The following is a 113,093-nucleotide window of genomic DNA, read 5'->3' as shown; positions in this document are numbered from 1 at the left end:
TGCATTTCCAGCTTGGCGAAATCGACTTCAAACCGTACCGATCTCACCAGGTCTTTGCCTGTCCTTGAGTGAATGGCTCGACACCGGACAGAGTGATCGTACCAATATCCGAATCTGTGGGCTTGCCCGTCAACTAGCGGGTGTTCTCGAGCCCTTTGCACCAGTGAACGGATTCCCGGCCGACGTCTGCCCCCGGCTGCTGGCATTGAGGCAGCATCTGGAAACGCATTGGCAGGTGCCACACTCGCTCGAGGTTCTCGCACAGCGCGCCTGTATGAGTTCGAGCACGCTTCGTTCTCGGTTCCGGACGGCATTTGGTTATTCGGTGTTCGGCTATCTACGAGAAGTACGGCTTCAGCGAGCGCATGAGCTTCTCATGAGTGGCGCAAGTGTTCAGCGGGTCTCCGACGTGGTCGGCTACGGTCACGTCGGCAATTTTTCGACCGCCTACCGTCGTCGCTTTGGGCATGCTCCGACAAATGCGCGGCCGGCTGCTCATCGCTCTTAGCCTCTATCGTCGTCATCTCGCATTAGGATCTCGGCATCGCGCAAAAGCCGATGGATCTGTAAAAGATAATAATTCTCACTCATAAAAAAGGAAGGCCGGCGATTGGGCGCCGGTCGCATAAAATGGGTGAAGGCCATTAATATGACTCAGGGAAAAGCGCGTGAAGATGGGCGCATCACTACTCTTTCCACGCCAGTACTTACTGGACTTTTGATCGGTAATGCCTGGCCTGTGATGGCAGCGGCGAGTGGAGAGACCATGACCGTGGTCGGCGAAGCTGCGACCAAGACCGAGACACTCTCCATCGAAACGCCTCAATCAGTATCCCGGATCGACAGGGCAGAGATGGATGCTCGAGGAGTGAGTACCATCGGGGATGCCGCTGAATACACGCCAGGAGTCTTTGCCAATCAGGTCGGGGCATCTAATCGTTACGATTATCTTGTTATGCGCGGCTTTTCCGACGGCAGCCTCAGTAACACGTTTCTTGATGGTTTAAAGATCATGGGCGACACCAATGGCTATAGTTCGATGGTGATCGACCCGTGGTTTCTTGAGCAAGTCGACATCGTCAAGGGACCGGCTTCCGTGCTGTATGGCCGCTCTTCTCCGGGCGGTCTGGTGGCGCTTACCAGCAAGAAACCACTGTTTGAGGCTCGCAACGCACTTCGAGTACGTGCTGATAACAACGCGACACGCAGTATGGCGTTCGATTTTTCCGGACCTCTCGGCGACTAGCGCCGTGTGGCCTATCGGTTGGTTGGTCTGGGCAGTTCGCGGGATACCCAGTTTGGCCCTGTCGAGGAAAAACGCTATGCATTCGCGCCTTCGCTCACGTGGGATGTGACCGACGATACCAGTGTGACCTTCATGGCTTATCTCCAGAAGGACCCTGAAGGTGGGTATCATTCCGGCGTACCGTATGATGGCGCCGTGACCTCACATAATGGCCGCCACATCGATAATACGTTTTTCGATGGCGAAGAGGCTTTCGACGGGTTTGAGCGCACGCAGCGCATGGTGGGCTATAGCCTTACGCACTACGTTTCCGATGCCGCTATTGCGCGCCAGAAGTTTCGCTACCTTGATTCCGACGTCGATATGGATCAAGTCTATGGCTACGAGTGGGGCTCGCCAGACTCGACGACGCTACAACGTTTCTACTCAGGGGCCAGGGAATCGCTGCAGGCCTGGACGCTGGATAACCAGCTCGAAATGAGGTTCGAACACGCCGACGTCGAACATACACTACTTTTCGGGCTTGACTATCAAACGCGTGCCAATGATGTTGTCTGGCGTTCGGGCAGCTTTCCCGCACTCGATGCGTTCAACCCCAGCTATGGCGCACGACCTTCGGGAGACTTTACGGTGACCAACCGCGAGCGCCATGAGCTGAGTCAGACCGGGATTTATATACAGGATCAAATCGCCTATGGCGGTTGGCATGCGACCGTTGGGGGGCGGTTGGATCGGGTCGAGATCGAGAACAAGGACCGCCTTGGTAGTAATGACAGTACGCTCGATGAGACGGAGTTCAGCGGCCGTGCCGGGCTCCTGTACCGATTCGATAGCGGCCTGGCGCCGTACGCAAGCTATAACACGGCGTTTACGCCCACCAGCTTTGTCGATGAGTCGGGCGATCTGCTCGAGCCGATGACAGGCACACAGTGGGAAGGGGGCCTGAAGTTCAGGCCGCCGGGCACCTCGGATCTCTACACCGCTTCCCTGTTTCGAATCACTCAGGAAAACGTGGCGACCAAGGAGCAACCGTCGGATCCGTACCGCGCGGTCGGTGAGATTCGTTCACAGGGGGTAGAGCTTGAAGCGGATGTGGAGCTGACGCCTCGTCTATCACTCAAGGCCGGCTATAGCTATACCGACATTACTTACTCGAAAAGCGATGATGAGAGTGAAGAGGGCCACCAGGCGGTCTATGCGCCCAGGCATCAGGCCAGTGCCTGGGGCATTTACACTCTCTCTGACGTCGATAACGTAAACGTAGGGCTCGGCGTGCGCTACGTCGGAGGCATCGAGGCCGATCGTGCCAATATCAAACGGGTGCCGGATTATACGCTGGTGGATGCAGCGTTTGGCGCGGGGCTGGGTGCGCTTGGTCTGAATGATGCCTCGATTCGTATCAATGTTGCAAATTTGCTGGATAAATCCTACGTGGCAGCCTGCAACTCCTTATCGTATTGCTACTTTGGAGCCGAGCGCAGCCTGACCGCGACCGTGGACTATCAGTTTTAACCACGCCCATCACTGCAGCAGGCTCAGCATGGCCTCCGGCGTCTGATTGGCCTGGGCGAGCATGGCGTTGCTTGCCTGACTCACGATCTGTGCTCGAGTCATGTTCGAGGCCTCGACCGCGTAGTCCGCGTCCATGATGCGTGAGCGCGCCGCTTCAGTGATCGTTGCCCGGTTTGTAGCCGCATCCATCGCACCTTCCAGCCGGTTCTGAACTGCGCCGTATTGGCTTCGGTAGCCATCGACGGTGAGCATGGCGGAATCCAGCTCGGCCAAGGCCTCGCGGGCTTTCTCGATCGGGTCGAGGGCGGTACCGGCAATGCCGAGGGCCTCGCTGTCGGCCGGGGTCGATTCGATGGTCAGTGTGTCGAGCGCCTGACCGTAATCGGCGTTCATGACGATCTCGGTATCGGTGTTGGTCGGGGTAATGCCGTCGGCGTACTGCGTCTCGGGGAGCGTGTCCCAGGTGGCATTGGCGGTGAAAGATCCTTCCCCGGAGACGAACAGAAGAAGGTTTTCGCTGACGGTATCGACCGTGATCTGTTCGACGGTTTGAGACGCCTCGGCGCCGTTGAGACGGCCGTTGTTGAACTCGCCGTCCGTGGTTGCCGCAGTGCGATCGCCGTCGCCGGTGTAGGTGATGGTCATGCCGTTGTAGGTGTTGCTCACCGCGCCGCCGCTGTTGTAGCTGCCGGTGGCGTCGACGAAATTGCTGTCGTCGTAGGTGGCGCCACTGTCGAAACCATCGGCCTCGGTCAGCAGTTGGCTGGTGGCGGTCGCGCGATCGGTGACGCCGTTGTGTGACCAGGTATAGTCAGCCGTCGCGCCCTCAAGGGGGGTACCCACCAGGTGCTTACCGTCGGCGGTGAATACCTGCAGATCATCGTCCTGATTGTAGGAGTTGATGGTCAGCTGGAAATTGGTTGTTCCTGCCGGCACATAGGCGATGGCCTTGACGCCTGATGAGTAGCTCTGGCTGCCGTCATCGAAGACGTCGACCACATGAGGCGTATTGCCAAGCGGCGTGCCGGTCAGCTTGGGCTCGCCGGCAAGCGGGGTCTTGCCGAATATCTCGGTGTCTGTGGCGATGCGGTCGATCTCATCGCGCAGGGTGAAGAACTCCCGATTGATGGCGGCGCGGTCGTCGTCCGACAACGTGCCGTTGGCCGATTGCACCGCCAGTTCGCGGGCGCGCTGCAAAAGCCCGTTGATGCCGTCGAGCCCGCCTTCGGCGGTCTGTGCAAGGCTGATGCCGTCGTTGATGCCGCGGCCGATCTGGCGGTCGGCGTTGATGTTGGCCGTCATGCGATTCGCTTTGGCCTGACCGGCCGCGTCGTCGGATGCGGAGTTGATGCGTTGCCCGGTGGACAGTCGTTCGATGGCCTTCGACAACTGGTTCTGTGCACGCATCTGATGCTGTTGGGTGGACAGCGAAAGCAGATTCGTTGAGATCGTCGCCATAGTAGTTATTATCACGCTAATGAGTGTCTTCCCCAACTAGCGGCAACTTCAGGCGAAACTTGAGCGGGCTGCGTGGCGGCAGGCGCTGTCCGTATCAAACAAGGGCGTGGCCAAAAACGGCGTGCGTCAATCGTTGGAAAGCGAGGAGCCCGCGCCATGCACGGGCCCCGAGCGGCTCAGTGTTCCTCGGGCAACTCGGCGTTGTGGTAGACGTTTTGCACGTCTTCGAGGTCATTGAGCATATCGATGAACTTCTCGAACTGCGCGACGTCATCGCCTGCGATGGCGGTTGTTGTCTGCGGCAAAAACTGAATTTCATCGGTGTCGAAATCGACGCCCTCGAACGTGTCCTGCAGGGCCTGGCGGGTTTTTGCGTAATCGGTATGCGGGGCGAAAACCGTGATATGCCCGTCTTCGGATTCGATGTCAGTGACGTCGACGTCGGCCTCCATCAGTGCCTCGAGCACCGCCTCTTCATCCTCGCCTGCGAACGAGAAGATCGCGCAATGATCGAACATGTGGCTGACGGTACCCTGAGTACCGATCTTGCTCTTGTTCTTGGTGAACACGCCCCGAACATCGCCGTAACTGCGGTTGGGGTTATCGGTCAGGCACTCGACGATCACCATGCAGTTGCCCGGGCCGAAGCCTTCGTAGCGCGCTGGCGAATAGTCCTCGCCGCCGCCGCCCTTGGCCTTATCGAGCGCCTTGTCGATGACATGCGTTGGCACCTGATCCTTCTTGGCGCGATCGATCATGTTGCGAAGCGAGAGGTTGCTGTTCGGGTCAACGCCGCCGGCTTTGGCACAAACGTAAATTTCTCGACCGTACTTGCTGTACACCTTGGTCTTGGCCGCAGCTGTCTTGGCCATGGACTCTTTGCGGTTTTGAAAGGCTCTGCCCATGTCGTGTGTCCATCACGTGAGTGAAAGAAGGGATTCTACTTAAGTTACCCGGGCTTGGCAGCCCTATGCGCGCAAAAGCCTTGGCAGAGCGATGCGGTGGTGCGTTCCAGGCGGGTGGGTCTACCTTTAGTCGACAGGCGAACGTGCTTGTACTGTCTGAGCCCTGGCGCCTGCACACTTTCATCATGGCAAGGGAGTGCCCATGAGTGTCGAAGACCCGATCGATTATCGCGCCCATCCGCAAGAGTACCGCATCGGCCGCGGGGAGCAGGGTGTGTTTAAGGTTCAGCCCTATAAGGGGGAGCTGTTGCCGCATTGGCAGTTCAAGACCCCGGACGTCGCCGAGCAGTCCGCGAAGATGATCTACGGAAAGTTTCTGGACTACGGCGAGCGCGATGAGTTTGTCGGTATGGACATGGCTCGCAAGTACCTTCAAATGGGCTATACCCGCTCACAGCGCTACGCCCGCAACAAGGGCGGACGCAAGAACGCGAAAGCAAATGAGCCAGCAGATGACACGCCTTACTACGACCCCGAAAAAGCCCGCTCGGCCGAAATCTTCATGAGTTATCTGAAAAAGGCCAAGGCTGACCCGCACTATCAAGCGCTCAAGGAGGCGCACAAAAAACGCCAGTCAAAGTAAGCCTCAGGATGCGCTTTTCACCCGGATAAGACCTTCCTGCATGACGGTCGCTACGCGTACGCCGTAGCGGTCGTAGAGTGCCCCCTGGCATAGACCGCGTCCGCCGCCGGTCCAGGACGTTGTCATATCGAACAGGAGCCAGTCGGTCGGGTCGGCGTGCTCGTGAAACCAGAGCGCGTGGTCAAGGCTTGCGATCTGAAGGTCAGAGTCGCGAAAGTCGCGGTCGTGGGGCTTCAGGCTGGTGGCGAGCAGATAGAAATCCGAGCAGTAAGCCAGAAGCACCTGGGAGAGTACCGGTGTCAATCTGGTGTGTCCGTTCAGTCGAAACCAGTGCTGGTGGCGCGTGGGTTCGTTCGTGGGAACGTTTAGAAACTCGATAGGGTGCTGGCCCGGATAGCGGGTAACCTTTGCGCCAGCATCGATCAGATCCTCCGGCATGGTCAGTGCCTCGTGGTCATGCTGGTGGCTGAGGCCGGATTCGGCGCGCTGAAACGACGCGCTACAGATAAAGAGCGTGGTATCGCCCTGGGTGGCGACGACGCGGCGGGTCGAAAAGCTGCCGCCATCGCGCAGGGATTCAACGGCGTAGTCGACCGGCCGGTGTGGATCACCGGCTGAGATAAAGTAGCTGTGAAGGGAATGGGCTACCCGGTCTTCGTCGACGCTGTCCTGGGCGGCGTAAAGGGCTTGTCCCAGCACTTGGCCCCCGAACAGCTGGGGCAGTCCCAGATCCTGACTCTGGCCTTGAAAACGGTCAGAAGACAGTGGTGCCGGGCTCATGAGCCGGGTCAGGGTGTCGAGCGGGTCTGACATGGTCAACTCCGAAAACATCGATGTAAGAACAGAAACGGTCATGATGACGCCCCATAGGGTCGAGTACACTGGGGGCTCATGAATTAGCGAAAGTGTAGCGTAGATGGCTCGTGATGAATTCTTTATGCACCGTGCGCTGGATCAGGCGCGTCTGGCTCTGGCCGAAGGAGAAGTGCCGATCGGGGCGGTGGTCGTGAACGCCGAGGGCGTAATCATCGGGGCGGGGTACAACGCGCCGCGTCGCGATCACGACCCGACTGCCCACGCCGAAATCCAGGCGCTGAGAGCGGCGTCGGCCGAGTGCGGTAACTACCGGCTTCAGGGGTGCACGGTCTATGTCACGCTCGAGCCGTGCATGATGTGCCTGGGCGCGATGATCCACGCCCGCATCGAGCGCGTGGTCTATGGCGCCCGTGAACCGCGTACCGGCATGCTGGCCTCGGTGGCGAATCTTGCCGATCAGCCCTGGTTCAACCATCGGGTCAACCATCAGGGCGGGGTACTGGCCACGCCCTGCAAGCGACTTCTGACCGAGTTCTTCAAGACACGTCGCGCCGAGTAAATTCGGTCACTCCTTGGCAATAACCAACTGATCTCGTCCCTGCTGCTTGGCGCGGTAGAGCGCTTCATCGGCGCGAATGATCAACTGCTCGATGTCTTCCTGAAATCCCAGGGCCACGCCGAGACTGACCGTCACCGGGCGTTGGGTCAGCGGATGAATCAGCCCTGTGGCATCCACGGCCGCGCGAATGGTCTTTTCGAGTGCCCCTGGGCAGAGCTCGTGTTGGGCGAACAGCGCGATGAACTCTTCCCCGCCGTAGCGGGCAAGCGAGCCCTGGTAGCGTGACACCGAGCTTGAAAGCGCCGAGGCGATTCCTTTCAGGAAACGGTCGCCCTGATGGTGGCCGAGGCGGTCGTTGATGGCCTTGAAGTGGTCGATGTCGATCATGGCGACCGCGATGGCGCGTGACGGATGGTTTTGAACCTGATGGATGAAGTGACGCCGGTTGGCAAGGCCGGTCAGTTCGTCGTGGTGGGCCAGCCACTCCACCTGATACTGAAGGAGCTTTCGCTGCTCGATTTCCTGCTCCAGCCGCGCCTTGGCCTTTTGCGCCTTGTGACGCTGATCGTTGATCTGGCGGTTGAGGCGTACAAGCGCGAAGGTCATCAGCGCGAAGATCAGGCCAGTGACCAGTACGATATCGGCCAGGTTGCCATGCTCGTCTGCAAGCCATCTCTGGGTCGGTGCCGTGCAAAGCGTCAGCCCGGAGTCGCCGATGGCAAGCATGTTGCAGTAGCGAAGGTCGCTGATCTTCTCGCTCGGGGCCCGGCTATAGAGCGTATCGCCCTTAAGGATGACGCTCAGCGCGACCCGGTGTTCGCTCAGGTAATCGTTCAATGAATCAAGCAGCGCCGGAATGCTTAGAATGCTGACGGTGGCGCCGATCACGTGGCCGTTTTGCGAATGGCTTGAAAAGTAATACATGAGGCTTGGCACCTGACCATCAAGCAGCACGATCTGTGTATCGCTTGAGGTGGTGGGTGAAAAGTCCGGCTCATGGGCATCAAGGGGCGGGGCTACCGCGCTGAGCGGTTTACCGATGACGTCCTCATGTGCTGCCCCGCGGCTCTGGTAGCGCTCGATCACGCCGGAGGGCGAAACGAAGGCCAGCGCCTTTTCAAACGTGAACGTATCGAAGTAGATCGATACGATCGCCTGCCATTGGGCCTGCGTCGGCGCTTGATCGAGCATGTTCCAGATACGGTTGAGGTGCTCCATCGACTGATCGTGGCTTTCCAGCGCCTGATCGAGCTGCTCGAGGACGTCGTTACTGATGGTCCGAGAGTCGCTGTTCAAGCGGTACTGCATTTGAACGTTCTGATAATGCCAGTACACAAGCGATGTGCTCATGACAAACGCCCCAAGAATCAGCGCAGTAAGTGTCGGGCGGTAGGGGTGATAGCGCCGCCTCAGAAGGCGCGGATCGATTTTCGACAGCGCGATCAAGAGAAGGCCGGCCAGCAGCGGCAGCGGCAATGGCCGAACCTCGTGCAGCGTGTCGTTTGCCTGCAGATAGAACTGAAGCGTGAGCAGCGTGACCGCCATGACAATGATCATCGGCGCGCAGAGCCGCGCAAAACGTCCACCGCTCCGGTAAAACGCCAACAAAATGATCGCCAGTAGCCCGATCAGGGCCGGTTGGTCGTAATACGTCAGGTGGCCAAAGCTTACGCGGTCGAACAGGCTGTGCCACTGCTCTTGATTGACCCAGCTGGTCGGCATCACGTAGCAGGCAAGTATTGGAACGATCAATGCCAGATAACCGACATTAAGCGCGCGCGAAAGCCGGAGACGTGCGCGAAAAAAGGGCCGTCCAAGGGCTAGATACAGCAGGCCGCCGAAACAGAGCAGCCCATTGGACAGGATCGGTTCCTGTCCGAATGCGCCGACAATGAGCAACGCAGCAACGAGCTGCGCGAGTTCAGTCCACCGGCGGAACAGTATTGAAATCAGGGAGCTGGTCATCGTCCTTGATGCGATTGGGTGGTGAAAACCGTCGCTGATTACGGGTCACGTAATCGAGCATGGCGTAATAGCGCTGGATATTTCGAACGTAATACACCGCGATATGTCCAGGTGCGTAGCCGTGGGCAACCTGTTGGTACCAATGGCGTTTCTGGAGAAGCGGCAGTGCGGCCTTGATGTTCTCCCAGGTGTCCGGGTTCTTTCCTTGAAGCCGAACCAGTTTTCGCGCGTCGAGAATGTGGCCAAGCCCGATGTTGTAGGAGGCAAGCGCCGCCCAGGTACGGTCAGGCTCTTCAAGGCCATCCGGCAGCCGCGCCTTGATGCTTTTCAGGTAGCGCGCGCCGCCGTCGATACTTTGAGCGGCGTCTCGCCGGTTTGCAATACCCATTCGGCGAGCCGTTGGTCGGGTCAGCATCATAAGCCCGCGAACGCCGGTCGGCGAGACGGCGTTCGGATTCCAGTGCGATTCCTGATACCCAAGCGCCGCCAAAAGCTTCCAGTCGAGCCCGGTGTCGTCACTGGCCTCTTTGAACAGGGCCTCGTAGCGGGGCAGGGTGGTCTTGATCTGGTGATTGAACCGGCGGGCACCGACGTATTCGAGGTAATTGTCCTCGCCGAAGTATTGATGAATCAACGCAAGCAGGCGGCCTGAGCTTCGCTGTTGGTCGATGAATCGGTTGGCCGCCTCGACCAGGCCGAGGCTTCCCTTCGCAGGAAAGGCCCACACCAGCGATTGAGGCGGGCCAAGCGGAAAGCCGTTTTCGACCTGAGGGTAAAACAGTCTGTTTAGCCGGAACTGATGGTCGAAGATCACGGCGGCGTCCAGTCGGCCGTCGTTGATCAGTTGCATGAGGTCGGTGACCTCAAGCGTCGAGGTTTCTTTCCAGCTCAGTGTCGGCAACTGGTCTTGAGCCTTTCGAAGGGCCTTGCCCGGCCCCGAGTTCGCCAGGACGACCACGTCGAGATCAGCCAGATCCTCAAGCGTTGTCGGGCGTCGGTCGCCGCGGTGATAGATCACCAGCGGCTGTGCGTTCATCAGGGGCTTGCTGTAATGCACGCCGGGCGTGCCCGGCGCGAGCGGCAGGCCCGCCGCCCCGAGATCCGCGTCGTGGTGACGTACGGCGCTCAGCACGCCCGCGATATTGTGTTCGCGGTCGACCGCCAGGCGAACGCCAAGCCGGTCACCGAGGCGGCGAAAAAGTTCGTACTCAAAGCCGGTCGAGCCCTGGCGCCCCTCATAGAACGAGGTTGGCGTATTGCGGCTGTAGACCTGCAGAAACTCGCGTTTCTTGATCGGCTCGAGACTGGCGTCGCGCTTTACGAACGCGTGTTCCGGAATCGCCATGAGACCCGCCATGGCCAGAAACGGCATCAGGCCCGGCGAGCCTTTCAAAAGCCAGCGTTGAAGGGCGCCGATCATGATGAGGTACCGAAGGCGTTGAATGCGTGAGGCGTCACGGGTGCTTGGGCTCCTGCGTGAAAGGGATGCATTGTCGCGCCAGCACGACATCTCGTTTCGCCTCGACGGCGGCTTTCGAGTATCATGCCCCCCGCGACCCGAGACCTTCGGGACAATGACTTTTCATTCATGCTGCTGCAGAGGCTTCCTTCGTCATGCTCGAACTGCGAGGCGCGAGTGCCCTTTCTTCCTTTCGTCATGCCAAATTGTTGAGCGTGTTACGCGAAACGGGTGCCGAGATCGATCATCTTGACGCGACATACGCGTACTTCATTGCCACCCGGCGCGACCTTGACGAGGCGGCCCTGGCGCGCTTGACCTCGCTTTTGGATGCCCGCGTCGATGTGCCTGCGCCTTCTGGTCATCACGTACTGGTCGTGCCCCGGCTGGGCACGTTATCTCCGTGGTCATCGAAAGCCACCGAGATCGCGCGTAACTGCAACCTGGACGGTGTGTCCCGCATCGAGCGGGGCATCGCCTACGATATCACGTTCAAAACCGAACCGAATGACCAGACCGTGCATGCCGTACTCGGTCACCTGCACGACCGTATGACGGAAAGCGTGCTTGCCGAGGCCAGCGAGGCCGAGCGTCTGTTCGAGGAACAGCCGCCGCGCGAGCTTGCCTTTGTCGATGTTATCGGCGGTGGGCGCGGTGAACTGGAGTCGGCCAACCAAACTCTGGGGCTTGCGCTTGCCGACGACGAAATCGATTACCTGATTGAGGCCTTCGGCCAGCTTGGACGCAACCCGAGCGACGTCGAGTTGATGATGTTTGCCCAGGCCAACTCCGAGCACTGCCGGCACAAGATCTTCAACGCCTCCTGGTCGATCGACGGCGAAGCGCAGTCGCACTCGCTGTTCAAGATGATTCGCAACACCCATCAGCAAAACGGCGAGAACGTGTTGTCTGCCTACAGTGACAACGCCGCGATCATCAAGGGTGTGACGGCCGGCCGGTTCTTCCCGGCGCCGAACACACACACGTATGGCTACCATCAGGAACCGATTCACATCCTGATGAAGGTGGAAACCCACAACCACCCGACCGCGATCGCGCCGTACCCTGGTGCCGCGACCGGTGCCGGCGGTGAGATTCGAGACGAGGGCGCCACCGGCATTGGCGGCAAGCCTAAGGCGGGTCTGACCGGCTTTACGGTCTCGAACCTGCGCATTCCCGAGTTCGTCCAGCCGTGGGAGGCCTTCGACTACGGCAAGCCCGGGCGCATCAAGAGCGCCATGGACATCATGATCGAGGCGCCGATCGGCTCCGCCGCGTTCAACAACGAGTTCGGCCGGCCCAACCTCAACGGCTACTTCCGAACCTACGAGCAGGATGTGATCAGCGGCAACGGCGTCGAACGTCGTGGTTATCACAAGCCGATCATGCTGGCCGGCGGCTACGGCAATATCCGTGACGGCCACGTGGACAAGCGCGAGATTCCGGTTGGCGCCAAGCTGATCGTGATGGGCGGGCCGTCCATGCTGATCGGCCTCGGCGGCGGCGCGGCCTCGAGCACGGCCTCAGGCCAGTCCAGCGAAGACCTTGATTTCGCCTCCGTTCAGCGTGAAAACCCCGAGATGGAGCGTCGTGTCCAGGAAGTCATCGACCGCTGCTGGGGTATGGGTGACGACAACCCGATTCGGTTCATTCACGACGTCGGCGCCGGGGGGCTCTCCAATGCGTTGCCGGAGCTTGTAAAGGACGGCGATCGGGGTGGGCTGTTCCAGCTCAGAGACATTCCAAGCGCCGAATCCGGGATGAGCCCGCTGGAGCTTTGGTGCAACGAAGCGCAGGAGCGCTACGTGCTGGCGGTGGCGCCCGAACAGCTCGAGGCCTTCGATGCCCTGTGCGTGCGTGAGCGCTGCCTCTACGCCGTCGTCGGCGAAGCGATGGAAGAGCATCACCTGGAAGTAAGGGATGGCCACTTCAATACCTCGCCCATCGACCTGCCGATGAGCCTGCTCTTTGGCAAGACGCCCAAGATGCACCGTGAATTCACTCGGCAGTCGCATGAGCTTGCCGGTGTCATGCTCGATAATCTCGACCTTCACGAGGCGATGACCCGCGTGCTGCATCTGCCGGCGGTCGGGTCCAAGAGCTTCTTGATCACCATCGGTGACCGCTCGATCACAGGGCAGGTCGTACGTGATCAGATGGTTGGCCCCTGGCAGGTGCCGGTGGCGGACTGCGCCGTGACCACAGCAGGCTACGACACCCACGCGGGTGAGGCGATGGCGATGGGTGAGCGGACACCGGCCGCGCTGATTTCGGCGCCGGCGTCGGCCCGAATGGCGGTGGCCGAGGTCATCACCAACCTCGCCGGCACGCCGGTCGAACGGCTTTCCGACATCAAGCTCTCGGCCAACTGGATGAGCGCTGCGGACCATCCGGGCGAAAACCAGGCGCTTTATGAGGCGGTCCACGCCGTGGGCATGGAGTTGTGCCCGTCGCTTGGGCTTGCGATTCCGGTCGGCAAGGACTCGATGTCGATGCGTACCGCCTGGAACGATGACGACCGTGAAAAAGCGGTGACCTCACCGCTGTCGCTGATCGTGTCCGGTTTTACGCCAGTCACCGATACCATGAAGACGCTGACGCCGGAGCTCAAGCGCGGTGAAGGCGAGACCGATCTGATTCTGATCGATCTCGGCCGTGGCAAGAATCGCCTTGGTGGCTCGGCGCTGGCTCAGGTCTACGGTCAGCTCGGCGCCGAGACGCCGGACGTTGATGACCCTGAAGATCTGATGGCCTTTTTCTCGGTCATGCAGGGCTTGAACGCCGAGGGGGCGCTTCTGGCCTATCACGACCGCTCTGACGGCGGCATGTTGACCACGCTGGTCGAAATGGCGTTTGCAGGCCATGTCGGCCTCGATATCAATCTGGACTGGCTCGCCGAGGCGCCGGCCGAGGCCACCAACGCGCTCTTTAGTGAAGAGCTCGGTGCCGTGGTTCAGGTCCGCCGCAAGGACACCGAAGCGGTGCTGGCCCAGCTCAATGCGGCAGGGTTTGACGGCGCCTGTGGGGTGGTGGCACACCCGCGTGAGGACGATGTGATCCGTGTGGCGCTCTTCGGGGAGCCTCTGATCGAATCCACGCGCGTGGAAGCTCAGCGCATCTGGGCGGAGACCAGCTATCAGTTGCAGGCGCGCCGCGATAACCCGGCGTGCGCCAAATCCGAGTACGACAGCCTGCTGGACGCGCGCGACCCGGGCCTGTTCGCGGAGCTGTCGTTTGACGTCGATGAGGACGTGGCCGCCCCGTTTATCAATAGCGGCGCTCGCCCGAAAATGGCGGTGCTTCGTGAGCAGGGCGTCAACGGTCACATGGAGATGGCGGCGGCGTTTGACCGCGCCGGTTTCGAGGCTATTGATGTGCACATGAGCGATGTGCTTTCCGGTCGCGTGTCGCTTGCCGAGATGCAGGGACTGGTGGCCTGTGGCGGATTCTCGTTCGGTGATGTCCTTGGCGCCGGCGGCGGCTGGGCCAAGTCGATCCTGTTCAACGACCGGGCACGCGATGAGTTCGAGGCGTTCTTCAACCGAGATGACAGCCTGGCGCTTGGCGTGTGCAATGGCTGTCAGATGCTGTCGCAGCTTAAATCGCTGATTCCGGGCGCCGAGCACTGGCCGCGATTCGTTCGTAACGAGTCCGAGCAGTTCGAGGCGCGCGTGTCGATGATTCAGGTCGAGTCCTCGCCGTCGCTGTTTTTGAACGGTATGGAGGGCTCACGCCTGCCGGTGGCGGTCGCTCATGGCGAAGGCCGGGTCGAGGCCTCGAGCGATCAGCTTCGAGCGCTTCAGGACAGCGGGCTCGTCTCGATGCGCTACATCGACAACCACGGCCAGATCACCACGCGTTATCCGGCCAATCCCAACGGGTCGCCGTCAGGGGTCACCGGCCTAACGACCACGGATGGACGAGTCACCATCATGATGCCCCATCCGGAGCGGGTTGCCCGGGCGGTTACCAACTCCTGGCGTCCGGACGATTGGACTCAGGACGGTGGCTGGATGCGTCTGTTCCGTAACGCACGGACCTGGCTTAAGTAATACGCCGCGCATCAGCGTTGAAAGGGCCGCACACCAGTGCGGCCCTTTTCGTTTGGGACTCATTTGTTTCGGGCTCGCTTGTTTCGGGGCGCGCTTGTTTCGGGTGCGAGGTGGTCTGGTTAATCGAGGGGCGCGGTCGTCAGGCCACCGGCGTGGGGCGAGCATCCTTTTGAGGGGATACCCCGAAGTAGCGCTTGTACTCCCGGCTGAACTGGGACGGGCTCAGATACCCCACCGTGCGCGCAACCGAACTCACGTTTTGTTCGGCCTGGGCCAGCAGGCGGCGGGCGTTCAGGAGTCGCACCTGCTTTTGGTACTGAAGCGGGGACAGCCCGGTGATCTGTTTGAAATGGTAATAGAACGCGGACGTGCTCATGTGGACGGTACGCGCCAGCGCCTCGACCGAAAACGCCTCATCGAACTGGGTTTGAATATGCTCGAGCACGCGCCCGATGCGCGCGTAGGCATGTTGCCCCTGCTGATAGAGCAGGTGCTTGAGCGCGTCGCCCTGGGGGCCGCGTAGCGCGTGAAAGATGGCTTCCCGCAGGCGGTCCTCACCGAGCGCCGCCGCCATGACCGGGTCATCGAGGCAGTCGAGCAGGCGAAGCAGGCTCTCGATCAGCGTATCGTCGAGTGCGATGGCCTCCATCGGGTAGGGTGGCTCGGGCGCCGGTGGTGGCAGGTGTCGAACCAGTGTGGTCAGCCGCTCGGGGGTAATGCGGATCAAGAGTCCCAGTAGTGGGGCGTCCGCGCTGGCACGCGTTTCGCACTCGAACGGCAGCGGCATGGCCTGAATCAGGTAATGCCCAGCGCCGTAGTACAGCGTGCGGTCGCTCAAGTGGGCGTACTTTCGCCCTTGCGCGATGATCACAAGACCCGGTTCATAGAGTTGGGGCTGGCGCGATTGGCTTGTGTGCAGGCGCATGGTTTGAAGCGCGGCCATTGAGGTCGGCTGAATCCCTTCCTGCCTGGCGTGAGTGTCGATGCGCTCGATCAGGCACTCGAGCCGCTGGCCGTTCAACGACGGGCTGTCCTCGGTGGCACACATGCTGGAAGTGTCCTCAAGCATTTGAGACGGGCTTGGCCTTGCCGGAGGCGCGCCCGATCTTTCGGGCGCGGGTGGGCTCACGCGCTGGCAGGCTCGACATGGTGTTCGAGCGGGGCGGTCAGCATCTCGTTAACGCCGTCACGGTAGGGCAAATAGTGGGGCATGTGCGTGTGGTGTTCGAAGGCGGCGCGGTCGGTGAAGCGGGCCGTTAAGGTCACGACAGTGTCGCCGTCGCCTGCGGTATCGAGCTCGAACTGTTCGCAGCCGATCTCGAACGCGAGTGATTCATCGGCGTCGTGACGGGCCATCGCCAGGAAGTCATCCAGGGCGTCGGAGGCGACGGTGTAGCGTTGGGTCATGATGACGGCTGAAGTGCTCACGAGGGGTTCCCTTCTGGTAGTGGAGGATAAGTGGGTGAAAATATGCTCAGTGAATGCGCGGGGCATGGCCCATGCCGAGACGCTCATGAAGCTCGCCGGTGGCGCTTTTCAAAAGCTCGACCAGCCCAGGCAGCAGGGCGGCGCCCTGATCGGGGCCGCTGACGAACTGCTCGACGCTCAGGTGCAGGCCCTCGCTGTGCAGTACGATCTTGGCGGCCTTGATGGCGTTCATTACATCGTTGGCCGCCTCGAGCAGAATGGCGCTGTCGTCGTCGGCCGAGGTCTGCCAGGCGTTTGGCAATATCAGCTGGAAGAACGCCGGCTCATCGTCGGCAACGACCAGCATGAACTCGATGTCGTCGCTGATCAGCCGGGCAGCGTGGGGGTCGACCACCTCGCTTTCGATGCCGTGTGCGTCCAGAGGCGTTAGGTAGCGCGCCAGATTGGGGTTTGGCTCCATGCGTTCTCCTGGTGGTGCCGCTTGTTTCATGACTCGGCCGGCCTCATCATGGGCCCCGGTCTGTTGTGGTGTCCAGGTTCATTATGTCTTTAGCGCTTCGCCCTTACCAAACGGAAGCCGTGCGTCGGGTCGTGCGCCACTTCAAGACGTCGAGCGACCCGGCCGTCGTCGTTTTGCCAACCGGCAGTGGCAAGAGTCTGGTGATCGCCGAGCTTGCCCGGCTGGCGCGCGGGCGCGTGCTGGTGCTCGCCCACGTTCGCGAGCTGGTCGAGCAAAACCACGCCAAATACGAGGCCTATGGTCTGTCGGCCGACATTTTCAGCGCCGGCCTTTCTCGCAAGGGCAGTGCCCGGCAGGTGGTGTTTGGTTCCGTACAGTCGGTTGCCAACGGTCTCGAGGCATTCGAGGGCGGTGATTTCACGCTTTTAGTGATTGATGAGTGCCACCGCGTGGCGATCACGGAAGATGCAGAACGTGCGTCACAGTACCAGCGCGTGATAGAGCATTTGAGGGCGGCCCGGCCCGATCTCAAGGTGCTGGGGCTTACAGCGACGCCGTTTCGGCTCGGCCATGGCGCGATCTATCACCGCCATTATCATGGCATGGTGCGCGGGCCCGAGGACGCCTTCTTTCGCGACTGCGTGTTCGAGCAGCCCCTTCGGGTGATGGTGCGCCAGGGCTATCTCAGCGAGCCGGTGCTGATCGATGCACCGATCGCCAGCTACGATTTTTCCCACCTCGTGTATGGCAACCGCTCGGCGCCGAGCGAGGCCGAACTGAATCGGGTGGTGCAGGGCAATCGGGCGACGCCGCGGATCATCGAGGATGTGCTCGAGCGTGCCCGGGACCGCTCTGGGGTGATGATCTTTGCAGCGACCGTTGCCCACGCCGAAGAAGTGCTTGGCTATTTGCCCCTTGATGAATCGGCCCTGATTACCGGGGCAACGCCTGGGGAGGCGCGTGAGCGCCTGATCGAGGCGTTCAAGGCGCGCCAGCTCAAGTACCTGGTCAATGTGTCGGTATTGACGACGGGGTTCGACGCCCCGCATGTGGACGTGATCGCGATCTTGCGTCCGACCCAGTCGGTCGGGCTTTATCAGCAGATTGTGGGGCGTGGGCTTCGGCTGGCGCCGGACAAGAAGGATTGCCTGGTGCTCGATTACGCCGGCAACCCCTGGGGATTGTACGAGCCGGAGCTTGCCGCGCCCAAGCCCGCCGGCGACACCGAGCTTGTTCAGGTAACGTGCCCTCAGTGCACGTTCGCCAATATGTTCTGGGGCAAGATGGACGGTGAAGTGCTGCTTGAGCATTACGGTCGGCGCTGTCAGGGCCTGGTCGAGACCGAGACGGGTAAGCGGATTCAATGCGATTACCGTTTCCGGTTCAAGACCTGCCCGCAGTGCGGGGCGGAAACCGACATTGCCGCCAGGCAGTGCCATGCCTGCCAGACGCTGTTGGTCGATGCCGACACCAAACTGCGTGACGCCCTGAAGCTCAAGGACGCCAAGGTACTGCGCGTGTCAGGGATGGAGCTTGTGGCGACGCCCAACGGTCGCGGGATGACGCGGCTGAAGGTTGTCTATCACGATGAGGACGGCGCGACCCTTGAGGAGTGGTTTGCGCTTGATACCGGCCCGCAGCGCCATGCGTTTGAGCGGGCGTTTTTGCGGGCGCACCGCCGCGTTCCGGGCGAGACGTGGGTGCCGAGTTCGTGCGAGGACATGGTTGCCCGGCGCGATCAGGTACGCGCGCCGGACTTCGTCATTGCGCGGAAAGTCGGTCGGTACTGGAACATTCGAGAAAAACTCTTTGATTATGAAGGGCGATTTCGAACCGCGGACAGCGCTTCCTGACGCATGAGTCGATACACTGGTACAATGCGTTTTTCCTGCCGTTTGGACCTGATACCCCGTCATGAGTGACACGCCCTCGGCTCAAAACAGTGACCCGGTCAACGCCCGTGCCATGGATGAAACGCCGCGTGCCTGGCTTGCACGAGTCAACGATGAGCCGGTCACCGAGCTGCCTGAAGATCTCTACATTCCTCCTGAGGCGCTCAGGGTCTTTCTGGATTCCTTCGAGGGGCCTCTTGATCTGCTTTTGTATCTGATTCGGCGTCAGAACCTGGACATCCTTGCGATCAATGTGGCGGCGGTTACTCATCAGTACATCGAGTATGTTGAGCTGATGGAGGTCTCAGGCATTGACCTCGCGGCGGAGTATCTCTTGATGGCAGCAATGCTTGCCGAGATAAAATCGCGCACACTGCTGCCGCGCCCGCCGAAAGGGGAGGACGAGGATGAAGAGGATGAAGAGGATCCTACCGCGACGCTGGTGCGACGGCTTCAGGAATACGAACAGATCAAGCAGGCCGCAGAGACCCTCGATACGCTGCCTCGGCAGGGGCGCGACTGGTTTGGCCCGCAGGTTGGCCTTCCAGACATCGAGCCTCGGGTCATCTACCCCGATGTCGAGCTTGATGCGCTGCTTGGTGCCCTAAAGCACGTGATGCACCAGGCGTCGCTGACTCAGTCGCACCAGATTTCCCGCGAAACGCTGTCGACACGTGAACGGATGATGGCGGTCATGACTCGGCTCGACGGGCAGGGGTTTGTCGCGTTCGAGGCGCTGTTCACGCTCGAGGAAGGGCGTGCCGGCGTGGTGGTCACGTTCATGGCGATTCTGGAACTTGCCAAGGAGCGGTTGCTCGAGATCGTACAGAACACGCCGACCTCGCCGATCCATGTGCGGGCGCGGGTGGCGAGCGACGGCGGTGAAACGGATGAGGAAGGCAGCCGTCCCGACGATGAACCGGCCTTCGAAGTGCCGGTCATCGACAACGAAGTGTCACGAGATGGGGAGTAATGTGAGTCGTGAGGACATTACCCTCGAGCAGATTCTCGAGGGCGTATTGCTGGCGGCGGGCGAGCCGCTGATGCTCGAGCGGCTGGAGGCGGTGTTCGATGACCATGAGCGGCCGACCCGGCTTGAGCTCAAGGCGGCGCTGGACCGGTTGGCCGGTACGCTTGAGGGCAGCGCGCTGTCGTTGTCACACACGGCGTCAGGCTACCGGTTAAATGTTCACCAGCGGCTCTCGCCCTGGATTTCAAGGCTCTGGGAGGAGCGACCGCAGCGGTATTCGCGGGCCCTTTTGGAGACGCTTGCGCTCATCGCGTATCGTCAGCCGGTCACCCGGGCCGACATCGAGGACGTACGTGGCGTGTCGGTCAGCGCCTCGATCATGCGAACGCTCACCGAGCGCAACTGGGTGCGGGTGATCGGTCATCGGGATGTGCCGGGCCGGCCGGCCGTGTACGCCACCACACGAACATTTTTGGACGACTTCGGGTTGAGTACGCTGGATGAACTTCCGCCGATGCACGAACTCGAAGCGACAGAGCAGGCAGGGGATGACGGTCGCGAAAATGACGCTTCCGAGCGCCTGCCTTACGAGGGTGACGCAGACGCGTTGCCCGAAACGCCCCCCACTGCCTCATCGGTGAACGTCGCCGAGAGGGAGGATCACGCCGAGAAGGCGTCCACGCGATCATCGCTGGATTTTGCCGCCTTGGGGCAGCGTTTGAACGAGCGTCGTCAAGCCCGTGAAGACCACGGCAACGACGAGACGGACGATGATGAGAAGAGTAGCGATGACGACTGAAAAACTGCAGAAAGTATTGGCCCGCTCCGGGTTCGGCTCGCGCCGGGAAATGGAAGGTGCGATTTCACAGGGGCGCGTTAGCGTCAACGGCAAGACGGCCCAGCTGGGTGATCGCATCGGGCCGAGCGATCAGGTCAGCCTCGATAGCCGACCGGTCACGCTCAAGACAATGGATGAAACGCCGCGCCGCGTCATCATGTACAACAAGCCCGAAGGTGAGCTCTGCACGCGGCGCGACCCTGAAGGGCGCCGCACGGTGTTTGACCGGCTCCCGCGCCTCAAGGGTGAGCGCTGGATCGCGGTTGGCCGGCTTGATATCAACACCAGCGGGTTGCTGCTGTTTACCACCGATGGTGAGCTCGCCAATAAACTGATGCACCCCTCGATGCAGGTCGAGCGGGAGTACGCGGTTCGCGTCATGGGCAATGCGACCCAGGCGCAGGTGCAGGCCATGGTCGAGGGCGTCATGCTCGAGGATGGCCCGGCGAACTTTACCGACGTGCAGGAATTCGGTGGTGAAGGGATCAACACCTGGTTTCACGTCGTGATTCTTGAAGGGCGCAATCGTGAAGTGCGAAGGCTCTGGGAATCCCAGGGGCTGACGGTCAGCCGGCTCAAGCGCGTGCGTTACGGCAATATCTTCCTGGATAAGCGTGCCAAGGCCGGCGAGTGGACCGAACTGACACAGGAAGAGGTCGACGAGCTTTCAAATCTTGCCGGTATCGAGGCCAAGCGCGTGCCGGAGCTTACGCCTGATGAGAAAAACCGCTGGAGCCGCGACAAGGACAAGCGTCGCCCGGTTCGGGGTGTCGGCCCATCGAAAAGAGGGGAATCGCGCGGTGGTCCATCGAAAGGCAGTGAGTCGCGCGGCGGCTCATCGAAGCGAGGGGAGTCGCGCGGCGGGTCGTCGAAAAGCGGTGAGTCGCGCGGCAATGGACGACCTTCGTCGAAGAGTTCCGCCCGAAACGCCCCGCCGAGTCGCAAACGTTAATTTCGATAAGTGCTTGCATCGATAGGCGAATAACAGTAATATTTGCGCCGCGTTGAGCGGGTCGTTAGCTCAGTTGGTAGAGCAGTTGGCTTTTAACCAATTGGTCGTAGGTTCGAATCCTACACGACCCACCACTTGATTGATGTCAGTGGTGGTGCTCTCAACGTTTCGGTCGGGGTCGTTAGCTCAGTTGGTAGAGCAGTTGGCTTTTAACCAATTGGTCGTAGGTTCGAATCCTACACGACCCACCATCCGACCGTAGGCGCATATGTGCCTTGTATGGGTCGTTAGCTCAGTTGGTAGAGCAGTTGGCTTTTAACCAATTGGTCGTAGGTTCGAATCCTACACGACCCACCAGACTCAAAGCCCCGATCTCGAAAGAGGTCGGGGCTTTCTGCGTTTGGCTGTCTTGATCGCGCGGGACGCCATGGCGCCGGGTGGTTGTCTTTTCTGCTGTAGCGTGTTTTCCCCGTTCTTCAATCGCCTTTTGCCACTTCAGTCCGGTGCTGTGTTGGTCGATACTTGATCGAACAGCCGAGATGTTTTCCTCGGCCCCTCCATATCTTAATCGGGGCACTGCCGTGAGTGTGATCACACCGTTAATCGATACGCTGATGCACCAGGTGCTGGGGCGCCGGGCTCAGATGGAGCGCTTCAGCGCCGAGGGCGCGCAGAACAAGGTGCTCTCGGTCAATGCCATTCGAGGCGATCAGGGCTTGAAGCCCGGTCAAGAGCACTTGAATCGCCCACCACAGGTTCAGACCGATCTAACCTCGAACCGCTCGGCCAGTACTCAGCGTGGTGCGCCGGAGGCCGGGCTCTATGAGCGACTCCAGCCCAAGGATCAGGCTGGCGTGAACCAGAACTCGCCTCGGTCAGTAAGCTTTCGGTTTTCCCAGGAAGGGCAGACGCTGTCGACGCTTTTGGCTCGTTATGGCGATGTCAAAACGTCTGTTAACGTGGCGTCCAGCGCCCTGATTGGCGGTGGCAAGACGCCGGCCTCCGACACCATGGCGCAGGCACTTAGACAGCAGGTGTCTCAAAGCGGCGTATTCTACGAGGCTCATCTTGCCAAGTGGTTCAAGGGGGAATGGCCGATCGCGCAGTTAAAACGTGAGCCTCAGGGGCAGTTGCCGCCCTGGGCGAGTGCGCGTGCAGCGCCAGGCGGGCAGGCGGGTTCGCCGTTACCAACCTCTACGCCAGCCACGTCGTCGACACCTGTCTCACCGGGCCAGGCTGCGGGCTCGGCACTTCCCGGTGCGCCCGCGGCACCCGTTGCCGGGGGCGCCCAGGCAACAGCCGCGCCGGTGGCCGCCGCGAGTCAGGGGGCTGCGCCTGCGGGCTCGGCTGCCCAGGGCGGTGCCGCAGGGCAGGCACAGAACGCAACTGATACGGCGGCTGCGCCCAGAATGGATGTGCGAACGATTGCTCATGAGGCGACGCATCGGGTGATCAGTCACCAGCTTGAAAGTCTGACTACCCAGACCGTTCGTATCGAAACGTTATTGACGCCACAGATTCCGGTGTTGATCGACATCGCCGAGCAGCGGCCGCTCTTTGAGCATGACTCGCTCTACAGAGACGACGATGAGAATTCGCGTTCTGGCGGGGAGGGCGAGGCGAGTGCGTGGCGCTCGACGCTGTCACTCGAGCTCCCGACGCTTGGAGCGCTTCACTTTGAGCTTCAGATGACCGGCGATGGGCTTGCCATTCGCGGTCAGGCATCTCAGGAGCGCGCTATCGACCAGCTTACCGCTGCGCGTCAGCAGTTGATGGACCTCATGGAGGCGGCGGGTCTCAATCCACGCCGTATCGATATCAAGGCGCCCGATGACGCGCATGAGGAGGCAGCCAATGAGTGAGTCGTCTCCCCGTGAGCAGCGCGCCGCCGCGATCAGCTATAACGCAAACGACGCCGCCCCGCGCGTGGTGGCCAAGGGGTATGGCACCACGGCGCAGGCCATTTTAGAGCGAGCCGAGGAGCATGGGCTTTATGTGCACCGCTCGGAGGAACTGGTCGATCTTCTGATGCGCGTGGATCTGGATGAGCGCATTCCGCCGGAGCTTTATCGGGCGATTGCCGAAGTGCTTGCCTGGGTCTATGCGCTTGAGCAGCAGTTATCAAGCGCGGCGGAGACCGAGGAGCTTCGACCAAACGATGATGCGGTTTGACGAGCCCGGGCGTACCATGAGCCTCGGGTAGCTTGCCGCGGATAGCGTGCAAGCCTTCATGACCTGTGGGGGGAGCCCCCGCATATCGGAGTGATAGACACATGACCGAACTGCTTGATCGCGATCAGGTGCGTGAGCATCTGGTGCGTCCCTATACCCCTCAATCGAGCTCATCCGATCAAAAGCGTCAGATCGAGCGCATCAAACAATTGCTGATCGAACGCGATGCGACCCTGGTTGCGCATTACTACACCGACGACGTGCTGCAATCGCTTGCCGAGGCCACCGGCGGTTGCGTGGCTGATTCTCTTGAAATGGCCCGATTCGGCTCTAAAAGCCCCTCGAGCACGCTGGTCGTTGCCGGCGTGCGCTTCATGGGCGAGACCGCGAAAATGCTCTCGCCTGAAAAACGAATACTGATGCCGACGCTCGAGGCGACCTGTTCGCTGGATATCGGCTGCCCTGCGGCGGAATTCTCAGCCTTTTGCGACGCCCATCCGGATCGAACCGTGGTTGTCTATGCCAATACCTCGGCCGAGGTCAAGGCGCGGGCTGACTGGGTCGTCACCTCGGCCATTGCGCTCGATGTGGTCGCGCATCTGCATGAAAAGGGCGAGAAAGTGCTGTGGGCGCCCGACAAGCATCTGGGGCGCTATGTGGCTGAGCAGACCGGCGCTGACATGCTGATGTGGGATGGCGCCTGTATCGTGCATGAAGAGTTCAAGGCCAAGGGCATTCTCGACATCAAGCGTGTCTATCCGGATGCGGCGGTGCTGGTGCATCCGGAGTCACCTCAGGCGGTGGTGGACCTTGCCGATGCAACCGGGTCCACCTCTCAACTGATCAACGCCGCCAAGGCGCTGCCGCACGATACGCTGATCGTTGCAACCGATCGCGGTATTTTTTACAAGATGCAGCAGGCGGTCCCGGAAAAGCTGCTGGTGGAGGCGCCGACGGGCGGCAATGGGGCGACGTGTCGAAGCTGCGCGCACTGCCCCTGGATGGCGATGAATGCGCTCGATAATCTCGAGCAGTGCCTCAAGGAAGGCCTTGGCGAAGTCACCGTTGACGAGGCCGTTCGGGTTCAGGCGCTGGTAGGGCTTGATCGAATGCTTGCCTTCAAGAACGGGCGCTGATCAATTGAGTTTATTCTGAAAAAAAAGCCTCCCTCGGGAGGCTTTTTTCGATAAGAGCGCCTTACTTAAACGTTGGCCGTTCCGGTGTCCTTGCGTGCTCAGAAATCATCGAGTGCGTGCCGGTAGCGCTTGAACGCGTCGCGTCGGTCACGGATCTTGCTTGCCAGCACGAAGTTCTGTTCGGTGCGCGCCTGTCGCTCGGCGATGTCCAGTTGTGAAAGCCCCTTGTCGATTCGTCCAGTCAACTGCAGCTGCTCGGCGAGGGCGAGGTGGCCTTCGGCCTCGCGCCCGCTGCGACCGGCGGCCTCGGACAGCAGCGACCAGACTTCCGGATCCTCACTTTGATCTTCCGACAGTCGTTTGAGCACGGGATAGGCCTTGGCGGGCGACAGATTCAAAAGCGCACGCCCTTCGATCATGCGGGCCGGGTAGTTGTCCGGCGCCACGGCCAATAGAGTGCGGGCGCGGTCAAGGGCCTCTTGGAAGCGGTTGGCGTCGAGTGCCACGTCGGCGGCGCTGTTTTGAAGCATCGAATCGTCAGGGTGATCTCGAATCATGCGATCGAGGCTGGACAGCGCCTGGTCTGTTTCATGATTGACGGCGTGAGTCATGGCGTCGAGGTAGCGAAGCGCTTCGGGAGACGGGTTGTTTTCCTTGAGGCGGTTGCGCGCCGCCGTCGGGTCGCTCATGTTCATCGCCAGAAGCACGCGGGCCCGAATCATGTCATAGGTGGTGTCGTCGGCGGCGCCTCGACCCTTGCCGAGCTGATCGGCTCGGGCTTCGGTGGCGCTGGTGCGGGCTTCGGTCAGCGGGTGCGTCAGCAGAAATTCCGGCGGTGTGAAGCCCTGAAGGCTTGCGAGATTTTGAAGGATTCGAAACATCTTCGGCATGGCGTGGGGGTCGTAGCCTGCTTGCGCCAGCGTATCGAGGCCGACGTCGTCGGCCTCGCGCTCGTACTGCCTTGAGTAGGTCAGCATGCGCTGAGCGTAGGCGGCTTGGGTGCCCATGACCGTGGCTGCGCCGAGTCCGCCACCGCCGCCGCTGGCGGCCAGCACCACGCCGGTCAGCAGGGCCGTCAGCATGGGAATCTGACTTTCATTGCGCGCCTCGACCTGGCGTGCAAAATGATGCTGGGAAAGATGGCCCAGCTCATGGGCAAGCACCGAGGCGAAGGTGGCCTCGGTCGGTGCGTAGGCAAAAAGCCCCGTATGGATGCCGACAACGCCGCCAGGAACGGCGAACGCGTTCAGAGTGCGACTTGCAACGAGGGTCACGATCAGTTTCTCGCTTTCAAGGCCGCTGTAGGGCAGCAGTTTATGAAGGACGCGCTCTACATAATGACGCGTAATGGGGTCGCGCCAGGGCGTGGTCTGAGCGCGGAACTGGCGCAGCCATGCCCGGCCGAGTCGAAATTCATCGGTGGGTGATACTGCGCTGCTCGCGCCACCCAGGGCGGGCAGTCCATACTCGTTGGCTGCCAGGGCGTGCTGCGCCGGCAGAGGACTTGCCAGCAGTGAAAGACTTGCAATCCATGCCAGATGCGTTTTCTTCATGCCGTTGACCCCGACCTGTGCGATACATCCTGTTGATTGATTTGTATGGCAAAGTGCCCTTAAATCAAGCCAATTTCAACTCACTGTAGCGGAGTTTTTCGTGGCGCAATATGAACGTACGCTCGATGCCAAGGGATTGACCTGCCCGTTGCCGTTGCTCAAGGTCCGGCAATCGCTTTCCGATATGTGCACCGATGATGTATTGCATATCGAGGCGACCGACCCGGGCTCATGGCGCGATTTCGAGAGTTTTGTCGCTCAGGCCGGTCACGCACTTTTGCGCCAGGAAGAGCGTGATGGCGTCTTCTATTACAGCATTGCCAAGGGAGCCGGGCGCTGATGGCCATCAAGAACCTGCTCAAGCATTGGGTGGATCGGTATTTCTCCGATGAAGAAGCGGTGATTCTGGGGCTGGTCCTGTTGGTGGGGCTGGCCATCGTGGTCTTTTTCGGTCAGATGCTGGCGCCATTTCTGACTGCGCTGATCATCGCCTTTTTGCTTCAGGGCGGCGTAACGCGTCTTGAGCGCTGGGGATTGCCCCGGCTGGTCGCCGTGTTGCTGATCTTTTTGGTGTTCATCGCGCTTTTGATGATGGTGGCGCTGGTGGTGCTGCCGCTCGTATGGGATCAGTTGACCTCGCTTGTCGGGGAGGTGCCGCGCATGTTTGCCCGCGGTCAACAGATGCTCGATACGCTTCGAACCCAGTACCCGACCGTCATTACGCCCGAACAGATTCAAAGCTGGGTCAATAGCGCCGCGCATGAGGCGACGCAGTTCAGTCAGCGGGCGCTCAGATTCTCGTTCAACTCGCTCGGCAACGTGCTCGGAATCATCATCTATCTGGTGCTGGTGCCGATTCTGGTGTTTTTCATGTTGAAGGATCAGGAGCGTCTGATCGGCTATTTTCTGTCACTTTTGCCCAGACAGCGCACTCTCATGACTCAGGTCTGGAAGGAGATGGACGGCCAGATCGCCAATTTCGTTCGGGGCAAGGTGATCGAGATCATCATAGTGGGCTCGGTGTCCTACGTGACCTTCGTCTGTTTCGGCCTGCCGTATTCGGCGCTTCTTGGCTTGATGGTGGGCTTTTCGGTGTTGGTGCCCTACATCGGCGCGGCCGCTGCCACGCTTCCGATTGCGGCGGTGGCGGGCTTTCATTTCGGGCTGGGCGATCAGTTTCTTTACGTGATGGTGGCCTACGCCGTGATTCAGGCGCTCGATGGCAATGTACTGGTGCCAATCCTGTTTTCGGAGGCGGTCAACCTGCATCCGGTGGCCATCATTTTGGGGGTTTTATTCTTCGGGGGAATCTGGGGCTTTTGGGGCGTGTTCTTCGCAATTCCGCTCACGACGCTACTGAAAGCGCTGTTGCACGCCTGGCCTCGAAGTGTTGCGACCCGCCGAGCGCGCAAGGAGGCACTCGGCGAACCCAGCCCTTAAGCGGTGTGCTGCTTTAGAAACTCAAGGACTTCCTGGGCGTGGCCATCGGCCTTGACCTTGCGCCACTCCTTGATGAGCACGCCCTGATCATCCAGCACGAAGGTACTGCGTTCGATGCCTTCGTGCTCCTTCCCATACATTTTCTTGAGCTTGATGACATCGAGCGCGCGGCAAAGCGTTTCTTCCTTGTCGCTGATCAATTCGAACGGGAAGGACTGCTTGGCTCGAAAGTTTTCATGCGCCTTGAGGCCATCGCGGGAGACACCATAAATCACGGCGTTCAAGGCCTTGAAGTCCTCGAAGAGGTCACGAAATTGCTGGCCTTCGGTGGTGCAGCCGGGCGTGCTGTCCTTGGGATAGAAGTACAGTACGGTGTAATGGCCCTTGAGGGTCTCGGGCGTGACGGTCAGTTCCGAGGTGGCGGGAACATTGAATTCGGGCAGCGATTGGCCGACGTCGATGGTCATGGTGACTCCTTTAAAGCGTAGGAAAACCCGGCAACAGTCTAGCGCTTTTGTGCGCGATTCGTCTGTCTGAACTGTACAGGTGGAGTCTGCCTGAGTACCATCTACCCCCGCCCGGGGCGGTTTGATCAGGCAAATTCATGCGCTGATCCCGAGATAGCCCGAGGCCGACATAAACGCGTTTTTCCGGTGTGCGACATAAGAGGATTCGAGATGTTCAAAGGCAGCCTGGTCGCTTTGGCGACGCCAATGAAAGGCAATGGCGATATTGATTGGGACGCGCTTCGTCGACTGGTGAACTTCCATCTCGAACACAAGACCGATGGCATCGTGGCGGCGGGCACCACCGGTGAGCCCACCACGATGTCGTTCGCCGAGCATTTTGACGTTATCCGTGAAGTAGTGAATGTGGTCGATGGCCGGATTCCGGTCATTGCAGGGACTGGTGCCAATGCCACCGCCGAGGCGGTCGAGCTGGTCAAGTACGCCAAGGACGTTGGTGCCGATGCGTGCCTGTCGGTCACGCCCTACTACAATCGCCCGACCCAGGAAGGGCTGTATCAGCACTTCAAGGCCGTCGCGGAAGCCTCTGATCTTCCGATCATTTTGTACAACGTGCCGAGCCGAACCGGCGTCGATCTCTACAACGACACCACCTTCCGCCTGGCCAAGATCGACAACATCGTCGGCCTCAAGGACGCCACGGGTAACCTCGAGCGCGCCGCCGAACTGATCGAGCACTTGAAGGGGCAGGACTTCGCAATCTATTCGGGCGACGACCCGACCGCCTGCGAGCTGATGCTTGCCGGTGGCCATGGCGTGATCTCCGTATCCGCCAACGTGGCGCCGAAAGGCATGCACGACATGTCGATGGCCGCCATTGCCGGCGATCACGATCTCGCGCACCAGATCAATACTCGCCTGATGCCGCTCAATGCCTCGCTTGGCATCGAGGCCAATCCGATTCCGGTCAAGTGGGCGCTGTGTCAGATGGGCCTTGCCGAGCAGGGCATTCGCCTGCCACTGACGTGGCTGTCCGAGAAGTACCATGCAACGATTGCCGAGGCGCTTCACCTCGCGGGAGTGCTCGAACAATGATGTCGAAGACTCCCTGGGTCGCTGCGGCCTCGTTGCTGGTGGCGCTCTCCGGCTGCGGTAACGACGGGTATTACTACGATCGCAGCTACGAGTATAAGAATGCCGAGATGGTCGCACCGCTGGAGCTGCCGGAGTCGGCCCGCCAGGGCGCGGTTCAGGACGCCATGCCGGTGCCCAAGGCCAACAGCGACTACGTTCGTCCTCAGGATGGGTTCGACGTACCGCGACCGCAGCCCAAGATGAGCGAACAGGCTGCTCAGTCGTTCGTTCAGATGCGCGGTGAGCGGGGCCAGCAGTGGCTTTTGGTCAATGCCGCGCCCAATGCGGTCTGGCCGAAGCTTCAACGCTTCGTGGCCGCCACCGGCTATCGCGTCAGCGAACTCGATGCCTCGCAGGGGCTGATCAAGACCACCAACGGTACGCTGTCGGTCAAGCAAGGCGTGCGCGGAGGCTCTTCCGAGGTGCGTTGTGACCAGAATGGCGCGGCAAACAGCGACTGCCTGTCGCGTCTTTCAACGTATCTGACCCAGAATGCGGGCAATGCCGGAGAGGGCGTCTCGCTCGTCGGGCAGAACCTCTCAAACGACAGCAGCGTGATCCTGCGCAATCGTCAGGGCCAGTGGCAGGTTGTGGTGCAGAAGGATTTCGCCAGCATCTGGTCGGAACTTGATTACCAGCTCAAGCGTGAATTCGACACCGACGATGCGCGACTGGTCGATCAGGACCGCAGCCAGCGGCGCTTTACGGTGGACTATCTGCCGTCCGACGCCAGCGGCAGTGGCTGGTGGATATTCGGCAGCGACCCCGAGCCCAAGCGCTACCAGCTTCAGATCGACACTGACAACGGCCAGTCCATCATTCATGCACGCCGCGACGATGGCTCATCAATCGAGACGTCGACCGCCCGCGAACTGCTGGACCGTGTTGCGTCACTGCTTCGCTGATGGCGTTCAAGTTCGCATCGCTGGGTAGTGGGAGCAAGGGCAACGCGACCGTGGTCGAGAGCGGTGAGTCCCGCATTCTCATCGACTGTGGTTTTGCCCTGAAGGAGATCGAGGCGCGTCTTGCTCGCCTTGGCTGCCATGCCGCCACACTTGATGCGCTCTTGATCACTCATGAACACATCGATCACGTGCGCGGCGCGGCCGCGCTGGTGCGTCGCTACGGCCTGCCGGTCTACATGACCCCCGGAACTTGGCTCAAGAGCAAACTAAAGGGCGTGACAAGCGTGACGTTCATCCACCCCGAACAGTGCTTTGCCATCGGGGATCTGGAGATCGATGTGGTTACCGTGCCCCATGATGCGCGCCAGCCCGTGCAGTTCATCGTGCGCTCGGGCGGGGCGTGTCTGGGGCTTTTGACTGATATTGGTCACGTGACCGGCCATGTGCTCAAGCGCTATCGACGTTGCGACGCTCTGGTGCTTGAATGCAACCATGACCCCGATATGCTGGCGCGCGGGCCATACCCTCCAAGCCTCAAGCGGCGGGTCGGCGGTCACTGGGGCCATCTTTCCAATCAGCAGGCGCTTGAATTCATGCAGGCCATCGACGCTGACAGCCTTCAATGCGTTGTTGCCTCGCACCTGTCGGAGCAGAACAATTGCGCCGAGCGTGCGTATGATGCCTTGATGCCGGTGCTTGGTTTCGATGAGCAGCGCCTGTTGATCGCGCAGCAACACGAAGGGCTTCCCTGGCAGGTAGTGCGCCGTCGCCTCGCCTGCGCCTAGAATACCCGAACACCTATGACTTCTATCTCTGGAGAGCTTCGATGGAAAAGCGTGATGCCTTGTACGCCGGCAAGGCCAAATCCGTGTACACCACTGACGACCCCGATCGTCTGATTCTCGAATTCCGCGACGACACCAGCGCCTTCGATGGCGAGAAGGTCGAGCAGCTGGCGCGTAAGGGCATGGTGAACAACAAGTTCAACGCCTTCATCATGGATAAGCTGAAGGCGGCGGGCATTCCGACCCACTTCGAGCACCTGCATTCCGATACCGAATCGGTGGTCAAGAAGCTCGATATGCTGCCGGTCGAATGTGTGGTTCGTAACTACAGCGCTGGCAGCCTGTGTCGACGCCTGGGCGTCGAGGAAGGCCTCGCGCTGACGCCGCCGACGTTCGAGCTGTTTCTCAAAAATGATGCCCAGCACGACCCCATGATCAATGAGTCGCTGGCGGAGAGCTTCGGCTGGGCGACCCCTGAGCAATTGGCCGAGGCCAAAACGCTGACCTATAAGGTCAACGAGGTGCTCAAGCAGCTGTTTCTCGACGGCGATATTCTGCTGGTGGATTACAAGCTTGAATTTGGCGTATTCAAAGGTGAGCTGACGCTTGGCGATGAGTTCTCACCGGATGGCTGCCGTCTCTGGGACAGCAATACGCGCGAGAAACTCGATAAGGACCGTTTCCGTCAGGGCCTTGGCGGGGTGATCGAGGCTTATGAGGAAGTGGGCCGCCGCATCGGTATCTCCTTCGACTGAGCGCCGGTGACCGGCTCGAGCACTGCCTGAAAGGGCCTTTCGAGCACCCTGATAAAATGCCGCCCTGGCCGGGGCGGCATTTTACGTTGGGCCGCCGGAGGCAATGTCGATGACCTCGAGCGCAATGCGGCCGGTGTCATCGACAAACGCCCGAAAACGAACGTCCTTGTCGCTCAGACGAACCCCGTGCACGCGCCCGGTTGAACCGTGCTGATAGGCAGGTCTCGGGTCTTGCGCCAGTACTTCAACAATCAGCGCCTTGACGGCGGCGCCATCGCTTAGTGCATTGAGCTGCGTGCGGGCCGTCTGCGAAAAGCACACCGGGCGAATCACCGGTGGGGCAGGGGCGAAACCGCTTCGAGCGCCCTCAACGCCATCGGCCCAGGGCAGGTAGGGCTTGATATCGAATACCGGCGTGCCATCGACCAGATCATGGCCGGAAAGCGTCAGAGCGACGCCGCCCTCGGTATTGATCGAGACCAGCTCGACCAGCGACAGGCCAAGGCGGTTTGGTCGATGGGTTGCCCGTGTTGCGAACACGCCGACCTTGGCGTTGCCACCAAGACGTGGCGGTCTGACCAAAGGCGTCCAGCTGGGTGGGCTCTTGTGAAAGAGAAACGTTACCCAGATATGGCTGAAGGCATCGAGCCCTCGAACGGCCAAGGGGTCGTTGTAGGGCGCGTGCAATACAAGCTGCGCTTTGGCGCTGGGGGCAAGGCCTGGCTGTCTTGGAATGCCGAACTTGTCCGGGTAACAGCTTTCGATATGGCCGATCGGCTCGAGGGTTGTTGGATGCGTTGCGTGCATGAAAATATCGTCGAAGGTGGGCCATGGCGTACCGCCGGGGGCGTGCGCGCATCAAGATGCTGGCGGCTGACCGGCGAGTTGGGTAGTCTGGCGCAACCCGTAGTCACACACAACGCATGCACTACATATATCGATAACGGAGACCGTCGATGATCGACCTTCCAGGGCTTGCGCGGGCTCAGGCGAGCCTGATCGATGCTGGCCGGGTGTTGGATCGGGCCAATATGGTGCCGGCCACCGGCGGCAACTTTTCCATGCGCCTTGATGAGCGCTTCATGGCGGTCACCGTATCCGGCCGCCACAAGGGCCAGTTGAGCGGCTCAGACATCATGGTCACGGACTTCGAGTGCGTGCCACTGGGCAGTACGTTGAAACCCTCCGATGAAGCACTCCTGCACGGGCAGCTCTACCGTCTGCGTCCTGATGTCGGTGCGGTGCTGCACACACACTGCCGGGCCGCGACGGCGCTGTCGTGTCTGGTCGAGGGCGATGAGCTGGTGCTCGAGGGGTTTGAGCTTTTAAAGGTGTTTGAGGGCATCACAACCCACGAGGCCCGGCTCACAATTCCGGTGGTCGACAACTCGCAGGACATTCCAGCGCTTGCGCGCGAGGTCGAGCCTCGCCTGACGCAAGACGATTGCCATGTCTATCTGATTCGAGGGCATGGGCTTTACACCTGGGCGCGAGATATGACTCGCTGCCTGTATCAGGTCGAAGCGCTGAGCGCGCTTTTTGATTGCGAACTTACCGTGAGGCGATGCCGATGAGCTTTTTGAAAGTGTTTAACGACGCAGATGCGACTCAGCCCGTGTTTTCAGCCACCGAAGGCGACGTCATCGCCCGAGAGCTTGGCGCCCACGGTATTCGCTTTGAGCGCTGGCCGCTGAAAGCGCTGTCTGAGTCTGCCGATCAGGCCGAAATTCTTGCAGCGTACAGCGAGGAGGTCGAGCGGCTCAGGCGCGAGGAAGGCTTTCAAAGCGCCGATGTTATCCACATGACGCCAGACCATCCGGATAAGGACGCGCTCCGTACCAAGTTTCTGGACGAGCATCGCCACGATGAAGATGAGGTGCGCTTTTTCGTGCGTGGGGAAGGAGTGTTCTACCTGCACCTTGATAACCGCGTCTATGCGATCGGCTGCGCCCAGGGCGATCTGATGTCGGTGCCGACCGGTACGCCGCACTGGTTTGATATGGGCCCGGCGCCGGCCTTTTCCTGCATTCGTCTGTTCACGCGGACGGAGGGCTGGATTGCGCACATGACCGGCAGCCCCATCGCCGAGCGCTTTCCACGATTCGAAGGTCTGGAGGCGTCATGATCAAGGCCATCGTGACCGATATCGAAGGCACCACCAGCTCGATCGCGTTCGTGCACGAGGTGCTTTTCCCCTACGCCCGTGAGCGCCTGCCGCAATGGCTCGAAGCCCGCGCCGGCCAGCCGGCGGTGGCGGAGCAGCTTGACGCCGTACGCGCGATGACCTCTGAAGAGGACGCAAGCGTCGAGCGGCTTGCAGACGTTCTCGTTCAGTGGATCGATGAGGACCGCAAGGCTACGCCGCTCAAGACCCTTCAAGGCATGATCTGGGAGGAGGGCTACCGTGCGGGCGATTTCACGAGCCACATCTATCCAGACGCCGCCGAGTGTCTCAAGCTATGGCACGATCAAGGCCTTGAACTCAGCATTTATTCCTCAGGTTCGGTGCACGCCCAGAAGCTGATGTTTTCCCACACCGAGCGTGGCGACATCACGCCCTTGATTACCCATTATTTCGACACCACGCTCGGCGCCAAGCGCGACAGTGACAGCTATCGGCGTATGCTTGATGTGTTGGGTGTGCCAGCCGAAGACGTGCTGTTCCTATCCGATGTGCCGGCTGAGCTGGATGCAGCCGAAGACGCCGGCATTCGCACCTGCCAGCTGGTACGTGACCCGGAAATGGAGACCGGTCACCACCGCTGCGTTCACAGCTTCGATGAGATTGATCTCGATGAACTGGCTTGATCGTCTGCGGTTTCGCCTTGCACGTGACGCCGACGGCGCCGATCAGGCCGAGGTGTTTTTCCACGCCATCATGGACGGCGCCTCGTCGTTCTACAGTCTCGGACAGCGTCAGGCCTGGGCGAATGTCTTGCCGCGCGAAGCCGCGACCTGGCAGCTACGGCAGCGCCGTCTAACGACCTTCGTGGCCGATCTCGACCGACGCTGCGTCGGTTTTTGTGAGCTCGACCTCAACGCGTCTCACATCGAATGTCTGTACGTCTGGCCTGCGCTTCAAGGCAATGGCATCGCATCACGCCTGATCGAGCTTGCCTGCGATCACGCCCGTAAGCAGGGCCACCACGCCCTTTATATCGAGGCAAGCCTGATGCTTGCCCCGCGTCTTTTGGCAAGCGGCTGGGAATCACTTGGCGAGAGCGCGGTCGAACGAGAAGGCGAGCGCCTGCCGCGCGTTCGATGCAAACGCCAACTCAATGACACGGTTTTATGATATCGACCATGACTCAGCCCCAATCCCACGCCAGTGACGGCACCGACCCGATGCTTTTTACCGAGAAGCGCAGCAATACGCGTATGTTGGGCGTGGCGTTTGCCTTTTCGGTCGCAGGTGGCATTACGCTTTTAGTGTATTGCTACCAGCAGAAGCAGTGGTGGCCAATGGCGCCGGTCGCGCTATTGATCTTCCTGTGGGGCATGATGATCGGGGGCAATCTCATGGGGCGGCGTCGGCTGTCGCCGATTCTTCGCCTCGATGAGCGCTCGGTCTATTTCATCGGCGGCCCGCTTTACGCGCCGCGGCTTGAAGAGATCGCGCTTTCCAGTATCAGTCGCATCGAGCGGGAGAGCTCGGTCGGTGTGCGTGTCGTGCTGAACGACAGCGCTCGGGGTACGGTCAGTAAGCCGACGCGACGTACCATTCCTTCAGGGCTATTGCCGCTTAAGGACCGCAAGCGATTCAATGCAGCACTCAAGGCGCGAATTGCGTCATCTACCTAGTGGCCGCAAGGCCGTTCGGCATGGATACGCCTGCCGAGCGGTATGGCTCACCCTTTATAGTATTGCGTGGTTTACGGGAGTAGAGCGGGAATGAGCTGGACCTTATTCAGCGCCTTTTTTGTGGCGTGTGTGTTGATCAGCGTGACGCCGGGGGCCGGGGCCATCAATACCATGGCCAATGGCATGGTCTACGGCGTCCGGCGCACGCTTCCTTCCATTCTCGGGCTGCAGATCGGTCTTGCCTTCCAGATGGTGGTGGTCGGTATCGGCCTGGGCTCCTTGCTTTCAAGCTCTGCGCTGGCGTTTACGATCATCAAGTGGCTGGGTGTGGTTTACCTGGTGTATCTCGGTATTACCAAGTGGCGAGAAACCGCACATGCCTTCAGCGCCGAAAATCAGGATGCAACACTTTCTGGATGGACGCGGCTTTGGAAGGGCGCGCTGGTCAATGCGACCAACCCCAAGGCCACGGTGTTTCTAATGGCGCTGTTGCCTCAGTTTCTGGTGGCCGAGGCACCTCATGCGCCGCAGTTCGCCATCATGGGGGCGACCATGGTGGCGGTCGACATCGCGGTCATGTTCGGTTATGCCACGCTTTCGACCGCCATTGCTCGATTTTTGAAAACGCCAGCGCAGCAGCGGGCCATCAATAAAGCCTTCGGCGGGCTGTTCATCGGCGCCGCCGGTTTGTTGGCGGCGTATAGGCACTGATGCTGACTACCGCGTTTCCACCTCATGCACACGCATCGAAAGATCGATGGCGGTAACGTGCTTGGTGAGCGCGCCAATCGAGATGCGGTCGATGCCGGTTTTGGCGATATCGACTAGGGTGTCTTCATCGACGTTGCCGGAGGCCTCGAGCTGCGCGCGGCCGGCGGTCAGCTCTACGGCCTGTCGCATGTCATCAAGCGAGAAATTGTCCAGCATGATGATGTCGGCCCCGGCTTCGAGTGCCTGATTGAGCTCCTCGAAGGTTTCGACTTCAACCTCGACCGGAAGCTCGCGCGCGATGTCGCGCGCCTCCTTGACGGCGCGTTCGATGCCGCCGCATGCGGTAATGTGGTTTTCCTTGATCAGGAAGGCGTCATAAAGCCCTAGCCGGTGGTTATTGCCGCCGCCGCAGTTGACCGCATACTTCTGAGCCAGGCGAAGGCCCGGCAGCGTTTTACGCGTATCGAGCACCGAGACCGGATAGTCTGCGACCAGATCCACGTAATGACGGGTGGTTGTTGCCGTGCCGGAAAGCGTCTGCAGCAGGTTGAGCGCGGCGCGCTCGCCGGTCATCAATGAGCGAGCCGGCCCTTCAAGCGTCAGAAAGGGCGTATCCGGTATCAGTGCGTTGCCGTCTTCGTGGCTCCAGGTGAGTTTCACCGTCGGGTCGATGCGGCGGTAAAGCTCCTCGACCCAGGCAACGCCACAGAGGATAGCGGGCTGCCGGCTGATGACTTCGGCACGCGCCCACTGTTTCGATGCGATCAACTGAGCGGTGATGTCGCCGCCGCCAATGTCCTCGTTGATCATTCGGCTGGCGGTGGTTCGAATGTCTTCAGCGAGGGCTTCTTGAAACGTCATTGAGAACTCTCTCCTGGGCGTGGACCTGATGAGGCCTTATCGCGGGGCTTTGAGTGGCCGGCGCCTGTGCGTCGACGCCGGGCGATAAAGTATAGGATAGAGTGACTTGAACAATCGACCAATAAGGAAGCGACGTCCGGTATGCATGTCAACGATCTGCACTGGCTGAGCGAGGCTGAACACGCGCCCTCGGCGCACTGCGACACTCGGCCTCAGGGTGAAATTTCAGGGCTTGTGCTGCACTCGATCAGTCTGCCGCCCGGTGAGTTCGGGGGGAAGGCGATCACGGATCTATTTCTTGGCCGACTCGACCCTGAGGCGCATCCCTATTTCAAGAAGATCAAGGGGCTTCGTGTGTCGGCCCACTGTCTGATTCGACGCAGTGGGCAGGTGATCCAATACGTTGGATTCGATCAACGGGCCTGGCATGCCGGAAAATCCTGCTGGCAGGGCCGGTCGCGGTTGAATGATTTCACCGTTGGCGTGGAGCTTGAAGGCGATCATCGGCCGTTTACACGTGCGCAATACGCATGCCTTGTTGAGCTCACGCGTGCGCTCATGGGCAAATACTCAGCGCTCACGCCTGAGCGTATTACCGGGCATCAGCACGTGGCACCGCTCAGAAAGGTCGATCCAGGCCCCTCGTTTGATTGGCAATACTTCTTTCAGAGGCTGCGAGGCTAAAGCTCGAGTCCGAGCGGTCTACTGGTAATTCGGCGTAAGAAAACTACATTTGTGGGGTCTTTGAAACGTGACCCTCACCAAAACGGCGACACACGGTGGCTATGACAGGCTGCGTTTTTTCAAGCGACCAATGCATCCGACCCGCGCCGTGGCACGGTATATGCCACAGGCTTTCGGGGGGATGCGCCTTTTGCCTATCAATTGGCAGCCGCTTGTGTTTGCGGTATCTTCGTCCCCCGTCAAGGCTGGTATCACAGCCACCCGTTGCAGAATTACGACATGCGGCGAGCAGCGCGACTCTACAAAAACCTGCGCCCGTTTTAACTGACAAAGAGCACTGTGACGCACTTCCTGATCGGAAGGCGACTGATATTATTTCTTCATCGGAGAGACGTCTATGAGTCTGGAGGCACGAGAAGACCTCGATCCTACCGAAACGACGGAATGGTTAGAGTCCTTAGAATCGGTACTGGATCGCGAGGGCGAAGATCGAGCCCAATATTTGCTGAGCCGCCTGGCGGATCGGCTTCGCCGTGATGGGATGCAGCCCCCCTTCTCTGTGAACACGCCTCATCGCAACACCATCCCGGTGCATCGCGAGGCGCGTATGCCGGGTGATCTGTTCATGGAGCGTCGCATTCGTTCCCTGATTCGCTGGAACATGGCAGCGCAGGTCATCCGTACCAACAAGAAGCACAAGGGGCTGGGCGGTCACCTGGCCAGCTTCATGTCCAGCGCAACGCTTTACGACGTGGGCTTCAACCATTTCTTCCGTGCGCCGGAAGGTGATTTCAAGGGTGATCTGGTCTACATCCAGGGCCACAGTGCGCCGGGCATCTACGCGCGCTCCTACCTGGAAGGACGTCTCTCCGAAGAACAGATGGACAAGTTCCGCCAGGAAGTCGACGGCGATGGCCTGTCGTCTTACCCGCACCCCTGGCTGATGCCGGACTACTGGCAGTTCCCGACCGTCTCGATGGGTCTGGGCCCGATCATGGCGATCTACCAGGCCCACGTCATGAAGTATCTCGACGCACGTGGTCTGCAGCCGATGCAGGACCGCAAGGTCTGGGCATTTCTCGGTGACGGCGAGTGCGATGAGCCCGAGTCACTTGGTGCGATTTCACTGGCCGGGCGTGAGAAGCTCGACAACCTCGTGTTCGTCATCAACTGCAACCTCCAGCGTCTGGACGGCCCGGTGCGCGGTAATGCGCGTATCATCGATGAACTCGAAGGTATCTTCCGCGGTGCTGGCTGGAACGTCATCAAGGTGGTCTGGGGTCGTTTCTGGGATCCGCTGTTCGAGAAGGACACCAAGGGCATCCTGCAAAAACGCATGGATGAGGTGGTCGACGGCGAGTACCAGAATTACAAGGCCCAGGGCGGCGCCTACACCCGTGAGCATTTCTTTGGCAAATACGATGAAACCAAGGACATGGTCAAGGACCTCACCGATGAGGACATCTGGCGCCTGAACCGTGGCGGCCATGACCCCTATAAGGTCTATGCGGCCTATCACGAGGCGTTCCACAACAACAATGGCAAGCCGACCGTTATTCTTGCGCACACCGTCAAGGGTTACGGTATGGGCGGCGATAGCGGTGAGGCGGACAACGAAGCGCACCAGATCAAGTCGATGGAAGTGGGCGCGATCAAGACCTTCCGCGACCGCTTCGGTATCCCGGTTTCCGATGAGGAAATCGATAAGGAAATGCCGTACTACAAGCCCGAAAAAGACAGCCCCGAGATGAAGTACATGCATCTCATGCGGGAACGTCTGGGTGGGTACCTGCCGGCGCGTAAGCATGACTTCGAGTCAATCGAGTTCCCGGGACTCGACGACAAGATGTTCTCAAGCCAGCTCAAGGGCTCGGGAGACCGCGAAGTATCCACGACCATGAGCTTCGTGCGCGTGCTCAATGGCCTGGTCAAGAATAAGCAGTTCGGCAAGCAGGTCGTTCCGATCGTGCCTGACGAAGCGCGTACGTTCGGTATGGAAGGCATGTTCCGTCAGCTCGGCATCTACACGGCCGAAGGCCAGAAGTACGAGCCGATGGATGCCGGCCAGATCATGTTCTACCGCGAAGACAAGGCCGGTCAGATTCTTGAGGAAGGCATCAACGAAGCCGGCGCCATGTCCAGCTGGATTGCGGCCGCCACCTCGTACGCCAACCACCACGTGCCGCTGCTGCCGTTTTACGTCTATTACTCGATGTTCGGCTTCCAGCGTGTCGGTGACCTGGTCTGGGCTGCTGGCGACATGCAGGCGCGAGGCTTCTTGCTCGGCGGTACTGCAGGGCGCACCACGCTCAACGGCGAAGGGCTTCAGCACCAGGACGGCCACAGCCACATTCTGGCCTCCACTGTTCCGAACTGCCGAAGCTATGACCCGACGTACGGGCACGAAGTCGCCGTGATTATGCACGACGGCTTGAAGCGTATGTATCAGGACAAGGAAAACTGCTTCTACTACCTGACGTTGATGAACGAAAACTACCACCATCCGGAAATGCCGGAAGGGGCAGAAGAAGGCATCATCAAGGGTATGTATTTGCTGCGTGAAGGCGAGAAGGGCAAGAACGGCCACGTTCAGCTGATGGGCTCCGGCACGATCCTGATCGAAGTCGAGCGCGCCGCTGAACTTCTGGCTGACGACTTTGGCGTCAGTGCCGACATCTGGAGCGTGACCAGCTTCAATGAGCTTCGTCGCGAAGCGCTCGAGATCGACCGTAACGCCTTCATCAATCCCGATGCCGAACCCGGCAAGCCCTGGGTGACCCAGTGTCTCGAAGGCCGAGACGGGCCGGCGATCGCTTCGACCGATTACATGAAGCTGTTCTCCGATCAGGTGCGTGCGTGGGTTCCGACCGACTACTACGTGCTCGGTACCGATGGTTACGGCCGTTCCGACACGCGCGAAAAGCTGCGCTACTTCTTCGAGGTAGATCGCTATTTCGTGACGGTCATGGCGCTGAAGGCGCTGGCGGATCGCGGCGAGATCGATCGCAAGGTCGTCAAGCAGGCGATGGAGAAGTACGGCATCGATCCGAACAAGGCCTATCCTGTCACCAGTTGATGAGGAACTGGGGCGGCCTTGCCGCCCCCGTGGCGTAAGCGGTCAGTATTGAAGGAGCGCATCTCTTGAGCGAAATAATTAAAGTGCCCGACATCGGGGACAGCGAAGGCGTTGAAATCATCGAGGTGTTGGTCTCGGAAGGCGATGAGGTGTCCGCCGAGGACTCGCTGATCACGCTCGAGTCCGATAAGGCTTCGATGGATATTCCCTCGCCGAAGGCCGGCAAGGTGGTCAAGGTGCTGGTCAGCGAAGGCGACAAGGTCAGCGAAGGCGATCAGATCCTCGAGCTTGAGACCGAAGACGACGGTGACAGCGATGATCAGGACGACGCCGAAGAGTCATCCAGTGAGTCCGAGTCTGAATCCGAGGCCGAAGAAAACACCGATACGTCCAAGAAGGACACGTCCGAAGACGCGCCCAAGAAAGGCGGCGCCAAGGGCGGTTCTCAGGTCGTTGACATCAAGGTGCCGGACATTGGTGGCAGCGAAGGCGTCGAGGTCATCGAAGTGGCCGTTTCCGAAGGCGACCAGGTGGCCAAGGAAGACGCGCTGATCACGCTTGAGTCCGACAAGGCCTCGATGGACATTCCAAGCCCGCACGAGGGCAAGATTGTCAGCCTTTCCGTCAAGGAAGGCGACACCGTGTCTGAAGGCGACGTGATCGGTCAGATGGAAATCGCCGGCGAAGGCGGTGATGACGAAGACGCCTCGGACGACGATGACGCGGCTTCTGACGTTGACAACGACAGCAATGCGTCTGATGACAGCGCTGACGATCAAGGCGATGACGACGATGGCGCCGAAGAAGAGGGCGGCCGTCAGGAAATTCGTGTGCCGGATATCGGTGGCAGCGAAGGTGTCGAAATCATCGAGGTTTCGGTGTCCGAAGGCGATGAGGTCGAGAAGGAAGACGGCCTGATCACGCTTGAATCCGACAAGGCATCGATGGATATCCCAAGCCCCTACAAGGGCAAGATCGTCGAGCTTTCCGTCAAGGAAGGCGATACGGTCTCCGAGGGCGACCTGATCGGCTACATTGAAACCGCCGGCGGCGGTGGCAAGAAGAAAAAGCCCGCATCGGATAAAGGCGCATCGACGTCCGAGAGCAAGAGCGACAAGGCGGCATCGTCCAAGGGCGCCGGTGGCAAGAAGAGCGACGCCAAGAAGCAAGAGGGCGCCGCCAAGCAGGAGCAGGTCTCGTCTTCAGCGTCCCCCGAGGCGCAGATGGCCGGTGACCAAGCGGGCCAGAAGGCGCCAAGCGCGCATGCAGGTCCGGCCGTTCGCATGCTGGCGCGTGAGCTGGGTGTCGATCTGTCCGAGGTTACCGGCAGCGGTCCGAAGGGCCGGGTGCTGAAAGAAGACGTTCACGCCTTCGTCAAGCAGGCCATGACCGAGCGCGGCAAGGCCGGCAAGCAGGCGGCACCGTCTGCAGCGCCGTCCGGTGGCTCGGGTATTCCGCAGGTGCCGGACATCGACTTCAGCCAGTTCGGTGAGGTCGAAGAGCAGAAGTTGGGCCGTCTGATGAAGGCGGGTGCGACCAACCTGCATCGCAGCTGGTTGAACGTGCCGCACGTGACGCAGTTCGACGAAGCCGACATCACCGAGCTCGAGGCGTTCCGCAAGTCGATGAAGGCCGAGGCGGAGCAGCAGGGCGCCAAGCTGACGCCGCTGCCGTTCATGATCAAGGCGGCTGCTCATGCGCTGAAGGCGTACCCGCAGTTCAACGTATCACTCAAGTCCGACGGCGAAACCGTAGTCTGGAAGAAATACGTGAACATCGGCATCGCCGTGGACACGCCCAATGGGCTGCTGGTGCCTGTGATCCGCAATGCCGATCAGAAGTCGGTCATCGAGCTTGCTAAAGAGTCGGTCGACCTTGCCAAGCGTGCCCAGCAGGGCAAGCTCAAGGGCGATGAGATGAAAGGCGGCTGCTTTACCATCTCAAGTCTTGGCTCCATTGGCGGTACGGCGTTCACGCCCATCGTCAATACGCCGGAAGTGGCGATCCTTGGGGTGTCGAAATCCCAGATGAAGCCGGTGTGGGATGGCAGTGCGTTCCAGCCGCGTCTGATGATGCCGCTGTCATTGTCCTACGATCACCGTGCGGTCAACGGTGCCGACGCTGCGCGCTTCACGGCCTATCTGGCAAGTGTCCTGACCGACATTCGACGGTTGGTGCTCTGAGCTGCGACACTCGGTCACAGTCGTGCCAAGTGAAACGAGAAGCGGCCTTCGGGCCGCTTCTTTACGTCTGCAACTAATGAATACCGGATAAGCCAGGCGCGGGACTTGTGGTCGCAGGGCCTGCCCGCTATGGTGCGTGTTTGCTTTGGCGATTGCCTGCGCTCACGCAGGCAACACACCTATTATTGAAGGGCACCGGCCCGACGCGCTGCGTTAAACACTTGAGGAGCGGTATCGATGCGTTTGATCCTGTTGGGCCCACCGGGGGCGGGTAAGGGAACGCAGGCACAGTTCATTTGCGAACATTTTGCCATTCCCCAGATTTCTACCGGGGATATGTTGCGGGCGGCCATTCGCGAAGGATCCGAGCTTGGTCAGAAGGTCAAGGCCACCATGGATGCCGGTCAGCTGGTTTCCGATGATCTGATCATTGAACTCGTCAAGGACCGCATCAGCAAGCCCGATTGCGCCAATGGCTTCTTGTTCGATGGCTTTCCGCGTACGATCGTTCAGGCCGACGCTCTTAAGGAAAGCGGTGTCACGCTTGATCATGTACTCGAGATTGCAGTCAATGACGAAGAGATCGTGACACGCCTGTCCGGTCGTCGTGTGCATCCGGATTCCGGTCGGGTCTATCACATCGAGTACAATCCTTCGAAAGTGGCCGACACCGATGATGTTACTGGTGAGCCCCTGATCCAGCGTGACGACGATCACGAAGATACCGTTCGGTCTCGCCTGTCGGTCTATCACGAACAGACCGAGCCGCTGGTGGCGTACTATCAGAAACTGGTTCAGGAAGAGCCTGAAAAGGCGCCTGCGTACCACCGCGTGGAAGGCATCGGCAGCGTCGATGCCATCAAGGCCAAGGTGCTTGAAGCGCTCTCCTGAGCGACGCGGTCATCATGTCCCTTAAAAAAGCCGGCAATGCCGGCTTTTTTGATGCGCGGCCTCTGATACTGTGCCTGATCTGCCTTCCTCCTGACTTCGTCATCTGTTTTGGCAATAGTCCTTTTGGTGTAGGGTCCGGCTCTTTATAATGTCGATCGTTCATTTGCCATTTGATTGAAATCATTTATGTCTACATTGCTTGCGCTCGATGCGTCTTCTTCCGCCTGCTCGGTCGCGCTCTGGCATCGTGGCACCATTCTCGGCGAGCACGTCATTGCGCCTCGCGAGCACACGCAGCGTCTGATGCCGATGGTGGATCGCCTGATGAGCGAGGCGGGGCTGTCGCTGTCCCAACTCGATGCCCTGGCGTACGGACGAGGGCCTGGGTCGTTTACGGGCATTCGCATCGCGGCCGGCACCGTACAGGGGCTTGCCTATGGGCTTGACCGCCCGATCGTTCCGGTATCGACCCTTGAAACTCTGGCCCTTGGGGCGGCAAGGCAGCACGGTGTTACCCACGTCGTTCCGGCGTTCGATGCGCGAATGAATGAACTTTATGTGGCTGCGTTTGAAGTAAACGTTAAGACGTATCAGCTACGCTGCTGCCTTGAAGAGCGCGTTTGTGCCCCGCAGGCACTTGAGGCTGCCATGTTCGAGGGGGCGCGATGGTTCGGCGCAGGCAGTGGTTGGACGCTCCGTGATCGCCTTTCACTCGAGGTGGCACAGTGCGTGATCGATGATAACAACACCCTTGAGCCTGATGCCCGCGATATGGTCTGTCTGGCGCAAAAGGGGCTGGATGCAGGGAACGCAGTTGCGCCTCATGAGGCCACACCCATCTATCTGCGCGACCAGGTTGCATCGCGCCGTCACTGATTCACGTTAAGGAAGTCCAATGGAGTGGATGCACGTTGTTGCATTGGCCTTGATCCAAGGTCTGTCTGAGTTTCTACCGATTTCATCATCGGCCCACCTTATCCTGCCATCGCAACTGTTTGGCTGGCCCGACCAGGGGCTTGCCTTTGACGTCGCCGTGCACGTCGGTACGCTGCTGGCGGTCATCATGGCGTTTTGGACCGAGATCAAGCAGATTCTTGCTGGCTGGTTCGCCCATGTCTTCAAGCGCACGCCTTCCGAAGAAGCCCGAATGGGGTGGTGCGTGCTGCTTGGAACGCTGCCGGCGCTGTTTTTTGGCTACATGTTTGAAAGCGTGATCGAAAGCTATGCGCGTTCGGCGCTGGTCATCGCGGCCACGACCATTATTTTCGGTCTGTTGCTTTGGTGGGCCGACAAGCGGGGCCGCCGAGAGCGCGACATGCCCACCCTGACCTTTCGCGATGCATTTTTGATCGGTGTCGCGCAGGCGCTGGCTCTGATTCCCGGCACGTCGCGGTCAGGGATTACCATCACGGCCGCACTGATGATGGGCTTTACTCGACAGGCCGCTGCCAAGTTTTCGTTTCTGCTGTCAATTCCTCTGATCCTTGCCGCCGGCACTCTCAAGGGCATTGAACTTGCTCAGACCGGCACCGACGCGTATCTGTTCGATATCCTGGGAGGCGTCGTGATCTCCTTCGTGTCGGCGTTGGTGTGCATCAAGCTGTTCCTGGCGGCACTGGATCGGATCGGCATGCTGCCGTTTGTGATCTACCGGCTGGTGCTGGGCGCGGTGCTGCTGGTGGCGTTTCTGTAATGACCGCAGTGATCGACGATGGGAGCGAGGCCGTGCAAGGCCTCGCCTCGCGCTATGGGCTTGCGCTGATTGACCCGGCGGGCGCAGTGGATGAAGGCGTCGCCCTGTTTATAAGTGATCAGGGCGTTGAGCTCGGCGGGGACCCTGCTGAATTCGGCCATCCGCTCCGGGTCGATTTTACCGAAGGCAAGAACGCTCACCGTCGTCGTTTCGGCGGCGGGCGAGGGCAGCTGATCGCCAAGGCCTGCGGGCTTTCAAAAGGCGCGACGCCGGACATCGTCGATGCGACCGCAGGCCTTGGCCGTGATGCATTTGTTCTGGCAGCGCTTGGGTGTCGGGTGCTCATGATCGAGCGGGTGGCCGCCATCGCGGCGCTGCTTGAAAACGGGGTCGAGCGCGCCCGCACTCATGAAGACACGGCCGAGGTCGCGGCCCGAATGATGTTTCGTTACGGTGACAGTGCCACGGCACTCAAATCGCTTGTCAGTGACGCTGCGTTTGCCCCCGAGGTCGTTCACCTCGACCCCATGTTTCCACATCGGGACAAGTCCGCGCTGGTCAAAAAGGACATGCGCCTTTTTCGAGCGCTTGCCGGAGACGACCCCGACGCCTCGACCCTGCTTACCGCAGCGCTGGATACGGCGCTCTATCGCGTGGTGGTCAAACGTCCCCGCAAGGCACCAACGCTTGATGGCCCCAGGCCGTCGCATCAGGTTATCGGCAAGACCAGCCGCTATGACGTGTACGTGCACAAGAAACTGCCCTGATCGAGGCTAGACTGCTTTCGTTGCCAGTAGGTGGATCAGGCGTTGTCTAAGCGCCGGGTCGAACAGCCGCCGCCGGGTATTGAGCGCGTCCTTGAGCTCTTCATGAATGTGAAGTACGCCGGCATCATCCTCCCAGCACCACCCCTCATCGGTAAGCGTCTGTAAGAGCCCCTGAAACAGGCGTTTATCGAAATACTCAGGCGCATTCACGCCCTGCAAAAGCGTCAGCCGCTCGGCAAGCGCCTGGCTCTGACCTTCAAGGCTTTCCTGGGTGTAGCTGCCGGAGGGCGCTCTCAGGAGCAGGGAGACCAGTAAATACCCGCGCTCAAGCGTGGGCACGATGATCGAGCCGAGCGTCATCAGCTGCTCGTTTCGAATCAGTTTGCGGGTCGGGCGTGTCCAGTATTCTCCGTTATATTCGAGAAGACCTTGCCCCTTCAGGGCGTGAAGAAGGGTGTCGAACGTGTGGCTTCGGTTGCTCACGCCCGGCAGAAAGAACTCGTTATCAAGCGCCGGCCACATTGGCCCAACCAAGTGTTCCAGCTCCTCGAGGGTCAGTCGCGTGTGGTGTCTGAACGCGAAAGCGACCAACGCGAAGCGGGCAAAAAGATGCAGTACGTTGTTGCGATACCAGGTCAGAAGGGCGGTCTGGTTGTCCTGCACGACGATGATCGGCCCGAGTGCCTGAGGGACGCGTTTGACCATGCCCAGATGGATTGCGTGCTCGATCCATTGCACGGGCGTGCCGTCTGCGGGCATCACGTGGCGGGTTGCAGGGGCGAGGCGCTGAAGCGCGTTGAGCGTTTCGATCTGCGCTTCGAGCAGCGACTCTTCCATGGCCTGATGTGAGGTGGACAAAAGCGCCAGCGCGACCAGATTGACGCCGTTGAGTGTGGCTGCCTCGTTGATGCGTTGAACCACGTCCTTGCCAAGCGCGCGCACGGCTGCAGGATGCCAATCCTGAGTGGGTTCGGTGCGCCAGTCAGGCTGCTGCGCGTCAAGCCAGTAATCGAGCGCGAGCGGCTCACCGATGTTGACGTGCACCTGTCCGAACGGCTGGCGCAGGCGTTTGATCACTCGCACCAGGTCGAAGGGCGATTCGGCCTTTTTCTTGCCGGTGGTGAGCTCTTTTTGATAGGCGCCGGATTCGAGCACTTTTTCATAGCCGATGTAGACCGGAATGAAGGCCATCGGGCGCGTATTTGGCTCACGCACGTAGGAGCGAAGCGTCATGGCCAGCATGCCAAGCTTCGGAGGCAGCATGCGCCCGGTACGTGAACGGCCCCCTTCGATGAAGTACTCGACCGGATAGCCTCGGGTGATCAGTTGGTGCAAATACTCGTTGAAGACCGCGCCATACAGCGCATTGCCCTTGAAGCTTCGGCGAATGAAAAAGGCCCCGCCTCGTCGCAGTACGGCACCGATGCCCGGCATGTCCAGGTTCTTGCCTGCCGCGATCTGCGGTGTGGTCAGGCCGTGGTGATAGATCACGTAGGACAGCAGCAGATAATCGATATGGCTTCGATGGCACGGCACGTAAATGAGCTCATGGGTGCCGGCGAGTGCGCGAACGCGGTCGAGGCCCGTGACGTTGACGCCGTTATAGAGCCGGTTCCAGAGCTGGCCCAGCAGTTTGTACATCAACCAAAGCGCTCGGGGCGAGGTGTGTGAGGCGATTTCGCGTGCGTAGCGGCGGGCCCGTTTCGTTGCGCGCTCAAGCGTGATGTCGTGCGCCTGGTGCGTTTGACGGATCTGCTGTCGCACCTCGGGCGCCTGGGTCACGGTGCGCACCAGTGTGCGTCGGTGCGAAAGGTCCGGTCCCAGTACTTCCTGCCGACGCTGGCGAAATTGACGGTTCAGAAAGCGTATCGAACGCCTGCGTGCGTGCGCCTGGCTGGGGGCTGACGAGGTGAGCAGGTCACTCGCCCGATACGGCGTGCCGTAGCGTACATCAATGTGGCGCCCGTTGAAGGCAAGCGACAGTAGTCGTCGAAACCGGCCGGACAGTGGCCAGCGGTCGGCGGTCATGAGCCGCCATATACCGCGCGTTTCTCGTCCGGGGCGTCGGCCCCAGAAAAACGACACCGGCAGAAATACCACATCGGGTTGATCGTCGGTTTGAAGTCGCTCGAGCAACGCGTCGAACTTGGGCGAGGGGTGTTTCTGCGGCCCGCGCAGGGCGTTGCGTTTGAGCTGATTGAGCGCCACGTGCGCCGGAAGAGTCTGCCCGGGCTCGCTGGCCGAGTCTGCGGGGATGCCGGGTAGCGTTGTCTGGGCGCGCAAACTGTCGAGCGCCAGCTGATCACTTAAGGCATCATGGTCAAGTACATATACCAGCCGGTCGTTCGCTGCTACGTTGAGCGCCGTGGTTTCCGGGGCAATGGAGCGAAAGCGCAGCCAGCGCTTCAACAGGGGCTGCAAACTGCTTTGCCAGAAAAAAGACACGTCAATGAAGCTCCTGAGCGCGGGACAATCGGCCAGTATAGCGGTTGGCTGTCGTCGGTGCTAAGTTCATGGCCGGGAGTTTGAAAGGGAGTTCAACTATGCGCGCACAATGGCGCGAGGGTAACAGTTTCACGTTGCTGCCGGATTCGGATCAGTTTCTGCCGGCGCTGTTCAAGGAGATGGACAACGCCGAAACATCGCTGCTGCTCGAGCTTTACATGTTCGAGGACAGCGAACTGGGTGAGCGATTCATCAAGGCGATGGAAAACGCCTGCCAGCGTGGCGTAAAGGTCTGGCTGATGATCGATGCCTGCGGCTCTTGGAATTTGTCCCGCAAGAGTCGAAAGCGCTTGATCGACGCCGGCGTCGAGTTTCGTGAGTTCAATCCGCTGACGCTGCGTCACCTGGGTAAATTCATTTCACGTGATCACCGCAAGTTGATGATCGTCGATGGCAAGGTGGCCTTCACCGGTGGCTTTGGGGCTTCCGACTTCTTCCTGGATTCCTGGTTCGAGGTGGCGGTGCGCATCGAAGGGCCGTGCGTCAACGACTGGATTTCGCTTTATCGACGCGTCTGGCAGTCGCGCCTCTCGCGCGGGCCTGGCCAGCCCAGCATTGATCGAAGTGTGCTGGGGGCCAGTGCTGAAAAGGCCGACGAACCCGCCGGCGAGATGGATGGCCGGGCGATCTGGGGGCAGGGGTATCGTTTTCAGCAGATTCGAAAGTCGCTGCAGGATCAGGTCGATAGGGCCAAAAACCAGGTCTGGATCTGCACGCCGTATTTCGTACCGACGCGAAGCCTTCGGCGCAAGATGATTGCCGCGGCTCGCCGGGGGGTGGATGTGCGCCTACTGTTGCCGGGCAAGAATCATGACCACCCGGGCGTCTATTACGCCGGCCAGCGCTACTACACGCGCCTTTTGAAGGCGGGCGTGCGCATAATGGAGTTTCAGCCGCGCTTTACGCACGCCAAGTTCAGTCTCTGTGACGACTGGTGCACCGTCGGGTCGTGTAACTTCGACCACTGGAGTCTCCAGTGGAACCTCGAGGCGAATCAGGAGATTCATCACCCCGAGTTTGCCAAGGAGCTTACTGAGCTGTTCGAGCGCAACTTTGCCCAGAGCGAGGAAGTGATCGCTGAACAGTGGTTCAAGCGCTCCTGGTGGCAGCGTGGGCGCGAGTACGTCTATGGCCACATCAATGGCATGATGACTCGCCTTCGCTGATCACGGGCATCAGCGCTTTCGGGCGCCCTTTTTCTTGCCGGTCTGACCGCTCTTTGCGGAGGGGACCGGCTTTTTGGTTTCCTTGGGCGTGCGATAAAGCAGGTACAGATCGAGTGCCAGTTCCGGCAGTTGCGCCATCAGTTTCTGCGCGTCTTTTGGGGTAGCACCCATGGAGGCAAGGTCTGGGTCCTCATCGTCGAAAAGCCCTGACAGAGCCATGAAGGGAAGCAACAACTTGGCCGCTTCCTCTTCGAGATCACCGAACCAGGCGGTCTCATCCATGAACACGCTTTCCATGAATCCGCTGCACCAGTCCGCGACCGGGTGATTGCGGGTGTCGAGTTCAAACTCGTCATCGAACGGCAATTCGACGTACTCACCCTGTTCGAACAGGTCGATGGCGTTGTCGCGAAGTGCCTGACACAGCGCCAGAATGGACGACTGTTCGTCATCGTTTTCAAACGGCGGCTCACCATTGAAGATGGTCGGCACCCAGACGGCAGCGTCCATCCGGTTCAAGGCGATGGCTTGAGCCACCATGAAGCCATGCGTGCCGTAGATGCTGAGGGTTTCTTCATCGACGGTATCGGAGTCGAGAAAGGCGTCGAGCGTTTCAAGGTCGTCATCATCGATGAGGGGATGCTGTTCGGGATGGTCGGTCATGCGGGCCAGAACCTTGTCGACTTAAAAGGCCATTTTATCATCGTTGACATGAACTGTGGATAAGCCCATGGCGGACGTTTCATGACCGAATATCTGAATCTGCCTGATGCGACTGAATTGAGCGGCGTGTCGGGCTCGGCGTTGGGTGCACTCCTGGATGAGTGCGTCACGGCCAGCTGGCACCAGGGCTGTCGTTATTACCCCGATGTGCCATGCCCGCCACACTGGTTGGATCTCAAGGGCAAGAGCGCCGGTCAGGCGCATTTCAAGCGCGGGGGGCTGCGGTTCAATGCGACGCTGTTGCGCGAGAATCCATGGCGCTTTTTGCACGAGGTGGTGCCGCATGAAATGGCCCACTGGTTCGTGTTTCATGCGCTTGAGAATGATGGAAGGCGTCGAGCGCCTCACGGCGCAGCGTGGCAGGCCATGATGCGCGACGTTTTCATGCGCACCCCTTCAGTCACTCACTCGTTCGATGTGACGCAGGCAAGCCCCCGGCCGTACCGATTTCGCTGCGCGTGCTCAACCCATCACCTCTCGCATCGACGCTATCTCAATACGCTCAAGGGAACGCGCTATCGGTGTCGCGCCTGTGGTAAACCCCTGCATTATCAAGGGCCGAATGACCCAGTTGCTGCCACCAAGGTCTAATACAGTCACGGGGTCATGTTCTGTCTATGCTAATTAGGCCAAAGTGCTGATGCTGCACTGCAACCATAACAAGCTAGGGAGTGGGTCCATGACTGAACAAGCCAAACGCTATCCGGTGCCTGAAGCCATCCGCGAGCGTGCTTGGGTTGATGAAACGGCATACCGTACTCGCTACCAGGCGTCCGTTGAGTCCACCGATGCGTTCTGGCTCGAAGAGGCCGAACGGCTTGACTGGTTTTCAACGCCGAAAACGGCAGGAAATGTGTCCTTTTCGCCCGACAGTGTGTCGATCAAGTGGTTTGAAGAGGGCAGGCTGAACGCCTGCTATAACTGCCTGGACCGGCATCTCGATACGAAAGGCGATCAGGTCGCGCTCTACTGGGAAGGCGACGATCCGGGCAAAACCGATTCGATCACGTTCAAGGCGCTGCACGAGCGGGTCTGCCGGTTTGCCAATGGCTTGAAAGCGCTTGACGTCAAAAAGGGCGACACCGTTACGCTCTATATGCCGATGATTCCTGAAGCTGTGGTGGCCATGCTCGCCTGCGCGCGCATCGGGGCCATTCATTCGGTGGTATTCGGCGGGTTTTCACCGGACGCGCTGGCCAACCGCATCGTCGATTCAGGTTCCCGCGTGGTCATTACCTCCGATGAATCGGTTCGCGGTGGCAAGCAGATTCCGCTGAAGGAAAACGTCGACGAGGCGCTCGACCGCCCGGGCACGGATGTGGTCGAGCACGTTGTCGTGGTCAAGCGTACCGGTGCTGATATCGAGACCACCGAGCGCGACCGCTGGTATGACGATGTGGTGGCGGATCAGAGCGCCGAGTGCCCGGCTGAGCCCATGAAGGCGGAAGACCCGCTGTTCATTCTTTATACCTCCGGCTCGACCGGCGCCCCGAAAGGGCTCTTGCATACCACGGGCGGCTATCTTCTGTACGCGTCGATGACGCATCACGATATCTTCGACGTGCACGATGACGACGTGTACTGGTGCGCCGCGGATGTCGGCTGGATTACCGGTCACTCCTACATCGTTTACGGCCCAATGGCCAATGGCACGACGTCGGTACTGTTCGAAGGCGTGCCGAGTTACCCCGATCATGGCCGCATCGGTGAAATCATCGACCGCTATGGCGTGACCATTTTGTATACGTCCCCCACCATGGTGCGCTCACTGATGGCGCAGGGCGATCACATCATGGATTCAAGCTCACGGCAGTCGCTGAGAGTACTGGGCTCGGTGGGCGAGCCGATCAATCCCGAGGCGTGGCAATGGTTCTATCGTGTGATCGGTAACAGCCAATGCCCGATCATGGACACCTGGTGGCAAACCGAAACCGGCGGGGTCATGATCACGCCGTTGCCCGGGGCGACCGAGCTCAAGCCAGGGTCGGCGACGCATCCGTTCTTTGGTATTCAGCCTGCACTCTATGACAATGAGGGCAATGAACTCGAGGGAGCGACTGAAGGCAATCTCGTCATCAAGGCCAGCTGGCCCGGTCAGGCGCGCACCATCTGGAACAACCACGAGCGGTTCGTGCAGACCTACTTCTCGACGTTCGATGACGTCTATTTTACAGGCGATGGCTGCCGACGCGACGAAGACGGCTACTACTGGATCACCGGCCGAATCGATGACGTGTTGAATGTCTCCGGTCACCGCATGGGCACTGCCGAGATCGAGTCGTCGCTGGTGGCGCACGAGGCCGTGGCCGAAGCGGCCGTTGTTGGCTTCCCTCATGACGTCAAGGGTCAGGGCATTTATATCTATGTGACGTTGAATGAAGGCGTCACGCCGTCGGATGAGCTTCGAAGCGAGCTTGTGAAGTGGGTGCGAAAGGACATCGGGTCGATTGCGACACCGGACGTCATTCAGTGGGCACCGGGTCTTCCCAAGACGCGTTCTGGCAAGATCATGCGACGCATCCTGAGAAAGATTGCCGCCAACGAACTCGACGGCCTGGGTGATACCAGTACGCTGGCCGATCCAAGTGTGGTCGACGATCTGATCGATCACCGGGCAGGCTGAGGGTTAAGTCCTGTTTAAAAGGGCGCCTGCGGGCGCCTTTTCCATGTTTGATGTGCGCATAAAGTCGACCGATGTGTGGACACACCCTGTGCGTATGGGCAAAGATGTAGCCATAGGTAGTACGCATACAAGGGCAGAAACTGCCCGATAAGACAGATGACCTAAATAACGGTAGCGCGTGTGCCGCAGGTAACACCGGCAGCCAAGGTGAAGATGCACCAGGCGCCTGTACTTTTTTAGTGCACAGGGTTTTGAGGAGAACGGACGAAATGGCTTTAGCCCAGAAATTTATTGTTGCCGACGATCATCCGTTGTTTCGGGCGGCGTTGACCCAGGCGCTTCGCCAAGTCGCCTCCCAGGTCGACATTGTGGAAGCCGACACCATGGAAGCGACCGTCGATGCCGTCACGCGTCACCCTGACGTCGACTTGATCCTGCTTGATCTTCATATGCCTGGCGCGCATGGCTTTTCCGGATTGATCCAACTGCGTGGTCAGATGCCTGATATTCCGGTTGCGGTCGTTTCCGGCAGCGAGGAAGTCAGCGTGGTGCGCCGCTCGATCGATTATGGTGCTTCCGGTTTCATTCCCAAGTCCGCTTCCCTGGATGTTATTGCCGGCGCCATCAGTGAAATTATCGACGGCGAGATATGGCTTCCGCCTGAAATGGCTGCTGCACTTGGAGAATCCAATGAGGAAGAAACCAAGTTTGCCGAAGCCATTGCCTCATTAACGCCTCAGCAGTTTCGCGTGCTCAACATGTTGACCGAAGGCATGCTCAACAAGCAGATCGCCTATGACCTGAACGTCTCTGAAGCGACCATCAAGGCGCATGTGACCGCGATTCTTCGAAAGCTCGGTGTGCATTCGCGCACTCAGGCGGTCATCGCGGCTCAAAAACTCGAAGTCGATCCGCCCAAGGTGGATTCCAACTGACGTCAAACGACGTAAGTGCTTCTTTCAAAAAGGCCAGTGGCGTACGCCACTGGCCTTTTTGAGTTCGGGCTCATGCCGGCCCGTCTAGCGTGACCGGCTGGCCTGGAGTGCTCGGGTCAGAAGTGCTCGAAGAGCGGCGGGTTTAACCGGTTTGTTGAGCATATGGAACCCGGCCTTTTTGACCTCGTCGGCCACCTCTTCGGTACGGTCGGCGGTAATGACGATGCCGGGCACCTCCTGCTCGATGCCCTCGAGCAGTACATCGAGCGCCATCAGGCCAGTCACTTCGTTATCGAGGTGGTAATCGGCAAGAATTGCATCGGGAGGCGAGCTGAGATTTCTAAGGACCGACTTGGCGCCGCCGATGCTGGTGGCCGTATAGACCTCGATGTTCCAGCCGGTAAGGATCGCCTTCATGCCTTCAAGCGTCAGCGTTTCGTTGTCGATGCAAAGCACACGAGCGCCGCTTAACTTGTTGGCGGGCTTGGCGCGCGCCAGTGAGGCTTCGGCTCGAGTATCCCCTGTTTTTCCCTGACCGATCGGTACCTCGACCGAGAATACGCTGCCCCGGTCGACCCATGAACGAATGCGAATCGAGTGATCGAGCACTCGCGCCATGCGGTCGGCAATCGAGAGCCCCAGGCCGAGGCCTTTTTCGCTTTCGCGGTGACGTGATTTCTGATCGAGTCGCTGAAACTCCTGAAAGATTTCGCTTTGCTTGGATTCAGGGATGCCAGGGCCGGTATCCCACACCTCAATGACCAGGTGTTCGCCCCGGCGACGGCACCCCAACAGCACCCGGCCTTCCTGGGTGTAGCGCAGCGCGTTGGACAGGAAATTCTGAACGATACGACGCAGCATCTGCGGATCACTGTCCACGAAGTGGTGCGGCGTGACCACGCTCAGATCGAGGCCGCGCTCGGAGGCCATGACTTCGAACTCGGCCTGCAGCGGCGCGAAGATGTCCTTGAGTCGGAACACCGAGCGTTTGGGGGTCAGGGCGCCTGCGTCGAGCTTGGAGATATCGAGCAGGGTACTGAGCAGTTCCTCGGCGGCCTGCAATGAGTTGTCGATGTGGGTCAGGGTCTGTTTCTGACCGCCCTGATCGTCCATCTGCTGCGTCAGTGCGGAGGTGAAGAGGCGGGCTGCGTTGAGCGGTTGCAGAAGGTCATGACTTGCCGCGGCCAGAAAGCGAGTTTTCGACGCGTTGGCGTCCTCGGCGATCTGCTTGGCGTGGCGAAGCGCGCGCTCGGCTTCGGCGCGCACCTTGTTTTCCTGGCGAAGCGCTTCGTTGACCTGAGAAAGCGCCTGGGTGCGTTCCTTGACGCGTTCTTCCAGGTTTTCGTTGGTTTCCTTGAGGGCGATTTCGGCAAGACGGCGCTCGGTGATGTCCTGATACAGGGCGAACAAACCCAGTACGCGCTGTTGATCGCCGTGGTGTGGCGTATAGGTGGCAAGCATGTAGCGCGTACCGCCTTCATCATCAGTCATCGAAAGCTCGTAGGAAACGCGCTCACCGGCAAGGGCCCGCAGCATCCAGGGCGCGCGTTCGCGCCAGTCGCTGCGTGTCATCACGTCCTCGGCACGCTTGCCGATCACCGAGGCACGGTCGACGTTCATGGCCTCTTCATAGGCGTGGTTGGCAAACAGGAAACGACACTCCCGGTCGAAGTAGGCGATCAGTGCCGGGACGTTGTCGGTGTAGATGCGGATGTTGTTTTCCGAGCGAATCAGCGCCTCTTCCGTGCGCTTTTGCTGGGTGATGTCCTGATAGGTATACACAAACCCGCCGCCCGCCATCGGGTTGCCGTGAACGTCCAGTACCGTGCCGTTTGGGCGATAGCGCTGATAGTGGTGTGGCTGGCCCGATTTGATGTTATCGATCAAGAGGTTGACGTGCTCTTCCGGGTCACCGGGGCCGTATTCGTTATGTTCGGCGTTGTAGCGAAAGACCTGATCGATCGGTGCGCCGACGCGAATCATGTTGTCGGGAAAACCGAACAGCTCCAGGTAATACTGGTTCCAGACCACCAGGCGCAGACGGTGATCCACCACCATGACGCCCTGATGGAAGTTCTCGATCGCGGCCTGCAGCAGCGCGCGGTTGAACTCGAGCACCTGAGAGGCTTCATCGACGATGGAGACCACATCCGAAATGGCGATTTCCCGGCCCGAGAGCCCCGAGTTGATGACGATGCGCGCCGAGGAGGCGCCGATGGCCGAGGAGAGCAGGCGCTCGCTGAATTGAATCATGTCGATCGACGCGCGGTCGTTGGGGCTGATCGGGGGGCGGTTCTTGTGATAGTCGCGAAACGCGCGCTCGACCTGTTCGTCGCTCAAGAAGCGTTTGCACAGGGTTTTCAAGTCCCCGATCGTGGTCTGGCCCTGCCAGGGACGATTGACCGACGCATAGGGGTGGCCTGAGCTGTCGACGAACTGCGAGGCCTGAATCCGATCCACCACGCGCTCGCTGCTGGACTGAGAGAAAAAGATGTAGCAGAACAGGTTGACGCCAAGCGAGAGCATCACGCCCTGAGTCAATGGATCACCGACCGAGAAGCCAAACAGATGGCCCGGCGCGAGAAACGCAACGCCGAACGGGCCGTGTTCCATGATGCCGGTCGGGACCAGATTCGCACGATTAAGCGCGGGCAGGAGCAGCGTGTAGGCCCAGATGGCGATGCCGGCACCAAGCCCGACCGAGGCGCCGAAACGATTGCCTTTCTTCCAGTAAAGCCCGCCAAGCAGTGCCGGGGCCAGCTGGGCAAGCGCGGCCAGTGACAGCATGCCAATGCTTGAAAGGGTGCTGAACTCGGCAACCAGTCGATAAAAGCCGTAGGCGAGCGCCAGAACCAGAACGATGACGACGCGGCGCGTTCTAAGGACCCATTTGGCGTAATCGCCGTGGTGGGCGTCGAACCAGTGCAGCTTCAACAGAAGCGGGATCAGTACTTCGTTTGAGATCATGATGGCAAGCGTTACGCCGGCCATGATGACCATGCCGCTGGCGGCGGCGAACCCTCCGATGAACGTCAGAAACGTCAGCAGATCATTGTCGAGCGCCATCGGCAGCAGCAGGACAAAGCTGTCAGGGGTGCTGCCGGCCGGAAGCAGACTCAGGCCGGCGGTGGCCAGGGGGAGGACGAAAAAGCCCGCCAGCGCAAGGTACAGCGGGAACAGCCAGCGGGCATGCCGGCTGTCGTCTGGGTGGGTGTTTTCGACCACCGTGACGTGAAACTGGCGAGGCACGCAGAACATCGCGAGCATGGCCAGAAGGGTCTGTGTCCAGAAACCGTGGGAGGATTCCTGAGTGCCGAGGCTTTTGATCTGCAGAAGCTCGCTTGCCCGGCGCGATAGATCTCCAAGCCCGTCGAAGGTACCCCAGGTGATGACGGCGCCGAGCAACAAAAAGGCCGCCAGCTTGATCACCGACTCGAACGCGATGGCCTGAATCAAGCCTTCATGGTGCTCGGTCGCGTCGGTATGTCGTGTACCGAACAAGATGGCGAAAATTGCCATCAACATGGCGATGTAGAACGCGGTATCGCCGAACAGCGGCGAGTGCAGGATGTCGGCATTGTCGGTCAGAAGGGTGAGGCTCGAGGACATTGCCTTTAGCTGAAGCGCGATGTAGGGCAGGGTGCCGATCAGAACCACAACGCTTGTAAATGCGGCAAGCTCCTGAGACTTGCCGTAACGTGAGGCGATAAAGTCGGCGATCGATGTTACGTTCTGGCGCTTGGCAACGCGGATCATCTTGGCAAGCACCGGCCAGAACAGCACGAACGTCAGGATCGGGCCAATGAAAATGCTGGCGTAGGACCACCCCTGGGTCGCGGCCTGGCCGACGCTGCCATAGAACGTCCAGGACGTGCAGTACACCGCAAGGGCAAGACTGTAGACGATCGGGCGGCGCTTGGCCGCGCCCTGTTGCACCGCGCGGCGATCGCCAAGCCAGGCGATTCCGAACAGCAGCGCGATGTAAGTCAGTGATGCGGCAATCAGTAGCCAGCCTTGAAACATGTCCCTCTCCCTTGCAGATCTGCGCTCATTCTAGTGGTATCAAACGCAAAGTCACTGGTCTCGATCCGCATTGCTGCTGCGTGAGAGCGGCGCATGCTGCGCGATAGTCTCGCCACGCACTAACGGGGCTGGTAGGATAAAACGCCTTTCCTGCGCGTATGCGCACGCGACACTTCTTATCTCATCGACGATTTCGAATTCCTATGCAAGACGTTCATAACGCCTCCGACCGTGCGTCCTATGTCGACGCGGCTGCGCCCTCGGTGCCAGACACCGACTTAAGCGCGAAAGAGTCAAGCGCCGAAGCCAAGGCCAAGCGCGAGTTCAATAAACTTCAGAAGCGCCTGCGTCGCCTGACCGGCAACGCCATTATCGACTACAACATGATTCAGGAGGGTGACCGCATCATGGTGTGCCTTTCCGGTGGGAAGGACTCCTACACCATGTTGTCTATCCTCATGAACCTACAGCGTAATGCGCCGGTCAACTTCGAGCTGGTCGCGGTCAACATGGACCAGAAACAGCCCGGTTTTCCAGAGCATGTGCTGCCTGAGTACCTGGACACGCTTGGCATCGAGTATTACGTGGTCGAGCGTGACACCTATTCGATCGTCAAGGAGAAGGTGCCAGAGGGCAAGACCACCTGCGCGCTGTGCTCGCGTCTTCGGCGGGGAACACTCTATGGGTTTGCCGAGGAGATTGGAGCCACCAAGGTGGCGCTCGGGCATCATCGCGATGATCTGCTTGAAACGCTTTTTCTCAACATGTTCCACGGTGGGACGCTCAAGGCCATGCCGCCGAAGCTCCTCTCTGATGATGGGCGCAACATCATCATCCGACCGCTTGCGTACTGCAGTGAGGCCGATATTCAGAGCTACTCGGATCAAATGCAGTTTCCGATCATTCCCTGCAATTTGTGTGGCTCCCAGGAAAACCTCCAGCGTCAGGCCGTGAAGGGCATGCTTCAGGAGTGGAAGCACAAGCATCCGGGCCGCATCGAGTCGATGTTCAAGGCAATGACGAACGTTGCACCGAGTCAGTTGGCGGATCGGGCCCTGTTCGACTTCGAAGGGCTCGAGCAGAAGCAGGCCAGCATGCACGCGGACCGGATCGATTCGATCACTCTCGATACGTCGTCGTAATCGGCAAGGGCCCGGCCGGTGGGCGTTTCAGGCACGTTTCTGAATTGATTGAAAAAAAGTGAGTCGGATTTGTTGACTTGAAAGCGAGAGCCTGTAGAATGCAGCGCCACATGACCCGAGACGGGTGGTTAGCTCAGTTGGAAGAGCACCAGCCTTACAAGCTGGGGGTCACTGGTTCGAGCCCAGTACCACCCACCATCGAGTCATGAGATTTTTGATGCGGACCGGTAGTTCAGTTGGTTAGAATGCCGGCCTGTCACGCCGGAGGTCGCGGGTTCGAGTCCCGTCCGGTCCGCCATTCAAAAGTCGACGCATTAAATGCGGACCGGTAGTTCAGCTGGTTAGAATGCCGGCCTGTCACGCCGGAGGTCGCGGGTTCGAGTCCCGTCCGGTCCGCCACTAATGCACCGTTTGATTGTGGGTGGTTAGCTCAGTTGGAAGAGCACCAGCCTTACAAGCTGGGGGTCACTGGTTCGAGCCCAGTACCACCCACCACATCAAGCACGAAAGAGTCTATGATGCGGACCGGTAGTTCAGCTGGTTAGAATGCCGGCCTGTCACGCCGGAGGTCGCGGGTTCGAGTCCCGTCCGGTCCGCCATTTACTCTCTTCCTCCCCGATGTGTTTTCTGCTTGTCCCCTCTCTTGAAGTAGTTCTGTTTGACGCACGTCTTCTATTAAAGACTTCTGTCGTACGGGCCATCTGTGCGTTTGATGCATGTCACCGCGTCACTATCTCCATTACTTACGTCTCTTGATGGGCTATATGTGCGCTGCACGCGCGATAGCCGCTGTGCGTTCGTTGCCGAGGGGCGCTCGTTGTTGAGGGGCTGTCTCTCTATAAGTATTGCTCCAACAGTAGGTGCTGTTTGGGGTGTGTACTTCTTATACGTGTACTGGGAAAGTTCTATGGGCGCATTCAGTACTCCATCAGCCAGTCCAGTAGTCGCGGATACACCTCTTTGGTGGCGTCGGGGTCCGCAAGCATGTCACTCACGCTGTAGTCTCTTGAAAATCCGCACGCCGTACCAAGTAGCAGGAAGTCGCCCTGATGCGGGCCGCATTCGTCTCGAAAACGCGCTGCATCGCCTGGCGTGCAGTGAGGCGCGTCTTCGCTTGCAACGAACAGGGTGGGTGGCATACCGCCTCTGATCAGTGATTTGCCGTAATCAAGGCCGTCGCTGTCCTGCCATGGGTTGCCTTTCAGCCAGTACCTCTCCATCGGGTGGATCGGTTTTGCGTGCTCGTAGCCACGCACTTTTGATCGAATCGTTTTCCAAAGCTCGCGCAAGGGCGTTGCCTCAGCTGTGCCCCTGGAGCGATGGCGACGGCTGCCCAGAAGAATCTGTCCTCGGTTCATGCGCCGAAGCTCTGGTGCGCGGGCCATGGATGAGGCCAGTGCAACACCTGTCCAGCCCTGTGCCACGACGTTGAACTTGCCGTGGCCGCTGATAGTGGCCCATTGCTTTAAAACGCTTGGAATCACTTCGTCTATAAGCCCCGGATGGTGAGGAGATGCGTCGATTACCCCCACGTCGAACCCGTATCGAGCAAGCCAGCAGGCCAGTCCGTTCGAAGCCAGGCACGTTTGGGCCGACGTAAGTCGGGTGTCTGGCCAGATAAGCAGCGCCCCTTGAGGTGTTGTGTCTTGTGCAGGGAGGCGGCGGGTCAATGTGAGTGTCGTCGAAGGTGTTGTCAGCGAGTACGTTGTCGTGGCTGGTGTGCTCGGGTCTGGCTCTGGCGTGCGCTCGGACATGTGGGCTCTTGATCGGTGGATGGGCGTGCGCGATGCGTGTGTGCCGATGCGTTGCATCGAGAAAAAGCGCTATTCCCGTGGGCTTTTCGTGATATGGCGGCGCGAGATGACTGGCTAGCGTTAATGAGCGGGCCGAGTGGCGCTGACGTGCGCTTGATGCGCGCCGCTCAGCCGGAGTCCGGCAAGCTTAAGCGTACTTAAGCTGAATCTTTTTCATCTTGTTGAAAGCACCTTACGCGGTATGTTCGGTCTAGGATCATAAAAAGACGTCCAAAAAGCAGATTTCCAGGAAATACGTTCTCCAAAAACAACGCGCCAGGCGTTGCCCTCATATTCTGGTGATTCGGTACGGTACGCCCAAGGAGGCTTCCATGAGCATCTTCGATCATGTGCAAAACCGCTATCAACGAACGCAACAGGAAGAGATGAGTCTTCAGGAATACCTTCAGTTGTGCAAGGACGACCCTCGGGCCTATGCGTCTGCGTCCGAGCGCATGCTGGAGGCCATCGGTGAGCCTCGGGTGATCGATACGTCCAAGGATCCGGCGCTCTCGCGCATTTTCTCGAACAAGGTGATCCGGCGCTACCCGGCGTTCGAGGAGTTCTATGGCATGGAGGATGCGATCGAGCAGATCGTGTCCTACTTCCGTCACGCCGCGCAGGGTCTTGAAGAGCGCAAGCAGATTCTTTATCTGCTTGGCCCGGTGGGGGGCGGCAAGTCATCGCTCGCTGAACGCTTGAAAGCGCTGATGGAGGCCGTGCCGTTCTACGCCATCAAGGGCTCGCCCGTCTATGAATCACCTCTTGGGCTCTTTGCGCAGGAGGATGGCGACCTGCTCGAGAAGGAGTACGGCATTCCCAGGCGGTATCTGCGCTCGGTGATGTCGCCGTGGGCGGCGAAGCGGCTCAAGGAATATGGCGGCGATATTTCCCAGTTCCGAGTGGTCAAGCTCTACCCCTCAAGGCTCAATCAGGTCGCAGTGTCGAAAACCGAGCCGGGCGATGACAACAATCAGGATATCTCGGCGCTGGTCGGCAAGGTCGATATTCGAAAGCTCGAGCTGTTCTCTCAGGATGATCCGGATGCCTACAGTTTCTCCGGCGGGCTCTGCAAGGCCAACCAGGGGCTGATGGAATTTGTCGAAATGTTCAAGGCGCCTCTCAAGGTGCTTCATCCACTGCTGACCGCGACACAGGAAGGGAATTACAACCCCACCGAAGGCATGGGGGCGATTCCGTTCGATGGCGTGCTTCTTGCCCACTCCAACGAATCGGAATGGCAGCAGTTTAGAAATAACCGCAATAACGAGGCGTTTCTGGATCGGGTCTACATTGTGAAGGTGCCGTACTCGCTGCGTGTTTCTGAGGAGATGAAGATCTATCAAAAACTGCTTGAACATTCGTCGCTCGATTACGCCCCATGCGCCCCCGATACGCTTCGCATGCTCGCCCAGTTCTCGGTACTTTCGCGGCTCAAGGAGCCCGAAAACTCGAGCATCTATTCGAAAATGCGGATTTATGACGGCGAGAACATCAAGGATACCGACCCGCGCGCCAAGTCGATCCAGGAGTATCGAGACAACGCAGGCGTTGACGAAGGCATGAACGGGCTATCGACCCGCTTTGCGTTCAAGATTCTCTCGAAGGTTTTCAACTTTGACAGTACCGAGGTGGCCGCCAATCCGGTTCATTTGCTGTATGTGCTTGAGCAGAGCATCGAGCGCGAGCAGCTGCCGAAAGAGGTGCATGACCGCTACCTGCGCTTTATCAAGGAGTTTCTGGCGCCGCGTTATGTCGAGTTCATTGGCAAGGAAATCCAGACAGCGTATCTGGAGTCCTACAGCGAATATGGCCAGAACATCTTCGACCGCTACGTCACCTATGCCGATTTCTGGATTCAGGATCAGGAGTACCGAGACCCCGAAACCGGTGAGCTGTTTGATCGTCAATCGCTCAATGATGAGCTTGAGAAGATTGAAAAGCCGGCGGGCATTTCCAATCCGAAGGATTTTCGCCATGAGGTAGTCAACTTCGTATTGAGGGCGCGCGCTCAGAACAACGGCAACAACCCGAGCTGGCAGTCCTATGAGAAGCTCAAGGGCGTGATCGAGCACAAGATGTTCGCCAACACCGAAGAGCTGTTGCCGGTCATCTCGTTCAACGCCAAGGCGTCGTCTGCCGATGCGAAAAAGCACGAGGATTTCGTCAATCGGATGCAGGAACGCGGCTACACCGAAAAGCAGGTGCGTCTTCTGTCGGAGTGGTATCTGCGGGTTCGCAAGTCGCAGTAACGCCGCCTGACATCAGGTTTGTCGAACGCCGCCGCCATTCACTGTGGCGGCGGCCCCAACGCGGCCCGGCCGGGTCGTCGGGGGTACGTCATGAGCTATTTCATTGATCGACGAGAGAATGCAAAGCACAAGAGCGCCGTCAATCGACAGCGTTTTTTGCAGCGCTATCGAAAGCACATCAAGCGGGCGGTTGAGGATTCGGTCAATCGCCGCTCCATTACCGACATGAAGCGCGGCGAGAAAATTTCCATTCCAGACCGTGATATTTCCGAGCCGGTATTTCGCCACGGTCGCGGGGGAGATAACACCATCGTTAGCCCCGGCAACAAGGAGTTCAACGAGGGCGACCGGTTCAACCGACCGAGTGGCAAGGGCGGAGGCGACGGATCTGGCGAAGGTTCTGCGTCCAATCAGGGCGAGGGCGTGGATGAGTTCGCGTTTTCACTGACCCGCGAAGAATTTCTCGAATTCGTATTCGATGGGCTGGAGCTTCCGAACCTGGAGCGCAAGCAGCTGCTGGACATCGAAGAGGTTAAACCGGTGCGCTCGGGGATCTCGCGGGATGGTATTCCGGCGCGAATGAATGTGGTGCGCTCGATGCGAGAGGCCTATGCGCGTCGAATCGCCATGCGAGCACCGATCCGGCGGGCATTGAAGGAGGCCGAAGAGGCGCTGGCAGAAGAAGAGGGCAAGGAGCCTGCGCTCAGAAACAAGCTGCGGCTCGAGGAACTTCGGGCCGAGATCGACCAGCTCAAGCGGCGCCTGGAGGCGGTGCCTTACATCGACACGTTCGATCTGCGCTACAACAACATGACCAATCAGCCGGTGCCTTCCAACAAGGCCGTCATGTTCTGTGTAATGGACGTTTCCGGCTCCATGACCCAGGCACATAAGGACATCGCCAAGCGGTTTTTCCTGTTGCTCTATCTGTTTCTCGAGCGCAACTACGAAAAGATCGAGCTGGTGTTCATTCGTCACCACACCGCGGCCAAGGAAGTGGATGAAGAAGAGTTTTTCTACTCCCGGGAAACCGGGGGCACCATCGTGTCGAGCGCGTTGAATCTACTCGATGAAGTGATCGAGACGCGCTACCCGCCGGGGCAGTGGAATCTTTACGTGGCGCAGGCAAGCGATGGGGACAACTGGGACGACGATTCGACCACCTGCCGTCAGATCCTGAGTGACAAGATCATGCATCGGCTTCAGTACTACGCCTACGTTGAAATCACGCCGCACGCCCATCAGGCGCTCTGGGATGAGTACGAGCGCGTCGCCGCCGATTTCCCCGATCGATTCGCCATGCAGCAGATCGTTGAGGCCGGCGACATCTATTCCGTGTTTCGTGAGCTGTTTCGTCGCCGAGAGGCGGCCTAGGAGGAGTCATGACCGATACCGCCAGTGTCTCAGGGGGTGAACGCAAAAGCGCCGATTGGACGTTTGAAACGCTTGAATACTATGAGCAGGCCATTGCGCGTATTGCCAAGGAGTACCGGCTCGACATCTACCCCAATCAGATCGAGATCATCACGTCCGAGCAAATGATGGATGCCTACGCAAGTGTCGGGATGCCGGTGGGCTATCACCATTGGTCGTTCGGTAAGCAGTTCCTGTCGGTGGAGCAGTCCTACCGTCGTGGCAAGATGGGGCTTGCCTACGAGTTGGTCATCAATTCCGACCCCTGCATCGCGTATCTGATGGAAGAAAATACGCTGATGATGCAGATTCTGGTGATGGCGCACGCCTGCTACGGCCACAATTCGTTTTTCAAGGGCAATTATCTGTTCCGTGCCTGGACCGATGCCTCGGCCATTGTGGATTATCTGGTATTCGCGCGGCGCTACATCAGCGAGTGCGAGGAAAAGCACGGGGTCGAGACGGTCGAGCAGCTGCTGGATGCCTGTCACGCGCTTCAAAATTACGGCGTGGACCGCTACAAGCGGCCATCACCCATGTCGCCCGAAGCCGAATCGAAACGTCAGGAAGAGCGCGAGGCTTATCTCCAGACTCAGGTCAATGCGCTCTGGACCACTATCCCCACCCATGACACCGAGCACCTATCGGATCGGGCCGTGACGGACAGCGAAGACCCGCTGGCGCTTAGGGCGCCGTTTCATTACCCGCCAGAGCCCCAGGAAAACCTGTTGTACTTCATTGAAAAGAACGCGCCGCTGCTGGCGCCATGGCAGCGCGAAGTCGTGCGCATCGTTCGAAAGATGGCGCAGTATTTCTACCCGCAGCGTCAAACACAGGTCATGAACGAGGGCTGGGCGACGTTCTGGCATTACACCATCATGAATCAGCTCTTTGATGAAGGGTTGATCGATGAGGGCGTTATTCTCGAGTTTCTCCAGTCACACACCTCGGTCGTTGCGCAGCCCACTTTCGATAGCCCCTATTACAACGGCATCAACCCTTACGCGCTCGGGTTTGCAATGTTCAGTGACATCAAGCGCATCTGTGAGCACCCGACCGACGAGGACCGCGAGTGGTTTCCGGATATTGCCGGCAGCAACTGGCTGGATACGTTTCACTTCGCCATGGCAAATTTCAAGGACGAATCGTTCGTACAGCAGTTTCTCTCGCCCAAGGTTATGCGAGATTTCAAGATGTTCGCCATTATCGATGATGATCAGGACGACATGATCGAAGTGGGGGCCATTCATAATGAGCAGGGGTACCGCCGTGTGCGCGAGGCGTTATCGGCGCAATACGCGCTCGGTCAGCGCGAGCCCAATATCCAGGTGTGGTCGGCGGATGTGCGGGGTGATCGCTCATTGACGCTCAGGCACCTGGTGCACAAGCGTCGGCCGCTCGATCAGTCGGTGTATCCAGTGCTTCGCTATCTTCATCAGCTGTGGGGGTTCCCGGTCAAACTTGATTCCTTTGATGGCGACGACGTAGTTCACCGCTATCAATGGCCGCTGCCCGATGCCTCGTGAGCGAAGGTTGAAAGGATAGAAGCTTGAAAATGCGGCGTTCAGCGCCGCTTTTTCATGTTTGGCTTTTGAAGGCGGGCCGACTAGAATCCGCCGCTTGGTGTCGAGTTCGTATTCGGGTGGGAGCGGCGAGTGATCGGTTTAATAATGCGCCTGGCCCGTATGGGCGGTATCGGGCTGGTGTTTGCAGCCATTCTTGGTGGGCTGTGGTTTTTCCAGGCTCGTGATAAGTGGGCCGCGCTGAGCTATGAAGGTATGCCGGTCGCTGAAACCTGGTACGACTGGCGCAGTTTCAATCGGCCGCTGATCAATCACGGGTTTCTGGTTGGATGGTCGGATGTGCGTGGTAACCCGCTGTGGGTGACCTACCGGCTGACCCGGGTGAAAGACCCGCACAGCGATCCGCGCCCGCGCGGATTCAAGGAAGACTGGCGTTCGCTCTGGCCCATTACCAGTCGCGATTACAGTCATTCCGGGTTTGATCGCGGCCATATGGCGCCCAACTACGCAATGTCTGTCGTTCACGGGCGAGCATCTCAGCTCGATACCTTCCTGATGACCAACATTTCACCGCAAAAGCCCGACTTGAACCGCAAGGTCTGGCAGCGATTGGAAGAGGTCGTGATCGATCATTTCGTGCCACGCTTCGGGACGGTTTGGGTCACGACCGGGCCGATCTTTGACAAGGATATTCGACGGATGGACTCCTTGATCGAGATTCCCGATGCGTTCTACAAGATTCTCGTCGTGCCCGGGTCGGTGGGTAAGCCGCCCAAGGCCCTCGCGTTCATCATGCCTCAAACCGTAAAAGGCAATGAGCCGCTGAGTGACTTCGTGGTATCGATTGATACGATCGAGCAGCGAACGGGGTTGGACTTTTTCAGCGACCTGCCGGACAACCTCGAAGCACGTTTGGAAAGCACGGTCGACAGTAAGCCCTGGCGTCTGGCGCGGGTGTCCCGGTTACCGTCTCGTTATTAAGAAAAGCGCCTTGGGTAGCCTGGCTCACGCTCGATCGATTCGTGAGGCGTAATCTTTCAAGATGTGTACGCGTTAGAATGGATCGTGTGCGTCTGAGGTGCGGCGCAATCGTTTAAAGAGAGCGCAACGGGGTGCATTCGGGGCTGATCGCAGGGGTGTCGGGATAAAGCGAGTGTGGGTTATAGCTTGTAGATCGAGCTTTTAAGATCAGGCGCGTATAAAGAATATGAGGAGAAAATAGAGAATACTTGAAGAAAGAATTCGATCTAAACAGGGTGTCTAGATGGTGCCCGGAAGAGGACTTGAACCTCCACGACCATGCGGTCACTAGCACCTGAAGCTAGCGCGTCTACCAATTCCGCCATCCGGGCCTTGCGTGAAATCAGGGCGATTTCAAAATTACTGCGTTCTTGTATTCGATCTGCTCAATGCGATCACATCGAAAACGATGTCTGGTGCCCGGAAGAGGACTTGAACCTCCACGACCATACGGTCACTAGCACCTGAAGCTAGCGCGTCTACCAATTCCGCCATCCGGGCAACTGCGGCGTATAATACGCATTTTTTGGGCCGATGCAACCCTTTGAATCGGTTTTGTAGGTAAATGTCGCTTGGGTCGGGCCTTTAGTGTCGCTATACTGGCCGACATGTTAAAGATAAAGCGTCTCGCCGTGCTCTCTGCCCTGCATCTCGACTTCCAACAAGGAAATATTGAATGAAACACTGGACGTTATCCGACGATCCGCAAGCAGAGCGCGAAGCGCAAAATTATGAAAATCCGGTACCCAGCCGGGAATTTCTTTTTTCTCGCGTCGAAGCTCATGGCAAACCCATTTCCGCCGACAGCCTGAACGATGCGCTCGGTCTGACCGATGAAGATCAGCGCGAAGGGGTTCGTCGCCGCCTGATCGCCATGGACCGTGACGGTCAGCTCAAGAAGCAGCGTGACAACTCCTTTACGGTGATTCCTCCCGAAGAAATCATTGAAGGGCGTGTGATCGGTCACCGTGATGGCATCGGCTTTCTAGTACGCGATGACGGTGAAAAACCCGATCTCGTCATTCCTTCGCGTCAGATGCAGCGCGTCTTTCACGGTGACCGAGTCCGAGGTCGCATCAGCGGTCGCGACCGGCGTGGTCGTGCGGAAGTGCGGATCATGCAAGTGCTTGCGCACAATACTGAAACCGTGGTCGGTGTTTACCGCGTTCGCGGCGCCGACCTCGGCGTTCTTGTCCCTGAAAACTCCCGTATCAGTCAGGACATCATCATCCCGGCGGGCTCTGAAAACGGTGCGAAAGACGGCCAGATCGTCGAAGTGCGCCTGACGCAGCAGCCCGCCGTTCGAACCAAGCCCGAGGGCGAGGTCATCGAGGTGATGGGCGAGCGCATGGACCCGGGGCTTGAAATCGACATCGCCATTCGCGAGCACGATATTCCGGCCACGTTCCCCTCTGACGTGCTCGAGCAGATCGAATCGCTCTCCGACCAGGTGCGCGAGGAAGACAAGCATCACCGGGTCGACCTCCGGGATCTGCCGCTCGTGACCATCGACGGGGAAGATGCAAAGGATTTCGACGACGCGGTCTATTCCTGGAAAACCAAGTCCGGCAGCACCAAGCTGATCGTCGCGATCGCGGACGTATCCCATTATGTACCGGTTGATTCGCCGCTTGACCGCGAAGCCATCGAGCGCGGCAACTCGGTGTACTTCCCTGGGCAAGTTGTTCCGATGCTGCCGGAAATCCTGTCCAATGGGCTGTGCTCTCTGAACCCGGATGTCGACCGTCTTTGCATGGTCTGTGAGATGAATATTTCACAGAAGGGCGAGATCAGCCGTTACCGCTTCTACGAAGGCGTCATGCGCTCCCACGCGCGTCTGACGTACACCGATGTCGGTACCATGCTTCAGGACGCCGACAGCGAACAGGGTCAGGCGCTTCGAAAGCACTACCACAACGTGGTCAAACCGCTCGAGCAGCTTTATGAGCTTTATCACACGCTCCGTTCGGCGCGCCAAGTTCGGGGTGCGATCGATTTCGAAACGACCGAAACCCAGATCGTGTTCAACGACGACCGCAAGATCGAACGAATCGTTCCGCGCGAGCGCAACGACGCGCACAAGCTGATCGAGGAATGCATGCTGGCGGCCAACGTGGCCACCGCGCGTTTTCTCGAGAAGCACAAGCTTCCAGCGCTCTATCGCGTCCACGACAGCCCGAAAAGCGAACGTCTGACAACCTTCAAGACGTTTCTGGGCGAGCTTGGGCTTACGCTTGAGGGTGGTGAGAAGCCGACGCCGCGCGATTTTCAGCAGCTGCGTCAGTTGATTCAGGATCGCCCTGATGCCGACATTATCCAAACGATCATGTTGCGCACCATGAATCAGGCGATTTACACGCCGCACAATGAAGGGCATTTCGGTCTTGCCTATTCGGCATACGCGCACTTCACGTCGCCCATTCGCCGTTATCCGGATCTTTTGGTGCATCGCGCCATTCGCGGGGTGATCCGAAGTGAGCAGGCAAGCAATAGCGTGCTGCGTGTCGAGGGCGCGCCGAGCGAGCCACTGTCGAAGTGGTGTCCCTATACGTTTGAGCAGATGGTTGAGCTTGGCGAGCACTGCTCGATGACCGAGCGTCGCGCCGATGACGCCACGCGTGACGTTGAAGATTGGCTTAAGTGCGAGTTCATGTCCGACAAGGTCGGTGAAACCTTCGATGGAACGATCGCCTCGGTTACGCAATTCGGTCTGTTTGTACGCCTGGATGCGCACTTCGTTGAAGGTCTGGTGCACATTTCCTCGCTGCCGTCGGACTATTACCGCTACGAGGAAACCCGCTTTCAGCTCAAGGGTGAGCGCGGCGGCATGATCTACCGGTTGGGCGATGGCGTGGTCGTGCGCGTGGCGCGTGTCGATCTTGACGATCGCAAGCTCGATTTCGAGCTTGCAGTAGCTGAGCCCACATCGCGGCGTCGCGCGCGCAAGACGCGTTCGGCACCGGAGGCAAGCGATGCGCCGGCAAGCGACAACGCCGAAACGCCCAAGAAGAAGCGCAAGTCCCGGCCCGGCAAGAAAGAACGCGCACGTCGAAAGAAAAGTGCGGACAAAACAGGCGATAATAAAGGCGGTGACAAGGGCGAGGCGCACTCCAAGTCCGACCGTCCGAAGAAGAAAAAGTCGTCCAAAAAAGACGGCAGTAAAAAAAGCGACAGTAAAGGCAGCGAGCAGTCATGAATTCGTCGCGCCGTAAAAAACAAGGGGCTGGCAAGCCCAAGCCCAGCGCCGCCCCGAATGGGCTTGAAGCGGTTTCAGGGGTGCATGCGGTGCGTGCGCTTCTTGACCATCAAACCCCGGACTATGCCTGGGTTCAGGAAGGCGCCTCGGAGCGCCGCCTGATCGAAGTCATTGAGGCGCTTCGTGCCAAGGGCGTCTCGGTCGAGTTTAAAACGCGCCAAGCGCTTGAGCAGGCAATGGGTCCGGTGGCGCATCAGGGCATCGTGGCGTTTTGCCAGCCGCTGTCGTTTGAAGGCGAACAGCGCCTTTACTGGGAAGCTGAGCGGGTGGAAGAGCCCGCGCTGTGGCTGGTGCTGGATGGCGTGACCGACCCCCATAATTTCGGGGCGTGCCTTCGAAGCGCCGATGCTGCGGGCGTCAAGGGCGTGATCGTACCTAAAGATAAATCGGCGCCATTGAATGGCATCGTACGAAAGGTTGCCTGTGGGGCGGCCGAAGCCATGCCGGTGTATCAGGTGGTTAATCTCGCTCGAACGCTTTCAAAGCTTAAAGAGCTGGGTGTCTGGATTATCGGTACGGCAGGCGAGGCCGAGCAGAGCGTGTTCGGCGCCGACTTCAATGCCCACGTCGCACTGGTGATGGGTGCCGAGGGCAAGGGCATGCGCCGATTGACGCGTGAAGCCTGCGACCACCTGGTGAAGCTTCCGATGCAGGGCAGCGTATCGAGTCTCAATGTGTCGGTCGCAACCGGGATCTGTCTGTTCGAGGCCGTCAGGCAGCAGCGCCCTCATTAAGTGCTTTGGCTTGCAAGGCCGGGATTGGGTCTTTACAATTATCCGGCTTTGCTCACCGGCATATTCTGTCAGTAAGTAAACCTTCCGTTAACTCCTTGCTTTTCACGACCAATTGCCTGAACCGGCGCTGGCGTGCGAAAGCTGTCAACCCGAAAGGAGACATCATGCGTCATTACGAAATCGTGTTCATGGTCCACCCGGATCAGAGCGAGCAGGTGCCTGCCATGATCGAGCGCTACACAAGCCTCGTGACTGAAAACAGCGGCACTGTGCATCGTCTCGAAGACTGGGGTCGCCGCCATCTTGCCTATCCGATCAACAAGATCCACAAGGCACACTACGTTCTGATGAACATCGAGTGCGAAAGCGAAACGCTCGACGAAATCGAGAACATCTTCCGTTTCAACGATGCCATCATTCGCAATATGGTTGTTCGTTGCAAGGAAGCGGTGACCGAGCCGTCCCCGATGATGAAGTCCGCTGAAGACAAGGGCCGTCGTCGCGAAGATCGTCGCGACAGCGCCGACCAGTCCTCTGATTCCGAAGAATCAGAGCAGACTGAAGAAACAGCTAACTGATCGATTCATCACTTCTGGAGATTCATGACATGGCACGTTTTTTCCGTCGCCGCAAGTTCTGCCGCTTTACCGCCGAAGGCGTAAAGTACATTGATTACAAAGACCTCGATACGCTGAAGTCCTACATCACTGAAACAGGCAAGATCGTACCGAGTCGCATTACCGGCACCCGTGCACGCTATCAGCGTCAGCTGTCCACTGCGATCAAGCGCGCTCGTTATCTGGCACTTCTGCCTTATACCGATCGTCACCTGTAAGCTTTCTTGAATGATTGCGCTTGCACGATGGGCCCTGCGCTCACCCGTTAACGCGACGCTTCTGGCCTTTGTGTCAAGCCTCATACCGTGGCTTTTCTGGCTGGGCACCGCGATCGCTGCACTGGTCACGCTACGGCGTGGCCTGGCGCTGGCGCTGCCGGTATTGATCGGCGCCGCCTTGCCGCTTGGGTGGTGGTGGACGCAGGGTGATGCGGTGCCACTTGCCACGCTGCTTTTGACCACGCTCTTGGCAGTGATCCTGCGTGCCAGGGCACGTTGGGGCGAGACCTTGATCGCAGGCGCGCTCGTTTCAGCGCTTCTGATCAAGCTGGGCGTACTGATTCCGCCGAACGCCGGCGCGATTGTAGCCGAACTTCGCTCGAGCTCGACCGAGCTCGATACGATGCTCTCGAACTACGCCGCGCAAGGTATTTCGGTTGATCAGTTGACCATGTTGGTCATGGGCGCGCTGGTCGGCATCGTGGTCATGCTGGCCTCGGTTGCCTGCCTGGCACTCGGGCGCAGCTGGCAAGCCGCACTGTTCAATCCGGGTGGGTTTCGAGAGGAGTTTCATGCCTTTCGTCTCGCGCCCAAGGAGATCGGTGCGTTACTGCTTTTAAGCATCGTCGGGTTCGTGCTTGGCGTGCCATCGCTGATACTGGTGTCCTGGATACCGGTACTGATTGCCGGCATCGCGCTTGTGCACGCAGTCATTGGGATTAAAGGGATGAGTGGGCTCTGGCTTGGCGGATTCTATATTCTGCTGTTGATGGCCTGGCCCGCGATTGTGATTGTTCTGCTGCTTGCTCTGTTCGACAGCGCGCTAAACGTTCGCGCGCGGCTGGCAGGCAGTTAACATAGAAGAGGTCTACGAGAGATGGAAGTTATTCTGCTCGACAAGCTGGGCAAGCTCGGCGGTCTCGGTGACAAGGTCACCGTCAAAGCCGGCTATGGCCGCAACTACCTGGTGCCTTACGGTCTCGCTGTTCCGGCAACTCAGGACAACGTCAACATGTTCGAAGCACGCCGGGCCGAGCTCGAGCGTGAAGCGGAAGATCGCAAGGCAAGCGCTGAAGCGCGCGCCGAGCAGCTGTCCGAAATCGAACTTTCTCTCGTCGCCAAAGCTGGCGAAGAAGGGAAACTGTTCGGTTCTATCGGTCCGCGCGATCTGGCCGAAGCACTGGTTCAGTCCGGTATCGACGTCGCCAAGAGCGAAGTTCGCATGCCGGAAGGTCCGCTGCGTCAGACTGGTGAATACGACATCGCGCTGCAGCTGCACGCCGACGTCACCGCCAGCATTCGTGTCGTGGTAGTCGCCGAGTAAGTACATTCGTACTGCAAGGCGCTGGTGGAAAAGGGCATGACGCCAAGCGTCATGCCCTTTTTTGATGCCTGTACTTCGTTGCAGGTTGTCCGAAGACGAGGCCGGTTTGATAAGCTAGCCGCTTCGGCCTCACTCAAGCGTATGTGTCCCCATGAATGAAATCGCAGTCTCTGATCAGGAAACATCGACCATCAAGGTGCCGCCCAATTCCCTGGAAGCCGAGCAATCGGTGCTTGGTGGCCTGATGCTCGATAACAGCAGCTGGGATACGGTGTCCGAGCGGCTGGTTGCCGATGATTTCTACCGCTTTGAACATCGCTATATCTTCAACGCCATAGCGCGTCTGTCCGATGAAGGCCGCCCGCTGGATGCCGTGACGCTGTCCGAGGTGCTTGAATCCAGAGATCAGCTGTCGAAAGTCGGTGGGCTTTCCTATCTGGCAGAGCTTGCGCGCAATACGCCGTCGGCAAGCAATATTCGGGCGTACGCCGACATCGTTCGCGAGCGGGCAACGCTTAGAAAGTTGATCCAGGCGGCCAATCAGATCGCGGAAGGGGCCTTCTATCCGCAAGGCAAGACCTCTGACGATCTGGTCAATGAAGCCGAGCGGCTGGTCTTTCAGATCGCCGAGGACCGGCCCAAGTTCGGCGGGCCTCAGGGCATGAGCCAGCTGCTGACCAAGGCAGTCGACCGCATCGATCAGTTGTTCAGCCTGAAAGGCAGCATGACCGGCATTTCGACCGGTTTTCGGGATCTGGATGACATGACCTCCGGTCTTCAGCCTTCGGATCTCGTTATCGTGGCCGGGCGGCCCTCGATGGGTAAGACGACCTTTGCGATGAACCTGGTCGAGCACGCGGTGGTCAGCGGTGATAAGGCCGTTGTGGTCTTTTCGATGGAAATGCCCGCCGAGCAGTTGATGCTGCGTATGGTGTCCTCGCTCGGGCGCATCGATCAGACCCGTGTCCGAACCGGTCAGCTCGAAGATGAAGACTGGCCACGGCTCACCTCGGCGGTCAATCTTTTGAAGGACAAACAATTATTTGTCGATGACACACCGGCACTGTCGCCCAATGAGATGCGCGCTCGCGTGCGGCGATTGGCGCGTGAGGCCGGTGATATCGGCCTTGTCATGATCGACTACCTTCAGTTGATGCAAGTGCCGGGGCTTTCCGAGAACCGAACGGCCGAAATCTCGGAAATCTCGCGCTCGTTGAAGGGGCTTGCCAAGGAGTTCAACTGCCCGGTGGTGGCGCTGTCGCAGTTGAACCGCTCGCTCGAGCAGCGCCCCAACAAGCGCCCGGTCATGTCGGATCTTCGTGAGTCCGGCGCGATCGAGCAGGACGCCGATGTGATTGCCTTCGTCTATCGTGATGAGGTCTATAACAAGGACAATCCCGATAACAAGGGACTTGCGGAGCTGATCATCGGTAAGCAGCGTAATGGCCCGATCGGGACCGTACACATGGCGTTCATCGGGAAATACACCCGCTTCGAGGATCTGGCGCCTGGAAGCTATGGCGATTTCGAAGAGTGATGCCTGGCTGTTCGCCGGTTGAGTCGCATACATAGGCCGGTATAATGCCCGGCTTGCCAAACGGGAGAAGAGAGCATGGCTGGTTATCGTGGACGTGGCGCACGTCAACCCAAGTTAGAGGCGCGAGGTACTCTGGAAAGCGTCGAGCGCGAGGGCCCGTTCAAGGAGTGGCTCGGCATGCCCGACCTTTACCGGTATACCCTGACGGTCAATGGTGAAACCTACACGCATCAGATCGAGGACGCAGAGCTTCCGGTCAGTGAAGGCGATTATGTGGTGTTTCGCTACAAGGAAACCAAATCCGGTCGCTGGGTCGATCGCCGCTCGCTCGGGGTCGCCATCGACCCCTCGACGTTTAACCGCGATTGATGCAGTAACGCACGCCTTGCGTGCAGCGATGAGAGCGCGGTCGAAGGGCCGCGTTTTTTTATGCCTGAACCATGAGAAGGGGTGTCATACGCTCTTGAATTGATTATGATAACTATTATCATTTGTGTCATGATCCGATTCTCCAAGGAGTGCCTTGATGCCCACGTCCCCCACGTATTCGCTCAGTAGTGCGCAAGCAGGTATCTGGTTCGCGCAGCAAATGAGCGGCACGGCCGCGACGTACACCACCTCACAGTGCCTGCGCTTGACGGGAGCGCCTGATGTCGAGGCCTTGGTCGAGGCCATCGAGCGAACAGTCATGGAAGCGCCAACGCTTACCGCTCGGGCTCAAATGGGGGCTGATGGGCCGGTCCAGGCCTTTTTTGAACACATCGCGCCGCAGGTTGAGGTGCAGGACTTCCGCTGCGTCGAGCAGCCCAGGCAGTACGCTCAGCGCTGGATCGACGCACAGCTTGATCATGGCATCGAACTCGACACGCCGAGACTCTACCGCTTTACCGTTCTTCGCCTGTCGGAGTCGGAAGTATGGTGGCTGATGGTGATCCATCACTTGGCCGCCGATGCCTTTGCCTACAGCCTGCTCCAAAGGCGCGCCTGTGAGCACTACAACGCGCTGTGTACGGCCACCGACGCGCCGTCACCCTGGTTCGGTGAGGTCACCGCCATGATCAAGCGCGACCGAACGTACCAGTCAAGCGAGGCCTGCGAGGCCGACCGGGCGTACTGGGCGCGCCAGTTCGCGGACGACCCCGATCCGATCACGCTGACCGAACGTACGCACCTTGCCGCCGAGCGGGCGGACCGCATCGAGGCCTGGCTGGGCCAGGACGTCATCGAGGCCTTGATCGACGGCGCCGACGTTCAGGCGCTGCACCCGGCCGAGGTGTTCGTGGCTGCGGTGGGGGCGTATGTGTGCCGCTGGAACCAGCGCGATGACGTGACACTGGGACTGCCGATGATGGGGCGCTACACGGGCGCCGATATGAAAACGCCGATCACCCAGGTCAACGTGTTGCCGCTTCGCCTGACACAGGCCCGTTCCGACACGCCGGCCATGTGGGCCGCCCACGCGCGCGAGGCCATGGGCGGGATCCGGCGCCATCAGCGCTACCGCTACGAAGCGCTTCAGCGCGACGTCATGCGACGCCCGGGCGAACGGGCGTTGTTCGGGCCGCAGGTCAACATCATGCCCTTTGCGCAACCGACCGACTGGCACGCCCTGACGTCGGCACTCGATCATCTGGTGGCCGGGCCCGAGCATGATATTTCGTTCTATCTGCACTGGGATGGGGTCGGGCGGCGGGCCAAGCTGGCTGTCGAGGCCAACCCCAACCGCTATGATCGCGCGGTCATGACCGACCACCTCGATCGCTTGATGCGCTGGGCGCAGACCTTTTCGACCCATGCAGAGCGCCCGGTTCACGAATTGCCCTGGCGACTGACCCGTGAGCAAACCAGCCTCGACGACTGGAACGCCACGGCAGCGCCAGTAGAGTCCACTGATCTGGCAAGCCTGTTCGAGCGTCAGGTGCTGCGCACGCCTGAGGCGCCGGCGTTGATCAGCGCCTCCGGCACGCTCGACTATTTAACGCTCAATCAGGACGCGAACCGCCTGGCGCACCTGTTGAGCGCGTACGGCGTTGGGGCGGGCGACATCGTGGGTGTAGCGCTCGAGCGCGGCGCCTTGCTGGAAGTGGCGCTGATTGCGACGCAAAAGGTGGGTGCAGCCTTCATGCCGTTGTCGAGTGATTATCCGAAGGCGCGCCTTGGCTATATGATCGAGCAGGCCGGGCCACGTTTGATTGTCAGTGCGGAAGACACTCGATCACTGCTGCCCGAGGGCATAACGGTCGAGCAGCTGGTTATCGATGCGCCAGACAGTCAAGGCGCGCTCGCAGCCCAGCCCAGTGATAACCCCCGTCGCGATGCGCGCTCGCCGTCGGCGCTGTCCTATGTGCTGTTCACGTCGGGCTCGACCGGCAAGCCCAAGGGCGTGATGATCGAGCAGCAGGCCATCGTCAACCGGCTCGAGTGGATGCAGGCGATGTATCAGCTCGACGAAGGGGATCGGGTGCTGCAAAAGACGCCGTCCGGGTTCGACGTCTCGATCTGGGAGTTCTTCTGGCCGGTACTGAGTGGGGCCACGCTGGTGATGGCGCGCCCAGGCGGGCACAAGGACCCATGGTATCTGCTCGAGGCCATCAAGACGCACCGGATTACCACGCTCCACTTTGTCCCCTCCATGCTGCAGGCCTTTTTAGACAGTGCACCGGTGTCTGAGTGCACTTCGCTTCGGCAGGTATTTTGCAGCGGCGAGGCTCTGCCGAAGCTGCTCCAGACTCGGCTGCATGACGCCTTGCCTGAGGTCTTGTTGCATAACCTCTACGGCCCGACCGAGGCGGCCATCGACGTATCCTATTGGCCCTGCAAGGCACAAGACATGCGGGCGAGCCTGCCGATCGGCCGGCCGATCTGGAACACGCAGCTTCACGTGCTCGATGACCACGGCCAGCCAATGCCGGTTGGGGCGGCTGGTGAGCTCTACATTGGCGGCATGAATCTGGCCCGAGGCTATATCGGGCGTGAGGATCTGACGCGCGAACGATTTATCCAGCACTCCGAGCTTGGCCGACTTTATGCCACCGGTGATCTCGCGCGCTGGAATCAAGAAGGCGCGCTCGAGTATATGGGGCGTCTAGATGGCCAGGTGAAGCTTCGCGGTCAGCGCATCGAGCTCGATGAAATCAACGACGTCATCACTCGGGCGCCGGGCGTCGCTCAGGCCGCCGTCAGCGTTATTTCGCCGCGAGAGAATGATCCGAGACTTGTGGCCTACGTCGTCATGGACGCCGGGCAGTCGCTCGATGCCAATGCGGTTAGGGCATGGGCGGCCTCGCAGTTGCCGAGCTACATGGTCCCCCAGCACCTCTGCACGCTATCGGCGCTGCCGCTGACCGATAATGGCAAGCTCGATCGCAAGGCGCTGCCGATGCCGGAATTGAGTGATCACGAACATTATCGTGCGCCCGACAGCGAGGAGGAGCGTGCGCTTTGTGCCTTGTTCGCCGAAGCGCTCGATTTAGAACGGGTCGGGGTCGATGACAACTTTTTTGATCTGGGTGGGCACTCCCTAACGGCGGTCGCGCTGTCGGTGCGCGTACGGGAAACGCTTGGCTGGGAGATCACCCTTGCCACACTGTTCGAGGCGCCGAGCGTCAGTGCATTGGCTTCGCATTATGAAAAGGCTTCCGGTCAGGATGGGTTATCGGTGCTGCTGACCCTTAAGGCGCAGACAGGTGATGCCCCGCTGGTGCTGTGTCATCCTGCTGGTGGGTTGGGGTGGTGCTATAACGCGCTGGTGCGCGCGCTGCCGTCCTTCGGCCCCATCTATGGGCTTCAGGCGCGGGGGCTTGCGGTGGATGAGCCATTGCCGCTGACGCTTGATGCGATGGCTGAGGATTACCTTCACCAGCTGAAGACGGTTCAGCCCGAAGGGCCTTACTGGCTCGCTGGCTGGTCGATCGGGGGCATGATCGCTCATACGTTGGCCGCTAAATTGCAGGCCCGCGGCGATGAGGTGCGCTTGCTTGCGATGCTGGACGCTTACCCAAGCGATCAGTGGCGCCATCTGGCCCCGCCGGATGAGCAGGACGCGCTGACGGCACTATTGCGCATTGCAGGTCTCAGACTTCCGGAGTCGGGCGCGACCCGGCAGGATGTGATCGAGCTCTTGAGTCAGGAGGGGCATGCGCTCGCAAGCCTGCCAGGTCGGGTGCTGGATGCCATGGTCGATGTGGTTGCCAATAACAGTCGGCTGGTGCGCGAGTCTCACCATCAGGTTTATGAGGGCGATGTGGAGTTCTTTACCGCTGCCGCTCCCCGAGACGAGGACTGGCTCAATCGATTGGCCTGGCGGCCTTATGTGCGGGGCGACTTGATCAATCACGACCTGCCCTGTGATCATCCGGGCATGATTCAACCCGAGGCCGCGCGTCACATCGCGGCTCGTCTCGAGGAGGTTTTGAGCCATGAGCGAACGCCCTGCCTCTGACATCGATGCGGCCGCCGTCTGTTCCCTGATCGAGGCGGTCGATGCAGGCTTTCAGCGCACGCCCTTGGTCGGCGTTGGCGAGATGCACTGGTGCCCTGAGGTCCTTGAGCAGATGTTTGCGCTGATCGAGGCGCCAGCGGTGCAGGCACACACCCAGACCGTGGTGGTTGAGTTCGGCAGTGAGCGCCATCAGGGCATGCTTGACCGATATCTGGCGGGGGAAGCCCTTTCCGACACCGCGCTTAGCCTGATCTGTGAGGACACGCTGCATGGTGTGCTTTGGTCGCCGTGGGTCTATCAGCAGTTTTTCGAGCACGTGCGGCGCGTCAATCAGACGCTTCCACCCTCGAAGCGGTGGCGGGTTCTACTGGCGGAGGCCGCCTTCGACTGGCAAACCGCCACTGAGACGCGCTGGCAGGCGGCCATGGACGAACGCGATGCGCGCTACGCTGACTGTGTGACACGCCATGTGCTGGCACGCGATGACAAGGCGCTCTTGATTTTCGGGGCGATGCACCTGATCAAATCGACGCTTCCGGACGCGCGTGCGCCGTCGATGGGCACGCTGTTGGCAAGGCAGCTCACTACGCTCTGGCCGGTCATCGATGGGCCTACGCACACGGAGGCTACTGCAGCGTGGCCGATAGGCTCGGTGATCGTATTGGATGATGCACCGGCGGTCGGGCGCTGGCCGTTTGACGGGTTTACCCGCAAGGGGCAGGGTGTGGGTTACACCCGCAACTACTGCGACATGCTCTGGCACGCCGGTGCCTTCACGCGCACTGTGTGCCTGCCAGAAGGGCGACTGAGCGATGCCGGTTGGCTTGAACGCACGCGGGCGCGCATCGAAACCCGAAGCGTTGAACGTCAGCGTCAGCTTTGGCAGCTTTTCCCGGAACATGTTCTGAACGAGCTCGGTGTGGCGCTGGCGTCGGGGTCCTTCCTTGAAAGCGAGCTTAATTGATCGTTATTCAAGGCTTTAGGTGTCATGAAAATGTCTTAGCTTAGCGTCTATAGTTGAGAAAGATCCGATAAACGCAGGAGCAAGACATGGAATTTCAGCAGTTTCTACACGCCATCCGCCATCTGAACTCAGGTGAAGTCCGCGTCGTCAGCCACATGGGCAGCGACCTTTATCAGGTTGAGCTTCGCCCGGAAGAGGGTGAGAGCAGCCTGCTTAAGCGCCGGGGCAAGCCCCAGCTGTTTCGCTCGCTCGACGCCGTCTACAGTACGCTTCGCCACGCAGGTGTACACCGGGCCTATCTGGTCAAGACCATGCCTCATGACAGCGATGACGTTGCCCGTGGCGCATCCTACAAATCCCCGATGACCTCACACATTCCCCTCGTTTTCTGATGACCCGAGGCCTGGATGCGACATCCGGCCCCGGGGTATTTCCCGCCATCGTCTTTCCCGACCAGCGCCCCTTCGGTTTCAATAGATATTTGCCCATTAGTGCTGCCTGAGCCAAGGATAGCCCTTTTCGATGGGTACTCTGCCTTCAGCACTGATAGTATGGGTTTATTGAAATTCAAGGAGTGATTAGATGAGTGACCAGGCCCGATTTGGGGTATTGATGGCAAATCTCGGCACGCCCGAGGCCCCGACCCCGGAAGCCGTTCGCACCTATCTTGGCGAATTCCTGTGGGATCCACGTGTCATCGACATTTCCAGACCCGTATGGTGGGCCATCCTGAATGGTTTCGTGTTACGCACGCGCCCGAAAAAAGTGGCCGAGGCCTACGCCTCCATCTGGACCGAGGATGGGTCTCCGTTGATGTCGGTCAGTCTCAAGCAACAGCGTGCTTTGAAGGCTGAACTCAAGTCTCGATTTGGCGTGGATGTGCCGGTGGCGCTTGCCATGACGTATGGCAAACCCTCGATGGAAGAGGCTGGTCTCGAACTTCGTCGTGCAGGCGTCGAGCGCATTGTCGTATTGCCGATGTACCCCCAGTTTTCGCGTTCGACGACCGCCGCCGTGTTTGATCGGCTGGCCAAGGCACTAAAACCTTGCCCGCATTTGCCCGAGCTTCGCATGATTCGCGATTTCCACGACCATCCGGACTACATCAAGGCATTGGCCAACTCGGTGCGGGAGCATTGGCAGCAGCTTGGCAAGCAGGGGCATCTTTTGATGTCCTACCATGGCGTGCCCAAGCGCTACGCCGAGGAGGGCGACCCGTACCCGAGGCACTGCGAGAGGACCAGTGCGCTAGTGGCTGAAGAGCTGGGCCTTGGGCCGGAGGAGTGGACCATGACCTATCAGTCACGCTTTGGCCGTGAAGAATGGCTCAAGCCCTACACCGACGAGGTATTAACGGCTTGGGGCAAGGAAGGCCGGCAGCACGTCGATGTCATGTGTCCGGCATTTTCGGCCGACTGCCTCGAAACGCTCGAGGAAATCGCGATGCAGAACAAGGAGTTTTTCCAGGAAGCCGGCGGTGGCGAGTATCATTATATTCCGGCGCTGAACGACAGAGACGACCATGTCGCGATGTTGGCGTCTCTGGTCGAGCAGCATACGCAGGGCTGGTGATTACCGCTTGGACGCGGTCGACTCCTTGGTGGCGCCCCCGGATTCCTTGAGTTCGTAGGGGCGCCCGCGGGTGGCGTCATCGCAGGGCAGCTTGTGATGAAGGCCACTCATGGTCAGAAGATGGGCGCTGACCGGGGTGGTGATGAACAGAAACAGGGTAATCAGCATTTCCTGCATGCTGAGCGTGTCGGTTCGAAGCCAGTAGTAGCTCATGGACGCGAGCAGGATACAGCCAACGCCGAGCGTGGTGCTCTTGGTCGGCCCGTGCAGGCGCATGTAGAAATCCTTGAAGCGAACCATGCCCATCGCGCCGACCACGGCGAACACTCCACCGAAAATCAAAAAGGCCGATACCAAAAGCTCCAGCGCAAACCGCCAATCCATCGTGGTCTCCTTATTCGATGATGTCGCCGCGCAGCAGGTATTTACAGACCGCGACAGTACTAATGAACCCAAGCATCGCGATCAAGAGCGCGGCTTCGAAATACAGCGTGGTCTTGAGCCACATGCCATAGAGCACGATGGCTCCGATGGCGTTGACGTACATGGTGTCCACCGCCGCGATGCGATCCGGCAGGCTCGGGCCCATAATCAGCCGATAGAAGTTCAGTGCGATCGCAATCATGAACAATACGGCGCTTATCTCGACGGCGCGCTCTAGCATCCGAAAATCTCCTTGAGTGGCTTCTCGTAACGCTCATAGATCTCATTGATCAGCGCCTCTTCGTTTTCAAGGTCGAGCGCATGAACCAGCACCGTGCCTTCATGAAGTCGAAAATGCGCTGAAATGGTGCCGGGGGTCAGCGAGATCGTACTGGTGAGGACCGTGATCGCGAAATGATCGGTCATCGACAGCGGATACACCACAAAGTAAGGCTTGGGCTTGTGCCGCGGAGAGAGCACCAGTTTCGAGACCTCGTAGTTGGCGACGATGATGTCGCCGACCAGCCTCAGGATGTATCGAATTAAAAGCCAGGGCCGCTGAACGTCCGGCTGCCGGTCCCAGAACCGGTAGGTCAACCGTGGCAGGGCGATTCCGAGGATAACCGCCATGATGATATTGCCGGGGCTGAGCGAATTCTGAAGCATCAGCCAGACCGCGATCAGCAGCAGCGTCAGAAAAGGCGTCGGAATCAGGCGCGTTGCTGGAATCATGGCGTCTCCTCGCTGTTGCTCATCGGCATCGCCTGATTTTCAGGGTCTGGGTTCAGGATGGCATCGATGTAGCGTGCCGGGTGATCGAGCTGTTCGGCGGTTGCATCGGTAAATTGAGTGATCGGGCCTGCCAATAGCGCAAGAAGCGGCGCCGCACCGATCAGAGCTGCAGTCGCGATGCCCCGGGCAGGCCCGGCCAATGGGCCACTTGCCTCACCCTCGCTTGAGCGCCAGAAAAAGGTCGATCCGGCGCGTGAGGCCGCGACGATGGCGCAGAGTCCAGCAACGAGCAGGATCGACCAAAGCCATACGCGCGCGCCTTCCGGCGTGGCCTGTAAAATCATGGCCTTGCCGATCGCACCGGAAAAGGGAGGCAGTCCCGCGATACCGGCCATGCCGATGAAAAACAGCGTTCCAAGGAGTGCCGGTTGGCGTAAGGGGCGGCTTTTGACGATGCGCGCGCCGGCCTTGCCACGCTGATCATCGATAAGGTCCGCGAGCAGAAAAAGGCCCCCCGTGACCAGTGTGGTCTGGGGCATGTAATAGAGAAGCGCCGAGAGGCTTTGCTGGCCGGGAAGGCTTGCCGCCGCCAGAAGCGTTCCGACCGACACCAGAACCAGATAGCTTACAAGCGTGCGCATGTCCCGCGCCGACAGGCAGCCAACAGCTGCAAGCGCAAGCGTTGCAAGGCCGCCCCACCAGATCCACGGGCTTGCCATATCGGCAAGCGCGCCTGCATGATTACCGAAGATCAACGAGAACACACGCAAAATGGCGTAGATGCCGACCTTGGTCATGATGGCAAACAGCGCCGCCACCGCGGCCGGGGCGGCGGCGTAGGCGCGCGGCAACCAGAAATAGAGCGGCAGCATGGCTGATTTCAGCGCGAACACGGTCAGAAGCAGCAGGCCGGCGGCCATGGTAAGGCCCGCGCTGCTGGTGTCGAGGGTCGCGACCTTTTGCGCCATGTCCGCCATGTTCAATGTGCCGAGCGTGCCATAGAGCACGCCGAGCGCGATGAGAAACAGCGAGGAGCCGGCAAGGTTCAGTGCGACGTAGTGAAGGCCTGACTGGGTTCGTGCCTTGCCGCCGCCATGCATCAAAAGGGCATAGGAGGCGATCAAGAGCACCTCGAAGAAGACAAACAGATTGAACAGGTCGCCGGTCATGAAGGCGCCATTGATGCCCATCAGTTGCAGCTGGAAAAGACCGTAAAAGTTGGAGCCTTCCTCATCCTGGCCTGCGCAGGCATAAAGGCCCGCGAACAGGGCAAGCACTGAGGTCAGAAGCACCATCAGCGCGGAAAGGCGGTCCAGGACCATCACGATGCCAAAGGGCGGCTGCCAGTCGCCGAGGGCGTAATAGCGGATGGTATCGTCGCTTGCCAGGGTGACCAACGCCACACTGACCGCCACCAACAGGACCATGGCGCTGAGACTGACCAGGCGTTTGAATCGGGCGCTGGCGTCGCGTTTCCAGAGTATGGCAAGGCCTGCAAACAGCGGCAGAATAATGGGCATGACCAACAAATGATCCATCACTTACGCTCCTCGCGCGGCTCATCGGTTCGCTGGCCGTCGACACTGTCGCTGCCGAGATCGCCTCGGGTGCGCATGGCAAGGATGACCACGAAGGCCGTCATGGCGAACCCGATCACGATCGCCGTCAGGACCAGCGCCTGGGGCAGGGGGTCTGCATAGGGAAAACTGCTGTCGACGATGGTGGTGCTCTTGGAGGCAAGGCCGCCCATTGAAAACAAGAATAGGTTGACGGCGTAGGATAGGAGCGTCAGCCCGACCACCACTGGAAAGGTGCGACCGCGAAGCGTCAGGTAGATGCCGCACGCGGTCAGAACACCGGTGACGGTTGCGTAAAGCGCTTCCATTACTGTTTCTCCTTGGTCGGCCTGTGCGAGGTAGTGACCTTGCCGAGGTTGGCAAGAATCATGAGCGTTGCGCCGACTACGGTCAGATAGACGCCGAGATCGAACAGCAGGGCGGTGGCAAGCTCAATATCACCGATCACTGGAATCTCGAAGTGCCCGAAGCTTGAGGTCAGAAATGGCGCATTGAACACCCAGCTGCCAAGCCCTGTAAGCGCTGCGATAGCAACACCTGTGACTGCGATGGGCTGATAGTTGAAGGACAGCCGTCGTTGAGACCATTCAACGCCGCGCGCCATGTAGATCAAAATGATGGCAACGGCGGCCACGAGCCCGGCGATGAATCCGCCGCCCGGCAGATTGTGGCCGCGCAGGAAAATGAACGCTGATACTAAAAGCGCCAGGGGCAGCAGCGTTTGTGAAACCGAGTACAAAATGACCGGGAAGCGCTCGGACGACCATGGCCGCCCCTCAAGATCGCTTGAGGGCATGAACAGTCGCAGCCGATTGAGCAGTTTATAGATAGCGACACCGGCGATGCCGAGTACGGTGATCTCGCCGAGCGTATCGAAGCCACGGAAATCGACCAAGATCACGTTGACGATGTTATGACCGCCGCCGCCTGGAACGCTGTTCTCGATGAAAAAGCGTGAAATGCTGTCGACCGGGCGCGTGATGACCGCGTAGTTGAGACTCGCGATAACACCGCCAAAGGTCCCGGCCAATAACAGGTCGCGAAGTACGCGCCCACCGGTGGACTCCTTGGGCGTCTTCTGCGGCAGGAAGAACAGCGCAAGCATTAACAAAATGATGGTCACGACCTCGACCGCCAGCTGCGTCAGTGCCAGATCCGGCGCTGAAAAGCGCGCGAAGGTCAGTGACACCAGCATGCCGACGACAGACAGGAACAAGAGCGAAATCAGACGCTTTCGGTGAGTCATGATGGTACCGATCGCGGCCAGGCACAAAATGACGCCGCCAATGATCAGTACGCTGTCGACGGGTTGCACGACCTTGTCGCCGGCAAGCTTTGGCACCTGAAAAAGCCCTGAGGCCGCAAAGCCAACCGCCGTCAACAAGAGCCAGAACATGTAGCGCTGCAGGGAGCCGTTTTCGAACCGATCAATGCTCCACTGACACAGCTTGACCAGTTTCTGCACCATGCTCTCAAACGAGTCGCGGGCGTTCAGGGTCTTGAACTGACGGTGGAAGCGGTAGATGTGATCGCGCGCGATATACACCAGTAGACCGCCCATGAGCGCAATACCGCTCATCATCAGTGGTAGGTTGAGCCCATGCCAGAGTGACAGGTGAACCTGGGGCGGCTCGCCCGGCACGACCGCCGCAGTCGCGGCGGTCAGAATCGGCTCGATCAGAATGGCCGGCAAGATCCCGACCAGCACGCAGATCAGAATCAGCACCTCGATGGGCAGACGCATATACCGGGGCGGCTCATGAGGCGTCTTGGGCAGGTCCTTGGGCTCGCCGTTGAAGAAAACGTCATGAATGAAGCGAAGCGAGTACGCCACCGACAAAATGCTGCCGAGGGTCGCCAGTGCCGGAATGATCCAGGAAAGTCCGCCCAGCATCTGGGCATCGAGGCTTTGGGCCAGAAACATTTCCTTGGAAAGAAAACCGTTGAGCAAGGGAACACCGGCCATCGACGCTGAGGCCACGGCGGCGAGCACGGTGGTGTAGGGCATGTAACGCCACAGGCCGTTGAGCTTTCGAATGTCGCGTGTGCCGCACTCATGGTCGACGATGCCGGCCGCCATGAACAGCGACGCCTTGAACGTCGCGTGGTTGATGATGTGAAACACGGCCGCGACGGCAGCAAGCTCGGTATTGAACCCGAACAGAAGTGTAATGAGGCCAAGGTGGCTGATGGTCGAAAAGGCCAGAACCCCTTTCAGGTCCTGCTTGATCAGGGCGAAGAATGCCCCGTACAGCAGCGTGGTCAGACCCACCAGCGTGACGATATAGAACCACTCGTCGGTGCCTGAAAGGACAGGGTAGAAGCGTGCCAGCAAAAAGACGCCTGCCTTGACCATGGTGGCGGAGTGAAGGTACGCCGACACAGGCGTCGGTGCCGCCATGGCGTGTGGCAGCCAGAATTGAAACGGGAACTGGGCCGATTTGGTAAAGGCGCCCAGAAGCACCAGCAGCAAAATCGCCGTGTAATAAGGGCTTGATTGAATGAGTTCGCGGCTTTCGAGCACGGTGGTCAGGTCGAACGAGCCGACAACATTACCGATCAAGAGAATGCCGGCTAACAGACAGAGCCCGCCTGCGCCGGTGACCGTCAAGGCCATCCGCGCGCCCTTGCGCGCACTGCTGAGCCCGGACCAATAGCCGATCAGTAGAAAAGACGAGAGGCTGGTCAATTCCCAGAAAAACCACAGAAGCAGTAGGTTATCGGAAGTGACGATCCCAAGCATCGCGGTCATGAACAGCATCAGATAGCCATAAAAGCGCACGATCGAGTCGTTTTCCGACAGGTAGTAGCGGGCGTAGAGAATGATCAAAAGCCCGATGCCAAGCACCAGATACACAAAGAGTAGCGACAGACCATCGAGTCTGAACGCAAGATCCAGGCTCAGAGACGGCACCCAGGGCAAGGAAACCGTTGGAATGTTGCCAGAAAAGACGCTCGTGGTGTGGTAGGCGGCAACGCCGAGGGCGATAGCGGGGAGAATGGCCACCAGCCAGGCAATGGTCGTGCGTTTGAAGCGGGCGCTCGCAAGCGGTACCAGGCTGCCGATGAGCGGCAACAATATGATCAGTAGCAGGGTCATGAAGACGTGCTCTTTTTATTCAGTGTAAAGCCGCAGGTGATGCGTCCGGAAAACGTAGCGTGTGCTGCTCGTCACAGTGGTACTAGCATGGCAGAAATCAGGCGGGCGGGTCGGTCAGAAACGGCAGTCGATGAGCGCGAGGGGCATCAAGCCAGGCGGGCGCCAGCTGCGATGGTGCAACCTCGGTAGCAGCGTGGCCGTTTTCTGCCCGACACATCAAGGGCGCGGGCCTTGTCTTTATTGTCTGGCTTGAAACGGTCATGGCGTCTCTCCTTCATCCCGGCGCTTTGGGGCGGTCTTCCCGGTTAGCGCGTCGACCCTTCTATAGCTTGTTGAAAGTGTTACAAAAAAAGCCATAGTATTTTTGATCGTTATGGAATGTATCATGGCCCTGCCACACTCGCCAGTCATAAGCCGACCTGATCGGCCAGCCTCGCTTAAGTACAGTTCATGCATCGACGGGTCTGGTGGGCGCTGGCTGAACCGCTCAATTCCGCTCGGGAGCCGCGCCCAATGCAACACACCTATACCTCGCATGTCACCTGGCACAGCGCCAGCGGCACGACCGATTACCGCGCCTACTCGCGTGATCACAAGCTTTGCTGCGCTCAAAAGCCCGTACTTGACGTCAGCGCCGACCCGGCCTTTCTAGGAAGCGCAGAGCGTCACAATCCTGAAGACTTCTTTTTGGCCTCGTTGAGCAGCTGCCACATGCTCTGGTACCTCCATCTCTGTGCCGAGAGCGGTGTGGTCGTGCTGTCCTACGATGACCATCCGACGGGCACTCTGCTGCTGGAGCCCGGTGGGGCCGGTGAATTCACGACGGTTCGGCTGGCCCCGCGTGTTGAGATCCGGGCGGACTCGGACGCCTCGCGTGCGTTTGAATTGCATGAGCGCGCGCATGGCTATTGCTTCATTGCGCGCTCGGTGCGCTGCGCCATCGAGCTCAAGCCCGAGATCGTCCACGCCGACGGCTGATCGGTCACCGGATCAAACGCCGTAGAGGGTTGAAGCAGAGAATATGTGGCCGAGTCAGAAAAGTCGCGACACCAGGCTGACCACGGCGGTTTCGACCCGAAGAATGCGCGACCCCAAGTGGATGCCCTGCATGCCAGAGGCTCTAAGTGCTTCCACTTCATAGTCGATAAAGCCGCCTTCGGGGCCGATGGCCAGTACGACCGGCGGTGCATCGAGTGCGCGCCCGTGGGGGCAGGCGTGCGCTTCGCCGGGGTGAGCGAATAGCCCTTCAGCGCTTTCGAGCAGACCGGGAAGGCGATCTTCCACAAAGGGTTTGAAGCGTTTTTCGAGGGTGATCGTCGGCAGGCGAGTGTCCTTGCACTGCTCAAGGCCCAGAATCAAATGGTGGGTGAGCTTGTCGGGGGCAAGCTCCGGGCTTTGCCAGTAGCTCTTTTCGACCCGACGAGTGTGTAGTAGCGTAATTCGCTTGACCCCGAGGGCGGCCATGTTTTCAAGGCTGCGGGCCAGCATGCGCGGGCGCGGCAGAGCCAGAACGACGTGTATGGGAAGGGGCTCGGGAATGGGCGTGTCGAGGTGCTCGATGGTAAAGGTCGCCGATTCGCCGTCGAGCGCGTCCAGGCGAGCGCGTCCCATCGCCCCGTTTTCAAGCCCCACCGAAAGCGATTGACCGGGGGTGGCCTTGTGTACTTCTTTCAGGTGTTTCAATCGCCTGGGGTCGGTCACGGTCAGCTGGGTGCCGATCTGGCTTGAGGCGGGCAGTAATACTAGATTCATAAGCGGTCCTCGGCTGGCGCGCCCATCATAGACCATTCGCGGCGATGGTCGAATGCGTACAGCCCGCTTTTTTTCTGCGATAATTTCGCAACGCTTTTTCATCGAATACGGATACGGATCCCGAATGAAGGTTTTGATTATTGGCGGCGGCGGTCGCGAACACGCTTTGGCTTGGAAAGCGGCGCAGTCCGATCTGGCCGAAATGGTTTTTGTCGCTCCCGGCAATGCCGGTACCGCCCGGGACGAGGGCATGACCAATGTAGCCATTGAGGCTACCGACTATGAAGCGCTGCTGGCGTTTGCCAAGGACAACGGCATCGATCTGACGATTGTCGGGCCGGAAGCGCCGCTGGTGGAGGGTGTAGTCGACCGGTTTCAGGCCGAGGGGCTCGCGATTTTCGGGCCGACCCAGGCGGCCGCTCAGCTCGAGGGATCGAAGGCCTTTACCAAGGCTTTTCTCGAGCGTCATGCGATTCCGACCGCCGCCTACGGCAACTTCGCCGATGTGAACGAGGCGCTGGCGTATCTGAAAACGCACCCGGCGCCCATCGTGATCAAGGCAGATGGCCTGGCGGCCGGCAAGGGGGTCGTTGTTGCCATGAGTGATGACGAGGCCGAGGCTGCCGTGCGAGACATGCTGTCAGGCAACGCGTTTGGTGATGCAGGCGCCCGGGTGGTGATCGAGGAGTTTCTCGAGGGCGAGGAAGCCAGCTTCATTGTGATGGTCGATGGCGAGCATGTCCTGCCGATGGCCACCAGTCAGGATCACAAGCGTGCAGGTGAGGGCGATACCGGCCCCAATACCGGCGGTATGGGGGCCTATTCGCCCGCGCCGGTCGTTACGGACGACGTTTATGCACGAATCATGGATGAGGTCATCTGGCCAACGGTCAAGGGCATGCGTGAGGAAAGCCATCCGTATACCGGGTTTCTGTACGCTGGGCTGATGATCGATGAGGCCGGCGCGCCCAAGGTCATCGAGTACAACTGCCGCTTCGGTGACCCGGAAACTCAACCGATCATGATGCGTCTTGAGAGCGATCTGGTTGCGCTGTGCGCAGCCGCCTGTGAGGCGCGCCTTGATGAGCAGTCGTGTCACTGGGATCCGCGTGTTGCCGTCGGTGTGGTGATGGCGGCGGCTGGTTATCCGCAGGCGTATGAGAAAGGTCATGAGATCACGCACCTCGATGAGGCCGAACGTCATGGCTGCAAGGTGTTTCATGCCGGTACTTGCGAAAACGAGCGTGGGCGCGTGGTGACCAGCGGTGGGCGAGTTCTTTGTGTAACCGCACTCGGTGAGGACGTTCGCTCCGCCTGCAAGAGCGCCTACCTCGGGGTGGATACTGTCCGGTTCGAGGGGGCGACTGTTCGCCGTGACATCGCTCATCGAGCGATCGGGCGGCTGGGGTCGTAATCGCGTAATCCACTGCCTTTAAACGGCGTCGATCATCATCTGGGAGGAGAGCATGTCTCGAGAGTATCCGATCGTGGCCGTGACCGGCTCGTCCGGGGCGGGAACGACCACCGTTCGTCGAGCGTTCGAGCGCATGTTCGCCCGGGAATCGATCCACGCTGCCGTCGTTGATGGCGACGCCTTTCACCGGTATACCCGCGAAGACCTGCGGCGCATCTTCAGAGAAGAGCCCGAGCGCAAGGCAGAGCTTTCACACTTTGCGGTCGAGGCCAACCTGCTCGACCGGCTCGAGGGGCTGTTCAGGGAGTATGGCGAACGCGGGGGTGGTACTTACCGTCACTACATTCATGCCGAAGACAAGCAGATGCTGGAGGCTGGCTATCAGGTCGGTACCTTCACCGAATGGCAGCCGCTGCCTGAAGGCACGGATCTTTTGTTCTACGAGGGGCTTCACGGCGGGTTGGTGACGTCCGAGTACGATGTGGCTCGTCATGTCGATCTGCTGGTGGGCGTGGCGCCGACCATGAACCTCGAGTGGATTCAAAAGATCAACCGCGATACCAACATGCGGGGATACTCTCACGAGGCCGTGGTCGATACCATTCTTGGGCGTATGGAAGATTATGTGCACTACATCCTGCCCCAGTTTTCGCGCACCCACGTCAACTTTCAGCGCGTGCCGACGGTCGATACGTCGAACCCGTTCGAGATTCAGGATATTCCAAGTGACGATGAATCCTTTGTCGTGATTCGCTTTCGCGACCGTCACGGCGCGGACTTTCCCTACCTGTTGTCCATGATCAAGGACTCATTCATGGCGCGGCCGCACACGCTTGTGGTGCCAGGTTCAAAAATGCCCCTGGCCATTGAGCTTGTGATCACGCCGCGCGTTGAGTCTTTGTTGTCCAAACGTCGTTTTCGATGAGGTTAACCCTCGAAAGGAAAGATTATGAGCACTATTTTTACCAAGATCATCAATCGCGAAATTCCTGCCGATATCGTGTATGAAGATGAGCATGTTCTGGCGTTCAACGACATCGAACCTCAGGCGCCGCACCATGTGCTTATCATTCCCAAGCGCGAAATTCACACGCTCAACGATTTAACCGAGGGCGATGCCGAGCTGGTCGGGCGTCTTCATCTCACTGCGTCCAAGATTGCGCGTGAACGCGGGTTTGCCGACCAGGGCTACCGTGTAGTGATGAACTGCAATGAGTATGGCGGCCAATCTGTCTATCACATCCATCTTCATTTGATGGGCGGGCGGCAGATGAGCTGGCCGGCTGGCTGAGCCGAATGCTTGCATCAAAAAAAGCCTCATTCGAGGCTTTTTTTGATGCAGGTGGTGCTTTCGGTCGCCGCTGCCTATGGTTGTAGCATGAGGGCCTACAAGGAGAGAGACAGATGGCGTTGAATCGAGCCGACCGAATGATCAGCCAGTTCGATACCCTGTTGCGCGTACTGGTGCCCAGTGCCAACGAGCCACAGCGAGCGTCGCCGGCGCACACCACCAGTGACGGTGCCTTGTCGGCTGAAGTACGAAAGCGTTCGGCGCGCTCGGTCAAGGGACAGTACACCCACGCCCTCTGTGTGCAGGCAATCTATCAGGGACAAATGCTGGCCTCTCGCTCGCCCAAGGCGCAGGCGCGCAGTCTGCAGGTGGCTGGTGAGCAGTGGGATCAGCTTGGCTGGTGCCAGCAGCGCATTCGCGAATGCGGTGGGCGTTCGGCCAGCGTCTTTGATCCGCCCCTGTACGTCGGCGCGATGGCAAGCTCTGCTGTGTTGGCCCGCATCAACGAATCGGCCGGGTTGAGTTTCGTCCATACCGTGACTCAGGCCTCCCATAAACACCTGGAGCGCTCGATACGCCACTTGCCGGAAGACGATCGACGATCAAAGGCTGTCTTTCAGGCCATGCAGGGGGATAACGCGCATCATGCCCGCCAGATGCTTGAAGCCGGGGGCAAGAGCTGGCCGATGCCGTGCCGCTGGGCGTTGACCATGGCCGCGCGGGGTGTGTCTCTGGTCGGGCGCCATGGCTGAGCACACGTGAAGCAGGCCAAGGGCATAAAAAAACGGCGTCCACATGAGTATGGGCGCCGTTTTTGGTGCGCGAGAGCGTAAGGTCCGCTCAGTCCATGTTGCGGGAGTAGAAAATCTCCAGCATTTCCCGACGCAGGCGCCGCTCGATGTCGTCGGCTTCTTCAAAGGACAGTTCCCGACGCGAGGTGCCGAACAGGTAGTTGTCGAGATCAAAATCCTTCAGCAGCATCTTCGTATGGAACATGTTCTCCTGATAGACGTTGACGTCGATCGTCTGATAGGCGCGCTTGGTATCTTCTGAGATGTAGTCCTGGATCGAGGTGATGTCGTGGTCGATGAACAGTTTCCTGCCGTCCACATCACGCGTAAACCCGCGTACTCGGTAGTCGGCGGTAACGATGTCGGAATCGAAGCTGTGGATTAGGTAATTCAGCGCCTTGAGCGGTGAAATCATCCCACAGGTCGAGACATCGATGTCGAGCCGAAACGTACTGATGCCGTTGTCGGGGTGCGACTCGGGGTAGGTATGTACCGTTACGTGGCTCTTGTCCAGGTGTGCAACCACGGTTTCAGGCAGTGGGCCGGGGCCTGGTTCTGCATTTTCGCGGCTCAGCGGCTCTTCCAGCTCATGCTCTGCGATCAGGATCGTGACACTTGCCCCGTGGGGCTCATAGTCCTGGCGCGAGATGTTGAGCACGTGCGCGCCGATGATGTTGGTGACATCCTTCAGGATCTGAGTCAGGCGTTCAGCGTTATAGAGCTCATCGATGTAGTCGATGTAGGCTCCGCGCTGCTCTTCCGTTTTCGCATAGCAGATATCGTAGATATTGAAGCTAAGCGAACTGGTCAGGTTGTTGAACCCATGAAGTCGGAGCTTATCGGACAATTCCGAGCCTCCCAAACGTATCAGCGGTAGTAAATGCCCGGCGTATCGGCCAAGGCCCGGAGAAAGGCGCATTATGCACAGCCGCTTGCCTTAGCGCACCTTCCTTTTTCAACGGGGGTGTCAGCGTTTCGTCCTCGAAAGGTTACGCGCTTTCCTTCATTTCAAACGAGTGCGTGATTTCAACGCCGCCGGCTTCAAGCATCAGTGATGCGCTGCAGTACTTGGTGGCCGAAAGTTCGGTGGCGCGCTTGACCTGGCTTTCTTTCAGCGCACGTCCGGTCACGACGAAATGAATATGAATCTTGGTAAAAACGGAAGGCGTCGTGTCGGCGCGCTCGGCCTCGATGGTCGCGACGCAATCAGTGACGGCCTGACGCGATTTTTCGAGGATGTTGATGACGTCATAGGACGTGCAGCCGCCCAGGCCCATCAGCATCAATTCCATGGGCCTCGGGCCGGTGTTGCGCCCTCCGTTGTCCGGGTTGCCATCGATGACCACGCTGTGGCCGCTACCGGATTCGGTCACGAACTGGCGCCCATCGGTCCATTTGACGGTTGCTTTCATCGGTCTGTCTCGGGTCGTTGGAAAATGAGGCGAATGTTACTGGATCCCGCTCAATCGTGCATCCAGTTCGGCAAGACGCTCAGGTGTTCCCACATCGAGCCAATCCCCGTCAAAGCGCTCACCGCGAACCCGGCCGGCCGCCATGGCATTCACCAGGTAGGGCGCGAGTCGGCTTGGCTGGTCGCATTGACCGCCGTTGAACAGGGCTGGGCTCAAAAGCGCGATGCCTGAATACGTAAGCATTGGCTGGCCGTGCTTGAAAACGTCACCGGTCTCGGTGAGATGAAAGTCGCCGTGTGGGTGATGGTCGGGGTTATCAACCATCACCAGATGTGCAAGAGCGCTATCGAGGGTGGCGCTTGGATCGATGGGGTACGTGCAGTACACATCCCCGTTGACCAGCCAGAACGGCGCCTCGCCAAGCATGGGCAGGGCCTTGATGATGCCGCCGGCGGTTTCAAGCGGTGTAGGCTCAACGCTCCAGTGAAGCGTCATTCCAAACGCCTTGCCAGTACCGAGGGCGTCCATGATCTGTTCTCCCCGGTAGCTTACGTTGATAACGACCTCATCGATGCCGCAGGCCTTCAGTCGTTCGAGGTGATGCACGATCAGGGGCTTGCCGCCGGCAAGCAGCAGCGGCTTTGGGCAAGTGTCGGTCAGGGGGCGCATGCGGGTGCCGAACCCGGCGGCCAGAATCATTGCTTTCATGACGGGAGCGCCTCCGGGTGTGAAAGGGCTGTTGCAAGTGTGGGGCGGAACTCGCGCTCGAACCAGTCGAGCAGGGCGCGTTCATCAAGTGCGGCGAGCGCGGCGCAGGCGTGATCGAGGAAGTGAGGCATGTGCCCAAGGTAGCGCGGCTTGCCGTCGCGGAAGGCGGTTCTGCAGAAGCCGCCCAGTACCTTGATGCTGCGCTGGGCGCTGGTGGCCTCGAAGTCGGCGCGAACGCGCTCGGGTGAGCGCTCCGTGATCAGTCCTGTACCCTGTGCCTTGGCGTGAAAGGCTGTGACCCAGTGATCGAGCTTCGCCGCCGGCCAGGGGGCGTGGCGGTCACGCAGCAGACAGGTCAGGTCGAAGCTCAAGGGGCCCTTGAACGCGCCCTGAAAGTCAATGACGCGCAGACGCTCGCCCTGCACCATCACATTCTGCGCCGTGTAGTCACGGTGGGTGGTGACGTAGGGCTGGTCGGTGATCGCATCCACGATGCGCTCGATCGCCTGTGGCCAGTCAGCCGGTGGCGTCAGTTCGAGCCACGGCAGCGTCCATTCGAGCACCAGGTTCATTTCATCGCGAAGCCGCTCGGCGGTATAGACGGGCAAGCCCTCGGTGGGCTGGGCTGCGATACGGGTCGAAAGGCTCAGCGCGTGATCGATCAGCGTGTCGACACGGTGTTCATCGTCGAGCGCTTGTCGTAGCATGATGTCGCCGAGGTCTTCGAGTACAATGAACCCCTCTTCGAGCGTGTACTCGAAGAGGTCGGGTACGGGAATGCCCGCGCTTGCCCAGCGTGCCGCGATGTCGACAAACGAGGTGCTGTCTTCGAGCGCCGGCGGCGCATCCATGACGATGCGCGTTTGCCCATCGGGCAGCGTCAGACGAAAATACCGCCGAAAACTGGCGTCGTCGGCAACGGTGTCGAGTAAGAGGTCATGGGCGGCGCAGTCATGACACGCAGCCAGCCATCGCACCATGTGCGTGAAACGGTCAGACATAGTGTTCCTGTAGTCGGTCGTGCCGGAGTTGTCGTCGGTCGTGCCGGGGCGAGTGGGTATCGACGATGTACCTTACCGATTTTTTCAATCATGTACATGGGATCATTCCCGGGTCTTTATAAAAGCAAGGATGACGAACAATATGGGGCAGCGTACCTTCTGGACCGCCGCGTTGACTGGGGTCCTGGCCGGCGCCGCGCATGCGGAGCCTCCGGCCACCCCGCCGGCCAGTGAGCTTGATTGGCAACCCTGGGGGCAGGACCGTCCGGCCGATGCGCTGTGCCGCGGCCAATACGTCATGCCTTCTTACCGTATCGAGCCGGGTGAGACCGACGCTCAGGTGCGAAGCACGTCGGATCAAGCCGGCTACGGTGACGGCGGCGAAACGATCCTGAATGGCGACGTTGTACTTCGTCGTGGCAATCAGCAGGTTGAAGCGCCTGAAGTGGCTGTCAATGAAGCGCGCACGCGCGCCCACGTGACAGGCCCCCTGGCGTGGCGCGCCAATGGTGCGCTGGTGCGTGGCGACAGCGCCGACATCGCGCTCGACAGCAAGGCTGCCAAGGTCGACGCTGCCCATTACGTCTTTCATGACCAGCATGCTCGAGGCGACGCGCGCTCGCTTGCCCGCATGAAGGACGGCCGCTATCGGCTACGAGAAGCAAGTTTTACCACCTGTGACCCTCAAAGCAGCCTCTGGCGACTGGTAGGTAACGACGTCGTGCTTGACCGTGAAAACGGCTACGGCACGGCCAAGCACGCACGCCTCGAGATCGAGGACATTCCGGTCTTCTATTGGCCTTGGGTGCGCTTTCCGATCGATGACCGTCGGCATACCGGCGCGCTCTGGCCGTTGATCGGCTATTCCGGCTCCGATGGGCTCGACTACAGCCAGCCAATCTACTTGAACCTGGCGCCCAACTACGACGCCACCATCACCCCGCGCTACATTCAAAACCGTGGCTCAATGCTCGGCGGTCAGTTCCGCTACCTGTTGGGTGACAGCGCCGCCGGCCAGCTGGAGGGTGCCTACCTTTCAAGCGATGATGGCGGTGACGACAGCGATGATGACCATGCCGGCGAAGACCGCTGGTACATCAACTATACCCAGACCGGGCGCCTGTCTCCGCGCACTCGCTATGATCTTCGCTACGGCGCCGCCAGCGACGGCGACTATTTCGATGACCTCGGCCAGAGCTTTGAGGAAATCGACACCGATCACCTGGAGCGGTTGGCGCGACTGGATTACCGCGGCGAAACCTGGCACTTGCAGGGTCGGGCGCGCGGCTTCCAGAAAATGGACGACCCGCTTCGCGATGACGACAAGCCGTTCTACGAACTGCCGGCGCTGATCGCGGATGCGCGCTGGCGTCAGGACAACGGTCTGTATCAGGAGTGGAACAGCTCCGCGACCTATTTCTGGCGCGATATCGACCACAACGATGTGCCACTGAATGAATCCGCCAACGGCTCGCGGCTGCACGCCGAGCCTGCGCTTGGTTATCGCGCCGATACCAGCTGGGGCTTTTTCGAGCCGCGCGCCGCGCTCTGGTACTCCCAATATGAGCTGGACTACGGCAACCGAAACGACGCAGATCTAAACGGGCGTAGTGACTCGCCGTCCGTGGCAGCTCCGGTCTACTCGATCGATTCCGGTCTGATCTTCGAACGCGACTTTTCGGCCTTTGACAGTGACTGGCGTCAGACTCTGGAGCCACGGCTGTTCTATGCCTACGTGCCCGAGCGTGATCAGGACGATGCGCCGGTGTTCGATACCAACCCCCAGGCGTACTCCATCAACCGTCTCTGGTCGCCGTACCGCTTTACCGGCAGTGATCGCATCGGGGACGTCAACAAGCTTTCCTACGGGGTCAGTTCACGGTTCCTCGAGGGCGAGACCGGTCGCGAGCGGCTCAAACTTTCGTTGGGCCAAAGCCGGTATTTCGAAGACCGTGACGTGACTGATAACGACCCGAGCAAGAATTACGACGACCCGAATAGTCCGTACTACTACAACAACCACCGGGACTATTCGCCAGCTATAGGCCAGATCGACTGGCGGATCAACGACCGCTTTAGCGCGCGCTATACGTTGATGTATGACACCGAGCGCGACCGCACCGAACGCAACGCAACGTACCTGAACTATCGTCACCCTGACGGCAGTGTGCTGAATCTGGGCTATCGCTGGGAAGTGCAAGGGTTTGATCCCGCAGGCGACCGCGAAGATCGTCTCGGCTACAACCGCAACGAGTATGACGTATCGTTCGCCTGGAAGGCCTCGAGCAGCGTCTCGTTGATCGGCCGGTACCTTTACGATGAAACCAACAGCCGCTCGCTCGAGAAGCTGGCCGGTATCCAGTTCAACGATTGCTGCTATGGCGTTGAGGTGGCCTGGCGTGAGTGGGTCGACGACGACGATACCGCCAATACCATTTTGGATGACGAAACCAAGCGCGGTATCTTCCTTCGGTTCGTACTCAAGGGCCTGGGTGGTCTAGGTCAGGATCCGGAACCGTATTTTTCAGACGCCGTGCCGGGCTATACGCCGACCACGTTTTAATGCATCAAGGCGTGTCTTACGCCGATGAATGTCAGGATATAGAGAGCTTTATCATGCGCAAAACGCTACTGGCCCCGCTGGGATTGGCGGCCGTCATCGGTCTGTCCCCCCTGGCTCACGCAGCCGCTCAGCCGCTCGATAGGATCGTTGCGGTGGTCAATCAGGACGCCATCATGCAAAGCGACCTGAACCGTCGTCTCCAGGAGGTGCGCGAGCAGCTTGATTCGCGCGGCGTTACGCCGCCGCCGATGGAAACACTCAAGCGCGAAGTGCTCGATCGCATGATCCTTGAAGACATTCAGCTGCAGATGGCCAAGCGAGCCAATGTAAGCGTTGATGACGACCAGCTCAGCCAGTCGCTGCGACAGGTCGCGAAGAGCAATGGCTTCGAGTCGGTACAGGCCTTTCAGGCCGCACTTGGCAAACAGGGCGTATCGTTTGATTCCGTCCGTGAGCAGGTGCGCCGCGAGATGATTATCTCGCAGGTTCAGCGACAGAAGGTTGCCGGGCGTGTGTCGGTGTCGGACCGCGAAGTCGAACAGTATCTGGATCACCTGGGCGCGGCCGACAAGGCCCAGTACCATCTGGCCCATATTCTTGTATCACTGCCTGAAAATGCCTCTGCTGCCCAGGTCGCCAAGGCGCGTGCCCAGGCTGAAAAGCTCCGCACGCAGCTTGAGGCCAGCGGCAAATCGTTCGAGGAAATGGCCGGTAAACTCGCCCAGCAAAACGACTCGCTTTCTGGCGGGGATCTCGGGTGGCGTCCACGCAATGAACTCCCGACGATCTTTGCAGACGTTGTGCCTGCCATGAGCAAGGGTGAAATCAGCGAGCCGATTCGAAGCGCCAGCGGCTTCCATCTGGTCGAGCTGGTCGACAAGAAGGGTGGGCAGCAAAAGCTTATCTCACAGGTGAAGGCGCGCCATATCCTGATCAGCCCGAACCCGAACCGCAGCGATGCCAAGGCTCGCGCGCTTGCCGAGCGCGTCTATAACGAGCTCAAGCAGGGCGCTGATTTCGATGCGCTAGCCAAGCAGTACAGCGATGATAAGGGCACCGCGCTCAACGGCGGCGAACTCGGCTGGAGCGAACCCTCCGAGATGGTACCGGCGTTTGCCAAGGCTCTTGAATCCCTGCCGCAGGGCCAGATTTCAGAGCCGGTCAAATCCCGGTTCGGCTATCACGTGATCGAAGTTGAAGGGCGGCGTCAGCGCGACGTCACCGAGCAGGCTCAGCGCGAACAGATTCGTCAGAAGCTCTTCACGCGCAAGGTCAACGAGGAGCTCGAGAGCTGGCAGCAGGAAATCCGGGCTTCGGCGTACGTCGACAACCGTCTCGATGACGGTGGCTCTTGAGCAGCGACGCCATGAAGGCCGAACTCGCGCCGTTGGTCATTACTCCGGGTGAGCCGGCCGGTATCGGCCCGGATCTCATTGTTGATCTGGCCTGTGACCCTGCCGTAGCCGCCAAAGGCGCGCGATGGGTGGCGGTGGGTGATCCACGGCTTTTTGAAGCGCGCGCTGTCGCGCTCGGGCGAACCCTTGAGGTGGAGTTGGTGACGCCGGACACCGTACCGGCGCCGATTCCGGGCGTTCTGTTCGTCTGGCCGGTCGCGCTTGAGCGCCCGGTTACGCCAGGGCAGGTGCATACCGACAATGCCCGTTTCGTGCTGGAGACGCTCGATGTCGCCATCACGGCCTGCCGTGAAGGGCGTGCGTGCGCCATGGTGACTGCCCCGCTTCACAAGGGCGTAATCATCGACTCAGGTGAAACCGGCTTTACCGGCCACACCGAGTATTTGCGTGACGCCTGCGGGGTATCGGATGTGGTCATGATGCTTGCAACCGAGGCGCTCAGAGTGGCGCTGGTGACCACGCATCTGCCACTTCGAGCGGTCAGCGACGCGATCACCGACGAGGCAGTCACGGCGACGCTTGAGATCGTGGCGGCCGATTTGACGCGGTATTTCGGCATCGAGTCGCCGCGCATCGGGGTGTGCGGGCTTAATCCTCACGCCGGTGAGGGTGGCCATCTCGGGCATGAGGACGGCACCATTATCGCCCCGGCGCTCGAGCGTCTGCGCGCCCGAGGCATGAAACTCACGGGCCCCTTGCCAGCGGATACGGCCTTTACGCCGCGCTATCTCGATGTGCATGACGCCATGGTCGCCATGTACCACGATCAGGGGCTACCGGTACTCAAATACGCCGGCTTCGGGCGCGCTGCCAACATCACATTGGGTCTTCCCATCATTCGAACTTCGGTCGACCATGGCACTGCCCTCGATCTGGCTGGAACCGGGGCCGCCGAGCGCGGCAGCCTGGACGTTGCCATCGAGCAGGCCCTCACCATGGCGCGGTCGGCCACGACATCAAGTACGCATTCTTTATGACGCATCAAGCACCCACGCCGCACCGGGCGCGTAAGCGCTTCGGGCAAAACTTTCTGCGCGACCCGGGCATCATCGACCGGCTGGTTCGTTCAATTCATCCGGTCGCCGGAGATCGGCTGGTGGAAATCGGACCAGGCCAGGGGGCGTTGACCGAAGGGCTGTTGAACGGCGCCAACGCGCTGGATGTGATCGAGCTCGACCGGGATCTGATCCCGGGGCTTAAGACCCAGTTTTTCAACTACCCCGAGTTTCGCGTTCATCAGGGCGATGCGCTGGCGTTCGATTTCAGAGCGCTGGCGGCCGGTGAGCGCCTGCGCGTTGTGGGTAACCTGCCGTACAACATTTCCACGCCCCTGATCTTCAAGCTGCTCGAGGTCCATGAGGTGGTTGAGGACATGCACTTCATGTTGCAAAAGGAAGTGGTCGAGCGGTTGGCGGCGCGTCCGGGTGGCGGCCAGTGGGGAAGGCTTTCGATTCTCGCCCAGTATCATTGCCAGGTGGATCACTTGTTCGATGTGCCGCCAGAGGCATTTGTGCCGCGCCCGAAGGTGGATTCCGCCATCGTTCGGCTGCGCCCCTATAAAACGTCGCCGTTCGAGGCGACCGACCCCGAGCGGCTGGCTCGACTGGTCAAGCAGGCGTTTTCCCAGCGCCGCAAGACCCTTCGAAACAACTTGAAACCGCTGATGGCGGGCGAGGCCATCGAGGCGCTTGAAATCGACCCGGGCAAGCGGCCGGAGGCCTTGACGCTTGATGAATACATTCGGTTGACCAATGCGCTGCCAGAGGAGCCCGCTCATGACGGACACGCCTGAAACGCCGGACATCCAGGTCTCGGTGACTGCCGAATTCGTGGCCTCCGAATCCGATGCCAACGCCCAGCAGTTTGTCTTTAGTTACGACGTCGAGATTCGCAACACCGGTGAGCGTGATGTTCAGCTTTTGCGCAGGTATTGGAAAATTACGCAGGGCAGCGGTGAAGTGCAGGAAATCGAAGGGGAGGGGGTGGTCGGTGAAATGCCGATCATTGCGGCCAGAGGCTACTTCAGCTACCAAAGCCGCGCCGTCATCGACACCGATATTGGTGTGATGGAAGGGCATTACACCTTCGCCGACCCGGAATCGGGAGAGTTTCTGGTGCCGATCCCACCCTTTCGGCTTGCGCCACCGAACCGTGTCCATTGACGGCAGGAGAGACTCATGACACTGCATATCGTAGGTGACCTGCAGGGGTGTTATCAGGAGTTTCAGGATCTGCTCGAGGTGCTTGCCTTTGACGACAGCGACGATGAACTCTGGGTGGCGGGCGATATCGTCAACCGGGGCCCGGGCTCGCTCGAGTGCCTTCGAGCGGTCTATCAGCGACGCGATCGCATCAAGGTCATCCTCGGCAATCACGACCTGCATTTGCTGGCCGTGGCTCATGGCCATGGCCGGCTCAAGAAAAACGACACGCTGGCGCCGATTCTTGAGGCGCCGGATCGCACCGAGCTAATCGACTGGCTCAGGCGCCAGCCGGTGATGCGCGTCGATCGAGCGTACGGCGTTGCCATGGTGCACGCCGGGCTTTTGCCGTCGTGGTCGGTGGCAGAGGCCGAGCGGTTGGCGCGTGAGGTGGAGGCGGTGCTTGGCGGCGATCAGGTCGATGCGTTTTTGAGCCAGATGTATGGCAATACGCCGGCGCGCTATACGGACACGCTGACCGGCATGGAACGAATTCGCGCCATCGTCAACGTCATGACCCGCATGCGCTTCATCGATGAGGACGGCACACTCGATTTTGCTGCAAAAGAGGGTCTTTCGAGCGCGCCTGATGGCTTCAAGCCCTGGTTCCAGTTTCCGCGTACGGTCGAAGATCTGCCGATCGCCTTCGGACATTGGGCGGCGCTTGAAGGTCGAACGCCCGAGTCCGCCATTCGCTGCTGGGCGCTGGACACCGGCTGTGTCTGGCGCGGCACCCTGACGGCACTGACGTTGCCTGATGCGACGCTGACCTCGGTGCCCAGCCGCCAATAATTTCACGCCCCAGGAGGGTGCATGTCTTTCGCACATCTATCGCCTGCGACGCTCAGGCAGTGGCTCGAAAGCGACCGGCCTCTGACCGTCGTCGACATTCGTGACCCTTTGAGCTTTGCCGGCGGTCACATTACACACAGCCAGCATCTTGATAACGCAACGGTCGGTGCCTTCATCGATCAGGCTCCGCCGGAAACGCCTGTCGTGGTGGTGTGCTATCACGGCCATTCGAGTCAGCAGGCAGCGTCCTGGCTTGCTGGTCAGGGCTTCTCAGACGTCTACAGCCTGGATGGTGGCTTCGAGCAGTGGCGTTATGAGCATCTGGACTACGTCGATACCACGTCATGACACGTCCTGTTGACCCGGCCATCGACGGCCTCGAGGTGTATCTGGTCGGGGGGGCGGTGCGCGATGCACAGCTCGGCTGGCCGGTGTATGACCGCGACTGGGTCGTGGTGGGCGCGACCCCCGAGACCATGCAGGCGCGTGGTTTCGTGCCGGTCGGCAAGGATTTTCCGGTCTTTTTGCATCCGACGACGCACGAGGAATATGCGCTGGCGCGAACGGAGCGCAAATCCGGCCGCGGGTATGGCGGCTTTACGGTCGATGCGTCTACCGCCGTCACGCTTGAAGAAGATCTCTCGCGGCGCGATTTGACCATCAATGCCATGGCGCAAGCCCTCGATGGCACGCTGATCGACCCCTACGGCGGCATGGAAGATTGCCGTAAGCGGCTGTTTCGTCATGTCAGTCAGGCGTTCATTGAAGACCCGCTTCGCGTCGTGCGCCTGGCGCGGTTTCAGGCCCGCTACGATGCGCTTGGTTTCCAGGTGGCCGAGCCGACCTGGGCGCTTTTGGTAACGATGGTGGGCGCGGGGGAGCTTGAAGCGCTGGCACGTGAGCGGGTGTGGCAGGAAACTGAAAAAGCGCTTGGCGAGCCGGCGTGTCCGGCGTTTTTCGATCTGCTCTCACGACTGGGTGCGCTGCCTCAGTTGATGGGGCCCTCGGTGAACGTTTTGGCGCTTCGCCGGGGCATGGCGCGGCAGGCGCGTCACGCCTCTGTCGAGGCTCGCTGGGCAGCGCTTTTGCAGTACCACGAGTTGCCTGCGCTGACGGCCGTGATGGCGCACATGAAAGTGCCAAAGCGGTTCGCGCAACTGGCAGCGGCGTTTCAGCGCACGCGCGCGTTTTCAAGCGAGGCATCACTGACGGCGGCGTCGGTGCTTGGCTGGCTGAGTGACATCGATGTCTGGCGAAAGCCCGAGCGGGCCGATGCCGTACTTTCGATGCTTGCGCTTGAGGCCGACACCGACACCGAGTCCGTGCTGGTCGAGCGCCTTGGCAAGGCGCGCCAGGCGGCGGAGGCGGTTTCGCCAAAAGCGCTGAGCGCCGAGGGGTATCGCGGTGCGGCCATGAAAGAGGCGCTTGCGACGGCTCGCCATCGCGCAATCGCCCGGGCGCTTGATGCGTGTGACGGCGCGCTATAGCGCGGGTGTGCGGTCCGGCCAGGAGATGAGCTGGTCCTGCCATGTGAAGGCGACCGGCGTCAGTGTTTGGGCGGCCTTATCGGCGAAACCGCGCCATAGCTCGCCATAGCTCTGCCCAAGTGCCGGGTGGTGCTCGTTCGGTCGCAGTTCGGCCAGCGGACGCAGTACGAACGCGTAGTCCAGAATGTCGCGGCGCGGCAGCGTCGGTGCCAAGGCCCGAGTGAGCGTGCCGAGGGTAAGGAGGTCGATATCAAGCGTTCGTGGTGCGTGGCGCGGGGCGCTCGGGTCACGTCCGAGGGCGTGCTCGATGGTTTTCAGTCGCTGGTTCAGGGCGACGGGGGCAAGCTCGGTCCGGACAGCGACCACCATGTTGTAAAACACGCTGTCGCTTTGAATGCCAACCGGTGCACTTTCGAACACCCGGGAGGGCGTGATGTCGCCGAACGTCTGGGCAAGCGCATCCAGCCCGAGCGAAATCGAATGGGCCGGATCGATGTTGCTGCCAAGACCTAAAAACGCTTCCCGCATGATGCGCCTACGCGTGTCGCTCGATGGTGACCCCGACCGACTGGGCCTGAGGAACGGCGCCGGGCTTGTGAACGCTCAGGCGCAGCCAGGGAATCTGAAACTCGGCGAGAATCAACGCCGCAGCGCGTTCGGCAAAGGTTTCGATCAGCTCGAACGTCTCGCGGTCTGCGAACTCGAGCAGTCGGTCACTGACGGCGGCGTAGTTGAGCGTTTTTGAAAGATCGTCGGTCTCGGCCGCCGGACGAATGTCCCAGCCGAGTTCGAGATCCAGCAGCAGGCGCTGGTGAATGCGTTTTTCCCAGTCATAGACCCCGATTACGGTGTCAAGGGCAAGACGGTCGATACGAATGATGTCCATGGCGGTCAGGCCTTTTGAAAGCCGGGAGGGTGAAGCTCGGCCAGTGGCCAGCGCGGCGTGGTAAACATGGTGGCGCGGTCGCGCTCACCCGCCTTCATGCGAAGCGCACCGGCCAGTGCAATCATGGCGCCGTTGTCGGTGCAAAATCGCAGATCCGGATAAAATACGCGGGCGTTCTGTTTGGTCATGACGTCGCTCAAGTAGCGGCGAAGGCGTCGATTGGCGCTGACGCCGCCGGCAACCACCAGGCGTGTGTAACCTGTTTCCTTCAATGCACGCCGACACTTGATTGCAAGCGTATTGACCACGGCGTCCTCGAACGCCCAAGCGACATCGGCTTTGGCCTGCCCATCGAGCGCGTCTTGGGTTTCGAGAGATTTCAGTGTGGTCAGGGTGTGGGTCTTGAGCCCTGAAAAGCTGAAATCGAGCCCGGGTCGGTCGGTCATCGGTCTTGGAAAGCGAAAGCGGCCTTCGGTGCCGGATTCGGCAAGCTTTGACACTGATGGGCCGCCCGGGTAGGGCAGCGACAGCATCTTGGCGACCTTGTCAAAGGCCTCGCCGGCGGCGTCGTCTACCGATTCGCCCAAGAGGGTGTATTGGCCAATGCCCTCGACCTTGATCAGCTGGGTATGGCCGCCTGATACCAGAAGCGCTACGAACGGAAACTCGGGCGGGGTCTCTTCAAGCATCGGGGCAAGCAGGTGGCCTTCCATGTGATGGACGCCGAGTGCCGGTATGCCAAGTGCCCGGGCCATGCCGTGGGCGGTCGAGGCGCCGACCATCAGGGCTCCGACCAGGCCGGGGCCTGCGGTATAGGCGATGCCGTCGATTTCAGATCGAGTGAGGCCGGCCTCGCATAAAACGGTATCGATCAGCGGCAGCAGCTTTCGGACGTGATCGCGCGATGCGAGCTCAGGCACCACGCCGCCAAAGTCGGCGTGCATGGCAACCTGGCTGTACAGGGCATCGGAGAGAAGCCCGCGGTCGGTATCATAGAGCGCAACGCCGGTTTCATCGCACGACGTTTCGATGCCCAATACACGCATGGAACACCTTGATTAACGAATAAGGCCGCCTAGTGTAATCGGTTGTTCATGGGCTGTCAGGCACATTGCACTTCGCATGTCCGATGAGTATAATCCGCACCCTCAAGTAAGCTGTGCTTAATTTGTCCGTGCCTTCTGCCTTCGTGTGGAACAGGTTCGGGGCATTGAGCACGTTCATAACCGATCTACTCAACAAGGTGGTGATCGCTTAATGCCTTCTGTAAAAGTACGTGATAACGAGCCGTTTGACGTTGCACTTCGTCGCTTCAAGCGTTCTTGCGAAAAAGCGGGTGTTCTTTCCGAAGTTCGTCGTCGTGAACACTATGAAAAGCCCACTGCCGAGCGTAAGCGCAAGGCGGCTGCGGCAGTCAAGCGTCACGCTAAGAAGGTTCAGCGCGAGCGCAAGCGTTTCGAACGGCTGTATTGATCCGTACCTAAGCGTAATGGGATGTCCTGCTACGCTTAAGAAGGATAAGGAGCGGCTGCCTATGGCGGCCGCTTGCTTTTTGTGCCGATGATTTTCTCTCCTTCGATGTCATTCGCTTACTTTTCGTACTCCAGGCGGCGGTCTTAACCTCATGGCAGGACAGATTCCCCAGCGTTTCATTGATGACCTGCTGGCGCGTGCGGATATTGCGGAATTGATCGGTGAGCGAGTCACGCTCAAGAAGGCAGGGCGCAACTTTCAGGGGTTGTGTCCCTTTCATGATGAAAAATCTCCTTCCTTTACCGTCAGCCCCGACAAGCAGTTCTATCACTGCTTCGGCTGTGGTGCGAACGGCAACGCACTCCGGTTTCTGATGGAATACGATGGTCTTCGTTTTCCGGAGGCGGTCGAGCAGCTGGCCTCCCGCTATGCGATGGAGGTGCCGCGGGATACCGACGACGACCCCAAGGCCCAGGCGCGTGCCCGTGAGCGCAAGCGTCAACAGGACGCGAGCGAGCATGTCCTTGAGACGGCGGCTCGGTTCTATCGCCATCAGCTCGGTCAGCATGATGCCGAACAGGCGCGCCAGTACCTGCGCTCGCGTGGGGTATCCTCAGAGCTTGCCAAGCGCTATAGCATCGGGTTTGCGCCTGACAGCTGGGACAGTCTCAAGCATGCGCTTAATCAGCGTCAGGTCAGCGAGCAAGAGCAGGTCGAGTTCGGGCTCTTGATCGAAAAGGAAGGCTCCAATCGAACCTATGATCGATTTCGCAATCGCGTCATGTTTCCGATTCGGGACTGGAAAGGCCGGGTGCTCGGGTTTGGCGGGCGTGTGCTCGACGATTCCAAGCCCAAGTATCTGAATTCGCCGGAAACGCCGGTCTTTCACAAGGGGCGTGAGCTCTATGGTCTGTACGAATCACGTCAGGCCGCGCCAAGAGCCGAGCGGCTGCTGATCGTCGAGGGGTACATGGACGTGGTGGCGCTGGCGCAGTTCGGGATCGACACTGCGGTAGCCACACTCGGTACGGCCACCACGGAAACGCATCTGACGCGGCTGTTTCGACTCGTAAGCGAGGTGGTGTTCTGTTTCGATGGCGACAACGCCGGGCGCCAGGCGGCGGTTAAGGCGCTTTCGACCGTGCTGCCTCAGATGATCGATGGCCGTCAGGCTCGCTTCCTGTTTCTGCCGGAAGGGGATGACCCGGACAGTCTTGTGCGCCGCGAAGGCGCTGACGCGTTCAATGAACGTGTTCTTTGTGCCAGCTCGCTTTCCGAGTTTCTGTTCGAGCAGTCAAGCAATGACGTCGATCTAAAGCAGGTGGAAGGACGTGAGCGCTTCGTGAGCCGGGCGTTGGGCTTCATCCGATTATTGCCGGAAGGCGTGCTTAAAACGGTAATGATCGATGCGCTTTCCGAGCGCAGTGGCGTCGAGCGGGGGCGCATAAACACACTTTTAGGTGAGAAAGCCGATTCGACCTCGGCCGATAGTCACTTTGAGCGTCCTTATGATGCCGAGCCGTCATCGCGTACTCAGTCACCCCGGTCGCGGTTTGGCGACCAGACGTTGAACGCGAGCGAGCGAGCGCTTTTGCTGCTGCTTCATTCGCCGGAAAGCATCGAAGGCGTGCCGGAGGGAACACAGTGGTGCCCTGATACCGATTCGGGAACATTGCTGGCCAAAGTGGTCGAACTGATTCGTGCAGGGCAGTATCGAAGCGCTCAAGTCATTTTGATGCACTTTCACGGCACCGAGCAGGGCGCGCACCTTCAGCGGTTGGTCAAGCGTCAGGATCTTTTGTTGCCAGCGCAGTATCGCGCGCAGGAGCTCAAAAATCTGGTCGAGCATTTCAAGCGACAGCAAACGCAGTTGTCGCCCCAGCAGGAATACGACGCTTTGCGCGAGAAGGAACAGCGTGGAGAACGACTCAACAGGGATGACGCCGTACGGATGTGGCAACTGGCACAGGAACTGTCATCAGGGCAGGGTTGAAACCCGCTCAAACACCCTCATGTAATGGGGTATTAAGCCGAAACGGCTAAACGAACCAAAATAGCATACCTGAAAGCCGAGTCAATGCAGCACTGGCGATGACGACCGTCTCAGCTATAATGGACGATTCGCTATCGAATACCCTACGGGTTCAGGTACATCACATTCTTCTTCGTCGAGATAGGTTTCTATGGCTGGAAATACACAGCAGTCGCGTCTGAAGGAGTTGATCGCACAGGGTAAGGAGCAAGGCTACCTTACTTATGCAGAGGTCAACGACCACCTGCCGGAGGATATCGCAGATCCCGAGCAGGTAGAAGACATCATTAGCATGATCAACGATATGGGCATCAACGTCGTCGAAGAGGCGCCCGATGCCGATACCTTGATGATGTCGGACAGCTCTACCGACGAATCGGCGGCCGAAGAGGCTGTCGCTGCTCTTGCGGCCGTCGAAGGCGACGTCGGGCGAACAACTGACCCTGTGCGCATGTATATGCGTGAAATGGGGTCTGTCGAGCTGCTCACCCGTGAGGGCGAGATCGAGATCGCCAAGCGCATCGAAGAAGGCACGCGTGAGGTCATGGCCTCTCTTGCGTTTCTACCGGGCGCTGTCGATTCGATTCTTGACGCCTACGATGCGACTCAGGATGAAGAGCAGCCCGGGCGGCTTTCCGATATTTTCAGTGGCTTCATCGACCCCGATGAGGGTATTCCGGGTGTGGCCGAAGTCGAAGAAGAGTACACGCCGCCTAAGCCCGAGGTTACTCCGAAGGACGGCGAAGAGCTTGACGAGGATGAGGAATCCGAAGACGCCGAGGACGATGAAGAAAGTGCCGGTGACGGCGGTCCCGATCCTGAGCTTGCCCGGGTTCGCTTCGAGCAGATTCGTGAACAGAACGAGCGTACCAAGGCCCTGATCGAGAAGAAGGGGCTTGGCGCCAAGGATGTAACCGCAGAGCAGGAGCGTCTTGCTGAGCTGTTCGCGCCGATCAAGCTGGTGCCCAAGCACTTCGAACGCCTTGTCGGCCAGGTGCGTCTCAGTATCGATCAGGTGCGCACGCAAGAACGCGAAATCATGCGTATTTTCGTCAAGCGCGCGAAGGTGCCTAGAAAGACATTCATTGCCTCGTTCCCGAGCAATGAAGCGGACATGGCCTGGCTTGATAACTTCATCGAAAAGCACCCCAAGTTTTCCGCAGCGCTTGAGAAGTATCGCAGCGACATTACGCGGGCGCAGCGCAAGATTGCGTTCGAGGAAGAGTTGGTCAACCTCGACGTCTCTGGCCTCAAGGAAGTCAACCGCAAGCTGTCGATCGGTGAAGCCAAGGCGCGCCGTGCCAAGAAAGAAATGGTCGAAGCCAACCTTCGTCTCGTCATTTCCATCGCCAAGAAGTACACCAACCGTGGACTGCAGTTCCTCGACCTGATCCAGGAAGGCAACATCGGTCTGATGAAGGCGGTCGACAAGTTCGAGTATCGTCGTGGCTACAAGTTTTCGACCTACGCGACATGGTGGATCCGTCAGGCGATTACCCGCTCCATCGCGGATCAGGCGCGTACGATCCGTATTCCGGTGCATATGATCGAGACGATCAACAAGCTCAACCGCGTATCGCGCCAGATGCTCCAGGAGATGGGGCGCGAGCCGACGCCGGAAGAGCTGGGCGAGCGGCTTGAGATGCCCGAAGACAAGGTGCGCAAGGTACTCAAGATCGCCAAAGAGCCGATTTCGATGGAAACCCCGATCGGTGACGACGACGATTCGCACCTGGGTGATTTCATCGAAGACAGCACCATGATTCTTCCGATCGACTCGGCAACCGGTGAAGGTCTGATCGAAGCGACACGCAACGTCCTTGGCGGTCTTACAGCCCGTGAAGCCAAGGTGCTCAGAATGCGCTTCGGCATTGACATGAATACCGACCATACACTTGAAGAGGTCGGTAAACAGTTCGATGTAACGCGAGAGCGTATTCGTCAGATCGAGGCCAAGGCACTGCGTAAGCTTCGCCATCCCTCGCGAAGCGAGTCTCTTCGGTCGTTCGTGGACGAATAACGACGCGACGTGCTCGATCCAGAAAGCGCCTTTTCAAGGCGCTTTTTTATTGGCTATAAATTACTTATCGAGGTTTCAGTAAATGGACGTCGAACATCGTTGGGCTATGTGTAACGCTTAATACACGTTTTTTTAAATCACATAACCCATGTTATCTGTGGACAACAAGGGCAGCGTTGACAATAGAGAGTGGACAGATCAGTCACTTAGTCAGGTATAAGGCGCTTTTTTGACGTTTTCAAGGATCTGTGCAGACCACTAGTTTTAAATCATAAGATCATCTTGGCGAGGAAAGGTGAAATGAGCGGAAATGAAAGCTGTATAGTCCGTCATTTTAAGCATTACGGCCCACTGAGCGAGAGCGATACTAAGCTTCTGCAAGCGCTCGAGAAGGAGCCCATCTCCGGGACTTCGGGGCAAACGCTTTGGGAAGAGGGCGATAAGGCGGGTGAAATATGCACGATTAAATCTGGCTGGGCGTATTCATACCGCAACATCGATGATGGAACACGCCAAGTGTTGGACGTTTTTTTACCGGGCGACATCGTAGGCCTGCGTGAATTCGCCTTCAAGGAGCGAATGAGCGGCATCAAACTGCTGACAGACAGTGTCATTTGCCGGTTTCCCCATAACCATCTGATCGATATCTTTCGCGATTCGACCAAGCTTACGACCATTTTCTTTTCGATCTCGGCGCGCCAGCAAACGCTTCTGACTGAACGTCTGGTCAATCTTGGGCGGCGTAATGCGTTCGAGAAAACCGCGCATCTGGTGTATGAGCTTTATATGCGCCTGAAGCGAACAAATCCTGAGCTTGGCAACAGCTTTGAGCTGCCGCTCTCGCAGCAGATCATCGCCGATGCGCTCGGACTTAGTGCCGTACACGTAAGTCGTACGTTCAGTGAGCTTCGTGAAGAAAACATGATTTGTCGGGAACGTAATCACGTCACGCTTTTGGATATCGAGCGGCTTGAATCGGTTATCGGATTCTCAAAAGCGTATCTGCAGGAACAGGATTACCTGAGTTATGTTTCATAATCCGTGATGTTCCCGCTTAGCTCCGGCAGGCACTTGATCGCATGATCCAGAAACAGACGGACCTTGGGTGACAGGGGCTGGCGCCCCTGAAAGACAGCCCAAACGCCCGTGTGCGGATGACGAAATTCATCCAGTACTGCTCTGAGTTCTCCGGTCTTCAGGTACGGCGCGACGTAATAGTCCGGCAGTTGCGCAATTCCAAACCCCTCCAGTACAGCGTCCAGAAGGGCGGCCCCCGAGTTGACCCGGTAGTCGCCATCAATGGTTACGTCCCGGCGTTTACCCTGCTCGAAAAACACCCATTTTCGGGTCGAGCCGATAAGGCAATTATGATGGCGAAGATCGCCCGGGGTTTGCGGGCATCCATACCGGGCAATGTAGCCTGGGTGTGCAACCACGAATTCGTTGCGTCGAGCAAGCTGGCGCGCCACAAGGCTTGAGTCTTCGAGTGCTCCAAGACGAATGGCGATGTCGAAATTCTCTTCGATCAGATGCACTCGGCGGTTGGAGAGGTGAAGCTCCACCGTGAGCTGTGGGTGGGCATGTTTGAATTCGTTGATCAGCGGTGCTATGAATCGTTCCCCGTAGGTTGTTGCTGCACTGACTCTCAATGTGCCCTGGGGGGCCGAGCCAAGCGACTGCACCGCCTGAGTCGCACTTTTGAATCCTTCGAACAGGGCGTGACAGTGCTCGAAGTAGATGCGGCCGGCATCTGTCAGTGACAGCGTTCGGGTAGTGCGGTACAAAAGCGGCACATCCAGTGACTGCTCGAGCCGTGAAATGGAGCGGCTGACGTGTGACACGGACACGCCCAGCTCGCTGGCCGCGCGGGAAAAGCTCCCTTCGCGAACCACGATGACGAACGCCTCGATTCGATCCCAGTGTTGCATAGCTACAGAAAAGTCCTGCGTATTGTTGTTGAGCGGCAATACTATTATGACAGTCAACGTCTTCTTTAGTGAGGCATCTTTGCCTACACTGAGGCATCTGTACCATCGCCCGGCTGCGAGGCCCGGTACTTTATACGCTATTTAT

At 59.4% G+C, this 113,093-nt stretch carries 102 protein-coding genes and 10 tRNA genes (1 of these 112 only partly in view); 78 read left to right on the top strand and 34 right to left on the bottom strand.

Going from position 1 to position 113,093, the window contains the following annotated elements; genetic code table 11:
- From NAT23_RS05165 to NAT23_RS05160, 3 genes are all read left to right on the top strand, one after another.
- Window positions 1-508 carry the 3' portion of a helix-turn-helix transcriptional regulator gene (locus tag NAT23_RS05165; RefSeq protein ID WP_251926151.1) on the top strand. The gene continues 323 nt to the left of window position 1, outside the view, so only the last 508 of its 831 coding nucleotides appear in the window; the start codon falls outside the window, past its left edge; the stop codon is at window positions 506-508.
- Window positions 509-649: 141 nt separating this feature from the next.
- Window positions 650-1,246: a TonB-dependent receptor plug domain-containing protein gene (locus NAT23_RS14795; RefSeq protein ID WP_350028307.1), complete on the top strand. Its 597-nt coding sequence runs from the start codon at window positions 650-652 to the stop codon at window positions 1,244-1,246.
- 6 nt (window positions 1,247-1,252) lie between these two features.
- Entirely contained in the window at window positions 1,253-2,758 is a 1,506-nt protein-coding gene (locus tag NAT23_RS05160; RefSeq protein WP_350028306.1) for a TonB-dependent siderophore receptor, read from the top strand.
- Between the two features lie 9 nt (window positions 2,759-2,767).
- On the opposite strand, the gene NAT23_RS05155 is transcribed toward NAT23_RS05160, so the two are convergent.
- On the bottom strand, window positions 2,768-4,216 hold the full coding sequence (locus NAT23_RS05155; protein ID WP_251926150.1) for a flagellin N-terminal helical domain-containing protein: 1,449 nt from the start codon (window positions 4,214-4,216) through the stop codon (window positions 2,768-2,770).
- A gap of 176 nt (window positions 4,217-4,392) precedes the next feature.
- On the bottom strand, window positions 4,393-5,121 hold the full coding sequence (locus NAT23_RS05150; RefSeq protein ID WP_251926149.1) for a YebC/PmpR family DNA-binding transcriptional regulator: 729 nt from the start codon (window positions 5,119-5,121) through the stop codon (window positions 4,393-4,395).
- 202 nt (window positions 5,122-5,323) lie between these two features.
- Between NAT23_RS05150 and NAT23_RS05145 the strand changes: the two genes are divergently transcribed.
- Window positions 5,324-5,764, top strand: a complete 441-nt coding sequence (locus NAT23_RS05145) for a DUF4385 domain-containing protein (RefSeq protein ID WP_251926148.1) — start codon at window positions 5,324-5,326, stop codon at window positions 5,762-5,764.
- Between the two features lie 3 nt (window positions 5,765-5,767).
- On the opposite strand, the gene NAT23_RS05140 is transcribed toward NAT23_RS05145, so the two are convergent.
- A complete protein-coding gene (locus NAT23_RS05140; protein WP_251926144.1) occupies window positions 5,768-6,619 on the bottom strand; it encodes an acyl-CoA thioesterase in 852 nt (283 codons plus the stop codon).
- Between the two features lie 61 nt (window positions 6,620-6,680).
- Here NAT23_RS05140 and tadA point away from each other — a divergent pair, with 61 nt between their 5' ends.
- A complete protein-coding gene (gene tadA / locus NAT23_RS05135) occupies window positions 6,681-7,139 on the top strand; it encodes a tRNA adenosine(34) deaminase TadA (protein ID WP_251926143.1) in 459 nt (152 codons plus the stop codon).
- Window positions 7,140-7,145: 6 nt separating this feature from the next.
- Here tadA and NAT23_RS05130 read toward each other — a convergent pair whose 3' ends face one another.
- Together NAT23_RS05130 and mltF are read right to left on the bottom strand one after the other, a co-directional pair.
- Window positions 7,146-9,104 (bottom strand): GGDEF domain-containing protein, encoded by a 1,959-nt coding sequence (locus NAT23_RS05130; RefSeq protein WP_251926142.1) that lies wholly within the window; start codon window positions 9,102-9,104, stop codon window positions 7,146-7,148.
- Window positions 9,061-10,524, bottom strand: a complete 1,464-nt coding sequence (gene mltF / locus NAT23_RS05125; RefSeq protein WP_251926140.1) for a membrane-bound lytic murein transglycosylase MltF — start codon at window positions 10,522-10,524, stop codon at window positions 9,061-9,063. Before mltF ends, NAT23_RS05130 begins: the two co-directional genes overlap by 44 nt.
- Window positions 10,525-10,718: 194 nt before the next feature.
- Between mltF and purL the strand changes: the two genes are divergently transcribed.
- Window positions 10,719-14,615, top strand: a complete 3,897-nt coding sequence (purL, locus tag NAT23_RS05120; RefSeq protein ID WP_251926138.1) for a phosphoribosylformylglycinamidine synthase — start codon at window positions 10,719-10,721, stop codon at window positions 14,613-14,615.
- A 139-nt stretch (window positions 14,616-14,754) separates the two neighbouring features.
- Here purL and NAT23_RS05115 read toward each other — a convergent pair whose 3' ends face one another.
- The 3 genes from NAT23_RS05115 to NAT23_RS05105 all read right to left on the bottom strand — a co-directional run bounded on the left by NAT23_RS05115 (window position 14,755) and on the right by NAT23_RS05105 (window position 16,503).
- Window positions 14,755-15,663 carry an AraC family transcriptional regulator gene (locus NAT23_RS05115; RefSeq protein ID WP_251926137.1) on the bottom strand — a complete coding sequence of 303 codons (909 nt, stop codon included), beginning with the start codon at window positions 15,661-15,663 and terminating at the stop codon, window positions 14,755-14,757.
- A 77-nt stretch (window positions 15,664-15,740) separates the two neighbouring features.
- Complete coding sequence (locus NAT23_RS05110; protein WP_251926135.1) at window positions 15,741-16,043, bottom strand: putative quinol monooxygenase; 303 nt, start codon at window positions 16,041-16,043, stop codon at window positions 15,741-15,743.
- A 46-nt stretch (window positions 16,044-16,089) separates the two neighbouring features.
- A complete protein-coding gene (locus NAT23_RS05105) occupies window positions 16,090-16,503 on the bottom strand; it encodes a hypothetical protein (RefSeq protein ID WP_251926134.1) in 414 nt (137 codons plus the stop codon).
- A gap of 83 nt (window positions 16,504-16,586) precedes the next feature.
- Between NAT23_RS05105 and radD the strand changes: the two genes are divergently transcribed.
- The 10 genes from radD to nadA all read left to right on the top strand — a co-directional run bounded on the left by radD (window position 16,587) and on the right by nadA (window position 24,463).
- Window positions 16,587-18,356: a DNA repair helicase RadD gene (radD, locus tag NAT23_RS05100; RefSeq protein WP_251926133.1), complete on the top strand. Its 1,770-nt coding sequence runs from the start codon at window positions 16,587-16,589 to the stop codon at window positions 18,354-18,356.
- A 61-nt stretch (window positions 18,357-18,417) separates the two neighbouring features.
- Window positions 18,418-19,368 (top strand): segregation and condensation protein A, encoded by a 951-nt coding sequence (locus NAT23_RS05095; protein ID WP_433962190.1) that lies wholly within the window; start codon window positions 18,418-18,420, stop codon window positions 19,366-19,368.
- Window positions 19,358-20,164 (top strand): SMC-Scp complex subunit ScpB, encoded by an 807-nt coding sequence (scpB, locus tag NAT23_RS05090; protein WP_251926131.1) that lies wholly within the window; start codon window positions 19,358-19,360, stop codon window positions 20,162-20,164. The genes NAT23_RS05095 and scpB overlap by 11 nt, the downstream gene beginning before the upstream one ends.
- Window positions 20,154-21,155: a 23S rRNA pseudouridine(2605) synthase RluB gene (gene rluB / locus NAT23_RS05085; RefSeq protein WP_251926130.1), complete on the top strand. Its 1,002-nt coding sequence runs from the start codon at window positions 20,154-20,156 to the stop codon at window positions 21,153-21,155. Before scpB ends, rluB begins: the two co-directional genes overlap by 11 nt.
- 58 nt (window positions 21,156-21,213) lie before the next feature.
- Window positions 21,214-21,289 (top strand) — tRNA-Lys (locus NAT23_RS05080).
- A gap of 41 nt (window positions 21,290-21,330) precedes the next feature.
- Window positions 21,331-21,406 (top strand) — tRNA-Lys (locus NAT23_RS05075).
- Between the two features lie 30 nt (window positions 21,407-21,436).
- Window positions 21,437-21,512, top strand: a tRNA-Lys gene (locus tag NAT23_RS05070).
- A 224-nt stretch (window positions 21,513-21,736) separates the two neighbouring features.
- Window positions 21,737-23,017, top strand: a complete 1,281-nt coding sequence (fliK, locus tag NAT23_RS14790; protein WP_251926128.1) for a flagellar hook-length control protein FliK — start codon at window positions 21,737-21,739, stop codon at window positions 23,015-23,017.
- Window positions 23,010-23,327, top strand: coding sequence for an EscU/YscU/HrcU family type III secretion system export apparatus switch protein (locus NAT23_RS05060; RefSeq protein ID WP_251926127.1), 318 nt, complete (start codon window positions 23,010-23,012; stop codon window positions 23,325-23,327). Before fliK ends, NAT23_RS05060 begins: the two co-directional genes overlap by 8 nt.
- 101 nt (window positions 23,328-23,428) lie before the next feature.
- The gene (nadA, locus tag NAT23_RS05055) at window positions 23,429-24,463 is read left to right on the top strand and encodes a quinolinate synthase NadA (protein WP_251926125.1); all 1,035 of its coding nucleotides are present in this window, start codon (window positions 23,429-23,431) and stop codon (window positions 24,461-24,463) included.
- A gap of 98 nt (window positions 24,464-24,561) precedes the next feature.
- On the opposite strand, the gene NAT23_RS05050 is transcribed toward nadA, so the two are convergent.
- Window positions 24,562-26,016, bottom strand: a complete 1,455-nt coding sequence (locus tag NAT23_RS05050; RefSeq protein ID WP_251926124.1) for a M48 family metalloprotease — start codon at window positions 26,014-26,016, stop codon at window positions 24,562-24,564.
- Between the two features lie 100 nt (window positions 26,017-26,116).
- On the opposite strand from NAT23_RS05050, the gene NAT23_RS05045 reads away from it, so the two are divergent.
- Window positions 26,117-26,356 (top strand): sulfurtransferase TusA family protein, encoded by a 240-nt coding sequence (locus tag NAT23_RS05045; protein ID WP_251926123.1) that lies wholly within the window; start codon window positions 26,117-26,119, stop codon window positions 26,354-26,356.
- Window positions 26,356-27,456, top strand: coding sequence for an AI-2E family transporter (locus NAT23_RS05040; RefSeq protein WP_251926122.1), 1,101 nt, complete (start codon window positions 26,356-26,358; stop codon window positions 27,454-27,456). Before NAT23_RS05045 ends, NAT23_RS05040 begins: the two co-directional genes overlap by 1 nt.
- Here the strand turns inward: NAT23_RS05040 and NAT23_RS05035 are convergent.
- Window positions 27,453-27,923: a peroxiredoxin gene (locus NAT23_RS05035; protein WP_251926120.1), complete on the bottom strand. Its 471-nt coding sequence runs from the start codon at window positions 27,921-27,923 to the stop codon at window positions 27,453-27,455. The two genes, NAT23_RS05040 and NAT23_RS05035, sit on opposite strands and share 4 nt — an antisense overlap.
- Before the next feature lie 210 nt (window positions 27,924-28,133).
- Here NAT23_RS05035 and dapA point away from each other — a divergent pair, with 210 nt between their 5' ends.
- Genes dapA through purC form a run of 4 tightly spaced genes read left to right on the top strand, consistent with a single transcriptional unit; the run spans window position 28,134 to window position 31,502 of the window.
- The gene (gene dapA / locus NAT23_RS05030) at window positions 28,134-29,018 is read left to right on the top strand and encodes a 4-hydroxy-tetrahydrodipicolinate synthase (RefSeq protein WP_251926119.1); all 885 of its coding nucleotides are present in this window, start codon (window positions 28,134-28,136) and stop codon (window positions 29,016-29,018) included.
- Window positions 29,015-29,962 (top strand): NlpB/DapX family lipoprotein, encoded by a 948-nt coding sequence (bamC, locus tag NAT23_RS05025; protein WP_251926118.1) that lies wholly within the window; start codon window positions 29,015-29,017, stop codon window positions 29,960-29,962. The genes dapA and bamC overlap by 4 nt, the downstream gene beginning before the upstream one ends.
- Entirely contained in the window at window positions 29,962-30,747 is a 786-nt protein-coding gene (locus tag NAT23_RS05020) for an MBL fold metallo-hydrolase (RefSeq protein ID WP_251926117.1), read from the top strand. The genes bamC and NAT23_RS05020 overlap by 1 nt, the downstream gene beginning before the upstream one ends.
- A 41-nt stretch (window positions 30,748-30,788) precedes the next feature.
- Window positions 30,789-31,502, top strand: coding sequence for a phosphoribosylaminoimidazolesuccinocarboxamide synthase (gene purC, locus NAT23_RS05015; RefSeq protein WP_251591290.1), 714 nt, complete (start codon window positions 30,789-30,791; stop codon window positions 31,500-31,502).
- Window positions 31,503-31,583: 81 nt separating this feature from the next.
- Here the strand turns inward: purC and tsaA are convergent, their stop codons facing one another.
- Entirely contained in the window at window positions 31,584-32,309 is a 726-nt protein-coding gene (tsaA, locus tag NAT23_RS05010; RefSeq protein WP_251926116.1) for a tRNA (N6-threonylcarbamoyladenosine(37)-N6)-methyltransferase TrmO, read from the bottom strand.
- Between the two features lie 149 nt (window positions 32,310-32,458).
- Here tsaA and NAT23_RS05005 point away from each other — a divergent pair, with 149 nt between their 5' ends.
- From NAT23_RS05005 to rhtB, 6 genes are all read left to right on the top strand, one after another.
- Complete coding sequence (locus NAT23_RS05005; RefSeq protein ID WP_251926114.1) at window positions 32,459-33,076, top strand: methylthioribulose 1-phosphate dehydratase; 618 nt, start codon at window positions 32,459-32,461, stop codon at window positions 33,074-33,076.
- Window positions 33,073-33,627 carry a 1,2-dihydroxy-3-keto-5-methylthiopentene dioxygenase gene (locus tag NAT23_RS05000; protein ID WP_251926112.1) on the top strand — a complete coding sequence of 185 codons (555 nt, stop codon included), beginning with the start codon at window positions 33,073-33,075 and terminating at the stop codon, window positions 33,625-33,627. Before NAT23_RS05005 ends, NAT23_RS05000 begins: the two co-directional genes overlap by 4 nt.
- Window positions 33,624-34,310 carry an acireductone synthase gene (gene mtnC / locus NAT23_RS04995; protein ID WP_251926110.1) on the top strand — a complete coding sequence of 229 codons (687 nt, stop codon included), beginning with the start codon at window positions 33,624-33,626 and terminating at the stop codon, window positions 34,308-34,310. Before NAT23_RS05000 ends, mtnC begins: the two co-directional genes overlap by 4 nt.
- Window positions 34,297-34,797: a GNAT family N-acetyltransferase gene (locus NAT23_RS04990; protein WP_251926109.1), complete on the top strand. Its 501-nt coding sequence runs from the start codon at window positions 34,297-34,299 to the stop codon at window positions 34,795-34,797. Before mtnC ends, NAT23_RS04990 begins: the two co-directional genes overlap by 14 nt.
- An 8-nt stretch (window positions 34,798-34,805) precedes the next feature.
- Window positions 34,806-35,303 carry a hypothetical protein gene (locus NAT23_RS04985; RefSeq protein WP_251926108.1) on the top strand — a complete coding sequence of 166 codons (498 nt, stop codon included), beginning with the start codon at window positions 34,806-34,808 and terminating at the stop codon, window positions 35,301-35,303.
- A gap of 90 nt (window positions 35,304-35,393) precedes the next feature.
- Window positions 35,394-36,014: a homoserine/homoserine lactone efflux protein gene (rhtB, locus tag NAT23_RS04980; protein WP_251926107.1), complete on the top strand. Its 621-nt coding sequence runs from the start codon at window positions 35,394-35,396 to the stop codon at window positions 36,012-36,014.
- Window positions 36,015-36,020: 6 nt separating this feature from the next.
- Here the strand turns inward: rhtB and nadC are convergent, their stop codons facing one another.
- The gene (gene nadC / locus NAT23_RS04975) at window positions 36,021-36,875 is read right to left on the bottom strand and encodes a carboxylating nicotinate-nucleotide diphosphorylase (RefSeq protein WP_251926105.1); all 855 of its coding nucleotides are present in this window, start codon (window positions 36,873-36,875) and stop codon (window positions 36,021-36,023) included.
- A gap of 141 nt (window positions 36,876-37,016) precedes the next feature.
- On the opposite strand from nadC, the gene ampD reads away from it, so the two are divergent.
- The 7 genes from ampD to NAT23_RS04940 all read left to right on the top strand — a co-directional run bounded on the left by ampD (window position 37,017) and on the right by NAT23_RS04940 (window position 46,169).
- Window positions 37,017-37,559, top strand: coding sequence for a 1,6-anhydro-N-acetylmuramyl-L-alanine amidase AmpD (ampD, locus tag NAT23_RS04970; RefSeq protein ID WP_251926103.1), 543 nt, complete (start codon window positions 37,017-37,019; stop codon window positions 37,557-37,559).
- A gap of 397 nt (window positions 37,560-37,956) precedes the next feature.
- The gene (gene aceE, locus NAT23_RS04965) at window positions 37,957-40,635 is read left to right on the top strand and encodes a pyruvate dehydrogenase (acetyl-transferring), homodimeric type (protein WP_251926102.1); all 2,679 of its coding nucleotides are present in this window, start codon (window positions 37,957-37,959) and stop codon (window positions 40,633-40,635) included.
- A 65-nt stretch (window positions 40,636-40,700) separates the two neighbouring features.
- Entirely contained in the window at window positions 40,701-42,818 is a 2,118-nt protein-coding gene (gene aceF / locus NAT23_RS04960) for a pyruvate dehydrogenase complex dihydrolipoyllysine-residue acetyltransferase (RefSeq protein WP_251926100.1), read from the top strand.
- A 237-nt stretch (window positions 42,819-43,055) separates the two neighbouring features.
- Window positions 43,056-43,709: an adenylate kinase gene (gene adk / locus NAT23_RS04955; protein WP_251926098.1), complete on the top strand. Its 654-nt coding sequence runs from the start codon at window positions 43,056-43,058 to the stop codon at window positions 43,707-43,709.
- Between the two features lie 186 nt (window positions 43,710-43,895).
- Window positions 43,896-44,585: a tRNA (adenosine(37)-N6)-threonylcarbamoyltransferase complex dimerization subunit type 1 TsaB gene (gene tsaB, locus NAT23_RS04950; protein WP_251926097.1), complete on the top strand. Its 690-nt coding sequence runs from the start codon at window positions 43,896-43,898 to the stop codon at window positions 44,583-44,585.
- Between the two features lie 19 nt (window positions 44,586-44,604).
- Window positions 44,605-45,402, top strand: a complete 798-nt coding sequence (locus NAT23_RS04945) for an undecaprenyl-diphosphate phosphatase (RefSeq protein WP_251591250.1) — start codon at window positions 44,605-44,607, stop codon at window positions 45,400-45,402.
- A complete protein-coding gene (locus tag NAT23_RS04940) occupies window positions 45,402-46,169 on the top strand; it encodes a class I SAM-dependent methyltransferase (protein WP_251926095.1) in 768 nt (255 codons plus the stop codon). The genes NAT23_RS04945 and NAT23_RS04940 overlap by 1 nt, the downstream gene beginning before the upstream one ends.
- 6 nt (window positions 46,170-46,175) lie before the next feature.
- Here NAT23_RS04940 and plsB read toward each other — a convergent pair whose 3' ends face one another.
- A complete protein-coding gene (plsB, locus tag NAT23_RS04935; protein ID WP_251926094.1) occupies window positions 46,176-48,614 on the bottom strand; it encodes a glycerol-3-phosphate 1-O-acyltransferase PlsB in 2,439 nt (812 codons plus the stop codon).
- A 98-nt stretch (window positions 48,615-48,712) separates the two neighbouring features.
- Here plsB and NAT23_RS04930 point away from each other — a divergent pair, with 98 nt between their 5' ends.
- Window positions 48,713-49,840, top strand: a complete 1,128-nt coding sequence (locus tag NAT23_RS04930) for a phospholipase D-like domain-containing protein (RefSeq protein WP_251926092.1) — start codon at window positions 48,713-48,715, stop codon at window positions 49,838-49,840.
- 9 nt (window positions 49,841-49,849) lie between these two features.
- Here the strand turns inward: NAT23_RS04930 and NAT23_RS04925 are convergent, their stop codons facing one another.
- Complete coding sequence (locus tag NAT23_RS04925; protein ID WP_251926091.1) at window positions 49,850-50,503, bottom strand: YecA/YgfB family protein; 654 nt, start codon at window positions 50,501-50,503, stop codon at window positions 49,850-49,852.
- Window positions 50,504-50,584: 81 nt separating this feature from the next.
- Here NAT23_RS04925 and NAT23_RS04920 point away from each other — a divergent pair, with 81 nt between their 5' ends.
- From NAT23_RS04920 to NAT23_RS04910, 3 genes are all read left to right on the top strand, one after another.
- Window positions 50,585-51,154, top strand: a complete 570-nt coding sequence (locus NAT23_RS04920; protein WP_251926090.1) for a SprT family zinc-dependent metalloprotease — start codon at window positions 50,585-50,587, stop codon at window positions 51,152-51,154.
- An 88-nt stretch (window positions 51,155-51,242) separates the two neighbouring features.
- A complete protein-coding gene (acs, locus tag NAT23_RS04915) occupies window positions 51,243-53,186 on the top strand; it encodes an acetate--CoA ligase (RefSeq protein ID WP_251926089.1) in 1,944 nt (647 codons plus the stop codon).
- Between the two features lie 269 nt (window positions 53,187-53,455).
- Window positions 53,456-54,121: a response regulator gene (locus tag NAT23_RS04910; RefSeq protein WP_251591236.1), complete on the top strand. Its 666-nt coding sequence runs from the start codon at window positions 53,456-53,458 to the stop codon at window positions 54,119-54,121.
- A gap of 84 nt (window positions 54,122-54,205) precedes the next feature.
- Here the strand turns inward: NAT23_RS04910 and NAT23_RS04905 are convergent, their stop codons facing one another.
- Complete coding sequence (locus NAT23_RS04905; RefSeq protein WP_251926088.1) at window positions 54,206-58,144, bottom strand: hybrid sensor histidine kinase/response regulator; 3,939 nt, start codon at window positions 58,142-58,144, stop codon at window positions 54,206-54,208.
- A 203-nt stretch (window positions 58,145-58,347) separates the two neighbouring features.
- Here NAT23_RS04905 and ttcA point away from each other — a divergent pair, with 203 nt between their 5' ends.
- The 6 genes from ttcA to NAT23_RS04875 all read left to right on the top strand — a co-directional run bounded on the left by ttcA (window position 58,348) and on the right by NAT23_RS04875 (window position 59,885).
- Window positions 58,348-59,286: a tRNA 2-thiocytidine(32) synthetase TtcA gene (ttcA, locus tag NAT23_RS04900; RefSeq protein WP_251926087.1), complete on the top strand. Its 939-nt coding sequence runs from the start codon at window positions 58,348-58,350 to the stop codon at window positions 59,284-59,286.
- A gap of 122 nt (window positions 59,287-59,408) precedes the next feature.
- Window positions 59,409-59,484, top strand: a tRNA-Val gene (locus tag NAT23_RS04895).
- Window positions 59,485-59,507: 23 nt separating this feature from the next.
- A tRNA-Asp gene (locus NAT23_RS04890) sits at window positions 59,508-59,584 on the top strand.
- Window positions 59,585-59,608: 24 nt separating this feature from the next.
- Window positions 59,609-59,685 (top strand) — tRNA-Asp (locus NAT23_RS04885).
- Between the two features lie 20 nt (window positions 59,686-59,705).
- A tRNA-Val gene (locus NAT23_RS04880) sits at window positions 59,706-59,781 on the top strand.
- 27 nt (window positions 59,782-59,808) lie between these two features.
- A tRNA-Asp gene (locus NAT23_RS04875) sits at window positions 59,809-59,885 on the top strand.
- A 318-nt stretch (window positions 59,886-60,203) separates the two neighbouring features.
- Here NAT23_RS04875 and NAT23_RS04870 read toward each other — a convergent pair.
- On the bottom strand, window positions 60,204-61,040 hold the full coding sequence (locus NAT23_RS04870; RefSeq protein ID WP_251926086.1) for a hypothetical protein: 837 nt from the start codon (window positions 61,038-61,040) through the stop codon (window positions 60,204-60,206).
- 371 nt (window positions 61,041-61,411) lie between these two features.
- Between NAT23_RS04870 and NAT23_RS04865 the strand changes: the two genes are divergently transcribed.
- The 4 genes from NAT23_RS04865 (at window position 61,412) to NAT23_RS04850 (ending at window position 67,248) form a co-directional block, all read left to right on the top strand.
- Complete coding sequence (locus tag NAT23_RS04865) at window positions 61,412-63,331, top strand: PrkA family serine protein kinase (RefSeq protein WP_251926085.1); 1,920 nt, start codon at window positions 61,412-61,414, stop codon at window positions 63,329-63,331.
- A 90-nt stretch (window positions 63,332-63,421) separates the two neighbouring features.
- Window positions 63,422-64,705, top strand: coding sequence for a YeaH/YhbH family protein (locus tag NAT23_RS04860; protein WP_251591213.1), 1,284 nt, complete (start codon window positions 63,422-63,424; stop codon window positions 64,703-64,705).
- 8 nt (window positions 64,706-64,713) lie between these two features.
- The gene (locus NAT23_RS04855) at window positions 64,714-66,270 is read left to right on the top strand and encodes a SpoVR family protein (RefSeq protein ID WP_251926084.1); all 1,557 of its coding nucleotides are present in this window, start codon (window positions 64,714-64,716) and stop codon (window positions 66,268-66,270) included.
- 129 nt (window positions 66,271-66,399) lie between these two features.
- Window positions 66,400-67,248, top strand: a complete 849-nt coding sequence (locus NAT23_RS04850) for a DNA/RNA non-specific endonuclease (RefSeq protein ID WP_350028305.1) — start codon at window positions 66,400-66,402, stop codon at window positions 67,246-67,248.
- 284 nt (window positions 67,249-67,532) lie between these two features.
- Here NAT23_RS04850 and NAT23_RS04845 read toward each other — a convergent pair.
- Window positions 67,533-67,619 (bottom strand) — tRNA-Leu (locus tag NAT23_RS04845).
- Window positions 67,620-67,701: 82 nt separating this feature from the next.
- Window positions 67,702-67,788: transfer RNA gene (locus NAT23_RS04840), tRNA-Leu, on the bottom strand.
- A 175-nt stretch (window positions 67,789-67,963) separates the two neighbouring features.
- Here NAT23_RS04840 and rnr point away from each other — a divergent pair.
- The 12 genes from rnr (at window position 67,964) to hemH (ending at window position 81,950) form a co-directional block, all read left to right on the top strand.
- Window positions 67,964-70,483, top strand: a complete 2,520-nt coding sequence (gene rnr / locus NAT23_RS04835; RefSeq protein ID WP_251926081.1) for a ribonuclease R — start codon at window positions 67,964-67,966, stop codon at window positions 70,481-70,483.
- Complete coding sequence (gene rlmB / locus NAT23_RS04830) at window positions 70,480-71,277, top strand: 23S rRNA (guanosine(2251)-2'-O)-methyltransferase RlmB (RefSeq protein ID WP_251591200.1); 798 nt, start codon at window positions 70,480-70,482, stop codon at window positions 71,275-71,277. Before rnr ends, rlmB begins: the two co-directional genes overlap by 4 nt.
- 164 nt (window positions 71,278-71,441) lie before the next feature.
- The gene (gene rpsF / locus NAT23_RS04825) at window positions 71,442-71,855 is read left to right on the top strand and encodes a 30S ribosomal protein S6 (protein ID WP_251591193.1); all 414 of its coding nucleotides are present in this window, start codon (window positions 71,442-71,444) and stop codon (window positions 71,853-71,855) included.
- 29 nt (window positions 71,856-71,884) lie between these two features.
- Window positions 71,885-72,112, top strand: coding sequence for a 30S ribosomal protein S18 (gene rpsR / locus NAT23_RS04820; RefSeq protein ID WP_251591192.1), 228 nt, complete (start codon window positions 71,885-71,887; stop codon window positions 72,110-72,112).
- A gap of 10 nt (window positions 72,113-72,122) precedes the next feature.
- Complete coding sequence (locus tag NAT23_RS04815) at window positions 72,123-72,968, top strand: hypothetical protein (protein WP_251926080.1); 846 nt, start codon at window positions 72,123-72,125, stop codon at window positions 72,966-72,968.
- 21 nt (window positions 72,969-72,989) lie between these two features.
- Window positions 72,990-73,436 carry a 50S ribosomal protein L9 gene (gene rplI / locus NAT23_RS04810; RefSeq protein ID WP_251591177.1) on the top strand — a complete coding sequence of 149 codons (447 nt, stop codon included), beginning with the start codon at window positions 72,990-72,992 and terminating at the stop codon, window positions 73,434-73,436.
- 151 nt (window positions 73,437-73,587) lie between these two features.
- A complete protein-coding gene (gene dnaB / locus NAT23_RS04805) occupies window positions 73,588-74,973 on the top strand; it encodes a replicative DNA helicase (protein WP_251591175.1) in 1,386 nt (461 codons plus the stop codon).
- A gap of 75 nt (window positions 74,974-75,048) precedes the next feature.
- A complete protein-coding gene (locus NAT23_RS04800) occupies window positions 75,049-75,342 on the top strand; it encodes a hypothetical protein (protein ID WP_251591167.1) in 294 nt (97 codons plus the stop codon).
- A gap of 157 nt (window positions 75,343-75,499) precedes the next feature.
- Window positions 75,500-79,414: an amino acid adenylation domain-containing protein gene (locus NAT23_RS04795; RefSeq protein WP_251926079.1), complete on the top strand. Its 3,915-nt coding sequence runs from the start codon at window positions 75,500-75,502 to the stop codon at window positions 79,412-79,414.
- A complete protein-coding gene (locus NAT23_RS04790) occupies window positions 79,392-80,378 on the top strand; it encodes a hypothetical protein (protein ID WP_251926078.1) in 987 nt (328 codons plus the stop codon). The genes NAT23_RS04795 and NAT23_RS04790 overlap by 23 nt, the downstream gene beginning before the upstream one ends.
- Window positions 80,379-80,464: 86 nt before the next feature.
- Window positions 80,465-80,770, top strand: a complete 306-nt coding sequence (locus NAT23_RS04785) for a DUF6482 family protein (RefSeq protein WP_251926077.1) — start codon at window positions 80,465-80,467, stop codon at window positions 80,768-80,770.
- Between the two features lie 190 nt (window positions 80,771-80,960).
- Window positions 80,961-81,950: a ferrochelatase gene (hemH, locus tag NAT23_RS04780; RefSeq protein WP_251926076.1), complete on the top strand. Its 990-nt coding sequence runs from the start codon at window positions 80,961-80,963 to the stop codon at window positions 81,948-81,950.
- Here hemH and NAT23_RS04775 read toward each other — a convergent pair whose 3' ends face one another.
- The 7 genes from NAT23_RS04775 to NAT23_RS04745 form a co-directional block, all read right to left on the bottom strand.
- Window positions 81,951-82,334 carry a Na+/H+ antiporter subunit G gene (locus NAT23_RS04775; RefSeq protein WP_251591144.1) on the bottom strand — a complete coding sequence of 128 codons (384 nt, stop codon included), beginning with the start codon at window positions 82,332-82,334 and terminating at the stop codon, window positions 81,951-81,953.
- A gap of 10 nt (window positions 82,335-82,344) precedes the next feature.
- Window positions 82,345-82,614, bottom strand: a complete 270-nt coding sequence (locus tag NAT23_RS04770) for a K+/H+ antiporter subunit F (RefSeq protein WP_251926074.1) — start codon at window positions 82,612-82,614, stop codon at window positions 82,345-82,347.
- Window positions 82,608-83,105, bottom strand: a complete 498-nt coding sequence (locus tag NAT23_RS04765) for a Na+/H+ antiporter subunit E (RefSeq protein ID WP_251926072.1) — start codon at window positions 83,103-83,105, stop codon at window positions 82,608-82,610. The genes NAT23_RS04770 and NAT23_RS04765 overlap by 7 nt, the downstream gene beginning before the upstream one ends.
- Entirely contained in the window at window positions 83,102-84,646 is a 1,545-nt protein-coding gene (locus tag NAT23_RS04760; RefSeq protein WP_251926071.1) for a monovalent cation/H+ antiporter subunit D, read from the bottom strand. Before NAT23_RS04760 ends, NAT23_RS04765 begins: the two co-directional genes overlap by 4 nt.
- Window positions 84,643-84,990 carry a Na+/H+ antiporter subunit C gene (locus NAT23_RS04755; RefSeq protein ID WP_251591130.1) on the bottom strand — a complete coding sequence of 116 codons (348 nt, stop codon included), beginning with the start codon at window positions 84,988-84,990 and terminating at the stop codon, window positions 84,643-84,645. The genes NAT23_RS04760 and NAT23_RS04755 overlap by 4 nt, the downstream gene beginning before the upstream one ends.
- Window positions 84,990-87,782: a monovalent cation/H+ antiporter subunit A gene (locus NAT23_RS04750; protein WP_251926055.1), complete on the bottom strand. Its 2,793-nt coding sequence runs from the start codon at window positions 87,780-87,782 to the stop codon at window positions 84,990-84,992. Before NAT23_RS04750 ends, NAT23_RS04755 begins: the two co-directional genes overlap by 1 nt.
- Window positions 87,783-87,879: 97 nt before the next feature.
- A complete protein-coding gene (locus tag NAT23_RS04745; protein ID WP_251926052.1) occupies window positions 87,880-88,044 on the bottom strand; it encodes a hypothetical protein in 165 nt (54 codons plus the stop codon).
- 251 nt (window positions 88,045-88,295) lie between these two features.
- Here NAT23_RS04745 and NAT23_RS04740 point away from each other — a divergent pair, with 251 nt between their 5' ends.
- Window positions 88,296-88,760 carry an OsmC family protein gene (locus NAT23_RS04740; RefSeq protein ID WP_251926050.1) on the top strand — a complete coding sequence of 155 codons (465 nt, stop codon included), beginning with the start codon at window positions 88,296-88,298 and terminating at the stop codon, window positions 88,758-88,760.
- A gap of 54 nt (window positions 88,761-88,814) precedes the next feature.
- Here the strand turns inward: NAT23_RS04740 and NAT23_RS04735 are convergent, their stop codons facing one another.
- Window positions 88,815-89,534 carry a 16S rRNA (uracil(1498)-N(3))-methyltransferase gene (locus tag NAT23_RS04735; protein ID WP_251926049.1) on the bottom strand — a complete coding sequence of 240 codons (720 nt, stop codon included), beginning with the start codon at window positions 89,532-89,534 and terminating at the stop codon, window positions 88,815-88,817.
- 124 nt (window positions 89,535-89,658) lie between these two features.
- On the opposite strand from NAT23_RS04735, the gene purD reads away from it, so the two are divergent.
- The 4 genes from purD to NAT23_RS04715 all read left to right on the top strand — a co-directional run bounded on the left by purD (window position 89,659) and on the right by NAT23_RS04715 (window position 92,991).
- Window positions 89,659-90,948, top strand: coding sequence for a phosphoribosylamine--glycine ligase (gene purD, locus NAT23_RS04730; protein WP_251926048.1), 1,290 nt, complete (start codon window positions 89,659-89,661; stop codon window positions 90,946-90,948).
- Between the two features lie 52 nt (window positions 90,949-91,000).
- Window positions 91,001-91,873 (top strand): phosphoribulokinase, encoded by an 873-nt coding sequence (locus tag NAT23_RS04725; protein WP_251591109.1) that lies wholly within the window; start codon window positions 91,001-91,003, stop codon window positions 91,871-91,873.
- A 24-nt stretch (window positions 91,874-91,897) separates the two neighbouring features.
- A complete protein-coding gene (locus tag NAT23_RS04720; protein ID WP_251926047.1) occupies window positions 91,898-92,239 on the top strand; it encodes a histidine triad nucleotide-binding protein in 342 nt (113 codons plus the stop codon).
- A 113-nt stretch (window positions 92,240-92,352) separates the two neighbouring features.
- Complete coding sequence (locus NAT23_RS04715; protein WP_251926045.1) at window positions 92,353-92,991, top strand: 3-demethoxyubiquinol 3-hydroxylase; 639 nt, start codon at window positions 92,353-92,355, stop codon at window positions 92,989-92,991.
- A gap of 88 nt (window positions 92,992-93,079) precedes the next feature.
- Here the strand turns inward: NAT23_RS04715 and speD are convergent, their stop codons facing one another.
- The 4 genes from speD to NAT23_RS04695 form a co-directional block, all read right to left on the bottom strand.
- Window positions 93,080-93,877 carry an adenosylmethionine decarboxylase gene (gene speD, locus NAT23_RS04710; RefSeq protein ID WP_251591102.1) on the bottom strand — a complete coding sequence of 266 codons (798 nt, stop codon included), beginning with the start codon at window positions 93,875-93,877 and terminating at the stop codon, window positions 93,080-93,082.
- A gap of 142 nt (window positions 93,878-94,019) precedes the next feature.
- On the bottom strand, window positions 94,020-94,442 hold the full coding sequence (locus NAT23_RS04705) for an OsmC family protein (protein WP_251926043.1): 423 nt from the start codon (window positions 94,440-94,442) through the stop codon (window positions 94,020-94,022).
- Window positions 94,443-94,478: 36 nt separating this feature from the next.
- Window positions 94,479-95,150 carry an N-acetylmuramate alpha-1-phosphate uridylyltransferase MurU gene (gene murU / locus NAT23_RS04700; RefSeq protein ID WP_251926042.1) on the bottom strand — a complete coding sequence of 224 codons (672 nt, stop codon included), beginning with the start codon at window positions 95,148-95,150 and terminating at the stop codon, window positions 94,479-94,481.
- Window positions 95,147-96,151: an aminoglycoside phosphotransferase family protein gene (locus NAT23_RS04695; RefSeq protein WP_251926040.1), complete on the bottom strand. Its 1,005-nt coding sequence runs from the start codon at window positions 96,149-96,151 to the stop codon at window positions 95,147-95,149. Before NAT23_RS04695 ends, murU begins: the two co-directional genes overlap by 4 nt.
- Before the next feature lie 142 nt (window positions 96,152-96,293).
- Here NAT23_RS04695 and NAT23_RS04690 point away from each other — a divergent pair, with 142 nt between their 5' ends.
- Genes NAT23_RS04690 through NAT23_RS04655 form a run of 8 tightly spaced genes read left to right on the top strand, consistent with a single transcriptional unit; the run spans window position 96,294 to window position 104,609 of the window.
- Entirely contained in the window at window positions 96,294-98,714 is a 2,421-nt protein-coding gene (locus tag NAT23_RS04690; protein WP_251926039.1) for an LPS-assembly protein LptD, read from the top strand.
- 53 nt (window positions 98,715-98,767) lie between these two features.
- Complete coding sequence (locus NAT23_RS04685) at window positions 98,768-100,069, top strand: peptidylprolyl isomerase (protein WP_251926036.1); 1,302 nt, start codon at window positions 98,768-98,770, stop codon at window positions 100,067-100,069.
- Between the two features lie 11 nt (window positions 100,070-100,080).
- Window positions 100,081-101,106, top strand: a complete 1,026-nt coding sequence (gene pdxA / locus NAT23_RS04680) for a 4-hydroxythreonine-4-phosphate dehydrogenase PdxA (RefSeq protein WP_251926211.1) — start codon at window positions 100,081-100,083, stop codon at window positions 101,104-101,106.
- The gene (gene rsmA, locus NAT23_RS04675) at window positions 101,103-101,921 is read left to right on the top strand and encodes a 16S rRNA (adenine(1518)-N(6)/adenine(1519)-N(6))-dimethyltransferase RsmA (RefSeq protein ID WP_251591084.1); all 819 of its coding nucleotides are present in this window, start codon (window positions 101,103-101,105) and stop codon (window positions 101,919-101,921) included. The genes pdxA and rsmA overlap by 4 nt, the downstream gene beginning before the upstream one ends.
- A complete protein-coding gene (apaG, locus tag NAT23_RS04670; RefSeq protein WP_251926034.1) occupies window positions 101,905-102,291 on the top strand; it encodes a Co2+/Mg2+ efflux protein ApaG in 387 nt (128 codons plus the stop codon). Before rsmA ends, apaG begins: the two co-directional genes overlap by 17 nt.
- A 15-nt stretch (window positions 102,292-102,306) precedes the next feature.
- Window positions 102,307-103,122, top strand: a complete 816-nt coding sequence (locus tag NAT23_RS04665; protein ID WP_251926032.1) for a symmetrical bis(5'-nucleosyl)-tetraphosphatase — start codon at window positions 102,307-102,309, stop codon at window positions 103,120-103,122.
- 21 nt (window positions 103,123-103,143) lie between these two features.
- On the top strand, window positions 103,144-103,470 hold the full coding sequence (gene glpE / locus NAT23_RS04660) for a thiosulfate sulfurtransferase GlpE (RefSeq protein ID WP_251926030.1): 327 nt from the start codon (window positions 103,144-103,146) through the stop codon (window positions 103,468-103,470).
- Entirely contained in the window at window positions 103,467-104,609 is a 1,143-nt protein-coding gene (locus tag NAT23_RS04655; RefSeq protein ID WP_251926028.1) for a tRNA nucleotidyltransferase/poly(A) polymerase-related protein, read from the top strand. Before glpE ends, NAT23_RS04655 begins: the two co-directional genes overlap by 4 nt.
- Here NAT23_RS04655 and folK read toward each other — a convergent pair.
- From folK to tsaD, 3 genes are read right to left on the bottom strand one after another with little or no spacing between them, the layout of a single operon-like run.
- On the bottom strand, window positions 104,604-105,137 hold the full coding sequence (gene folK / locus NAT23_RS04650; protein WP_251926026.1) for a 2-amino-4-hydroxy-6-hydroxymethyldihydropteridine diphosphokinase: 534 nt from the start codon (window positions 105,135-105,137) through the stop codon (window positions 104,604-104,606). The genes NAT23_RS04655 and folK overlap by 6 nt on opposite strands.
- Before the next feature lie 7 nt (window positions 105,138-105,144).
- The gene (gene folB, locus NAT23_RS04645; RefSeq protein ID WP_251926025.1) at window positions 105,145-105,495 is read right to left on the bottom strand and encodes a dihydroneopterin aldolase; all 351 of its coding nucleotides are present in this window, start codon (window positions 105,493-105,495) and stop codon (window positions 105,145-105,147) included.
- Window positions 105,496-105,500: 5 nt separating this feature from the next.
- The gene (tsaD, locus tag NAT23_RS04640) at window positions 105,501-106,541 is read right to left on the bottom strand and encodes a tRNA (adenosine(37)-N6)-threonylcarbamoyltransferase complex transferase subunit TsaD (protein WP_251926024.1); all 1,041 of its coding nucleotides are present in this window, start codon (window positions 106,539-106,541) and stop codon (window positions 105,501-105,503) included.
- 211 nt (window positions 106,542-106,752) lie between these two features.
- Between tsaD and rpsU the strand changes: the two genes are divergently transcribed.
- From rpsU to NAT23_RS04620, 4 genes are all read left to right on the top strand, one after another.
- Window positions 106,753-106,968, top strand: a complete 216-nt coding sequence (gene rpsU, locus NAT23_RS04635) for a 30S ribosomal protein S21 (RefSeq protein WP_227389497.1) — start codon at window positions 106,753-106,755, stop codon at window positions 106,966-106,968.
- Between the two features lie 151 nt (window positions 106,969-107,119).
- A complete protein-coding gene (gene dnaG, locus NAT23_RS04630; RefSeq protein WP_251926023.1) occupies window positions 107,120-108,961 on the top strand; it encodes a DNA primase in 1,842 nt (613 codons plus the stop codon).
- A 190-nt stretch (window positions 108,962-109,151) separates the two neighbouring features.
- Entirely contained in the window at window positions 109,152-111,020 is a 1,869-nt protein-coding gene (gene rpoD / locus NAT23_RS04625; protein ID WP_251926022.1) for an RNA polymerase sigma factor RpoD, read from the top strand.
- Window positions 111,021-111,320: 300 nt separating this feature from the next.
- Window positions 111,321-112,058 (top strand): Crp/Fnr family transcriptional regulator, encoded by a 738-nt coding sequence (locus NAT23_RS04620; protein WP_251591049.1) that lies wholly within the window; start codon window positions 111,321-111,323, stop codon window positions 112,056-112,058.
- On the opposite strand, the gene NAT23_RS04615 is transcribed toward NAT23_RS04620, so the two are convergent.
- The gene (locus tag NAT23_RS04615; protein WP_251926021.1) at window positions 112,046-112,948 is read right to left on the bottom strand and encodes a LysR family transcriptional regulator; all 903 of its coding nucleotides are present in this window, start codon (window positions 112,946-112,948) and stop codon (window positions 112,046-112,048) included. The genes NAT23_RS04620 and NAT23_RS04615 overlap by 13 nt on opposite strands.
- Window positions 112,949-113,093: the final 145 nt, after the last annotated feature.

Origin of the sequence: Larsenimonas salina (genome assembly GCF_023736155.1) — a bacterium.
Classification (GTDB): Bacteria; Pseudomonadota; Gammaproteobacteria; order Pseudomonadales; family Halomonadaceae; genus Larsenimonas; species Larsenimonas salina.
The sequence above is the reverse complement of the archived record's forward strand: the minus strand, read 5'-3'. Positions and strand labels throughout refer to the sequence as shown.

Coding starts and splice junctions, on each gene's coding strand:
- NAT23_RS14795 (WP_350028307.1), top strand. CDS start 650: ATGACTCAGGGAAAAGCGCGTGAAGATGGGCGCATCACTACTCTTTCC.
- NAT23_RS05155 (WP_251926150.1), bottom strand. CDS start 4,216: ATGGCGACGATCTCAACGAATCTGCTTTCGCTGTCCACCCAACAGCAT.
- NAT23_RS05150 (WP_251926149.1), bottom strand. CDS start 5,121: ATGGGCAGAGCCTTTCAAAACCGCAAAGAGTCCATGGCCAAGACAGCT.
- NAT23_RS05145 (WP_251926148.1), top strand. CDS start 5,324: ATGAGTGTCGAAGACCCGATCGATTATCGCGCCCATCCGCAAGAGTAC.
- NAT23_RS05140 (WP_251926144.1), bottom strand. CDS start 6,619: ATGACCGTTTCTGTTCTTACATCGATGTTTTCGGAGTTGACCATGTCA.
- tadA (WP_251926143.1), top strand. CDS start 6,681: ATGGCTCGTGATGAATTCTTTATGCACCGTGCGCTGGATCAGGCGCGT.
- NAT23_RS05130 (WP_251926142.1), bottom strand. CDS start 9,104: ATGACCAGCTCCCTGATTTCAATACTGTTCCGCCGGTGGACTGAACTC.
- mltF (WP_251926140.1), bottom strand. CDS start 10,524: ATGATCGGCGCCCTTCAACGCTGGCTTTTGAAAGGCTCGCCGGGCCTG.
- purL (WP_251926138.1), top strand. CDS start 10,719: ATGCTCGAACTGCGAGGCGCGAGTGCCCTTTCTTCCTTTCGTCATGCC.
- NAT23_RS05115 (WP_251926137.1), bottom strand. CDS start 15,663: ATGTGTGCCACCGAGGACAGCCCGTCGTTGAACGGCCAGCGGCTCGAG.
- NAT23_RS05105 (WP_251926134.1), bottom strand. CDS start 16,503: ATGGAGCCAAACCCCAATCTGGCGCGCTACCTAACGCCTCTGGACGCA.
- radD (WP_251926133.1), top strand. CDS start 16,587: ATGTCTTTAGCGCTTCGCCCTTACCAAACGGAAGCCGTGCGTCGGGTC.
- NAT23_RS05095 (WP_433962190.1), top strand. CDS start 18,418: ATGAGTGACACGCCCTCGGCTCAAAACAGTGACCCGGTCAACGCCCGT.
- scpB (WP_251926131.1), top strand. CDS start 19,358: ATGGGGAGTAATGTGAGTCGTGAGGACATTACCCTCGAGCAGATTCTC.
- rluB (WP_251926130.1), top strand. CDS start 20,154: ATGACGACTGAAAAACTGCAGAAAGTATTGGCCCGCTCCGGGTTCGGC.
- NAT23_RS05060 (WP_251926127.1), top strand. CDS start 23,010: ATGAGTGAGTCGTCTCCCCGTGAGCAGCGCGCCGCCGCGATCAGCTAT.
- nadA (WP_251926125.1), top strand. CDS start 23,429: ATGACCGAACTGCTTGATCGCGATCAGGTGCGTGAGCATCTGGTGCGT.
- NAT23_RS05050 (WP_251926124.1), bottom strand. CDS start 26,016: ATGAAGAAAACGCATCTGGCATGGATTGCAAGTCTTTCACTGCTGGCA.
- NAT23_RS05040 (WP_251926122.1), top strand. CDS start 26,356: ATGGCCATCAAGAACCTGCTCAAGCATTGGGTGGATCGGTATTTCTCC.
- NAT23_RS05035 (WP_251926120.1), bottom strand. CDS start 27,923: ATGACCATCGACGTCGGCCAATCGCTGCCCGAATTCAATGTTCCCGCC.
- dapA (WP_251926119.1), top strand. CDS start 28,134: ATGTTCAAAGGCAGCCTGGTCGCTTTGGCGACGCCAATGAAAGGCAAT.
- bamC (WP_251926118.1), top strand. CDS start 29,015: ATGATGTCGAAGACTCCCTGGGTCGCTGCGGCCTCGTTGCTGGTGGCG.
- NAT23_RS05020 (WP_251926117.1), top strand. CDS start 29,962: ATGGCGTTCAAGTTCGCATCGCTGGGTAGTGGGAGCAAGGGCAACGCG.
- purC (WP_251591290.1), top strand. CDS start 30,789: ATGGAAAAGCGTGATGCCTTGTACGCCGGCAAGGCCAAATCCGTGTAC.
- tsaA (WP_251926116.1), bottom strand. CDS start 32,309: ATGCACGCAACGCATCCAACAACCCTCGAGCCGATCGGCCATATCGAA.
- NAT23_RS05005 (WP_251926114.1), top strand. CDS start 32,459: ATGATCGACCTTCCAGGGCTTGCGCGGGCTCAGGCGAGCCTGATCGAT.
- NAT23_RS05000 (WP_251926112.1), top strand. CDS start 33,073: ATGAGCTTTTTGAAAGTGTTTAACGACGCAGATGCGACTCAGCCCGTG.
- mtnC (WP_251926110.1), top strand. CDS start 33,624: ATGATCAAGGCCATCGTGACCGATATCGAAGGCACCACCAGCTCGATC.
- NAT23_RS04990 (WP_251926109.1), top strand. CDS start 34,297: ATGAACTGGCTTGATCGTCTGCGGTTTCGCCTTGCACGTGACGCCGAC.
- NAT23_RS04985 (WP_251926108.1), top strand. CDS start 34,806: ATGACTCAGCCCCAATCCCACGCCAGTGACGGCACCGACCCGATGCTT.
- rhtB (WP_251926107.1), top strand. CDS start 35,394: ATGAGCTGGACCTTATTCAGCGCCTTTTTTGTGGCGTGTGTGTTGATC.
- nadC (WP_251926105.1), bottom strand. CDS start 36,875: ATGACGTTTCAAGAAGCCCTCGCTGAAGACATTCGAACCACCGCCAGC.
- ampD (WP_251926103.1), top strand. CDS start 37,017: ATGCATGTCAACGATCTGCACTGGCTGAGCGAGGCTGAACACGCGCCC.
- aceE (WP_251926102.1), top strand. CDS start 37,957: ATGAGTCTGGAGGCACGAGAAGACCTCGATCCTACCGAAACGACGGAA.
- adk (WP_251926098.1), top strand. CDS start 43,056: ATGCGTTTGATCCTGTTGGGCCCACCGGGGGCGGGTAAGGGAACGCAG.
- tsaB (WP_251926097.1), top strand. CDS start 43,896: ATGTCTACATTGCTTGCGCTCGATGCGTCTTCTTCCGCCTGCTCGGTC.
- NAT23_RS04945 (WP_251591250.1), top strand. CDS start 44,605: ATGGAGTGGATGCACGTTGTTGCATTGGCCTTGATCCAAGGTCTGTCT.
- NAT23_RS04940 (WP_251926095.1), top strand. CDS start 45,402: ATGACCGCAGTGATCGACGATGGGAGCGAGGCCGTGCAAGGCCTCGCC.
- NAT23_RS04930 (WP_251926092.1), top strand. CDS start 48,713: ATGCGCGCACAATGGCGCGAGGGTAACAGTTTCACGTTGCTGCCGGAT.
- NAT23_RS04925 (WP_251926091.1), bottom strand. CDS start 50,503: ATGACCGACCATCCCGAACAGCATCCCCTCATCGATGATGACGACCTT.
- NAT23_RS04920 (WP_251926090.1), top strand. CDS start 50,585: ATGACCGAATATCTGAATCTGCCTGATGCGACTGAATTGAGCGGCGTG.
- acs (WP_251926089.1), top strand. CDS start 51,243: ATGACTGAACAAGCCAAACGCTATCCGGTGCCTGAAGCCATCCGCGAG.
- NAT23_RS04910 (WP_251591236.1), top strand. CDS start 53,456: ATGGCTTTAGCCCAGAAATTTATTGTTGCCGACGATCATCCGTTGTTT.
- NAT23_RS04905 (WP_251926088.1), bottom strand. CDS start 58,144: ATGTTTCAAGGCTGGCTACTGATTGCCGCATCACTGACTTACATCGCG.
- ttcA (WP_251926087.1), top strand. CDS start 58,348: ATGCAAGACGTTCATAACGCCTCCGACCGTGCGTCCTATGTCGACGCG.
- NAT23_RS04870 (WP_251926086.1), bottom strand. CDS start 61,040: ATGTCCGAGCGCACGCCAGAGCCAGACCCGAGCACACCAGCCACGACA.
- NAT23_RS04865 (WP_251926085.1), top strand. CDS start 61,412: ATGAGCATCTTCGATCATGTGCAAAACCGCTATCAACGAACGCAACAG.
- NAT23_RS04860 (WP_251591213.1), top strand. CDS start 63,422: ATGAGCTATTTCATTGATCGACGAGAGAATGCAAAGCACAAGAGCGCC.
- NAT23_RS04855 (WP_251926084.1), top strand. CDS start 64,714: ATGACCGATACCGCCAGTGTCTCAGGGGGTGAACGCAAAAGCGCCGAT.
- rnr (WP_251926081.1), top strand. CDS start 67,964: ATGAAACACTGGACGTTATCCGACGATCCGCAAGCAGAGCGCGAAGCG.
- rlmB (WP_251591200.1), top strand. CDS start 70,480: ATGAATTCGTCGCGCCGTAAAAAACAAGGGGCTGGCAAGCCCAAGCCC.
- rpsF (WP_251591193.1), top strand. CDS start 71,442: ATGCGTCATTACGAAATCGTGTTCATGGTCCACCCGGATCAGAGCGAG.
- rpsR (WP_251591192.1), top strand. CDS start 71,885: ATGGCACGTTTTTTCCGTCGCCGCAAGTTCTGCCGCTTTACCGCCGAA.
- NAT23_RS04815 (WP_251926080.1), top strand. CDS start 72,123: ATGATTGCGCTTGCACGATGGGCCCTGCGCTCACCCGTTAACGCGACG.
- rplI (WP_251591177.1), top strand. CDS start 72,990: ATGGAAGTTATTCTGCTCGACAAGCTGGGCAAGCTCGGCGGTCTCGGT.
- dnaB (WP_251591175.1), top strand. CDS start 73,588: ATGAATGAAATCGCAGTCTCTGATCAGGAAACATCGACCATCAAGGTG.
- NAT23_RS04800 (WP_251591167.1), top strand. CDS start 75,049: ATGGCTGGTTATCGTGGACGTGGCGCACGTCAACCCAAGTTAGAGGCG.
- NAT23_RS04795 (WP_251926079.1), top strand. CDS start 75,500: ATGCCCACGTCCCCCACGTATTCGCTCAGTAGTGCGCAAGCAGGTATC.
- NAT23_RS04790 (WP_251926078.1), top strand. CDS start 79,392: ATGAGCGAACGCCCTGCCTCTGACATCGATGCGGCCGCCGTCTGTTCC.
- NAT23_RS04785 (WP_251926077.1), top strand. CDS start 80,465: ATGGAATTTCAGCAGTTTCTACACGCCATCCGCCATCTGAACTCAGGT.
- hemH (WP_251926076.1), top strand. CDS start 80,961: ATGAGTGACCAGGCCCGATTTGGGGTATTGATGGCAAATCTCGGCACG.
- NAT23_RS04775 (WP_251591144.1), bottom strand. CDS start 82,334: ATGGATTGGCGGTTTGCGCTGGAGCTTTTGGTATCGGCCTTTTTGATT.
- NAT23_RS04770 (WP_251926074.1), bottom strand. CDS start 82,614: ATGCTAGAGCGCGCCGTCGAGATAAGCGCCGTATTGTTCATGATTGCG.
- NAT23_RS04765 (WP_251926072.1), bottom strand. CDS start 83,105: ATGATTCCAGCAACGCGCCTGATTCCGACGCCTTTTCTGACGCTGCTG.
- NAT23_RS04755 (WP_251591130.1), bottom strand. CDS start 84,990: ATGGAAGCGCTTTACGCAACCGTCACCGGTGTTCTGACCGCGTGCGGC.
- NAT23_RS04750 (WP_251926055.1), bottom strand. CDS start 87,782: ATGACCCTGCTACTGATCATATTGTTGCCGCTCATCGGCAGCCTGGTA.
- NAT23_RS04745 (WP_251926052.1), bottom strand. CDS start 88,044: ATGACCGTTTCAAGCCAGACAATAAAGACAAGGCCCGCGCCCTTGATG.
- NAT23_RS04740 (WP_251926050.1), top strand. CDS start 88,296: ATGCAACACACCTATACCTCGCATGTCACCTGGCACAGCGCCAGCGGC.
- NAT23_RS04735 (WP_251926049.1), bottom strand. CDS start 89,534: ATGAATCTAGTATTACTGCCCGCCTCAAGCCAGATCGGCACCCAGCTG.
- purD (WP_251926048.1), top strand. CDS start 89,659: ATGAAGGTTTTGATTATTGGCGGCGGCGGTCGCGAACACGCTTTGGCT.
- NAT23_RS04725 (WP_251591109.1), top strand. CDS start 91,001: ATGTCTCGAGAGTATCCGATCGTGGCCGTGACCGGCTCGTCCGGGGCG.
- NAT23_RS04720 (WP_251926047.1), top strand. CDS start 91,898: ATGAGCACTATTTTTACCAAGATCATCAATCGCGAAATTCCTGCCGAT.
- NAT23_RS04715 (WP_251926045.1), top strand. CDS start 92,353: ATGGCGTTGAATCGAGCCGACCGAATGATCAGCCAGTTCGATACCCTG.
- NAT23_RS04705 (WP_251926043.1), bottom strand. CDS start 94,442: ATGAAAGCAACCGTCAAATGGACCGATGGGCGCCAGTTCGTGACCGAA.
- murU (WP_251926042.1), bottom strand. CDS start 95,150: ATGAAAGCAATGATTCTGGCCGCCGGGTTCGGCACCCGCATGCGCCCC.
- NAT23_RS04695 (WP_251926040.1), bottom strand. CDS start 96,151: ATGTCTGACCGTTTCACGCACATGGTGCGATGGCTGGCTGCGTGTCAT.
- NAT23_RS04690 (WP_251926039.1), top strand. CDS start 96,294: ATGGGGCAGCGTACCTTCTGGACCGCCGCGTTGACTGGGGTCCTGGCC.
- NAT23_RS04685 (WP_251926036.1), top strand. CDS start 98,768: ATGCGCAAAACGCTACTGGCCCCGCTGGGATTGGCGGCCGTCATCGGT.
- pdxA (WP_251926211.1), top strand. CDS start 100,081: ATGAAGGCCGAACTCGCGCCGTTGGTCATTACTCCGGGTGAGCCGGCC.
- rsmA (WP_251591084.1), top strand. CDS start 101,103: ATGACGCATCAAGCACCCACGCCGCACCGGGCGCGTAAGCGCTTCGGG.
- apaG (WP_251926034.1), top strand. CDS start 101,905: ATGACGGACACGCCTGAAACGCCGGACATCCAGGTCTCGGTGACTGCC.
- NAT23_RS04665 (WP_251926032.1), top strand. CDS start 102,307: ATGACACTGCATATCGTAGGTGACCTGCAGGGGTGTTATCAGGAGTTT.
- glpE (WP_251926030.1), top strand. CDS start 103,144: ATGTCTTTCGCACATCTATCGCCTGCGACGCTCAGGCAGTGGCTCGAA.
- NAT23_RS04655 (WP_251926028.1), top strand. CDS start 103,467: ATGACACGTCCTGTTGACCCGGCCATCGACGGCCTCGAGGTGTATCTG.
- folK (WP_251926026.1), bottom strand. CDS start 105,137: ATGCGGGAAGCGTTTTTAGGTCTTGGCAGCAACATCGATCCGGCCCAT.
- folB (WP_251926025.1), bottom strand. CDS start 105,495: ATGGACATCATTCGTATCGACCGTCTTGCCCTTGACACCGTAATCGGG.
- tsaD (WP_251926024.1), bottom strand. CDS start 106,541: ATGCGTGTATTGGGCATCGAAACGTCGTGCGATGAAACCGGCGTTGCG.
- rpsU (WP_227389497.1), top strand. CDS start 106,753: ATGCCTTCTGTAAAAGTACGTGATAACGAGCCGTTTGACGTTGCACTT.
- dnaG (WP_251926023.1), top strand. CDS start 107,120: ATGGCAGGACAGATTCCCCAGCGTTTCATTGATGACCTGCTGGCGCGT.
- rpoD (WP_251926022.1), top strand. CDS start 109,152: ATGGCTGGAAATACACAGCAGTCGCGTCTGAAGGAGTTGATCGCACAG.
- NAT23_RS04620 (WP_251591049.1), top strand. CDS start 111,321: ATGAGCGGAAATGAAAGCTGTATAGTCCGTCATTTTAAGCATTACGGC.
- NAT23_RS04615 (WP_251926021.1), bottom strand. CDS start 112,948: ATGCAACACTGGGATCGAATCGAGGCGTTCGTCATCGTGGTTCGCGAA.